The 115,036-nt window shown below is 62.3% G+C and carries 101 protein-coding genes and 1 tRNA gene (1 of these 102 cut by a window edge); 35 read left to right on the top strand and 67 right to left on the bottom strand.

The annotated features are described in order from the left end of the window. Positions 1-39: 39 nt before the first annotated feature. The 9 genes from DVK01_RS15845 to DVK01_RS15805 all read right to left on the bottom strand — a co-directional run bounded on the left by DVK01_RS15845 (position 40) and on the right by DVK01_RS15805 (position 9,607). A complete protein-coding gene (locus tag DVK01_RS15845; protein WP_101350089.1) occupies positions 40-1,104 on the bottom strand; it encodes a glucose 1-dehydrogenase in 1,065 nt (354 codons plus the stop codon). 40 nt (positions 1,105-1,144) lie between these two features. After that, positions 1,145-2,221, bottom strand: a complete 1,077-nt coding sequence (locus DVK01_RS15840; protein ID WP_101350090.1) for a Gfo/Idh/MocA family protein — start codon at positions 2,219-2,221, stop codon at positions 1,145-1,147. Between the two features lie 29 nt (positions 2,222-2,250). After that, positions 2,251-2,454 carry a hypothetical protein gene (locus DVK01_RS15835; protein WP_101350091.1) on the bottom strand — a complete coding sequence of 68 codons (204 nt, stop codon included), beginning with the start codon at positions 2,452-2,454 and terminating at the stop codon, positions 2,251-2,253. A gap of 1 nt (position 2,455) precedes the next feature. Continuing rightward, entirely contained in the window at positions 2,456-3,652 is a 1,197-nt protein-coding gene (locus tag DVK01_RS15830; RefSeq protein ID WP_101350092.1) for an ABC transporter ATP-binding protein, read from the bottom strand. A gap of 4 nt (positions 3,653-3,656) precedes the next feature. Next, complete coding sequence (locus tag DVK01_RS15825) at positions 3,657-4,658, bottom strand: carbohydrate ABC transporter permease (RefSeq protein ID WP_101350093.1); 1,002 nt, start codon at positions 4,656-4,658, stop codon at positions 3,657-3,659. Between the two features lies 1 nt (position 4,659). Next, positions 4,660-5,640, bottom strand: coding sequence for a carbohydrate ABC transporter permease (locus tag DVK01_RS15820; RefSeq protein WP_101350094.1), 981 nt, complete (start codon positions 5,638-5,640; stop codon positions 4,660-4,662). Positions 5,641-5,718: 78 nt separating this feature from the next. Further along, positions 5,719-7,248 carry an extracellular solute-binding protein gene (locus DVK01_RS15815; protein WP_101350095.1) on the bottom strand — a complete coding sequence of 510 codons (1,530 nt, stop codon included), beginning with the start codon at positions 7,246-7,248 and terminating at the stop codon, positions 5,719-5,721. Between the two features lie 232 nt (positions 7,249-7,480). Then, positions 7,481-8,557 (bottom strand): TrmB family transcriptional regulator, encoded by a 1,077-nt coding sequence (locus tag DVK01_RS15810; RefSeq protein WP_101350096.1) that lies wholly within the window; start codon positions 8,555-8,557, stop codon positions 7,481-7,483. A 60-nt stretch (positions 8,558-8,617) separates the two neighbouring features. Beyond that, entirely contained in the window at positions 8,618-9,607 is a 990-nt protein-coding gene (locus tag DVK01_RS15805) for an aldo/keto reductase (protein ID WP_101350097.1), read from the bottom strand. Between the two features lie 59 nt (positions 9,608-9,666). On the opposite strand from DVK01_RS15805, the gene DVK01_RS15800 reads away from it, so the two are divergent. The 5 genes from DVK01_RS15800 to DVK01_RS15780 all read left to right on the top strand — a co-directional run bounded on the left by DVK01_RS15800 (position 9,667) and on the right by DVK01_RS15780 (position 13,521). Then, the gene (locus DVK01_RS15800) at positions 9,667-10,542 is read left to right on the top strand and encodes a hypothetical protein (protein ID WP_101350098.1); all 876 of its coding nucleotides are present in this window, start codon (positions 9,667-9,669) and stop codon (positions 10,540-10,542) included. A gap of 332 nt (positions 10,543-10,874) precedes the next feature. Beyond that, positions 10,875-11,513 (top strand): transcriptional regulator GfcR, encoded by a 639-nt coding sequence (gene gfcR / locus DVK01_RS15795; RefSeq protein ID WP_121512279.1) that lies wholly within the window; start codon positions 10,875-10,877, stop codon positions 11,511-11,513. A 105-nt stretch (positions 11,514-11,618) separates the two neighbouring features. Continuing rightward, positions 11,619-11,816: a DUF5800 family protein gene (locus DVK01_RS15790; protein ID WP_004518030.1), complete on the top strand. Its 198-nt coding sequence runs from the start codon at positions 11,619-11,621 to the stop codon at positions 11,814-11,816. A 155-nt stretch (positions 11,817-11,971) separates the two neighbouring features. Beyond that, complete coding sequence (locus DVK01_RS15785; RefSeq protein ID WP_101350100.1) at positions 11,972-13,138, top strand: thiolase domain-containing protein; 1,167 nt, start codon at positions 11,972-11,974, stop codon at positions 13,136-13,138. Beyond that, complete coding sequence (locus tag DVK01_RS15780) at positions 13,135-13,521, top strand: Zn-ribbon domain-containing OB-fold protein (RefSeq protein ID WP_121537524.1); 387 nt, start codon at positions 13,135-13,137, stop codon at positions 13,519-13,521. Before DVK01_RS15785 ends, DVK01_RS15780 begins: the two co-directional genes overlap by 4 nt. Before the next feature lie 3 nt (positions 13,522-13,524). Here DVK01_RS15780 and DVK01_RS15775 read toward each other — a convergent pair whose 3' ends face one another. The 3 genes from DVK01_RS15775 to DVK01_RS15765 form a co-directional block, all read right to left on the bottom strand. Further along, positions 13,525-14,466, bottom strand: coding sequence for an alpha/beta fold hydrolase (locus DVK01_RS15775; RefSeq protein ID WP_121537522.1), 942 nt, complete (start codon positions 14,464-14,466; stop codon positions 13,525-13,527). Between the two features lie 105 nt (positions 14,467-14,571). Next, positions 14,572-15,615 carry a methylmalonyl Co-A mutase-associated GTPase MeaB gene (gene meaB / locus DVK01_RS15770; RefSeq protein WP_101350102.1) on the bottom strand — a complete coding sequence of 348 codons (1,044 nt, stop codon included), beginning with the start codon at positions 15,613-15,615 and terminating at the stop codon, positions 14,572-14,574. Then, a complete protein-coding gene (locus DVK01_RS15765) occupies positions 15,612-16,034 on the bottom strand; it encodes a cobalamin B12-binding domain-containing protein (RefSeq protein ID WP_064288077.1) in 423 nt (140 codons plus the stop codon). Before DVK01_RS15765 ends, meaB begins: the two co-directional genes overlap by 4 nt. A 272-nt stretch (positions 16,035-16,306) precedes the next feature. On the opposite strand from DVK01_RS15765, the gene DVK01_RS15760 reads away from it, so the two are divergent. Genes DVK01_RS15760 through DVK01_RS15745 form a run of 4 tightly spaced genes read left to right on the top strand, consistent with a single transcriptional unit; the run spans position 16,307 to position 19,239 of the window. Continuing rightward, positions 16,307-16,981, top strand: coding sequence for a glycosyltransferase family 2 protein (locus DVK01_RS15760; RefSeq protein WP_101350103.1), 675 nt, complete (start codon positions 16,307-16,309; stop codon positions 16,979-16,981). Positions 16,982-16,983: 2 nt separating this feature from the next. After that, a complete protein-coding gene (locus DVK01_RS15755; RefSeq protein ID WP_101350104.1) occupies positions 16,984-17,370 on the top strand; it encodes a DUF2304 domain-containing protein in 387 nt (128 codons plus the stop codon). Continuing rightward, a complete protein-coding gene (locus tag DVK01_RS15750; RefSeq protein WP_101350105.1) occupies positions 17,363-18,220 on the top strand; it encodes a polysaccharide deacetylase family protein in 858 nt (285 codons plus the stop codon). Before DVK01_RS15755 ends, DVK01_RS15750 begins: the two co-directional genes overlap by 8 nt. Beyond that, positions 18,217-19,239: a lysylphosphatidylglycerol synthase transmembrane domain-containing protein gene (locus tag DVK01_RS15745; RefSeq protein WP_121537520.1), complete on the top strand. Its 1,023-nt coding sequence runs from the start codon at positions 18,217-18,219 to the stop codon at positions 19,237-19,239. Before DVK01_RS15750 ends, DVK01_RS15745 begins: the two co-directional genes overlap by 4 nt. Before the next feature lie 26 nt (positions 19,240-19,265). On the opposite strand, the gene DVK01_RS15740 is transcribed toward DVK01_RS15745, so the two are convergent. The 3 genes from DVK01_RS15740 to DVK01_RS15730 all read right to left on the bottom strand — a co-directional run bounded on the left by DVK01_RS15740 (position 19,266) and on the right by DVK01_RS15730 (position 23,201). Continuing rightward, complete coding sequence (locus DVK01_RS15740; RefSeq protein ID WP_121537518.1) at positions 19,266-21,053, bottom strand: glycosyltransferase family 39 protein; 1,788 nt, start codon at positions 21,051-21,053, stop codon at positions 19,266-19,268. Positions 21,054-21,095: 42 nt separating this feature from the next. Beyond that, entirely contained in the window at positions 21,096-21,782 is a 687-nt protein-coding gene (locus DVK01_RS15735; RefSeq protein WP_101350108.1) for a glycosyltransferase, read from the bottom strand. A gap of 69 nt (positions 21,783-21,851) precedes the next feature. Beyond that, positions 21,852-23,201 carry an MFS transporter gene (locus DVK01_RS15730; protein WP_121537516.1) on the bottom strand — a complete coding sequence of 450 codons (1,350 nt, stop codon included), beginning with the start codon at positions 23,199-23,201 and terminating at the stop codon, positions 21,852-21,854. Between the two features lie 74 nt (positions 23,202-23,275). On the opposite strand from DVK01_RS15730, the gene DVK01_RS15725 reads away from it, so the two are divergent. After that, the gene (locus tag DVK01_RS15725; protein WP_004518043.1) at positions 23,276-23,503 is read left to right on the top strand and encodes a ribbon-helix-helix domain-containing protein; all 228 of its coding nucleotides are present in this window, start codon (positions 23,276-23,278) and stop codon (positions 23,501-23,503) included. Here DVK01_RS15725 and DVK01_RS15720 read toward each other — a convergent pair. Further along, positions 23,500-23,835 (bottom strand): hypothetical protein, encoded by a 336-nt coding sequence (locus tag DVK01_RS15720; protein WP_121537514.1) that lies wholly within the window; start codon positions 23,833-23,835, stop codon positions 23,500-23,502. The two genes, DVK01_RS15725 and DVK01_RS15720, sit on opposite strands and share 4 nt — an antisense overlap. A gap of 40 nt (positions 23,836-23,875) precedes the next feature. Further along, entirely contained in the window at positions 23,876-24,421 is a 546-nt protein-coding gene (locus DVK01_RS15715) for a hypothetical protein (protein WP_101350111.1), read from the bottom strand. 157 nt (positions 24,422-24,578) lie between these two features. On the opposite strand from DVK01_RS15715, the gene DVK01_RS15710 reads away from it, so the two are divergent. Both DVK01_RS15710 and DVK01_RS15705 read left to right on the top strand, forming a co-directional pair. Then, on the top strand, positions 24,579-24,974 hold the full coding sequence (locus DVK01_RS15710; RefSeq protein ID WP_101350112.1) for a DUF2237 family protein: 396 nt from the start codon (positions 24,579-24,581) through the stop codon (positions 24,972-24,974). Between the two features lie 69 nt (positions 24,975-25,043). Continuing rightward, entirely contained in the window at positions 25,044-27,731 is a 2,688-nt protein-coding gene (locus tag DVK01_RS15705) for an AAA domain-containing protein (RefSeq protein WP_121537512.1), read from the top strand. Here the strand turns inward: DVK01_RS15705 and DVK01_RS15700 are convergent, their stop codons facing one another. From DVK01_RS15700 to DVK01_RS15685, 4 genes are all read right to left on the bottom strand, one after another. Next, positions 27,732-29,411 carry a PH domain-containing protein gene (locus tag DVK01_RS15700; RefSeq protein WP_121537511.1) on the bottom strand — a complete coding sequence of 560 codons (1,680 nt, stop codon included), beginning with the start codon at positions 29,409-29,411 and terminating at the stop codon, positions 27,732-27,734. Beyond that, positions 29,408-29,869: a PH domain-containing protein gene (locus tag DVK01_RS15695; protein WP_121537509.1), complete on the bottom strand. Its 462-nt coding sequence runs from the start codon at positions 29,867-29,869 to the stop codon at positions 29,408-29,410. The genes DVK01_RS15700 and DVK01_RS15695 overlap by 4 nt, the downstream gene beginning before the upstream one ends. Before the next feature lie 90 nt (positions 29,870-29,959). Continuing rightward, positions 29,960-30,598, bottom strand: coding sequence for a carbonic anhydrase (locus DVK01_RS15690; protein WP_121537507.1), 639 nt, complete (start codon positions 30,596-30,598; stop codon positions 29,960-29,962). Positions 30,599-30,690: 92 nt separating this feature from the next. After that, the gene (locus DVK01_RS15685; protein ID WP_121537505.1) at positions 30,691-33,441 is read right to left on the bottom strand and encodes an ATP-dependent helicase; all 2,751 of its coding nucleotides are present in this window, start codon (positions 33,439-33,441) and stop codon (positions 30,691-30,693) included. Between the two features lie 97 nt (positions 33,442-33,538). Here DVK01_RS15685 and DVK01_RS15680 point away from each other — a divergent pair, with 97 nt between their 5' ends. Continuing rightward, complete coding sequence (locus tag DVK01_RS15680) at positions 33,539-34,414, top strand: dihydrodipicolinate synthase family protein (RefSeq protein ID WP_121537503.1); 876 nt, start codon at positions 33,539-33,541, stop codon at positions 34,412-34,414. 68 nt (positions 34,415-34,482) lie between these two features. Then, positions 34,483-35,316, top strand: coding sequence for a winged helix-turn-helix domain-containing protein (locus DVK01_RS15675; protein WP_121537501.1), 834 nt, complete (start codon positions 34,483-34,485; stop codon positions 35,314-35,316). Positions 35,317-35,339: 23 nt separating this feature from the next. Here DVK01_RS15675 and DVK01_RS15670 read toward each other — a convergent pair whose 3' ends face one another. After that, a complete protein-coding gene (locus DVK01_RS15670) occupies positions 35,340-35,954 on the bottom strand; it encodes a class I SAM-dependent methyltransferase (RefSeq protein WP_121512268.1) in 615 nt (204 codons plus the stop codon). A 283-nt stretch (positions 35,955-36,237) separates the two neighbouring features. On the opposite strand from DVK01_RS15670, the gene DVK01_RS15665 reads away from it, so the two are divergent. Further along, entirely contained in the window at positions 36,238-36,990 is a 753-nt protein-coding gene (locus tag DVK01_RS15665) for an MBL fold metallo-hydrolase (RefSeq protein WP_121537499.1), read from the top strand. Here DVK01_RS15665 and DVK01_RS15660 read toward each other — a convergent pair. After that, entirely contained in the window at positions 36,987-38,144 is a 1,158-nt protein-coding gene (locus DVK01_RS15660) for an ATP-binding protein (protein WP_121537497.1), read from the bottom strand. The genes DVK01_RS15665 and DVK01_RS15660 overlap by 4 nt on opposite strands. A gap of 212 nt (positions 38,145-38,356) precedes the next feature. Then, positions 38,357-39,019, bottom strand: a complete 663-nt coding sequence (locus tag DVK01_RS15655; RefSeq protein WP_014040419.1) for an HAD family hydrolase — start codon at positions 39,017-39,019, stop codon at positions 38,357-38,359. Between the two features lie 128 nt (positions 39,020-39,147). Here DVK01_RS15655 and DVK01_RS15650 point away from each other — a divergent pair, with 128 nt between their 5' ends. Continuing rightward, entirely contained in the window at positions 39,148-39,930 is a 783-nt protein-coding gene (locus DVK01_RS15650; RefSeq protein ID WP_121512266.1) for a winged helix-turn-helix domain-containing protein, read from the top strand. A 323-nt stretch (positions 39,931-40,253) separates the two neighbouring features. Here DVK01_RS15650 and DVK01_RS15645 read toward each other — a convergent pair whose 3' ends face one another. The 8 genes from DVK01_RS15645 to DVK01_RS15610 form a co-directional block, all read right to left on the bottom strand. Continuing rightward, on the bottom strand, positions 40,254-41,321 hold the full coding sequence (locus tag DVK01_RS15645) for an mRNA surveillance protein pelota (RefSeq protein WP_121512265.1): 1,068 nt from the start codon (positions 41,319-41,321) through the stop codon (positions 40,254-40,256). A gap of 60 nt (positions 41,322-41,381) precedes the next feature. Beyond that, positions 41,382-42,083 (bottom strand): DUF4013 domain-containing protein, encoded by a 702-nt coding sequence (locus DVK01_RS15640; RefSeq protein ID WP_101351439.1) that lies wholly within the window; start codon positions 42,081-42,083, stop codon positions 41,382-41,384. 144 nt (positions 42,084-42,227) lie between these two features. Continuing rightward, entirely contained in the window at positions 42,228-43,259 is a 1,032-nt protein-coding gene (locus DVK01_RS15635) for an AIR synthase family protein (RefSeq protein ID WP_101350123.1), read from the bottom strand. A 45-nt stretch (positions 43,260-43,304) separates the two neighbouring features. After that, entirely contained in the window at positions 43,305-45,452 is a 2,148-nt protein-coding gene (gene rqcH, locus DVK01_RS15630; RefSeq protein ID WP_121537495.1) for a ribosome rescue protein RqcH, read from the bottom strand. Between the two features lie 36 nt (positions 45,453-45,488). Beyond that, positions 45,489-46,523, bottom strand: coding sequence for an NAD(P)/FAD-dependent oxidoreductase (locus DVK01_RS15625; RefSeq protein ID WP_121512262.1), 1,035 nt, complete (start codon positions 46,521-46,523; stop codon positions 45,489-45,491). A 71-nt stretch (positions 46,524-46,594) separates the two neighbouring features. Further along, positions 46,595-47,707 carry a hypothetical protein gene (locus DVK01_RS15620; protein ID WP_121537493.1) on the bottom strand — a complete coding sequence of 371 codons (1,113 nt, stop codon included), beginning with the start codon at positions 47,705-47,707 and terminating at the stop codon, positions 46,595-46,597. 110 nt (positions 47,708-47,817) lie between these two features. Beyond that, complete coding sequence (locus DVK01_RS15615; RefSeq protein ID WP_233562795.1) at positions 47,818-51,882, bottom strand: CARDB domain-containing protein; 4,065 nt, start codon at positions 51,880-51,882, stop codon at positions 47,818-47,820. A 338-nt stretch (positions 51,883-52,220) separates the two neighbouring features. Then, complete coding sequence (locus DVK01_RS15610; protein WP_101350128.1) at positions 52,221-53,876, bottom strand: tRNA uridine(34) 5-carboxymethylaminomethyl modification radical SAM/GNAT enzyme Elp3; 1,656 nt, start codon at positions 53,874-53,876, stop codon at positions 52,221-52,223. 108 nt (positions 53,877-53,984) lie between these two features. On the opposite strand from DVK01_RS15610, the gene DVK01_RS22860 reads away from it, so the two are divergent. Continuing rightward, a complete protein-coding gene (locus DVK01_RS22860; RefSeq protein WP_255410223.1) occupies positions 53,985-54,119 on the top strand; it encodes a hypothetical protein in 135 nt (44 codons plus the stop codon). A gap of 359 nt (positions 54,120-54,478) precedes the next feature. Beyond that, on the top strand, positions 54,479-56,371 hold the full coding sequence (locus DVK01_RS15605) for a methyl-accepting chemotaxis protein (RefSeq protein ID WP_101350129.1): 1,893 nt from the start codon (positions 54,479-54,481) through the stop codon (positions 56,369-56,371). Positions 56,372-56,374: 3 nt separating this feature from the next. Here DVK01_RS15605 and DVK01_RS15600 read toward each other — a convergent pair whose 3' ends face one another. The 6 genes from DVK01_RS15600 to glmS all read right to left on the bottom strand — a co-directional run bounded on the left by DVK01_RS15600 (position 56,375) and on the right by glmS (position 61,537). Then, positions 56,375-56,863 carry a cupin domain-containing protein gene (locus DVK01_RS15600; RefSeq protein WP_101350130.1) on the bottom strand — a complete coding sequence of 163 codons (489 nt, stop codon included), beginning with the start codon at positions 56,861-56,863 and terminating at the stop codon, positions 56,375-56,377. A 40-nt stretch (positions 56,864-56,903) separates the two neighbouring features. Next, positions 56,904-59,105, bottom strand: coding sequence for a DHH family phosphoesterase (locus tag DVK01_RS15595; protein WP_121537491.1), 2,202 nt, complete (start codon positions 59,103-59,105; stop codon positions 56,904-56,906). Positions 59,106-59,169: 64 nt separating this feature from the next. Further along, complete coding sequence (locus DVK01_RS15590) at positions 59,170-59,433, bottom strand: hypothetical protein (protein WP_101350132.1); 264 nt, start codon at positions 59,431-59,433, stop codon at positions 59,170-59,172. Between the two features lie 26 nt (positions 59,434-59,459). Then, complete coding sequence (locus DVK01_RS15585; RefSeq protein WP_101350133.1) at positions 59,460-60,092, bottom strand: YIP1 family protein; 633 nt, start codon at positions 60,090-60,092, stop codon at positions 59,460-59,462. Between the two features lie 151 nt (positions 60,093-60,243). Then, positions 60,244-60,822 carry an NADPH-dependent FMN reductase gene (locus DVK01_RS15580; protein WP_121537489.1) on the bottom strand — a complete coding sequence of 193 codons (579 nt, stop codon included), beginning with the start codon at positions 60,820-60,822 and terminating at the stop codon, positions 60,244-60,246. 268 nt (positions 60,823-61,090) lie between these two features. After that, entirely contained in the window at positions 61,091-61,537 is a 447-nt protein-coding gene (gene glmS, locus DVK01_RS15575; protein WP_101350135.1) for a methylaspartate mutase subunit S, read from the bottom strand. A 247-nt stretch (positions 61,538-61,784) separates the two neighbouring features. Between glmS and DVK01_RS15570 the strand changes: the two genes are divergently transcribed. Beyond that, the gene (locus DVK01_RS15570) at positions 61,785-62,318 is read left to right on the top strand and encodes a GNAT family N-acetyltransferase (protein WP_121537487.1); all 534 of its coding nucleotides are present in this window, start codon (positions 61,785-61,787) and stop codon (positions 62,316-62,318) included. A 58-nt stretch (positions 62,319-62,376) separates the two neighbouring features. On the opposite strand, the gene DVK01_RS15565 is transcribed toward DVK01_RS15570, so the two are convergent. From DVK01_RS15565 to DVK01_RS15555, 3 genes are all read right to left on the bottom strand, one after another. Further along, positions 62,377-63,384, bottom strand: a complete 1,008-nt coding sequence (locus DVK01_RS15565; RefSeq protein ID WP_101350137.1) for a sodium:calcium antiporter — start codon at positions 63,382-63,384, stop codon at positions 62,377-62,379. Positions 63,385-63,430: 46 nt separating this feature from the next. Then, entirely contained in the window at positions 63,431-64,366 is a 936-nt protein-coding gene (locus tag DVK01_RS15560; protein ID WP_101350138.1) for an A/G-specific adenine glycosylase, read from the bottom strand. Positions 64,367-64,480: 114 nt separating this feature from the next. Then, positions 64,481-66,346 (bottom strand): sensor histidine kinase, encoded by a 1,866-nt coding sequence (locus tag DVK01_RS15555; protein ID WP_121537485.1) that lies wholly within the window; start codon positions 66,344-66,346, stop codon positions 64,481-64,483. A 158-nt stretch (positions 66,347-66,504) separates the two neighbouring features. On the opposite strand from DVK01_RS15555, the gene DVK01_RS15550 reads away from it, so the two are divergent. Continuing rightward, the gene (locus DVK01_RS15550; protein WP_101350140.1) at positions 66,505-66,831 is read left to right on the top strand and encodes a hypothetical protein; all 327 of its coding nucleotides are present in this window, start codon (positions 66,505-66,507) and stop codon (positions 66,829-66,831) included. Here the strand turns inward: DVK01_RS15550 and DVK01_RS15545 are convergent. From DVK01_RS15545 to DVK01_RS22310, 3 genes are all read right to left on the bottom strand, one after another. Next, positions 66,828-68,111, bottom strand: a complete 1,284-nt coding sequence (locus tag DVK01_RS15545) for an MgtC/SapB family protein (protein ID WP_121537483.1) — start codon at positions 68,109-68,111, stop codon at positions 66,828-66,830. The genes DVK01_RS15550 and DVK01_RS15545 overlap by 4 nt on opposite strands. Positions 68,112-68,252: 141 nt before the next feature. Further along, entirely contained in the window at positions 68,253-68,528 is a 276-nt protein-coding gene (locus tag DVK01_RS15540; RefSeq protein ID WP_004518082.1) for a PadR family transcriptional regulator, read from the bottom strand. A 700-nt stretch (positions 68,529-69,228) separates the two neighbouring features. Beyond that, entirely contained in the window at positions 69,229-69,375 is a 147-nt protein-coding gene (locus DVK01_RS22310) for a hypothetical protein (RefSeq protein ID WP_004518083.1), read from the bottom strand. A 59-nt stretch (positions 69,376-69,434) separates the two neighbouring features. On the opposite strand from DVK01_RS22310, the gene DVK01_RS15535 reads away from it, so the two are divergent. Then, positions 69,435-70,154, top strand: coding sequence for a TFIIB-type zinc ribbon-containing protein (locus DVK01_RS15535; RefSeq protein WP_121537481.1), 720 nt, complete (start codon positions 69,435-69,437; stop codon positions 70,152-70,154). On the opposite strand, the gene DVK01_RS15530 is transcribed toward DVK01_RS15535, so the two are convergent. The 3 genes from DVK01_RS15530 to DVK01_RS15520 all read right to left on the bottom strand — a co-directional run bounded on the left by DVK01_RS15530 (position 70,151) and on the right by DVK01_RS15520 (position 72,153). Continuing rightward, positions 70,151-70,636 (bottom strand): NUDIX domain-containing protein, encoded by a 486-nt coding sequence (locus DVK01_RS15530; RefSeq protein ID WP_121537479.1) that lies wholly within the window; start codon positions 70,634-70,636, stop codon positions 70,151-70,153. The two genes, DVK01_RS15535 and DVK01_RS15530, sit on opposite strands and share 4 nt — an antisense overlap. Continuing rightward, complete coding sequence (locus tag DVK01_RS15525) at positions 70,637-71,530, bottom strand: bifunctional methylenetetrahydrofolate dehydrogenase/methenyltetrahydrofolate cyclohydrolase (RefSeq protein WP_121537477.1); 894 nt, start codon at positions 71,528-71,530, stop codon at positions 70,637-70,639. Between the two features lie 68 nt (positions 71,531-71,598). After that, complete coding sequence (locus DVK01_RS15520; protein ID WP_101350145.1) at positions 71,599-72,153, bottom strand: hypothetical protein; 555 nt, start codon at positions 72,151-72,153, stop codon at positions 71,599-71,601. Positions 72,154-72,268: 115 nt separating this feature from the next. Here DVK01_RS15520 and DVK01_RS15515 point away from each other — a divergent pair, with 115 nt between their 5' ends. Beyond that, the gene (locus DVK01_RS15515; RefSeq protein WP_121512250.1) at positions 72,269-72,616 is read left to right on the top strand and encodes a hypothetical protein; all 348 of its coding nucleotides are present in this window, start codon (positions 72,269-72,271) and stop codon (positions 72,614-72,616) included. 18 nt (positions 72,617-72,634) lie between these two features. Here DVK01_RS15515 and glyA read toward each other — a convergent pair whose 3' ends face one another. Continuing rightward, on the bottom strand, positions 72,635-73,882 hold the full coding sequence (gene glyA, locus DVK01_RS15510; RefSeq protein WP_101350147.1) for a serine hydroxymethyltransferase: 1,248 nt from the start codon (positions 73,880-73,882) through the stop codon (positions 72,635-72,637). A gap of 152 nt (positions 73,883-74,034) precedes the next feature. Between glyA and DVK01_RS15505 the strand changes: the two genes are divergently transcribed. The 3 genes from DVK01_RS15505 (at position 74,035) to DVK01_RS15495 (ending at position 79,046) form a co-directional block, all read left to right on the top strand. Beyond that, positions 74,035-76,122, top strand: coding sequence for a hypothetical protein (locus tag DVK01_RS15505; protein ID WP_101350148.1), 2,088 nt, complete (start codon positions 74,035-74,037; stop codon positions 76,120-76,122). 364 nt (positions 76,123-76,486) lie between these two features. Beyond that, a complete protein-coding gene (tbsP, locus tag DVK01_RS15500) occupies positions 76,487-77,305 on the top strand; it encodes a transcriptional regulator TbsP (protein WP_101350149.1) in 819 nt (272 codons plus the stop codon). Positions 77,306-77,336: 31 nt separating this feature from the next. Next, entirely contained in the window at positions 77,337-79,046 is a 1,710-nt protein-coding gene (locus DVK01_RS15495) for a YcaO-like family protein (RefSeq protein ID WP_101350150.1), read from the top strand. A gap of 44 nt (positions 79,047-79,090) precedes the next feature. On the opposite strand, the gene DVK01_RS15490 is transcribed toward DVK01_RS15495, so the two are convergent. The 3 genes from DVK01_RS15490 to DVK01_RS15480 all read right to left on the bottom strand — a co-directional run bounded on the left by DVK01_RS15490 (position 79,091) and on the right by DVK01_RS15480 (position 81,454). Further along, positions 79,091-80,239, bottom strand: coding sequence for a DUF63 family protein (locus DVK01_RS15490; protein ID WP_101350151.1), 1,149 nt, complete (start codon positions 80,237-80,239; stop codon positions 79,091-79,093). Between the two features lie 102 nt (positions 80,240-80,341). Then, positions 80,342-81,181 carry an inositol monophosphatase gene (locus DVK01_RS15485; RefSeq protein WP_121537476.1) on the bottom strand — a complete coding sequence of 280 codons (840 nt, stop codon included), beginning with the start codon at positions 81,179-81,181 and terminating at the stop codon, positions 80,342-80,344. 72 nt (positions 81,182-81,253) lie between these two features. Further along, positions 81,254-81,454: a hypothetical protein gene (locus DVK01_RS15480; protein ID WP_004518094.1), complete on the bottom strand. Its 201-nt coding sequence runs from the start codon at positions 81,452-81,454 to the stop codon at positions 81,254-81,256. An 892-nt stretch (positions 81,455-82,346) separates the two neighbouring features. On the opposite strand from DVK01_RS15480, the gene DVK01_RS15475 reads away from it, so the two are divergent. Beyond that, the gene (locus tag DVK01_RS15475; RefSeq protein ID WP_121537475.1) at positions 82,347-83,564 is read left to right on the top strand and encodes a glycosyltransferase family 2 protein; all 1,218 of its coding nucleotides are present in this window, start codon (positions 82,347-82,349) and stop codon (positions 83,562-83,564) included. A 27-nt stretch (positions 83,565-83,591) separates the two neighbouring features. Here DVK01_RS15475 and DVK01_RS15470 read toward each other — a convergent pair whose 3' ends face one another. Then, positions 83,592-84,431 carry a hypothetical protein gene (locus DVK01_RS15470; protein WP_101351440.1) on the bottom strand — a complete coding sequence of 280 codons (840 nt, stop codon included), beginning with the start codon at positions 84,429-84,431 and terminating at the stop codon, positions 83,592-83,594. A gap of 363 nt (positions 84,432-84,794) precedes the next feature. Between DVK01_RS15470 and DVK01_RS15465 the strand changes: the two genes are divergently transcribed. The 3 genes from DVK01_RS15465 to DVK01_RS15455 are packed head-to-tail and all read left to right on the top strand — an operon-like array spanning position 84,795 to position 87,687. Next, entirely contained in the window at positions 84,795-86,240 is a 1,446-nt protein-coding gene (locus tag DVK01_RS15465) for a DUF58 domain-containing protein (RefSeq protein WP_121537474.1), read from the top strand. After that, a complete protein-coding gene (locus tag DVK01_RS15460) occupies positions 86,237-86,740 on the top strand; it encodes a hypothetical protein (protein WP_121512242.1) in 504 nt (167 codons plus the stop codon). The genes DVK01_RS15465 and DVK01_RS15460 overlap by 4 nt, the downstream gene beginning before the upstream one ends. Beyond that, on the top strand, positions 86,737-87,687 hold the full coding sequence (locus tag DVK01_RS15455) for a hypothetical protein (protein WP_121537473.1): 951 nt from the start codon (positions 86,737-86,739) through the stop codon (positions 87,685-87,687). The genes DVK01_RS15460 and DVK01_RS15455 overlap by 4 nt, the downstream gene beginning before the upstream one ends. Positions 87,688-87,701: 14 nt before the next feature. Here DVK01_RS15455 and DVK01_RS15450 read toward each other — a convergent pair whose 3' ends face one another. From DVK01_RS15450 to DVK01_RS15415, 8 genes are all read right to left on the bottom strand, one after another. Beyond that, positions 87,702-88,712 (bottom strand): MoxR family ATPase, encoded by a 1,011-nt coding sequence (locus DVK01_RS15450; protein WP_101350157.1) that lies wholly within the window; start codon positions 88,710-88,712, stop codon positions 87,702-87,704. Further along, on the bottom strand, positions 88,705-89,799 hold the full coding sequence (locus DVK01_RS15445; RefSeq protein WP_121537471.1) for a DUF4350 domain-containing protein: 1,095 nt from the start codon (positions 89,797-89,799) through the stop codon (positions 88,705-88,707). Before DVK01_RS15445 ends, DVK01_RS15450 begins: the two co-directional genes overlap by 8 nt. Further along, complete coding sequence (locus DVK01_RS15440; protein WP_101350159.1) at positions 89,799-90,074, bottom strand: hypothetical protein; 276 nt, start codon at positions 90,072-90,074, stop codon at positions 89,799-89,801. Before DVK01_RS15440 ends, DVK01_RS15445 begins: the two co-directional genes overlap by 1 nt. Positions 90,075-90,162: 88 nt before the next feature. Next, the gene (locus DVK01_RS15435) at positions 90,163-93,228 is read right to left on the bottom strand and encodes an FtsX-like permease family protein (RefSeq protein ID WP_101350160.1); all 3,066 of its coding nucleotides are present in this window, start codon (positions 93,226-93,228) and stop codon (positions 90,163-90,165) included. A 7-nt stretch (positions 93,229-93,235) separates the two neighbouring features. Continuing rightward, a complete protein-coding gene (locus DVK01_RS15430) occupies positions 93,236-93,937 on the bottom strand; it encodes an ABC transporter ATP-binding protein (RefSeq protein WP_101350161.1) in 702 nt (233 codons plus the stop codon). Between the two features lie 83 nt (positions 93,938-94,020). Then, entirely contained in the window at positions 94,021-95,709 is a 1,689-nt protein-coding gene (locus DVK01_RS15425; protein WP_121537469.1) for a sodium:phosphate symporter, read from the bottom strand. A 62-nt stretch (positions 95,710-95,771) separates the two neighbouring features. Further along, on the bottom strand, positions 95,772-97,385 hold the full coding sequence (locus tag DVK01_RS15420; protein WP_121537467.1) for a hypothetical protein: 1,614 nt from the start codon (positions 97,383-97,385) through the stop codon (positions 95,772-95,774). 116 nt (positions 97,386-97,501) lie between these two features. After that, positions 97,502-99,580 (bottom strand): hypothetical protein, encoded by a 2,079-nt coding sequence (locus tag DVK01_RS15415; RefSeq protein WP_121537465.1) that lies wholly within the window; start codon positions 99,578-99,580, stop codon positions 97,502-97,504. Between the two features lie 209 nt (positions 99,581-99,789). Here DVK01_RS15415 and DVK01_RS15410 point away from each other — a divergent pair, with 209 nt between their 5' ends. Further along, positions 99,790-100,803 carry a DUF1616 domain-containing protein gene (locus DVK01_RS15410; protein ID WP_101350163.1) on the top strand — a complete coding sequence of 338 codons (1,014 nt, stop codon included), beginning with the start codon at positions 99,790-99,792 and terminating at the stop codon, positions 100,801-100,803. 106 nt (positions 100,804-100,909) lie between these two features. Beyond that, positions 100,910-101,443, top strand: a complete 534-nt coding sequence (locus DVK01_RS15405; protein WP_232794452.1) for a metal-dependent hydrolase — start codon at positions 100,910-100,912, stop codon at positions 101,441-101,443. Positions 101,444-101,886: 443 nt separating this feature from the next. On the opposite strand, the gene DVK01_RS15400 is transcribed toward DVK01_RS15405, so the two are convergent. The 3 genes from DVK01_RS15400 to DVK01_RS15390 form a co-directional block, all read right to left on the bottom strand. Beyond that, positions 101,887-103,506 carry a PGF-CTERM sorting domain-containing protein gene (locus tag DVK01_RS15400; RefSeq protein ID WP_233560821.1) on the bottom strand — a complete coding sequence of 540 codons (1,620 nt, stop codon included), beginning with the start codon at positions 103,504-103,506 and terminating at the stop codon, positions 101,887-101,889. A 377-nt stretch (positions 103,507-103,883) separates the two neighbouring features. Then, entirely contained in the window at positions 103,884-105,176 is a 1,293-nt protein-coding gene (locus tag DVK01_RS15395; protein WP_199722360.1) for a PGF-CTERM sorting domain-containing protein, read from the bottom strand. A 553-nt stretch (positions 105,177-105,729) separates the two neighbouring features. Next, positions 105,730-105,813 (bottom strand) — tRNA-Leu (locus tag DVK01_RS15390). 194 nt (positions 105,814-106,007) lie between these two features. Between DVK01_RS15390 and DVK01_RS15385 the strand changes: the two genes are divergently transcribed. Both DVK01_RS15385 and DVK01_RS15380 read left to right on the top strand, forming a co-directional pair. Next, positions 106,008-106,490: a DUF309 domain-containing protein gene (locus DVK01_RS15385; protein WP_121537461.1), complete on the top strand. Its 483-nt coding sequence runs from the start codon at positions 106,008-106,010 to the stop codon at positions 106,488-106,490. Positions 106,491-106,535: 45 nt separating this feature from the next. Next, positions 106,536-107,324, top strand: coding sequence for a succinylglutamate desuccinylase/aspartoacylase family protein (locus tag DVK01_RS15380; RefSeq protein ID WP_121512232.1), 789 nt, complete (start codon positions 106,536-106,538; stop codon positions 107,322-107,324). A gap of 141 nt (positions 107,325-107,465) precedes the next feature. Here the strand turns inward: DVK01_RS15380 and DVK01_RS15375 are convergent, their stop codons facing one another. The 3 genes from DVK01_RS15375 to DVK01_RS15365 all read right to left on the bottom strand — a co-directional run bounded on the left by DVK01_RS15375 (position 107,466) and on the right by DVK01_RS15365 (position 111,933). Then, positions 107,466-108,374 carry an aldo/keto reductase gene (locus DVK01_RS15375; protein ID WP_101350167.1) on the bottom strand — a complete coding sequence of 303 codons (909 nt, stop codon included), beginning with the start codon at positions 108,372-108,374 and terminating at the stop codon, positions 107,466-107,468. Positions 108,375-108,711: 337 nt separating this feature from the next. Further along, complete coding sequence (locus tag DVK01_RS15370) at positions 108,712-109,695, bottom strand: hypothetical protein (protein WP_121537459.1); 984 nt, start codon at positions 109,693-109,695, stop codon at positions 108,712-108,714. Positions 109,696-110,127: 432 nt separating this feature from the next. Further along, positions 110,128-111,933, bottom strand: coding sequence for an ABC transporter ATP-binding protein (locus DVK01_RS15365; RefSeq protein WP_121537457.1), 1,806 nt, complete (start codon positions 111,931-111,933; stop codon positions 110,128-110,130). A gap of 487 nt (positions 111,934-112,420) precedes the next feature. Between DVK01_RS15365 and DVK01_RS15360 the strand changes: the two genes are divergently transcribed. Beyond that, positions 112,421-113,353 (top strand): glycosyltransferase family 2 protein, encoded by a 933-nt coding sequence (locus tag DVK01_RS15360; RefSeq protein WP_121512229.1) that lies wholly within the window; start codon positions 112,421-112,423, stop codon positions 113,351-113,353. Between the two features lie 167 nt (positions 113,354-113,520). After that, complete coding sequence (locus tag DVK01_RS15355; protein ID WP_101350171.1) at positions 113,521-114,825, top strand: acetamidase/formamidase family protein; 1,305 nt, start codon at positions 113,521-113,523, stop codon at positions 114,823-114,825. A 21-nt stretch (positions 114,826-114,846) separates the two neighbouring features. On the opposite strand, the gene DVK01_RS15350 is transcribed toward DVK01_RS15355, so the two are convergent. Beyond that, positions 114,847-115,036, bottom strand: partial view of a ubiquitin-like small modifier protein 1 gene (locus tag DVK01_RS15350; protein ID WP_101350172.1) — the 3' portion only. Its footprint extends 71 nt past the window's final position; the window shows 190 of its 261 coding nt (coding positions 72-261); its start codon lies off the right edge, out of view — the gene reads right to left on this strand; it ends in the stop codon at positions 114,847-114,849.

The raw sequence follows: 115,036 nt of genomic DNA, 5'->3' as shown, positions 1-115,036 counted from the left end.
TTGGGACAAAAAAGCTCGGGCGCGGTTCGGCCCGGGGACTTACAGCGAATCGAACTCGACGACTGCTTTTATCTGGTCGTCCCCGTCTGTGAAGGCCGCCTCGACGTGCTCCGGGTCGGTAACCGTCGTGACCAGATCGTCGAGCAGCCATTCCGGAAGGTCCTGTAAGGTCTCGACGGCGTCCTCGAAGTGCGAGACGTGTGAGTTGACAGTCCCGATGAGACACTTGTTGTGCAGGACAATCTCGTTGTGGAGCGAGCCGCCATCGACTTCAAATTCCCACGGCTCCGGGATGCCGAGCAACACGCCGACCCCGTTCTGGTCGAGCGCCTTGACCGTCTGGAACGCGTGCGGGGCGAACCCGGTTGCCTCGTAGACGTAGTCCATCGCCTCGTAGGTCTCCGGGAGTTCATCCACCGGCGTCTCACGGGAATCGACGTACGTGCTGCCTATCTCGTCGATGATGTCGACCGTCGGGTCGGGCCGGTCGCGCCGACCGACACAGTACGTCCGGTCGTACTCCTGTTCAAGCATCCACAGCGTCAACAGTCCGAGCGAACCGTTCCCCAGCACGCAGGCCGACTCCGGCCGCCAATCGAATGGCTCCCGCGTGGCGTAGGCGTGCTCGTTTGCCTTCTCGGTAATCGAGAGCGGCTCGACGAGAAAGCCGTAGTCCGCGACCGCTTCCGGGACGGGGACGAGGAAATCTGCCGGCGAGGTGAAATACTCGGCCATGAAGCCGTGGTCGCCGACGATGCCACGTTCCGTGTACTCGCCGTCCGGAGCCATGTCGGGTTCCCCCCGACGGAAATACTCGTTCGTTTCGCCGTTCGGTTTCCGCCGGACAGTCGGCGCGACGACCTGCCCCGCCTCGAGCCCCGTGCCATTGGGCTCTTCGACGACGCCGACCGCCTCGTGTCCGAGAACCATGTGGTCCGCCCCGTCGGGGAACCCGCCGTGGGACCCGTTCAGGACTTCGTGGTCTGTGCCGTCAACACCAACGCGGAGTGTCCGGACGAGTGCCTCGCCCGGGTCAGGCGACGGTCGCTCCCGCTCTAGGAGCTGTGGGCCGTCGTCGTCCCGCGTAACACCAATCACTTTCATGCCAGGCAGAGAGTGAGAACACTGGGGATTAAGTCTTTCTTCAGGTCTCTGTCTCGCTGACGCTGACAGCCGCGCCAGTTTCGCTGGAGCGGTAGATTCCGTCCATCACGCGCTGGACTCGCAGCGCCTGCTCGACGGTGTTTACCGACGGTGGCGACCCGTTCCGAACCGCAGAGACGAACCGTTCCTGCTCCGTTCGCTGTGGGTCCGACCGCTGTGTCTCGACATCGGTCGTCCGATGGTGCATCCGGCCGGTGTCGGCCGTCTCAAACAGTGTCAGCGACTGGTCCGCGAGGTCGAGTTTTGCGCCCGCGTCAGTTCCGCGGACGTAGTACTCCTGACTGTCCGGCCGGTTCGCCGCCCACGCCACCTCCAGGGATATCGTCGTGCCGTCATCACAGCGGATGAACGCACTCGCGGAATCGTCCACGCTGAACTCGGCTGCACCGTGGTCCGCGCCCCACATCTCGACGTACGCGTACTCCTCGTCGACGCCGAACTGGGCGCGGGTGTCACCCGACACTTCCACGACGGCTGGATGACCGGCAACGTGCAGCGACAGGTCGATAGCGTGGGCTCCAATGTCGATGAGTGAGCCGCCGCCGGCCACGTCGTTGCGCGTGAACCATGACCCTCGTCCTGGGACGCCGCGACGCCTGATGTAGTTCGCCTCGATATGAGACACATCGCCTATGTCGCCCGCGTCGCGGTAGCCCACGAGCGTCTGAACCGGGTCGGCAAATCGGTTGTGGAAGCCGACCATACAGAACCCGTCTGCCGCTTTGGCGGCCGCGGCGATCCGCTCGGCGCTTTCGAGCGTGTGTGCAAGTGGTTTCTCGACGAGCACGTCCAAGCCCGCCTCAAGCGCCGCTACGACGTACTGCTCGTGGTATCTGTTCGGCGTCGTCACCAGCGCGGCATCGACGGACCCGAACATCGCCGACGCCTCCTCGTACACTGCCGCGTCGTACGTCTCGGCGAACCGGCGGCGCGCATCGGCATCGACGTCGACGCCCGCCGTTATCGAGACCGGTTGGTCGAGCTGACGGAGGTTCGTACAGTGGATATCCGCGATGTTCCCCAGTCCGATGATGCCTATGCGAACGGTCTCAGTCATGATTCTCGAAGAGTGCGGCCGGAAGCGGATTAATACAACTGCTGTTCACGCTCTTCGCGTTCCTCCTCCTGTTTCTGCTTGGCCTTCTCTCGCCGCCGGCCGCGCCGATACTGGATGATGCCGGGGACGATTTTGTTCTTCAGGTCGAGGACGAACGACACGATACCGTAGGCCCAGAAAAAAAACAGCACGAGCATCCCGCTCCAGTACAGCATCGCGAGGTGGCTGCTCATATCAGTCGTCTGATTCTACTTCGCTACTTGATGCAGTGCTTTCGGCCTCGTACGGAATGAGGTCGTGGACAATCGCCTCGCCGGTGGCCGAGTCGAACAGGTGGACGTTCCGTCGGTCGATGACGACCCCGATCTCATCGTCTTCTTCGAGATCAGAGTCGGGGTCGATGCTCATCAGTAGCTGGTCGTTCGTCGCCAGTTCCTGCGACATCGACGTTTCGCCGTCGCCCAGCAGCAGGTAGGCGAATATCTCGTCGCCCATGGGTTCGAGAATGTCGGTCCTCGCGGTAATCATTCCCGATGGGTCAGGGACCTCCGACTTGAGGTCGCCCGGATAGATGTCCTCTGGGCGGATACCCAGCGTCACGTCGTCACCAACTCCGACACCTTCGATGGACGATGGGTTGAACGCAAGCGAGAAGTTCGGCGTCTCCAGGGCGTCCTCCGTGACCGTCCCCTCGACGAAGTTCATCGACGGCGAGCCGATGAACCCGGCGACAAAGAGGTTGTCCGGCTCGTTGTAACAGGTCAGTGGCGGGTCGATCTGCTGGAGCTGCCCCGAATCGAGGACGGCGATACGGTCGGACAGCGTCATCGCCTCCTCCTGATCGTGGGTCACGTAGATGATGGTCGTGTCCAGCTCCTTGTGCAGGCGCTGGAGTTCCGTCCGCATGTGGACCTTGAGCTTCGCGTCGAGGTTTGCCAGCGGCTCGTCCATCAGGAACACGTCGGGCTCGCGCACGATGGCGCGGGCGATAGCGACGCGCTGACGCTGTCCGCCGGACATCTCCTCGGGCATCCGGTTGAGCATCCCCTCTAGCTGGACGATATCCGCGGCCCGCTCGACCCGACGGTCAATCTCGTCCTGTGGGTAATCCCGTAACCGCAGCCCGAAGGAAATGTTGTCGTACACGTCCATGTGCGGGAACAGCGCGATGTTCTGGAACACCATCGCGATGCCGCGGTCCTTCGGTGGCAGGTTCGTCACTTCACGGTCGCCGATGTATATCTCACCCTCGGTTGGGATGGTGAGCCCGGCGATGGTCTCCATCGTGGTCGACTTCCCACAGCCGGATGGGCCGACAAAACAGATGAACTCGCCGTGGGCGATATCGAGGTTCATGTCGTCGACCGCGGTGACCACGTCACCCTGGTCGTCGTAGCGTTTCGTCACGTGTTCGAGTTGTACTCGTGCCATTGTGTTACTCCTTGAGTGCGCCTGAGGTCAGTCCGCTGACGATGCGTTCCTGTGCGACGATCACGAGGATGACGACGGGGAGAACCCCGACGATGCTCGCGGCCGCCATGAGGTTGAACTGGGTCGTGTACTGGGTCTGGTAGCTGAGAATCCCGCCGACGATAGGCGACCATTTGGCCGCCTCCGGCGAGGTCGCCATGATAGAGCTGAAGAAGTACTCGTTGTAGACGGCGATGAACGTCAGCACGGCCGCGGTCGCCACGCCCGGCGCGGACAGCGGCATGATGACGCGGAACAGCGCGCCCAGTCGCGTCGTTCCTTCGACCCGTGCGGCGTCCTCCAGCCCGTCCGGAATCTGGCCGTAGAACGTCGTCAGGATGAAGATGGACAGCGGCATAAACAGCGCGCTGAACGGCAGTACCATCGACCCCGGCGTGTTCAGCAGGCGCGGGGGCGTGAACAGCGGGATGCTGGTGAACGGTACCGTAATCGGCGCGTTGCCGGCAAACGCCTGGAACAGCGGTATGACGAACGCAGCCGGCGGGAAGTAGCTGATCGCCAGGATACCGAGCATCAGCAGTGCGCGGCCGGGGAATCGGAGACGGCCGAACACGTAGCCTGCGAGGCTCGCCACGAACAGCACGATGACCGTCGTCGTGACCGCCAGCGCGAAGCTGTTCAGCATGTACAGGTGGAAGGGAACCTGCTCGAAGACGGTGACGAACGCACCCGGATTGAACCCCTTAGGGACCGGCAGCGGGAACGTCCCGCTGACGCCAAAGAGGTTCACCGTGGGGAGGAAGCTCCCGGCGAGTAAGTTCCCCTCGGGGGTCACCGCCAACACGACGAGCCAGTAGAAGGGGAACAGCGTCGTCACCAGGAAAAACACCATCGCCGCGTAGAACAGCGCCCGGTACACCTTGTCCGGGTTCTTGATGGCGCTCTGTGTCCACCGCTGTAGCGGCCCGTCGCTCGACTGCTCTTGGGTGTCAGTTGGCGTCGCCATGTTAGATCGCGTCCTCCCCTTGCCAGACGATGAGTCCCATCACGACCGTCCCGATGATGGCGGCCGTCACGAACGCGATGGCCGCGGATGTCCCCTCGCGGGTGGTAAACGTCGCGACGACCATACACGACAGCGATGGCACGACGGTACAGCTCGACACCGTGTCGATGATGCCGTACACCCGCATCGCCTGTACCGACCGGAACAGCACGGCAACGCCGATAGTCGGCAGGATGAGCGGGAACGTGATGAGCTTGAACTGCTGCCACTTCGTCGCCCCGGCGACCCTCGCCACGTCGTACAGGCCCCGGTCGATGCTCTGCAGCCCAGCCAGAATGAGCAGGGCCATGAACGCCGACGTCTTCCAGATGTCGGCGACGATGATGATAAACGTCGCACTCGGCGTGTCGTTGAGCGTGTTCGTCGGCGCGAGCAGGCCGAGGTCAGCAAGCGGTGGCGTCAGGAACCCGACGTTCGAGTTGAACATCAGGAAGAAGATCATCCCCTGAATGACGATTGGGACGGCCCACGGGATGATGATAGCCGCGCGAATCCACCGCCGGCCATAGAAGTCCTGGTCAAGGATGAGCGCCTGCCCGAGACCGATGAGCGTCTCGAAGAGCACGCTCACGACGGCGAAGATTATCGTGACGACCAGTGCGCTGTTCAGCAACGCACTCATGCCAAACCCTTCGGGCAGGAACGTCGTTCCGCCCGGCAGGAACCGGTTTTTCTCGCCGGTGAACAGCTCGATGTAGTTCCCAGCGCCGACGAAGGTAGTGCTCGAAAAGTCCGCCGAGAGCGCGAACAGCGACAGCTCGAAGGTCCGCAACAGCGGGTACAGCGCGACGATACCCAAGAGTACGAACACGGGAATCAACAGCAGATACGCGTACTGCGTGTCGCTGAGGTTCTCCATCCACCGCATCATGCTGACGAGTGCCCCCGAGCGTCTGGATTCACGGCCGGTTTCTGTACTCATCTGGTTACCTCCGTCCGTCGTTTGAATGTGTCATGGTAAATAATCACAGGGATGGTTTTGTAACGCTTGCCTGTGGCTTCAGGTTTGCTCGGTCTCTTCCAGCGCGGACTCAAGCGTCGCCATCGCGTCGGCCGAGGAGGCTTCCTGACCGACTGCGCGGTTCGCTTGCTGTGCGATCTTGCTGGACTGGTCGCTCCAGACAGCCGTCACCGGGCGCGGCATCGTGTTGTTACCGGCGACCTGCAGGGTGTCCATGTACCGGCCAACGACGGGCACGTTCTGGGCCTCGCTGGAGTTGAACAGTTCGGGCCGCGGCGGCAGCCATCCCTGAACGGACAGTAGCGTGAGCTGGAAGTCCGGCTGCATCGCGGCGCGAATGACCTGCGTCACGGCGTCTGTGTTCTCACTGTTGGGGTTGACCGTCATGTGCCAGCCACCGAGCGCAGCCGTGGAGCCGCCCGTGCCGGGCTGTGCCGCCTCGCTTTCGGGCACGGCGTACGGAATCGGCATCGCACCGAGGTTTTCGCCGAGCGCCGGATCCTCTGTTTCCTCTGGGTCACGCCCGCCGAGTGCCAGCGAGTAGGGCCAGTTCCGGTGGAAGACGGCGTTGCCGTTGACGAACGGCGCGCGAGCGTCTTCCTCCTTCCAGCCGAGGATTTCGGTCGGGGTGAAGCCGCCGCCGTACCCCTCGAACTGGCCGCCGAAGTCCTCGCCGTGGACGAACTTCCGCATCATGTTGAGCGAGTTGATGACCTCTTCGTTGTTGACCGTGATCGGCCGGTCGCCGATGGGGCCAAAGAGGTTGTCGCGGCCGCCGAAGTACGCGCCGCCCCACGAGGACATAACCTCGTTGAACGTACAGCAGGAGGTCCCCTCGTAGATGTCCCACTGCGTGGTGAAACCGAAGTCGACGTCGGCGTTGTCGTAGGTGTCCGCCGCGATGTTCGACCACTCCTCCCAGGTCATCGGCTCGGTCGCCCAGTTGTTGCTCTCGGGGCTGTAGCCGGCTTCCTCAACGAGGTCCTTGCGGTACTGCATCGTCGGGAAGTCCGGGAACACCGGGACGCCGTACAGGTTCCCGTTGCTCGGGTTCCGAGCCGTGTCGGTAAACGCCGAGAAGTAGTTGTCCGAGACATCCGAGAGGAGTTCCTCCGGCAGCGTTTCGGAGAGGTTCTGGAGCTGTCCCCGCTGGATGAAGATGTTCGTCCAGCCGTTGTCCATCAGGAACATGTCCGGGTTCGTCTCGCCGGCCGAGAGCAGCCGGTTGTAGTTCGCCCGAGCCGCACCGGTGTCCTGGTCACGGGGGACGAATTCGATCTCGATGGAGTCCGGCAGGCCGTTGTCGTGGAGAGCCTGCTTGATTGCGGGGCCGTTGTTCTGGACGGCCACCGGGTCGAAGCCCCACTGCACGGTCGTCGCCTCCCCGCCGCTTCCGTCACCGGTCGATCCGCCGTCGCCGCCGCCACCGCCGCCTCCGTCGCCACCGCCGACGAAGTCAGCACAGCCTGCTAGTCCGCCGACAACACCTGCTGCTCCGGCGGCACGGACGAACCGTCGCCGGGAGACGCCTGTTGAGTTCCGCTCGCCGCTTGTGCCATTGTCCGACATATCTATTCTGAGCTATCCCGGACGCACCTTAAAGGTTGTCCATAATTAACCACAGGTGTTGTTAACTGTCGGCCACAACCCAGTAGAAGTGATATATTTTTGACTAGTAGCCATTGTATAAATCTTTCAGTATATATATGCACGGATAAGTCAAACAGCCGCTTGCTACACGGAGGCCCTCAAACGCGCAAACTGAACGAAAGTTTACTAATCCCGAAAAACGGCGCCTGTGTCACTCGTACGTGACGTCCGTAATTGTAATCTCGGTCGCTTCGATTTCCTCGATGACGGCTCCCCAGCCGCCGACTTCGTACGTTCCGCTATCAGTGGCCAGCGTCGCGCTGATTCGGCCGGCCATCTGTGCAAGCGGGACCGGGTCCGTCCGTCCGATGCTACTCCCGGTGTAGTCGACGGCGGTGATGCGCCCGGTCAGACCAACCGACTCCTTTGTTTCCGTGTCGTACCCCTCGACAGTAGCCTCGATAATCGCGTCCTCATTCAACAGCGGTTCGATGTCGCGGACAGCGTGTCGGAGGTCGACGTACGTCGTCGGGGTTTCCGGCGTCCGCTCGGTGTACAGTGTGTCCCAGATCTCCCACAGACAGGTCAGGAAAAACCAGTGGAAGACGTAGGTGTGAGTTCGGTCCTTGACGAGCACACCGTACTCGTTGACCGAGTCGTGGTGGGGCGCAAAACACGTCCAGGTCCGGTCGACAAGCACGAAAAACGGGGCCGGAATCTCGCGGTTCCGGGCCTCCGTACAGGTCCCTTCGATGTCGGAAAGCGGCGGGACTTCCTCGTCAGGACTCGTACAGATGCTGAGTTTGATGTTCACGCCGCGGTCGTGGGCGGCGATGAGTTCTTCCCGGACCGCGTAGAACTGCTCGGGGTTCACGCCGACCTGAATCTGGTTTTCCGCCGCTTCGATGAGCTCCCGGGCCCGGCTGACGACCGTTTCGAACCGCTTGACGATACTGACCTCGTGCTCGGATATCTCGGGCTGGTTCCAGCGTTCCTCGATGGTCTCGGCCGCGTCGAGGTACTTGCTCGACCGTGACCGCAGGTCCTCAAGCACTACGTCGGGATTTCGCGCCCGAGCAGTCAGGCTATCCTGCTGGAACGTCTCGATATACCCCTTCGACTCAAGATCCCTGAGCACGTCGTATATCCGCGGGTCCGGAACGTCACAGGAATCGGCGATGTCCGTCGCCGATGCGGTCCCCAGCCCCAGCAACGCCACGTAGGCCTCCGCCTGGTACGGAGAGAGACCGGCATCTTCGAGGACATCGGTTAGTTCGCTGTCGTCCATGTGTATACAGGGAAACTGAGTACGCAGTTAACGTGCATGGTTATCCATCGAGGTCACTGATTAGTCCTTGCCCTCGACGGGCCACTGCGGTTGTTTTGGGGCCTCGATTCGGGCACACTCCTCGTCGGTCAGGTCGACGTCGAGCGCTCCGACGTTCTCCTCAAGTTGGTCCATCGTCCGCGGGCCGATGATCGGCGCGTCGACGACATCCTGCTGGCAGAGCCACGCCAGGCTGACCTGTGCCGGTGTCGCGCCCTTCGCGTCGGCAATCGCCCGCACCTCGTCGAGGACCGCCCAGTTTTCGTCGCTGAACCGGTTTGCCGTGTACTCGTCCGTGCTCGCCCGTCCCTCGGCGAGGTCGTCGCCGCGCTCGTACTTCCCGGCGAGGAAGCCGCCGGCCAGGGGCGACCACGGGATGACGCCGACACCCTCCATCTCACACACCGGCAGGAGGTTCGCCTCCTCGTGGCGGTCGACGGCGTTGTACTCCGGCTGCATCGAGACGAACCGCTCGTACCCTTCGATGTCCGCGGTGTACAGCGCCTTCTGGAACTTCCAGTTGGCCATCGTACTGGCGCCGATATAGCGGACCAGCCCCTCGTCGACGAGGTACGTCAGCGCGTCCAATGTCTCCTCGATTGGCGTGTCGTCGTCCCACCGATGGATCTGGTAGAGGTCGAGATAGTCGACGCCGAGGCGGTCCAGCGTGGCGTGACACTGGTCGATGATGTGTTTCTTCGAAAGCCCGCTGCCGTTCGGCCCGTCGTGCATGTCGAAGTACACCTTCGAGGCCAAGACCAGTTCGTCGCGTCGGGCGGAGTCGACAGCATCGCCGAGTATCCGCTCGCTCTCGCCGTTCGAATACGCGTTGGCTGTATCGAAGAAGTTGATACCCAGATCCAGCGCTCGTTCGAGTATTCGGCGGCTCTCGTCCTCGTCATTTAGCATCCAGGGCTCGGCGCTTCCGAAGTTCATCGTTCCGAGACAGAGTTCGGACACGTCGAGCCCTGTCGACCCGAGCGTGGTGTATGTCACCGAGGAATCGTTCATGACAGTTCATACCACAGCTGTTGTTAAAGAATTTTGGGACTGCATATCGTTGTCAAAACATGAGCCGGAAATCCCCACAGAACAGTCCTACTCCGATGGACGCACTCGAAACCTTCAGAGACGAGTCCTACACCGGGGCAAACAGGTGCTGGCCGTGTACGGTACTGAATCTTGGCTTCGTTGGAGCGCTTGCCATGCTTCTGCGCGGGCGTGACCGTCCGCGGTCGAGCCTACTGGTCGCTGTTGTCGGCGTCGCGATCGTCTATTTCCGAGGGTATCTGGTCCCGTACACGCCCGAATTTGCCCCGCGGCTGGTGGCGGCATCACCGGTTCCGGACGAGTGGTTCCACGCGGAGCCAGCACAGGGGGACACATCCCAAGAAGACGTGACCCGACGGGAAAACGAGTCGCTGGCCGACGACGTCGAGATGGACGGCGAAACCGTCTTCCGGGAGCTTTCGGCAGCCGGCGTCATCGAAGCCGAGGGTGAACAACTGTTTCTCACGACGGCTGTAGACGTGGCGTGGCACGAGCGGATGGACGAGCTGGCCGACGACTCACTTGACGCCCTCGCCGCGGCGCTACAGGCGTCGCTACCGGGAGTTGACGCTGCTGAACCGTACGTCGACGACGCGGAGTGGCTCGCACTCGGCGCGGACCACGCGAAGCTCCTCCCCCGTCCAGTCGTCGTCGCCGAACTCGCAGCTTACGAGGTCCTCGGCGAGCGTCTCGACGACGAGCGGCTCAGAGTCGCTGGCGCGGAGGCGTTCCGGATGTTCCTCGACAGGTGCCCGGTCTGTGACTCCGAACTAGTCGAGTCATCGTCAGTGTCGTGCTGTGGCGGCCATCTTGGACCGCGTCAGGACCCCGATGAGACGCTGGTCTGTCCGACCTGCGAGCAGCGACTCTACACGTTTGAACTGAGCGATACCTGAAACCAGTCACTCAAAGCTGGGGATCTACTGGCTAGTCGGCATGCAGGACGCACTCCGGGCTCGGAGCGCAGAGCCAGTAGACAACGGACGGGGGGAGGTCCCGCCTGACCGCTGGTGCGTGCGGTCCCGTGGACAACCATGCTGCGTGGCAGACAGTTACCGTCGGCCGGGTTGGGGGTGGTGGGAACGATGTGACCAAACAGCGGCCTCACATAGTTCCGGACTGCAGGGGGAATGTACCCAGCCAGTAGAATACTACAACTGCTGTTGTAAATATATTTCGGTGGCTGAAGAACACTGCCTATTAAATCCTCGCACACGGAGATGATGATATGAAGAACATCGACGACCTCGTCGACAGCGCGTCCGACTTGGCACAGCGTGGCCTCTCTAAGGGCGAGATTGCTGACGAGCTCAACGTCTCACGGGAGACGGCAAGTTGGCTTGTCGAACGCAGCGGCACCGGCACGGAACCGGACACGAGCGACGACGGCGGTCCCCACGACATCCACGTCGACTGGTCCGCTGTCGGGCGTGACAGCAACCGGCTGTATCACGCGGGCGCAGCGATGGCGGACCTGCTCTCGAAGAAAGGCGACGACGTAGACCTTACTATCGGCATCGAGAAGGCCGGCGCGCCGCTCGCGACGACTGTTGCGCGGGAACTGGAAACAGACCTCGGGACGTACGCCCCGACCAAACACCAGTGGGACGACGACGAGAGCGAGACCAGTGACGGCTCCTTTTCGCGGAACTTCGCCCAGATTCGGAACCGCGACTGCTACGTCGTTGACGACACTATCACGAGTGGCAAGACGATGGGAGAGACAATCGATGCAATCCATGAACAGGGCGGCAACCCCGTGGCCTGCGTCGTGCTGGCTGACAAGCGCGGTGTCGGCGACATCCGCGGCGTCCCGGTGTACTCTCTGCTACAGGTCATCCGAGTTGGGAGCGACGGCGACTCGTAGCGGTCCTGCTCAGCTGTTCCGAGCACGTGTTCGCTGCGCGGTCTCCGAATCGACGTGGCCACACGAGAGACTATCCTTTTATTCGTGCCGTGCGTAATTCGTGGTATGACTGTACTGTCGTTTGACGAACAGGGCGTGGATGTCGTTTACGAGGGGACGGAGTTCCGCCTCGAAAAGGCCCTCATCGAGGATGCTATCCAGAAGTCGTATCCGAACGTCACCGACCACGAGGTGTTGCAGATGGTCGAGCCGGAACCAGCGCTGTCAGGAGAGCCACAGCGTATCGCCGAAATTGTGAACTGATTCGACGTAGTTCCCTTGTGGGCTACAATTCCGTTGTGAGAAGTACTTCTGGCTGAGAACGCATATCCCGTTTGCAGGCGTTTAAGCAGGTGAATATGCGCTAATTAAGCATCCGAGCAGTAGGCATTTAAGCCGTCAGCGCGCACTGGGTGATAATGTCAGACCCACGTATTGCCGGGGCTAGCGTAACACAGTTCGGGAAACACCCCGAACGGACCGGCCGAGACCTGTTCGCCGAGGCCGGACTCGAAGCGCTCTCGCAGGCTGGAATCGACCCGGAGGACGCTGAAGCGCTCTATTACGGCAACTTCATGGGCGAACTCGCGGAACACCAGGGCCACCAGGGCCCGCTGATGGCCGAGGCCATCGGGCTGGACGTTCCGGCGACCCGCGTGGAAGCGGCCTGTGCATCCGCCGGGACAGCCGTTCGTGAAGCCGTCAAGACGATCCGGAACGGCGAGGCGGAGGTCGTCGTCGTCGGCGGCGCGGAACGGATGACCAACATCGGGACGGCAGCGGCGACAGACGCGCTCGCCATCGCCGCCGACGACCTCTACGAGGTCCGTGCCGGGATGACCTTCCCCGGGGCGTACGCGCTGATGGCCCGGTCGTACTTCGACCAGTACGGCGGCTCCCACGAGGATCTCGCTCACGTCGCCGTCAAGAACCACGAACACGCCCTGGTCAACGAACACGCACAGATTCAGCAGGAAATCACGATCGAGGACGCGCTGGAGGCCCCGACGATTGCGGACCCGCTCGGCCTGTACGACTCCTGTCCGATTACTGACGGGGCCGCGGCTGCCGTCCTGACGACGGAGGCCTACGCCGAGGAACACAACTTGGACGCCCCGGTCGCCATCACCGGGACTGGGCAGGGCGGCGACAATCTCGCGCTACAGGACCGTCCACATCTGGCACAGACGCCCGCCGCCGACAAGGCCGCCGAAGAGGCGTACGGCGACGCCGGCGTCGGTCCCGACGATGTCGATTTCGCCGAGGTCCACGACTGTTTCACCATCGCTGAAGTGTTCGCAATCGAATCGCTTGGCTTCTACGAGCGCGGTGAGGGCATCGCCGCGGCGCGCAACGGGGAGACGACCCGCGATGGCGACCGCCCGATAAATCTCTCGGGCGGGCTGAAAGCCAAGGGTCACCCGGTCGGCGCGACCGGCGTCGCCCAACTGGCGACCGTTGCCTGGCTTCTCGACGGGTCGCATCCGCGGGCCGACGCCGTCCCGGACAGCACCGTCGGTGTCGCACACAACGCGGGGGGTACGGTCGCGTCTACGACTGTCCACGTCATGGAGGTACAAGAATGACTGAATCCGCACAGGATGGCGAGTACGACGCGTGGCTCGACAGCATCGAATCTGGCGACGGGTACTACCTCGAATGTTCGAACGGCCACGGCTGGCTGCCGCCCCGGCGAGTGTGTCCGCGCTGCCACGACCAGGAACTCTCGGCGGTCGATCTGCCAGAATCCGGCGAAATCGCGAGCCACACGACGATCACCGTCCCGACTCCGCAGTTCGAGGACGACGCGCCCTACGTCACCGCTATCGCCGACTTCGGCCCGGTTTCGGTCACGGGGCTCGTCCGTGACGTGGACCCTGACGACGTCGCTATCGGCGACGTGGTCGGCATCGATGTCGGCGAGCGCGTGACGACCGGCGAGAGAGCCGTCGTGTTCCGGCCGCGCTAGAACTCAGTTCTCGACCGTTACCGACGTCACTCTGTCGCGGACCACGTCGACGAACTCACCGGGGTGTTCGACGTGGGGCAAGAGCAGCGAATCACCGAACACGACGAGCATCGCATCCGCCTGTTCGGCCAGGTCACGACCCTTCGACAGCGGTGTGATGTCGGCATCCTCACCCCAGACCAGCGTCACGGGCACGTCGAGGCTTGCCAGTACTTCGCCGAGGTCGTGCTCCGGGTCGAGGAAGCCGGAGACGAACGACGCCGGCGCGAACCGCGCACCGGGCTGGTGGCCGCTCTGCCACTCGTAGTCGACCACTGCGTCGGTGAGGTTGTCCATATCGTAGTACCCGTGGTCAGCGTGGAAGTGGCGGATGGAGGGCTTCGAGACGGTGAGGTTGTAGATTGCCTCGCCGACGACGGGCGCGCGCAACAGCGATCGGAGCCAGACGGTGCGGTTCCCCATCGAAGTGTCTGTCGGGCAGATGAGGACAAGTTCCTTCACCTCAACCTCCTGTGCCGCGCTGGCGGCGTATGCCCCTGTCAGAGACGACGCGACGACGGTCGCGTCGGTGGTGTTGTCCTCGATGAAATCGCGGACGAAGGCTGTGTACAGCGAGGCCGAGTACAGCAGCGGCGGGCGGTCTGTGTGCCCAAAACCCGGTAGGTCAGGCGCGATGACGTGGTACTCCTCCGCCAGCGTGTCGAACACCGTGTGGAACTCGTGACTGCTGGCAGCGGCGTTGATGCCGTGAAACAGCACGAGGTCCGGGTCCGACGGGTCGCCAGCCTCAGTGTACGCGATATCGAACCCGCGCCAGCGGTACGTCCCCTGTTCCCCCTCGAGCATCGGTTCGAACGCACCGGCCTGCGACTGCAGCACGCGGTTGGCAGCGGCTGTCGCACCGACCGCTCCGACGACCGCACCGAGCGTCTTGCGGAGTTTCATATTGATGACTTGGAGCCCCGAGTATGTTATACATGCTGGACGAGCGTCAGATGACTGTCGCTATCGTCGCGGGCAACCGTAGCCGCGGACGCGACAGTCCCGAACTCAGTTCTCGTCGCGAGGCTCGTCGAGACACTCCCGGAGCGGCGCGAGAACCTCGTCGACGACGGTGTACGGGTCGGTGTGGCGCTCGATGACAGCGTCGACGTACTGTTCGATACCGCCGCGGCGGTCGAGTTCATCGACCAGTAGTTCGTTTGCGTCCTCCCGGAGCAGGGTTCGGATCTCGGCGGCGAATCGCTCCCGTGCCTGCCCCTCTCGTCGGCCGGTTCGGTCCAGATAGTCGCCGTGGTCGGCCAGCGCGTTCAGGAAGTCCTCGACGCCCTCGCCCCGGTTAGCCACCGTCTCCACGATTGGGGGGTCCCACGTCTCCGTGCCGCTCTCCTCGGCGTCTGCCTCGGCGTCGTCGGCTGCGAGTTCAGTCGCGCCGTGATGGCCGGAGTTCGGTCGTCCGCTCTGTCCCTGAAGCATCTCTCGGAGCTGCTGGACAGTCCGGTCGGCTCCGTCGAGGTCAGCCTTGTTGACGACGAACACGTCACCGATTTCGAGGATCCCGGCCTTGAGCATCTGCACGTCATCGCCGCTCCCCGGCGGCACGAGCACGGCGACGGTGTCGGCCGTGCGGACGATGTCGACCTCGTTTTGGCCTGCACCGACCGTCTCGACGATGATCTTGTCCTTGCCGAAGGCGTCCAGCGCGGTCACGGCGTCGGTCGTCGCCGTTGACAGTCCACCGAGGGAGCCACGGGCAGACATCGACCGGAAGAACATGTCCATGTCGCCGGCGTTCGAGGCCATTCGTATCCGGTCGCCGAGTACTGCGCCGCCGGAAAACGGCGAGGACGGGTCGATAGCGATGACACCGACAGTCTGGCCCCGCTCGCGGTAGGTCGCTGCGACCTTGTCGACCAGCGTGGACTTGCCCGCGCCGGGACTGCCGGTGACGCCGACCACGTCGGCTGTCCCGGTGTGCTGGTGGAGGTCGGAAATTATCTCCCGATACCCCGGCGAGCGGTTCTCTATCTTCGTGATGACCCTGGCGAGAGCGCTGTGCTTGCCCGCAAGCAGGTCAGCGACGAGGTCGCTCATCGCTCGGGCGCGTTCTGGTGGATGTAGTCGATCATCTCCTCCATCGACGCGCCCGGACCGAATATCTCGTCGACGCCCTGCCCGCGGAGTTCTTCCTGATCGTCGTCCGGAACGATGCCGCCGACGAGAATGAGACGGTCGTCGAACGCATCGTACTCCTTCAGTCCGTCGAGAATCTTTGGAACGAGCGTGTTGTGCGCCCCCGAGAGGATGGAGATGCCGACGACATCCACGTCCTCCTGCACGGCGGCCTGCACGACTTCGTCGGGTGCTCGGTGGAGTCCCGAGTATATCACTTCGAAGCCGGCGTCTCGGAGCGCCCGCGCGATGACGTGTGCGCCCCGGTCGTGACCGTCGAGTCCGACTTTCGCCACCAGACACCTGATGGTCCGTTCCGTCTGCTCCTGCTCGACACTCATGCCAGTACGTACCGCGCGGTGTGTTTTCATTCTTGCCCTATTCATCATGACTGATGTCGAGTACGGCTCCCCTCGGGGAACGAAGATTGAAACTGGGCATTCCGCACCGCGTGTGTGAGCCGGAACCAGTCCGGCCGTTCGGTCTGCAGTCGGCTGTGACCCTGGGAGGTCTGTATACCGTGCCCTGAGCGGTCAAAGAAGGGCGACAGGGAGGACTGAGACAATTCCAGAGAACGACAATTCTAAGTTCGCTGCTAGCGGCGTTTCCACCAGTGCGAACAGTCGCCGTCATCCCCGCGTACAACGAGTCGAGCACCATCGGGTCGGTGATTGACGGGACCAGCCAGCACGTCGACGAGGTCGTCGTCGTCGACGACGGCTCGTCTGACGACACCGCAGCCGTCGCCCGGAAGCACGGTGCACACGTCGTCACGCATGTGTTCAACACCGGTGTCGGTGGGGCCGTCAGGACGGGCTATCAGTACGCGATTCGGCACGACTACGACTTCGTCGTGCAGGTCGATGCCGACGGCCAACACGACCCGGCGAAGATTCCGACCCTGCTGGACCACGCGGAGGACGCGGACATGGTCATCGGCAGCCGCTACCTGAACGAGAGCATCGAGGATTACCCGCTGGTCAGGCGGCTGGGGATCACCTTCTTTACCACCGTCGTCCGCAAACTCGGCGGCATCGACATCACCGACGTGACCAGCGGCTTTCGCGTCTACCGCGTGTCGGCCTTAGAGGACATCCTCCACCGCTCGGACAACCACTGGGCGGTCGAACAGACGCTCGATGCGGCCCAGCGCGGCCACCGCATCGAAGAAGTATCGATAGAGATGCCGATCCGGGACGAGGGCGAGTCGCAGTTCAGCCTCGACACGCTCGTGCTGTACCCGCTTCGGATGACTGACACGGTGTTTCGCGTCCTCCTCTTTCGCTAAGTATGGTCTTTGGATTCGATTACTCACTGGTTAACCTCCTGTCGCTGGTCGTCGGCCTGGCCTTCCTCGCGAACGGGTACATCATCGTCAGAAGCGAACGCGAGTCACTAGAGCTGTTTGTGATGTCGCTGCTGCTCGGCGCAGGGCTCATCGTCGTCGCCGTCGTTCCCAACGTGTTCGAGGTCGTGGCGCGGCTGCTGGGCCTCGAATGGAAGGCGCGTGCCATCCTCGTCATCTCGAACCTGACGCTGTTCGTCGCGGTGACGTACCTGCTCAACCGAATCGGGCATATGTACGACCGGCTGTCGCGGCTGAACGAGGAGCTGAGCCTCCTCCGGAGCGAACTGGAGGAACACCAGCTACGGACCGAGGACGAGCAGGATGACTGACCGGGCGGTGTTGTCGATAGATTTCGAGCTGTTCACCCAGACGCCGGCCTACCGGAGCGCATCGGGGACGACCGACCGCGACGGTGTCGGCCTCGACGGCGGTCGATTTTTCAGGGACACGCTCGCAAAGTACGATGCGACTTCGACCGCATTCGTGGTCTCATCAGTCGCTCAGACCCATCCCGACGCCGTGCGAGCGCTGTCTGATGCGGGTATCGAAATCGGCTCGCACACGCAGACACACCAGTTGCTCTCTGCTCTCGACAGCGAGGAGCGACGAGCGGAGTTGTCCCAGTCGAAGGCCGTGCTGGAGCGAGTTACCGGCAAACGCGTCTCCGGGTTCCGCGCGCCTGCCTTCGACATCACCGACGACCACTTCGATCTGCTTGCCGATACCGGGTACACGTACGACTCTAGCGTCGTCTCCAGTCGGTCAATACCGGGGTGGTACGGCGGCGAGTACGACATTCACGAGCCGGTGCCGGCGACGGCCGTGCGTCCAGACGCGCCGGACAGCGTTACGGAGTTCCCGGCGAGCGTCATGCCCGGCCTGCAGTTACCTCTCACCGGGACCTGGCTCCGGTTTTTCGGCCCGCGATACACGATTCTGGGCATGAAATTACTAGCCCGGCGTGGTATCACGCCAATGCTGTACGTCCATCCGTGGGAACTGGTCGACCTGCCAGCCGTTGAGGGAGTGCCGACGCGGGTGTACGTCAGAACTGGTGACTGGATGCGCCGGGCCGTCGAACGGATTCTGCAACAGGACTTCGAGTTCACGACCGCACGGGCCGTTTTAGCTGACGGTGAGGCGGCCGCGTCACAGCTACACAGGGGCGAGACGCCGTGACGAGTCGGGCTCGTGACCTGGGCATCACGGTTGCCCAGTACGGTATCGCCGTCGGTGCGGTTTCGTGGCTGCTCACGCAGTTCGACATCGGGAGCGCAATCGACCTGCTCGCCGGCGTCGAGAGCGAGACAGCGCTCGCGATCGTCGCCGTCAGCGCCCTCGGCATCTGTGGCCGAGCCTACACGTGGCACGCGGTAATCTCCCCGCTGTCCCCTGTCCGGTTCCGGACCGCCGCTGGAACGACCCTCATCGTGAACTTCGTCAACCAGTTGCTCCCCTCGCGGCTCTCCGGACGGCTAGCCGCACCATTTGTCCTCCGGAGCCAGACCGGGATGGACTACAGCGACGCCGCAGCCGCCTCAGCGCTTCACACCGCTGTCTTCGCGCTGTACTACGGCGTCGCGGCGACCGCGGGACTCGTCTTGGCGATTCCACTGCTCCGGCCCGAACTCCTCGTGGTGCTGGCGCTCGCGACGAGCCTCTACTTCGTAGCCGGTCTCGCCATACTGTTCGGAGGACTCAAGCTCACCTATCTGGACCGCCTTATCGGCTGGCTGTCCGGGGTCGCAGTCCAGGTCCCACGCGTCGGCGAAAGGCTCGCGGCCCGACTCGACGGCCTGCTCGAATTCACGGACAGCTCAACCACGACGTTCCGGACGCTGGCGAGCGAGCCGGCAGTGTGGCTGCGGTACGCAATCGGCTGGGCCGTCGATCTCGTCCTTGCGCCCGGCGTCCGCGTCGGCTTGCTGCTGGGGAGTTTCGGCGTCGGGTTCGAACCACTGGTCGCGGTGCCGCTGTATCTGCTGGTCGCATACACTGTGACACTCTTGCCGCTGACGCCCGGCGGTATCGGCATCACCGAAGCGACGGCGACAGCGGTGTTCGTCGCGCTGGGCATCCCGGCAGCAGTTATCATCCCGATCATCTTCGTCGACCGGTTCCTCAGTATCTACCTGCCGTCGCTTGCGGGCTGGTATCCCTCTGTTCGGCTCGACGTGACGTCACTGACGACAGAGTAGCCGGAAAGAGCTACGCAAAGAGAGACTCAGAACGGTGGATGCCGGCTCGTGTCGCACTCGCCGTCACGCTCCAAAATCAGCGTGTACTGGTTCGCCGCGAGTTCCTGCTCGTCGGCGAACTGGTCCGTGTGCGGGACAACGCCGAGTCGGAGCAGGTCGGTAAAGGAACCGGGCGTCGGCCGCTGGGGCACGAAGTTCGGCGGCCGCTCCCCGAACTCCGCGACGATTCGGTAGTTATACTCCTCGTTCAGAAGCTTCCGGAGGTAGACGGCCTGTGCGTCACCGTTCCGGTAGTAGGTGTCTTCTTTGAGGTAGAGCAGGTCACGGTACCCGACCTGAATGTATCGCGGACACGCCATCGCTTCCTCCGCTTCCGAGTCCTGGCCGGCGACGTGGCGGGCGGTCAGCGAGTGCGGGATAGCAGTGTCTTGGATGTGGACGCGATACGACTCCACCACGTCCCCCTCGTCGCTGTTGTCTTCGAGCCACGCTGTCGCCTCGTCCCGGGGCATCGACGCGAACTGGGCTGCCCCGATACCGGCGTAGACGGCCGTTGTTACCAACAGAACGGCCATCACCGGTCGCGCCAGAGACGACGAGCGCTCGCGGAGGTCCACCAGTCTTCCCCCGACGAGTAAGGCGAGCAGCGGGAACGTCGGCAAGAGGTGGTGGACCCGGAAGTCGTGCCACTGAGAGAACATGGCGATGTAGGCTATCAGTCCCGTCAGGACGAGGACAGTGCCGTGGACGGCGACACCGCGGTCACGCAACGTCGCAACGGTCGCCACGATGCTGGCTGCGGCCGCGGCAACCAGCGGCAGTCCAAGCGCGCTGAAGTACCCCCGCAGGAACCACCACCACATCGGGGCGTCGGGACCGGTCGGGTGACTCATCCGCGAGGTCGAGCCGCCGAACACCCGCTCGATGAACGGCTCGGGACCCGCCACGAGCGCGGTCGGGAATCCAAGCACGATCATGACGAACCCAAGCAAAGCGCCGCTCAGGAGGAGCTTCGGCCGGTACAGCGTCTCCGTTAGCGGCGCGTCAGCGACACGGGCACGCAGCAGGAAGGCGACGCCGATAAGCAGGATAACCGGCGCGGCCGTCAGTTTGAACGCGATGGCGACCCCGCCAGCGGCGCTCGCCGCTAGAAACAGCGTTCCGTCGTCGGTCTGAACGTACCTGACCAGCAGGTACAGCGCGAGGAGGACAAACACCAGCGCCGGCATATCCTCGCCGGCTTCCTTCGAGATGGTGAGGAAGCCGAAGGTCAGCGAGAGCACGACCGCCGACAGCCGGCCCGCGTTGCGCCCCTCGATTGCGACGCCCAGGCGGTAGGTGAGGTAGACGGCACAGAGTGCAGCAACGACGTTGGTTAGCCGGATGAAGACGAGGCTCCCGGTCCATATCCACTCGGGCGTGGCGGCCCAGGCCTCGTAGTGGCCGAACTCCCAGCTTGGGAAGGCGATGGCTGTGAACGCGTCCAGGTCGCCGGTCAGTGCTGCGACAAGGACGACAGGGAGGATGGCGAGTACGTAGAGGTACAGCGTCGCGCCGAACGGGGCCCGGCCCCACTCGACACCGGCCTTGAGACCCTCGAAGGTCGGTTCTTCGAGGACTGAGCCGTAGACGACCATCGCGTCGAGCAGGCGGCTGTACTCGTCCCGGGTCGCGAAGTTCGGGATGCGGTGCCAGAACCAGAATCCGACCAGCACAGTCGACAGGAGGAGAATATAGCGGAGATAGGGGTCGTCCCGGAGGTCCGACCGTCCCTGTTCGACAGCACGTCGGGGCAGTGACCGCCAGCCACTCATCGTGTCAGTGCTCCGGTGTGTGCGTTGAAAAGGTTGCCCTTCTCAGAAGTAGTCGGCATCGAACTCCCGGCGGAGGATGTAGTGGTTCGCGTACCCGCGGACGTACTTCGCAAACAGCGAGAGATACCCCTCGTCGGCCTCACGGCGGGCCGACGTAGCGACACAGGAGTCCGCATCGTAGACAATCCGGCCGTAGTCTTTCATCCGGAGAGAGAGTTCTGTATCCTCCATAAACGGAATGTCTTCGTCGAAGCCGCCCGCGGCCTCGAAGGCGTCGGCCCGGAAGCTACAGTTGAAGCCCGGTTGCTGGACGAAGCCCAGCGGCCACGAGACCCGATACCAGTAGTCCGACAGCAGTTTGAACAGCACGCGGTGTTTGAGGCTGTCTTCGAGCGGGCGTGCGGGGCCGCCGACCCCCACCACATCGTCGTCGGTGTAGTGCCTGAGATGCAGGCGGACCCAGTCCTCGGGGACGACCGTATCGGCATCGGTAAACAGCAGTATCGGCGCTGTCGCGGCTTCTGCTCCGCGGTTCCTGGCGATTCCCGCTCCGCCCTCGTCGCACCGGACGACGGTGTCGACGAAGGGGGCGTCGCGGGCTACCTGTTCCGTCCCGTCGTCGCCGCCGACCACGACGACCAGTTCGACGGGCTGTGACTCGAAGGGAGCCAGACAGCGGGCCAGCGACTCCGCCTCGTTGTAGGCCGGGACGATAACTGCGGCGTCCATCTGAGCGGCAGGTAGATTGTACAGACAGAAATAGCAAGCGATGCGACGGCCTGCCTCTCACTCAGGGAGTCACGAACGACGAGCGAGGGTGGTTCCCGCGAGGACAGCGACGAGTGCGATTCCGGCGAGTGTCCCGAACAGCGCCGTCACGTTCGCGAAAGCCAGAATCGACCCCGCCAGCCCGCCACCGAGCGCGCCGACCCCGAACACACCCAGATACGTGTAGCCGTACGACAGTCCGCGCGTGCCAGTGGGCGTGTGCTCCGCGACGGCGGCCTGATACATCGGCTGGACGACGAACAGCGCGACGCCCAGAAGCGCACCGAGCACCGCCAGCGGCCCGAAGCCTATCGCCGACACCGGAACGAACAGCACTGCAAGGACGGCAAGCACGAGGAACGACCCGGCGATACCGTACTCGACGGGAATCCGGTCGCTGAGTTTCCCCCCGGCGTACTGGCCGAGGACGCCGATGAGCAACAGGCCGGCGTAAAAATAGTCCTGTGGCTTGAAGGCCTGCCCCGTTCCGGTTTCGATGCCAAGCGCTGAGAGCACGGTGGGTGGCAGTAACGTCTCCACCGGGATTGGCTCGAAGCCCGGCAAGTCTCGCAGGAGTTCCGGGAGGAACGTGAGGACACCGCGGTAGTACAGCCCCGAGCACATGACGACGACGAACACGAAGAGGAAACTCCCGGCCAGCAAGTGCTTGCTCTCCGAGAGGAACTCTCCGAGGGAGTCGATGCCGCTGTTGGCCTTCGACCCGCCGTCAGTCGCCGTCGTCACCGCCGCCGTTTCGTCGAAACTCGCCTGCGAGGCGTAGACGGCGGCGAGCAGCGCCGGAACCCCGAGGACGAGCGCGACGGTCCGCCACTCGGCGACCAACAGGAGAATCGCGGCGACGAGCGGACCGAGACCGATACCGAGGTTGCCAGCGACGCCGTGATAGGCGAGTCCGGTCCCGCGCTGTTCGACACCTTTGCTGATAAGCGAGAGCCCCGCCGGATGGTACACGCTGGCAGAGATTCCCCAGAGGATGAGCGCGAGCGCGATAACGACCATACTCGGAGCCAGTCCCAGCAGGATGTACGACCCACCCATGCCGAGCAGACAGCCGGTGATGAGCCGGCGGGAACCGATTCGGTCGACGATGATGCCGCCCGGGAGCGCGCCGGCCCCGAACAGGCCATAGCCTACTGTTACGATGACGCCGACGGTCGCCGTTGTCACGTCGAACTGAGCGATACCGAGGTTAATGAGGTCGAACTCGGTGAGCCAGATGACGACGAATATCGGGACCGTCATCTCGTAGGTGTGGACCAGCCCGTGTGCGAGCATGACCAGTGCAGTGATCGCTCGGTCGTTCGCGTTCACACTGTGGTTCGTGTCGGCCGCCGGCAAGTGTGTGACGGTTTCGCGCATTCACGTGTGCGCCTTTTTGACCCCTCTCAAAAGCAGGGGTGGGTTTTTATGTCCGAACAGTATAGGCGGCAAGTGTGAGCAAGATCAAGGTGTCACTCCCGGACCAGGTGGACTCGGACATCCAGCGACTCGTCGAACAGGGCGAGTTCCTCAACCGCGACCAAGCAGTCGAAGATCTCCTGAAGCGGGGGATTTCGGCCTATAATACTACGACCGAAGAGACCGAAACGCTCGACGAAGAGATTTTCGACCAGACGGCCTCCGAACAGCAGGACCCCGCGATGCAGGACGACTTCCTCTAGTCGCGGTTCTGTGAGAGCCGGCCGTCGTTCTCAGCTGCCTGCTGTCTGGAGCCGTCGTTCTCCTGCCGACGTTGCTTCATCTTTGCGCCGGGTTTCGGACCGCTGTCGACCGACTCGTACGGGGTTTCTGCGATGCTCTCCGGGATGAGATACCACGCGAGAGCGCCACCGACAGCGGTGCCACCAACGAACACGCCAACGACAATCAGCAGCTCGGCACCGCCATACATCGTCACAAGCCCCATCGACCCGCCGATAAGGAGCGCAAACCCGACTTGCGTGTATCTGAGAAAGCGTTTCCGGTCGGCGTCCGTCATCGAAGGGCCGACCATCAGGAGCCCCCGTAACAGTCGGCGTCTGTCCGTTCGGCCATCAGTAAAAGCCCCGCTCTACGTCTTCCTCGATGACGTCTTCGAACTCTGCGTCGAGTAGTTCCTCCGCTTCCTCGAACGTCTCGGTGAGTTCGGTCATCTGGTCGGGCCGGTCGTGGTGGTCGAACTCCATCGGCCCGTAGGCCGGGGAGTCCATCGCGTCCATCATATCTTCCAGCAGCGCTTGCGGCGATGTGGGTGCGTCAGCGTGCGTTTCGAGCACCGTTTCGAGGTTCTTCGCCTTCTCCTTGGCGTCGTCCTCGTCTTCGGGCCCCTGCTGGACGCCGAAGATGCCCGAGCCATCGGTCGGGAACAGCGGGTCGATGTCGTCGTCGATTCGGCGGGCCACCTGCGACCCGACGCCCTGTACCTCGAAAGGGTTCTTCGCGTACGTCTTGAGCTGGTAGACGCCGGCATCGGGGTGTCCGAAGTAGATATCCTCGCCGATTCCGTTCGCGCGGTCGCCCCCGACGGCACGCCAGTCCCCCGGATTGGCATTGCTCTCCATCACGTCTTCGAGAATGTCCTGCCAGTCGCGAACGCGCATTGTCAGTTTCCTGTTTGAACTGGGTCAGAATGAACCCATCGGTCCTGAATGGCACAGTGACCGGTCGTCGCTGCGCGGGAGCGAAGCATCCGGGTGACAGCCAGCCTGTCAGTGGCGTAGCCGAACGGCTTTACTCCCCGGAACAGCCAGACGTGGTATGGAAAGCGAACGCAACGTCCTCGGCGGGGAACTGGCCCCCTGCTCGATGGACCCGAAGACGGGCTTCATGCGCGACGGATACTGCTACCCGCTCCAGCGTGACCCCGGTCGGCACGAGATCTGTGCCGTGATGACTGCGGAGTTTCTAGAGTACAGCAAGGCGCAGGGCAACGACCTCGTGACGCCGCGGCCGGACCTGAACTTCCCGGGCCTCGACCCCGGCGACCACTGGTGTGTCTGTGTCCCGCGCTGGATAGAGGCTCACGAGGCCGGGCGTGCACCGCCGGTGAACCTCGACGCGACGAGCGAAGACGTACTCGAAGACGTATCGCTGGAGACGCTGCAGGAGTACGCCGCCGACACGGAGTCCGAAGCCGATGCGACCAGCGAATGACCCGCGGCGCGAACGACTTTTGAGGGTCCGCCCCCTCGCTTGGGCCGTGCAACAGGGGAGGGCCAGCCAGTGAGCGCGGATCGCGTTCGCGGCGTCGTCGTCGACATCGAGGAGCCGAAGACGGTGACCACCCAGTACGGGGAAAGCGACCTCTGTGAGGTGACCATCCGCCCTGAACGCGGGGCCGGCGAGCCGACGACGGTGACGCTCTGGGGGAAGTGGACTGAGAACGCCGCCGTCATCGAGACAGGCATGGAGATCGCCGTCTACAACCCCGACGAGCGGGAGTACCAGGGCGAGCAGCAGTACTCCGTCGGCGGCGACGCCACCCTCGTCGTCCAGCCGGATTTCCTCGTCGACGTGACCGACATCCGGGCGTGGGTGCAGTGCCCGCGGATGTACTACCTCCGGAAACTCGACGGCGCGGACCACGCCTATCCGCTGGTGAAGGGGACCGTCGTCCACGAGGTGTTCGGCGACCTGCTCCGTGGCCGGGACCTCGACACTGCTATCGAGGAGCAGGTGGACGCCGCCGGACTGGATATCGGATTGCTGGGCCGAGAGTCCGACGAGGTGGCCGGCGACGTGCGTGACCACGCCGCAGCTATTCAGGGCTGGCTCCAGCAGGGGACGCTAACTGAAACAGACCAGTGGCGCTCCGAGATGACGCTCATCTCCGAGCGGTTCGGCATGAAAGGGCGGGCCGATGCCGTCCGGCGCGGGATGCCCGTCGAACTCAAGACCGGCAAGAACACCAAGCGAGAGCCCCGATTCCAGGACAAGATTCAGGCGACCGCGTACGCGCTGATGCTCGGCGAGCGCACGGCCGGCGCGGACAGCGCCGTCGAGGCCGCGCCGGATACGGGCACGCTCCTGTACACCAAAAACGCCGCCGTGGACCGCGCCGAGGAAAGCGGCGACCTCTCACCGGCCAAGGAGTTCTCTATCGGGAGCGGGCTGCTGAACTACGTCGTCCGGACGCGCAATGCGATTGCGGCGATGGAGTACGACTGTAGCGTGCCGACCGGCTACGAGGCCAACGCGAAATGCGAGTACTGCTTCGAGCAGGACACCTGTATGGCCGTCTCCGGCCGCCTCGACCAGGAATCCAAGGCTGGACAGGTCGGCCGAGCGGTGCCCGACGAGGAACTGGACTACTTCGAGCAGTTCTACGCGGCAATCGAGGCCGAGCGCCGGTCCGTCCATCGGGAGTACGCGAAGCTCTGGGAACAGACGCCCGAGGAGCGCGCCGACAACGACCGCGCGCTCATCGACCTCGAACCGACCGGCCGCCGGGAACTCGACGGCGGCCGGTGGGAACTCCGCGCGACCGGGACCGGGGCCGTCTCGAAAATCCGCGAAGGAAATCTCGTGCTCGCCAGCGACGGCGACCCGGTGACCGGCAACGCTGAACTGGCCCGCGTAGAACGTCTCGGCGAAGAAATCGTCGTCACGGCTGACGAGCCACTGGACCTCCGGCGGCTGGACGTGTACCCCTCCGAGCTGACGACCGACCGGCTCCAGAACGCGCTCCACGACGCCGTGCTCCTCCAGTCGCCCGAGCAGAAGGACGTGCTGTTCGGGCGGCGCGAGCCGGACTTCAATACCGTCGAGGAGACGTTCATCGACAACAACGACGCCCAGAACGAGGCCGTCCAGTTAGCGGTCGGCGCGGAGGACTTCGCGCTCGTTCACGGCCCGCCCGGGACGGGCAAGACCTACACGCTAGCCCGAATGGTGCGGGCTCTGGTTGCTCGCGGCGACCGAGTACTGCTCTCTGCCTTTACCAACCGCGCCGTGGACAATCTGCTGGAGGCGCTAGAAGACCAGGGGTACACCGATATCGTCCGCGTCGGCACGGAGAGCGGTGTCCGCGGGGACATGCAGAAGTACCGGCTGGAGACCAGCGGCGACCCTGGTGCGTGTGCGAGCCGGCTCCAGACCGCACAGGTCGTCGCGGCGACGACGGCCACCTGTGGCGGGAGCACGCTCCAGACCCAGGAGTTCGACGTGGCCGTCGTCGACGAAGCCGGCCAGCTGACCGAGCCGGGGACGCTCGCGGCGACGACGCTCGCCGGCCGGTTCGTGCTCGTCGGCGACCACCAGCAGCTCCCGCCCGTGGTCCAGTCGGAAGACGAGACGCTGTCGACCTCGCTGTTCGAGCGCCTGATGGAGGCCCACCCCGAGGCCGGCATCATGCTGGACCGCCAGTACCGGATGGCCCAGCACATTCAGGCCTTCGCCTCGCGAGAGTTCTACGACGGGCAGTTGCGGCCCGCGACCGGCGAGGTAGCGGCCCAGCGGCTCGATGACCTCGACGGCGTCTCGACCACGAGCCTGCCCGAGCGGCTCCGGGACCGCGTGGCGTTTGTCGACCCCGACGGCAGCCAAGTCGGCAACACCAACCCCGCCGAGGCCGACCGGATCGCCGACATCGTCGCGTCGTACCGGTCGGCTGGGGTAGCAGCCGACGATATCGGCGTCATCGCCCCGTACCGCGCGCAGGTCGCGGAGATATCGAAGCGTCTACCCGACGTGACCGTCGACACGGTCGACCGGTTCCAGGGGTCGAGCAAAGAAGTCATCATCATCTCGTTCGTCGCCACCGGAGCGCTCGACAGCCCCGTCTTCGAGGATTACCGGCGTATCAACGTCGCGCTCACGCGGGCGAAGAAGGCGCTCGTGCTCGTCGGCGACGGCGACGCGCTGGCGACCGACGAGGTGTACGGTCGGATGGTCGAATGGGCGCGGGGCTGACTACCCGTCCGTGTCGCCGGCCCTATCGCCCAGCCGCAGTCCCGCGAGGTGTGCGGTGAGGCGTTCTCGCAATGTCTCTCTGAGCGCTGTTGCAGTGTCCTCGTCGATATCGTACACGCGGGCGATGCCGCCGAGAAGGCTCGACGAACTCGCCGTGTCAGCCCCCACAGTCGCCAGGTCGCGACGACGCTGGAACGGCGACCGCGTGACGAACACCGTCTGGAGCCGGTAGTACGGGACGATACGCGTTGTGCGCCGCCAGAAGCCGCTTCGAGTCGCAAGCACGGACTCGCTCAGGTCGTACCCGCGGTGTCGCCAGCGAAGGTGGGCCGCCGGCACAACGGTGAGGAAAAGGAGGGCTGTGAGCCACCAGTAGCCCGTTTCAAGCACCAGCGCGTCCACGGCGTAGGCGACCGCGGTGAGCCCGGCTGCGGCCAGCGAGAAGCGCGCGAGATAGCGCCGTCGGGCGCGTTTGGGCGACCGCTCGAAGTCAAGGTCGCCGAACGGTTCGATGTCACGGGCCAGTTCGTACACCTCCTCGCGTGGTGCAAGCGGGACGGCGACACCCTGCGTCGACTGCTGGTTCCCGCCGCTGTAGCCGGCCGTCTCGACGGCCAGCGTCGCGTAGCCGAACCGCCGCATCAGGACGTTTTCGCGGATAGTTACCGTCTGCACCTTCTCCAGTGGGATGTTGCCGCTGTAGCGGCGCAGGAGTCCACGCTCGTACCGGAGGTCGCCGTCAGCCTGCGTGAGCTGGAAGCCGTAGTATTCGATGACGGTTAGCGCCACGCTAACGACCAGTGCGAGCAGGAAGAACTGAGCGAGCGAAATCGCAGCGAAAATGCCAACTCGCGTTGTTTCTGGTGAGCCGGCTAGCCAGCGGACGACAGGCCCATTCAGCGACGCTCCAACGAGGGTCGCATTGAACCGCAGCACGGCCCAGACAATGTCCATCCCCAGCGGGAGCGACGCCAGCGTGAGGACCGGCGCGGCCGGTCGAACAGAGACGAGGGCGTACGTCAGGAGTTCGCGCTGGTCGAAGGCGAACAACAGCGACCCGTCCGGCTGGTCGCGGTCCTCCACCTCCGACGTCGAAACCGGGTCCCCGTGCTCATTCGCGGTCTGGGCGTCGCCCGCGCGTGCCGGAGTGGGGCCGGTCACGCCGGGGAGGTCCGCGTGAGCCGACCGGACAGCTGTCGCAGTCTTAGACACCGCATCGGAGGTGGCCGCCGCAGTTTCGTCGTCCCGGTCGTGGGTCCGCACGTAGTTCCGCAGGCGTCTGACTTCGGCCTCGTCGACTGCATCGAGGGTGGCCTCCGTCGCGCTGCCACCGGCTGTCTCGAAGCGGACGATAGCGAGGCCGAGCAGGCGATTGAGGATGTTCTGCTCGACATCGAGGTTCTGGACGCGGCCGAGCGGAATCTGCCGGGACTGTCTGGCGAAGACACCGGATTCGACGGTGAGCGTGTCCCCGTCAAGTTCGTAGCGAAAGCGGAGGTAGCGCGCCAGTGCGTAGCCGCTGAATGCCAGCGCGCCGAACAGGCCAAGCAGCGGAACCGCAAACGCCGGCAGTCCGAGCATCCCGGTCCCAAGTGACCCACCGAAAAAGCCGAAGAAGCCGCCCTGCAGCGCCGCTCGGGCGACGCGCAGGACCGCACTTCGCGGGTGGAGCCGGTTCATACCGCGTCCGTCGCCTCGCTCTCGTTCGCGAGGTCACGGAGCTGTTCACGGAGTTCGGTCGCCCGTTCCGGCCGCAGCCCGGGAATAGTGATGTCCGCGCCGCGGGTCCCGGCGGTGTAGACGACGACACTCGCTAGCCCGATAGCGCGTTCGACCGGACCGCGCGTGGTATCGACGTGCTGAACACGGACGTACGGGACTGACGTGTCGGTCCGGGTGACGACACCGCGAAGGAGAAACAGTGCGTCGTCTTGCAGGTCAAATCGCCAGATTCGGTGGGCAGCGACGGCGTGGACGACACCCAGAACCACGAGCACGACCCAGCCGCCGATGATGACCGTCTGTGGCAGTGGGACAGCAAACCGGTCGACGAGATATGCGATGACGCCGAGCACCGACGCCTGAATAACCGTCGATAGAATCCACAGCAGTCTCACCCGCGGATGAATCGACTCCATGTCTCATCCGAGGGCCCGCCCGCGGATTAACGGTTTGGCTCCGGGACGGAGGTGGTGGCCGCACAGTCACTCGGCGACGACGCCGGTCGGCTACACGCGCTCGCTGACCTGCTCCGCGACCCGCTCGCCGGGCCGCCGGAGGTGCCCGCTCTCGACCTCGTAGACGTACCCGGTCACGCTCACGTCGTCGGGAATCAAGTCGTGGTTTTCGAGGTATTCGACCTGTGCCGCACACGCCGCGTCGATGTCGTCGGTCATCCGGACCCACTCCGCGAGTGACGCGTCGCCGATATTCAACTCCGGCAGCGCCGGGTCGAGGTCGACGTCGTCGAGGTCGCCGTCGACCGCGGCCTCGAACCCTTCGATCACGTCCTCGTCGGACGCGCTCATCATCCCACAGTCGGTGTGGTTGACGACGATGATTTCGGTCGTATCGAAGTACTGTGTCGTCAGCGCGGCCGAGCGGATCACGTCGTCTGTGACCTTGCCGCCGGCGTTGCGGTAAATCTGTGCGTCGCCCAGCGAGAGGCCGAGCGCGTCCTCGACGGGGATGCGCTCGTCCATGCAGGCGACGACGAGCAACTGCTTGTCTGTCGGAATCCCCTTCCGACGCCGCCGCGCCCAGTCGTCCCGTGCGTCGACACCCTCGTCGACCGATTCGTGGACGTGGCCGGCTTCCGGCTCGTCGTGCTCGTGTGCGCCGTCGCTCCCGTGTGTGTGGTGTGGCATTGCAGAACACGCCTTTGTGCCCCGTGGACTTTACTGCTTGCTCGACAACAGGCCAGCGGACAGAAAGCACACAGTCGAACGGTGCCAGCCGTTCAGTCATCAGTGGCGACCGCGCTGTCGTCGGCATCCCCGTTCTCGATTTCGTTCAGGACTCGCTGGTGGAACTCCTGGAGGACGGCCGACTCGTCCTCCGCGAGGACCACGTCGCTTGCCATCAGCGTCGCCAGGCCGAAGGCACGCGGCGACGGCGAGTCGACGCGGGTCCGGACCACGTCCACGTCGCCGGCCCGTATCGCACGGAGGACGGACTCGATGCCGTCGATGTTCAGTTTGTCCTCCAGAATCTCGCGGTAGGTCTCCTCGACGACGGCGAACTCGCCCAGGTCCTCGGCGAACCCAAGCAGCATCTCCGAGGAGACCTGCTGTTCGCTTGCGGACTTCTCGTAGCCCTTGTAGCGTTTGAGTATCATCAGCGACCGCGTGGCGTTGATGCGGAAGTACCGCTGGAGGAGGTCGGTCCCGTCGAGGCTGGCCCGCAGGTCCTCCCGTGCCGTCTCCGGGTCCAGGTCCCGGACGATGCGCGAGATGTCGACCTTGCGGTTCAGCGGCATCGAGAGGGTGAAGCCGTTGTGGGCGACGGCGACCTGGACGTTCGCGCTGGCCGCCTGCGCGATGTGGTACGCCAGGAGCCGCGAGAAGCCGTCGTTGAACCGCCGGCCGTAGTTCGAGTGGACGTGGTAGTGGCGTTCGTACTCGTCGTGGTCCAGCGTCTCCTCGACGACCAGCCGGTCCGACGTGGCGACGCTCTCTGGACCGGCGTAGGCCACCTGCTCGCGGAACATCCGAGCGATTGCCCGTACGCTATTCTCGTCGACGGGGAACTCTCGGAGCCAGTTGCGGACCTCAGACATCCCGCCGTCTTCCAGCCGGTCCAGCAGTTGGCCCTGGAAGTCGAGTATCTCGCGGCCGAGGTCATACGAGAGGGGGAGCCGCTCGGAGAACCACGACGGGACCGTCGGCCGCGCGGCGGTCCGGTCGACGTACACCTTCGACCCGCGGCGATACCGGTACTCGAAGTTGTCCCCGCCCAGCACGAACACGTCGCCTTTCTCTAAGGTATCCAGGTACGACTCGTCGAGTTGGCCGACCCAGCTGTCGTCGCTCCGGGTGACCACGTCACAGGTAAAGGAGTCCGGAATCGTCCCGATGTTGGTCATGTAGATGACCCGCGCGAGCCGGCCGCGCTTGCCGATGAGGTGCTCGCCCACGTCGTAGTCCTCGTAGTGGTGTTCCCCGTCGGGCGGGTCGTTCGTGTCCCGCCAGATTTTGGCGTAGACGTTCTTGTCCTCCATCCCGGGATAGTCGGCGGTCATGTACCGCATCAACTGCTCCCAGTCACCGTCACCGTAGTTCCGGTAGGGGTAGGCCCGCCGGAGGACGCTCTTGAACGTCGCCTCGGGGCGAACGTCGTTGATTGCCATGCCGTAGACGTGCTGTGTCGCCACGTCCTGTGCGTTCTCGGGGATGAACACGCGGTCGACGAATCCCCGCTCGGCCTTCTCCAGCATCACCGCACACTCGACGAGTTCGTCGCGGTCCAGTGCGATGACGCGGCCCTCGACAGTCTCGCCGAGTTGGTGGCCCGCGCGACCGATGCGCTGGAGGAGCGCGGCGACGGACTTCGGCGACCCGACCTGCACGACGAGGTCGATGTGGGGCATGTCGATGCCCAGCTCCAGACTGGTCGACGTGGTCACCACGTCCAGCGTCCCGGCTTTCAGCGACTCCTCGATGTCCCGGCGCTTCTCCTTCGAGAGCGAGCCGTGGTGACAGCCGGAGTTCGACTCGTCGTAGGCGTCGAACTTCTCGCGGAGATTATGGAGAACACGCTCGGCTCCCGAGCGCGTGTTTGTGAACACGAGCGTGTTGGTGTGGGACTGGATGTGGTCGTGGAGTTGCGTGTAGAACCGCTCGGTGACGATGTCACGGGGCGTGTTGATGAGGTCGTCGGCCGGACAGGACAGCTCCATGTCGAAATCACGGGCGAACCGCGTGTCGACGATTTCGTAGTCGCGGGGGGCCCCGCCGGGCTCCTCGCGGCCGACCAGAAACTCCGCGACAGTGTCCAGTGGCTCGACGGTGGCCGAACAGCCGATTCGGGTCGGCGGTTCCTCGACCATTTCCTCTAATCGTTCCAGCGAGACGGAGAGGTGGGTTCCGCGCTTGTTCTCCGCGAGGCTGTGAATCTCGTCGACGATGACGTACTCGATGGTTTCGAGCTTCTTTTTGAATTTCGGGGAGTTCAGCAGGATAGCCAGCGTCTCCGGCGTCGTGTTGAGGATGTGGGGCGTCGTCTCCAGCATCGCCTGGCGCTCGCTGTCGCTGGTGTCGCCGTGGCGGATGGCGTGGCGGATTTCCACGTCCTCGCCGCGGTCGTCGAGCTTGGCCGTGATGCCGTCGAGGGGCTGTTCGAGGTTCCGGTGGATGTCGTTGGCCAGCGACTTCAGCGGGGAGACATAGAGGCAGTAGACGGAGTTCGCAAGCTCGTTTTCACGGGCCTTCCCGAACAGTTCGTTGATGATGCCGGTAAACGACGCGAGGGTCTTCCCGCTCCCCGTCGGGGCGCAGATGAGGGCGTTCTCGCCCTCGTGGATGAGCGGGATGGCCTCCTTCTGTGGCGGCGTGAAGAAGCCGCCGTTGCCGGGGACGAACTCGCCGAACTGCTCGACCCACCACTCCTGGACGACGGGCGCGAGGCGGTCGAGTACCGCCGCGTCGTCGATGTCGACCGCGTCCGGATCGAAGTCCGGGTCCGTCGCTGCGAGACGCTCGCGTCCTCCCATTGTCGGCTCTTACCGGTCAGTAGGACTGCCACGTCAAGTCGGTTCCGCCATATCGGCGGGGAAAACGCCTAAGCGACCACCGTGTCTGACCAAGGGCATGGCTGAATCCTTCGACGTACTGACGCCGCTAGTGACACCATTCGACGCCGACGGTGACCTCGATATCGCGGGCCTGGAGTCGCTGGTCCGGCACGTCTCAGCGGCCGGCGTCGACGGTATCGTCCCCTGCGGGACGACCGGCGAGTTCGAGACGCTCTCGCCCGGCGAGTACCGGACCGTCGTCAGAACCGCGGCTGACACAGCGCCAGACGACTGCCACGTCATGGTCGGGACGGCGGCGACGGACGTTGCGACCGTCGACGAGCGGATGGCGTTCGCAGCCGAGCAGGGCGCGGACAGCACGCTGGTCGTGCCGTCGTACTACGGCGGCCAGGCCAGCGCAGCGGGCAACGAGGCCTTTTTCCACGCGGTGCTTGCCGACGCTCCCCTGCCGGTCTACCTCTACAACATCCCCGGGGCCGTCGGGCAGAAACTGTCCGTCGAGACGGTCGCCGCGCTCGCTCAGTCCGACGCCGTCGCCGGACTCAAAGACTCCTCGGGTGACCTTTCCTACGTCACCGCAGTCATGAATCAGACGCCCGACGAGTTCACCGTCTACCAGGGCCACGACGGTCTGTTCGTCCCGTCGCTCGTGGTGGGCGGGGACGGCGGCGTCAGCGCGCTCTCGCACCTGCTGTTCGACGACTTAGAGCGGGCGGGGACCGCCATCGAGAGCGGCGACGTGCCACAGGCCAGAGCGGTCCAGCGGGATGTCCTCTCACCGCTTTCGGAGGCGTGTGCCGAGTTCGGCTTCGCGCCCACGGTGAAAGCCCTGCTCGCCGACCGCGGCGTCATCGACCACGCGACGGTGCGACCGCCCCGGGACTCACTGTCGCCGGAGGCGGTCGCGTCGGTGACCGAGCGGCTGGAGTGACCTCAGACTCAAACGAGTCTGTGAGGTTCCACGAGATTCATTACGCTGGGCGGCAGTGAACGGAATATATGTCGTTGCTGCCCTCCCGCGGTCCCGACACGAGCACCTCACAGGACGGGGAGCTTCAGGTCGTCGGGGTCGACGAAGACGTTTCGGCGGTCCTCGACGCCCTTTCTTCGGAAACGGCCAGAGAGATACTCAACACGGTCTACGAGGAGCCGGGCACGCCCTCCGAACTGGCAGACCGGCTCGATATGTCGATACAGAAGGTCTCCTATCATCTGGAGAAACTGGAAGACGAGGAACTCATCGCCGTCGCTGGGGTCCAGTACTCAGAGAAGGGCCAGGAGATGAAGGTGTACGAGCCGCCGGAGGACCCGCTGGTGTTGTTCGTCGGCACGCAGGAGCGCAAGCAGTCCCTCCGGTCGCTCGTCCGCCGCGTCCTCCCTGTTATCGGTATCCTCACCGCGGCCAGCGTCATGCTGCAACTCCTGCTCGGACAGTTCCCGATTCAGTTCGGGAGTGCAGGGGCTGGCGGCGGGGACGCGGGAGCCGGCGGTGACGGTGCCCAAGGTAGCGGGGACGCTGAGAGTCTCGAAGCGGCGAACCGGACAGCCGCGTCGGCCGAATCTACGCCGACCCCGACAGCGTCGGACGACGGTGGGTTCCAGATAGCCGAAGCGACGGAGACACCAGAAGCCACGCCGGCCCCCGAGAGCACTCCGGCCCCGGAAGCCGATACCCCGGTCCAAGCGATGACCGAGGAGGCGCGACAACTGACGACCGAGGCCGCGAGCGGTAGCGGCGGCTTCCACATCGAGCCCGGCGTGGCCTTCTTCCTCGGCGGGCTGCTGGTCCTGACGCTGTACGTCTCGTTCTGGGCGTACAGAAACTACCGCTGAGCCGGTTTGGCGGTCCAGTCGCTTCAGTCAGAATCGAGTCGGTCGGCGACCAGCACGCCAGCCTGCTCGGTGACCATCTCGACGGCCGTCAGCGCGTAGCCAGCATCGGTGAAGGCGTCGGCGAGGACGCCGACCGTCGCCGGGTCGTCAACCTCGGGGCTGTAGAACGGGGCGTCGGGGTCGTCGTCGCCGAACAGCATCACGTCCCCGAGGACGATTCGCCGTGGCCCCAAATCGGCGATGGTGTCGATAGCCTCGCGTTTTTCGTCGTCGCCTAGGTGGTGCATCGCGAAGTTCGACGTAACGACGTCCACTGAACGGTCGACGTTCGGCGCGCGGAAGCGACCGTCATCGAAGGAAACGTTCCCGACGCCGCGCTCCTCAGCTTTCTCCCGCGCTTTGTCCAGCATCCCGTCGCTGATATCGCGGCCGATAACCTCCCGTGCGTCGGGCGCGAGCGCGAACGCGATGGCTCCGGTGCCAGTGCCGAGGTCGAGCACCACGTCGTCAGTTTCGGGGGCTGCGTGCTCGACAACGAAGTCGACACAGGCGCGATACGCCGCTGAATCCTGGTTCTCGTCGTAGGCGTCGGCGTGTTCGGAGAACCGTTCGGCGTGTTCGTCGAGTGATTTCTTCATACTCGCGTCTCGGCGTACTCGCACAAGTGTCTCCCGCTCCGTTTCGTGGGTTTGCCGCAAGCGCGGTTCGGTTAAAATGGTTTTTGAGCCACGGGTGAACTTTTGCTATCCCCGTCCGAAGCATGAACTGCGCCGTCGACGGGTGACCTTCCCACATGGCCGCCCTGACCCCGTCCCCGCCGACGGCCACCGCCCTCACTCCGCTGACGCTCCCTGGTGGTTCCCCTGCCGACGTGTGCCCCCAGACACCAACCCTTTGTCTGTTCGCTCGCTGTCGTCCGGTATGCGTCTCACGTTTCTCGGCACCGGCAGCGCCATGCCGACCGGCTCTCGAATGCAGTCTGGCTATCTACTGGAACGCGGCGGACACCGGCTGCTCGTCGACTGTGGTAGCGGCGTGTTGCACTCACTGGCCCGAACAGATGCGGGGTACGAAGGCGTCGACACCGTCTTGCTGACACATCACCATCTGGACCACGTTTCCGACCTCGACGTGCTGATGAAGGCCCGCTGGCTGGCCGGTGAGACGGACCTCACTATCGCAGGGCCGCCGGGGACAAGCGACCTAGTTCGTGACCTCCTCGAAACACACGACTACATGCAGGACCGGCTGGACCTGACGCTCAGGGACCTCGACGGCGGACCTTTCGAACTGGCGGGGTTCAGCGGCGACACCTGCGAGACGCGCCACTCGATGCAGTGTTTCGCCTACCGGCTCTCTGTCGATGGCGGACCGGCAATAACGCTCGGCGCTGACTCCGAGGCGTTCACGGACCTCATCAAGTTCGCCGATGGCTCGGCCGTGCTCGTCCACGACTGCTCGTTCCCGGACGACGTGGACGTATCGAACCACCCGACGCCGACGACGCTCGGAGCGACGCTCCGCGATGCCGACGCCGAGGTCGGGCGTGTGTACCTCACCCACCTGTATCCACACACGGAGGGACGACACGAGGAGATGCTGGAGTCGATAGCGGACAGCTACGACGGCGACGTGCAGTTCGCCGAGGACGGTCTGACGATAACAGTCAGCTAGACGCGTTCGAGCGTGACGCGGAACTCGGCCCCGCCAGCGTCGCTTTCGGCCACGCTGACACTGCCGCCGTAGGATTCAGTCAACGCCCGAACGAAGCCGAGCCCGAAGCCGGTCCCCGGACTCTCCTGTCCTTTCACACCCATCTCGAAGATATCCTCACGCAGGTCCGGCGAGACACCGCCCCCGTCGTCGCCGAAACAGACGGTGACTTCGTCCGGACTGGCTTCGGCTGGTGAGACCCGCACATGAATCTCACCGTCGTTGTGGACCGCCGCGTTGGACATGATGTTCGTGAACACCGAATCGAGCAGGTCACCGCCGTACACCTGATAGTCGAACTCGGCCGCATCGAAGTCGACGGTCAGCGACTCGTAGTTGGCCTCGATGTCACGGACCGTCTCCCCGAGGACCGTGTCGAGGTCCCGAGGCTCCGGATTGTCTTGTGCTTCAAGCGTCGAGACGAGGTCGCCAACGCGCTGGATGAGGTCGGCGGCGCTCTCGGCCGCACGCTGGATCTTGCCGGCGTACTCTTTCGTCTGGCCGTCGACCTGTCCCGCGACGACATCGGCGAACCCGGCGATGACCTGAAGGTCGTTGCCCAGGTCGTGGCGGAGAAGCCGGTCGTACATCTCGATCATCTCCTTTCGCCGTTCCAGGTCCCGGTGTGCCCGTTCTAGCCGTTCACGGGAACGGATGTTGGAGATGGCCGTCGCGGCGTGGGTCGCGAGAATCTCCATCGGTCTGACGTACTCGTCCCCGAACTCCTCGACGGTTTGTGACCGTGTGACCAACACCGCTGTCACCTCGTCACCCATCCGGGCCGGGACAGCCAGCGCACCCGTCACGTCCGAGTCGGCCGTGACAGCGGCGTCAGCGCCCTGTTCGACGAGCGTCTCGCCGGCCTCCTGCGCCCGTCGAGCCAGGTCACTGGGTGGCTCGCCCTGAACGAGATTCGGGTTCGTGCTGTGGACGACCCGGAGGTCGTCGTCACGAACCTCGACGAACGTAGAGTAGGAGAACTCGAACAGCAGCGACATCGCTTCGAGCGTGAGGGAAACGACCTCGTCGACGGACTCACACCGATTGAGCGCCTGCCCGTACTTGTTCAGGTCGGCGACCTGTCTGGCAAAGTCCTGTTGTTCTTCGAACGACATATCACCCACTCCTCGCAGACATTGGAACTACGTAGCAATAGTGAGCGGGGCAAAAAACGGTTTCGGGGGCTCTGTTGAAACCCTCAGCAGTTGATAGTTTTGCGTGCTCAATCGTTCAGTACAGAGCTAACATTAATCGATCACTCTGAATGGTCAAGATTGGTTGAGTAGTTACCAGCCAATAGAACGACTGTTGGAGCCGACCAGCGGCATCAGTCGCGCTGGGATAAGATGTTGTGGAGTTGCCAGAGTGAGGACACCTCGTATGTCGGTGCAACGTCAATCCCACTCTCAGTCGGACGTTCACGTCGTAGCAGTACAGAGTCGATGCCGGCGTTATCAGCCGCCTTGACATCGATCTGCTGATCACCGACGTACAAAGCGCTCTCAGCACCCAACGTTTCCAGCGCAGCCTGGACGTTATGCGGGTTGGGCTTCTGACGTTCCAGCCCCGACGGCGTGAACCGACAGCCTCTCACCGTCTCGAAGTAGCTGGTCAGGTCAAACCGCCCCAGGAGGAACGAGAGTACGTGCGGGTGGTTGTCGCTAACTACACCCATCGGGTAGTTCAACTTCTTAACGGCGGCGACGTCATCATATACTGAGCGGAGCCCCGACCGGATCTCGGTTAGTTGCGCCCGAACTCCTTCGCGGGCGGCCTCGGCGCAGAAGGTATCGCGCTCGATTCCAGCCGACCGGCAGCGCTCGGTGATAGACGAAAGATTGCCCCGGAAGAAGTCGGCGACCATCTGTTCGGGCGGGTCGGACAGTTCAAACCGCCGCTGAACACGGCGCATCGCCTCCGTCATAACCGTCCTGTCGGGCATCTCTACGATGACACCATCACAGTCGAACAGTACCGCGTCGTAGCTCATCTTAAATAGTATATGATACATCAAATGTATAACGCTATCTGGTGGGATACGTTCAGAGGGTGAGTACTGCTCATGGGGTGAACACGACGTACCGAAACGCAGAAGTGTCATACCGGTAGTGATAGACTATGAATCGTTCTGGCGAGACCGCGCTGGAACGACTTGAATTCTTGATCGCGTCTCCGAATCGGTACCGACTACTGCGGTCGCTTTCGGAGGGTGCGGCGTCGTCTGACACACTCGGAGAGGAACTTGACCTCCCACGGTCAACGCTTCGGCGGAATCTTACTGCCCTTGAGAACCAGGGGTACATCTCCCAAGTCGTTACGGAGAATCGATACGAGGTCACCGTAGCGGGAGAGATCGCGTGCAAAGCGGTCAGAAACGCGCTTTCGACGGTCGAACTTGGAGCCTCGGTCGGCCCCTTCTTCGAGCGGTTCCCGGCCGAACTCCCAATCGGTCCGGACACGCTCATGTCGTGCGACATTACAATATCGACGACCGATACTCCGTTCGAGCCGCTCTACCACGTCCGCCGGAACGTGATGGGTGCGGCCTGCGTCAAGGGATTCGTGCCGACCATCAATCCGCTCTACATCGACACACTCCAGGAGTGTATCGACGAGGATCTGACACTTGAGGTCGTCGCACCTCCATCAGGGTACGAATCTGCGAGCCCTGACTACGACGAGACGCTCGACGCAATTGGGGCGTCTGAAAACATCACACTCTACGAGTCGGGTTCGGTCCCGGAGTACGCACTTGGGATTATCGACGAGACGGTGCTACTCGGAGCGTTCGACGAACGAATGCGAACCCACTCGGTAATAGCAGCACCGTCGCAATCGGAGCTCCGACGGTGGGCAGCGGAGAGGTACGACGAAATCAAGGCGACCGCCACGCCGCGCTAAGGAAACTCCCCGACAAGGTCTCGCCCCGAAGAACTTCATGATCGTGTACCAGACGCTCACACGCCCAACTGACGGCGTGAGGAACGATTCTTTGTGTCGGGCACTGATTCCTCTCGTGATAACCAAAATATCTCACACAGTTTGCTGGTCTTGTTTAAATAGTCACCAGATGAGAAATTCTGATCCCGTTTCGGTCAATACACACCCACCTATCGATTGTTTCGGTAGCGATAATGTCGAATCAATAGGATTTCAATAGAGCTGTTTCGGGGGAACCACCGGCGAGATGAAAAATAACATACAGGTATCGTGGGTACGCGGTCTCAATCGAGTCGGTACCGAAGTAGCGCGGCGATGCCACCGAGGTTCGAGAGCTGCTGGCCGGGCGCGAACTCCGCGGAGAAGACGGTCACGTCGCCGCCTTTCTGCTCTGTCGTCTCGATGATCTGGTCGACGTCGATGTCCCAGTCGCCCTCGCCGGCCCGCTCCAGTCGGAGCCGCTCGTCGAGCACGAGCAGCGTCTCGATAGCGCCGTAGTCGGCCGCCTTGGCGACTTCCTCCGGGCCGTAGGCCACCTCCGAACCCGACCCGATGCGCTCCATCAGTTCGTCGATGTAGTCCGCCTCCTCGGCGATGCGGGTCTGCTGTTGGACATCCTCAACGGCACCGCGTTTGAGCACCTCGTGGACACCACGGTCGCCGACGGCCGACGTGTCTACGACGGTAATCTGTTCGGCGATATCGGGAATCTCGTCCTGAAAGTGGTCCAGGGCGTCCTGTTTGGTGAAGCCGGGACCCGCAAGGATGTAGGCGTCCACGTCCTGCCGTTTGAGGACTGACGCCAGCTCGTCGAACAGTTCCTTCCGTGGACGGGCGTACTCCCCCTTTCCGGTCGTCGAGGTGATGGTCGCCCGCTCCTCGGTGCCGTACTGGGCGACGGTGTGGACGTGTGCTTCGCCCTCCTCTACAGTTGCAATCGCAACGTCAGGATTCTCCGTCGCTTCGACGGCCTCCTCCAGTCGGTCGGCCTGGTCGGGCTTGAGGTGTTTCTCGACGGTGAGTTCGGTGTGTTCCTCGACGTTGAGCGTGTGGTGGAAACCGAGCTGGTCCTCGCGGGAGCAGTCGACGATTTCGCCGCCCACGCGGAGCCGGTTGGCAAACTTCGCGAACTCCACGTCGGTGACCTCGATCTGAATCCACATCGGTTCGCGCTCGCCGCCCTTGTCCCGGAGGTTGTCGTCGTTGCGCTGAATGCGCCGCGTCGTGTCGCCGGAGACGAGATCCCCGGGCTCGATGACATACGAGAGATGCCAGAGATCATCCAGCGTCTCTGGGACCACCTCGATGCGTTCTGCCCCTTCCGCGGTGGTCTCCTGGCTCGGTATTTGCATACTGAAGCGTCCGCTTCAGGGACACAAGTGTTCTGCCATTCGATGCGCCGACGGTCCGGGTCAGGCCGCAGGCTGTGCGTCAGGCGTCTCATCGCCAGCGTCGACGGCGGGCATGTCTCGCACGGCGGTCCCGACTGCGTAGGTCCCCGCCACGTTCGCGTAGAACGTCACGAAGGGAGCCAGCACTGCGCCGATGACGACGGCGTTCAGCGCGCCGATGATGACGCCGGCGAGCAGACTGATACCGAACGCGACCAGCCAGCCGGTAGCGTAGGTCCGACTGAACGCGAGCCGGCGGATTTCATCCGGTGCGAACGCCGCCGCAATGGCGTCCGTCCGGACGTACGCAACGATTGCGGCCGGGAGTACGTACGCGATGGCGAGCGATAGCACAGTCATCGCGAGCGTTGCGACGAGGACGATGATGGCGACGGCCAGTCCGCTTCCGGTCCCGTTGCCGCCCAGCCCCAGCGTCGCGCCGCTTGTGAACACCGCCACGAGAGCGATGGCCGCCGGGATGAGTGAGTAGGCGAATCCGATGACGAACACCTTCAGGCCGTCCATGCCGAGGTCGCCCCAGTCGTCGAACACCGGTGGCTCGGTTTCGCCGTTCAACACCGCCCGGAGCGTCCGGGTGATGTAGCCGAGAACGAAGAACACCGGTACGACGAGGAAACTCAGGAGCAGCAGCACGCCCCCGATGGCGATGGTTTTCACTGCGCTGTCACTGTCTCGTGGATACGAGAGTGCTTCTTGGAACATGATGGTACTCCGTGACATCAGCCTGGCCGGCGTGGCCGGTGCCACGTCAGTCGCGACGAGGTGTCACATCAAATTATAATACAACTTACAACTATATATACCAGTACGTGTGCAGTGCTAACACTCGTAAACGCGGCGGTAGAGTCAGCGGCTGTTGGGGTCCCCGTCCGCGGCCGCCTGCAGCCGCGCGAACGCCTCCCACGAGGGGTCGGCTCCGGGATGGGACCGCTGGGTACCGTCGACGTACAGCCCCGTCCCCTCGCTCACCTCGCCGACGACGGCGGCCGGTGTCCCCCGGTCCCGGAGCGCGCTGACAACGTTGTCGGCGTCCGCAGGGTCGACGGCGGCCAGCAGCGTCCCGCAACTGCTGACGTGCCAGGGGTCGATGTCGAGGGCGTCACAGAGGGCATCGACGCCGTCGGCGACCGGCATCGCGTCGCTGTCCACGTCAAAGCGGACGCCCGCACCGTCGGCCATCTCGATGAACGCACCGACGATGCCGCCCTCAGTGGCGTCGTGCATCGCCGTCACATTGCCGGCGCTGGCCGCGGCCATCGCGTCCTCAACGAGTGCGGTGTCAGCCAGACGTTCCTGTGCGGTGGCGATTCGGTCGGGCGACAGTCCGATCTGCGCCGGGAAGAGGCGGGCGAACAGGCCCGTGACCTCCGCGGCGGGGCCGGTGCCGACGACCAGTTTGTCGCCCGGTCGCGCGCCGTCGGGCCGGACGACGTCGTCGTGGGACCCCACCCCGAGTACCGTCGCGCCGCCGACCCAGGAGTAGTCGACGCCCGAATACCGGGCGGTGTGGCCGGTGACGACGCTTACGCCGACTTCCTCGGCCCGGCCGGCGAAGCCGTGCCACATCGCCGCCAGTTCGTCATCGGTCATCTCGGGCGGGAGCGTGAACGTCACGGAGAGGTGTGACGGCGGGACGCCCGAGACGGCCACGTCGGCCAGCACCACGTCGAGTGCGAACCGACCGGCCCGCTCGAACCCCAAGCCGGGGAGGACAGAGAGCGGGTCGGTAGCTGTGACCAGCGCCTTCCCGTCAACGTCGATGACGCCGAAGTCAATGCCGTGAGTCGGCCCCAGCGTCACATCCTCTCGGTCCGCGCCCAGTTCCGGGTAGATGACGGTATCGAACAGTTCGCGGTCGATTTTCCCGAGGTCACTCATGCAGGTAGTCACCTCCGACGCGGTGTACTCTCTGCTCCGACATCGTCAGTCCTCAGTCATTCGGCTGCCCCCGGGCGGCAGGAACTCCTGTATCTGGTCCGGGCTGGCCACCTTCCGGACGAACGTCTCATCGGCGAAGCGGTCCTTGAACTCCCGATAGAGTCGCTTGGCGATGTCGTTCTGGGCGTACTGACCCGGCTCGACGGTGATACTCGTTGCAGCCTGTCCCTCGATGGCCGCCGGTGGGCCGCCGATGACCCGCGTCTCGTCGTCGCAGGTGATGCCGACAGCGATGCCGGCCGGCGTGGACTCGAAGTACGTCCGGTCGCCGCGGACGGCGAAGCCGCCCTTCTCCAGGTACTCGCCGCTCTCGGGCGTCTTCGAAACCTGGTCAGGGTCGACCATGTACACGTCGCCGGCGAACTTCCCATCTTTCCAGACCGAAGAATAAGAGACGGCGAACTGCGCGGCCTGGTCCAGCGACGACTGCGGGAAATCCACCTCCTTGGACGGCTCGCTGGGGCCGGTGGCCTTGAGAACCGTGACCGGGCCGCCGTGAGCCTGCGCGTGGAAGAACTTGTCACCGCCCTCCAGATACTTCTGGACGAGTTCCTCGTTGTCGTCCGCGTCGCGGCCGCCGATGACGAGGAAGCCGTCCGAGGTATGGAACCAGCGGAACTGCTCGTACCAGCGCTCGGTCGACCGAGTGGGGACGGACTGCATCGAGAGCCAGTCCGTCGGTTCGTCCTCACCCTCGTCTTCCTCACCGTCGTCTTCGCCGTCGTCGGCCTCCCACTCGTCCCGGCGTTCCTTGACCGCTTCGAGGTCCTCGCGGGTGTTCTCGATAGCTGCCAGCGCACCCTCCTTTTTCTCCTCGATGCGTTTTGCCTCCTTGTACAGTTCGTCGGCGTTCTTCTCGACGCCAGTGAACGCGTCGACCGTGACCCGCGTCCCGTCGATGTCGAGCGTCACCGTCCCCTCGCTGCCGTCCAGCGAGACGACCGCCTCCGCGGCCGCGATGCCGCGGTCGGCCCCTTCGTCGAACTTCGCTTCGATGTCGTCCCAGGCCACGTCGTCCTCGCGGGCGGCCCGGACCGTCGAGAGCACGTCGTCGACGAGGTCGTAGTTGGCGTACAGCAGTTCGGCCTTCTCCCGTTCGGCCTCGGCGTCGGCCTCGAAGTCCTCGATGGCCTGTTCCTGCTGCTGGATGATGCGCTTCTGTTTCTCGATTTCGGCCTCGAAGTCCGGACGCTGTGTCTCGCCGCCCTCGACTTCCTCCTCCCGCTGGAAATTGAAGAAGTAGTCGTCCAGCGCGGGATTGAACTCCGTGAAGGATTCGCTGTACAGTTCCTCGTACTCCGACAGCGGAATCGGGGTCACGTCGACGCGCCTGCGGTCCAGGTCATCGCCGGACCCTCCGTTGTCTGCACCGTCGTCGAGCGTCTCGTAGTACACCCGCGGGTCGACGTTGCCCTCGCGCAGGCGCGTCCCCATCTCGTCGACGAGTTCGTACAGCCGCTGGAAGTCGGACTCGGTGAGTTCGTCAACGGCGACGTTGTAGTCGATGCCGGCGCGGGTACACAGCTCCTCACCGTAGAGGCCGCCGAAGTTCAGTTGCGTCGCCAGCGTCCGGACGAGGTCGGCGTCGGATTCCGTGATACGGGCGACGAAGCCGTCGTAATCGACGGTCATCGGATTGAATCGCGCCGACGGGAACTCGTAGGGCGTCCCCGGCGCGACGGTTCGGGACTTGAGCCGCACCGTCTCCAGACAGTCGATGACCTCGCCGTGTTCGTCCAGCACGGCGACGTTCCCGTCGCCGAACAGCTCCGCGACGATGGTGGTCGAGGCGTCGTCGCGGTCGAACTCCAGTTCGATGATGCGGTCGAACTCGAACTGCTCGACGCGGACGAGGTCGGCCCCCGAAAGCCGGTTCCGAAGCATCATGGCGAAGTCCGGTGGCCGACCCGGCGCGTCGGGGACGTGGCTCTGGTCGGCAACGTGAGCGCGCTTGACGTCACCGACCTCGATGAGGAACTCGACGCGCCCGCGGTCGAAGTCCCGGAGCTTCAGTCTGACGAGGTCGTCCTCGGGGTAGAGGTACGCCTTGTCGAGCTTCGCGCCCTCGTAGCCGGCGAGTTCACCCTCCAGGGCGGCGAGGTCGACGCTCGTCAGTTCCCGCTTGTGGTCCATGTCGGTGGCTGTCGGCGGGCACCCAAAGGCGTTCCGTTACCCACCGTCGGCGATTGCCTCGCCCGTCTCCAGTCCGTTCCGCAGGGCCGCGTGGAGCCGACCCTCGCCGGCCACCCAGTCCCCGGCAAAGTGCAGGTCGTGCTCGGCGGCACACGACAGCAGGTCGTGGTCGACTTCGCCCTCGGGCTGGGAGTAACGCCAGTGCTGGTGGTCGGCCCAGTCGGGGTCGGCCAGCCGGTCGTCGCCGAGCAATCGCGCCGTCCGCGCGGCGATGTCGTCGACGAGCGAGTCGGGGTGTTCGTCGTAGTTCGCAATCGACCACGGCTCGTTCATCTGGACCAGCAGCAGAGACTCGCCGTCTGGGACGTGGCCGTCCTTGCACTCTTCGCGGCCGATCCAGCCGATGTCGTGGTCCTTATCGCTGTTGACCGCGGCGTACCACGGCACGTCGAGTTCGAATGGATAGTGCAACACCCCAGCGATGACCGTTCGGTAGGGGACCGACGCGATCTCCTGCCGAAGTTCCCGGCAGTCGTCGTGGTCCCACCGCGACTGCCCCAGCAGGTCAGCCGTCTGTGGGGCTGGCGGTGTCAGCAGCGCGGCGTCGAAATGCCCCAGGTCCGCTCCGTCGTCGTCCTCAAGCTGCCAGCCGTCGCGTTGTCGCTCCAGACGCTCGACCCGAACGCCGTTCTCTATCTCGGCGTCGGTCTCGTTGAACAGCCGTTTTGCAATCTGTGTAATGCCTGCCTCGTACGTCCACTTGTGTTCGTCGGCGTCCCGGCCGACATCGATGTCGCCGGTCCTGTCGAACGCATACACCGGTTCCTCGATATCAACGAGTCCCTCGGTCGGGAGCGTCTCCGTGACCAGTTCCGTCACGCGGCCGTCGTCTGCCTTGAGATAGTTCGCCCCGTACTCGTACGTGCAGTCGCCCTGTCGCCGGGTCGCAGCGCGCCCGCAGACGCCGCGGCTCTTCTCGAACACTGTTACGTCGACTTCCGCGTCGTGGAGCGCGTACGTTGCCGCCGCACCGGCAGCGCCGGCACCGACGACGGCGAGGTCACGAGCCATATTGACCAGTCGGACGGTACGAGTAAAAATCCACCACACAAGCAGTTCGGACCGCCCGCCAGTGGTCCGATTCAGCGGCCCCGGCCGCGCCGGAAGCCCTGACGCGTCCAGCAGATGACCGTGAGTATCGTGATAGCGACGCCCGCCTGCGCGAGTGAGAACCCGGGGCCTTGGGCCGCGGTCGTTGCCCGGTCGTCACTAGCAGCTCCGGAAAGGGACTGGTTTTCGACGGTGAGCGGGCCAGCGGCCTTGCCGTTGACCCGAACGGTTCCGTTGACCGCCTCGAACTCGGTCTCGACGACGATCTCTTCGCCGGGGTTGAGCGCCACTCGGTCCCGTGCCACGGGTTCGCTGTCGACTGTCACAATCAGTGTCTCGTTGACCGGCCGCGAGCGAGTGTTCGTTACTGTTGTTCGCACAGTCGTATTGAACCCGGCCCGGACCCAGTCAGCCGACAGTGACGCATCCGAAATCCGGACATCGGCGCTGCCCTGCCCGGTCGGCGTGGGTGCCCCGTCGGTGTCCGCTTCAGTTTCCATCCCGAACCCGACGGTTCCGTTCTCGCTACCGGCCGTGTTGTCAGCAGGCGCGCCGCCGCCCGCCGTGTTCTGTGTAGTCGTGTTCTCCCCGTCGTCTGAACCATTCGAGCTATCGAAGCTATCGCCTGAACTGTCCGAATCATCGGAGCTGTCGTCTGAGTCGTTCGAATCATCGGAGTTCCCGTCATCGTCGTCAGAATCGCCTCGGTCAGCGCCGTCGTCGCCGTTTGTCTCCTCCCGGCTTCCGTTCTCGGTCGGTTCCTCTGTCTCCGTAGTTTCTGTAGGTTCCTCGGTTTCACTCGGCCCCTCTGTCTCGGTCGGCTTCTCTGTCCTCTCAGTTTCTGTGGGTTCTTCAGTTTCAGTCGGCTCCTCGGTCTCTTCAGTTTCAGTCGGCTCCTCGGTCTCTTCGTCAGTCTGCTCACCGTCATCCGGTGTGTCTGTCCCGTTGACCTGCCCGAGTAGTGTCCCTGTGTGGCGGTCGAGAACAGACGAAACGGCGGTCCCGGGTGTGCTTGCTGTACCATCAGTCCCGCTCTGTGGACTGGCGTCAGAAGCGACCACGCCGCCGACGGCGAAGACAGATGCGAACACAGCGATGGCAAAAACGACGGCGACGGCAGTACAGAGTGTTCTGGCCCCGCTCATACAGTGGTGTACGTGAGTAAAGGATTAGTTACGCAGCAGCCAAACCGCCGGTAAGGTCGTCCGTCCGACACTGAAACAGGAGCGATAGAACGTCTCTGTCGGCTGGGGCCTCACACTCGTCGACGGAGGCGGGCGAAACCGGTGATCAGCGCCAACACGATTGCGACTAGCTGAACAGTAAATCCCGGGCCGGACGCTGCGACCGTTTCGGCGGCTGGCTCTGCGCCACCACCGCTTTCACCAGTCTCGTCAGCCCCGGAGCCGCCCGTGCTCTGGGCAGCATCCGAGCCGACGCGGAGGTCACCGGCACTGACGCCGTTGACTGCGACTGGGCCGTCGACAGCCTCGAACTCTATCGTCACAGTAGTTTGTTCGCCGGCGTTGAGTCGAACGGTCCGAGAAGCGACCGAATCGCCGCCGACGGTGACTGTCAGTGCCTGCTCGACGGTTTCGTCGCTCGGATTCTCGACTGTCGCTCGCACTGACGTGTTGAAGCCAGCCCGGACCCAATCAGCCATCAGGGACGCATCAGCAACGGTGAGTTCGGCGGGCGTCGGCGCCGATGCATTCGTCGAGGGCGCCACTGTCGTCAGGGTGGACCCATTAGCGACCGGGGAAACGATAGCAAGGGTTGCCAGGTTTGGCGATGTCGCCCGAATAGACCTGTTCGTTCCGTTTACCGTACTCGGTAGCTGACTCCAGGACTCGTTGTGGTACTGATACACCCGGACCGCGTCCATCGACCCGTTGTCCGGAAGCGCCGATTCGTTGAGCTGCAGCGTGTACGTCGCCCGGCTGACGGCAGACGCATTCGCGCCGGAGGTGACAGTCACGTACCCGCGCACACCGTCTTCCTGAACCGCGGCCATGTCGTTCGGCGTGGCGTGCGGACCAAGCAGTGTCGTGTTGAACCCAGCACTGTCATTAGTCACGTTGAGCGAGAGCGCCGAGAGAGTGATCACCGGCGCGGTCTCGGACGGCCCGGAGCGGTTCAGCGACTGGGAGACCGTCGAGTTCGCAGCGTCGGCGGACACCCGGACGGTGACCCCGTTATCGATCTTGGACTGGGAGATAGCGGGTGCCTCTGCGCCGCCGCCAGTGTCGGTCTCGTCCGAGTCATCATCGAAATCGAACCCGCCACCACCGCCACCACCACCGCCGCCTCCGCCACCACCGCCTCCGCCGCCACCGTCACTACTGGCTTCAGCTTCGACGGCGAGCGTTTCGGTAGGGGTGTTGCCAATAGAGAGCGACCGGTTGCCCTCATTGTCGAAGGAGATGCTGAATGACACAGTTGCAGTTTCTCCGCCGGCGATCGGACCGATGGTTTTGGACTTGAGTGTCTGATTGCTCGCTGCGAGCGCCGCGGTGTAATTCCCACTCTCCGTGCCGACATTTGCGACAGTCGCTGTCACGTCCACTGACTCACCGGTGTCGACGGACTGATTGCTCAGTTTTGCGTCGCGGACCTCGAACGTCGCGGGTTGTGTCACTGAGATAGTTCCGCCAGAGTCACCGTTGACCGCCACGTTGTACTCGCCGCCACTCTCGAAGACGTAGACGAAGGTAACCTCGGTCTGTTGTCCGCCCGAGAGCGTGGCGTTCGTCGTGTCCGCGATATCAGCGTTGGTCTGGAGGCGAACCGGGGAGGTTCCCGTCTCGTCACCGTTGTTGACGACTGTGGCAGTCACCGCCACGGGTTCGCCTGTCCGGGCGGTCGTTCGGTTCAGTTCGACGGCGGCCGTGTCGAACGCCGCCGGCTCCTTGACCGTGACCGTGCCCGCCCGCTCGCCATTGATAGCAACCACGTAGTTCCCGCTGTTGTTGAAGACGTGTTCGTACGTGATTTCCGTCGCCTCGCCGCCGGCTACGGTCACTTCCCGGCTCTCAACGACGGAATTTGCGACTGAAAAGGTGCCCGTGACGTTCCCCGTCCGCCCACCGGTGTTCGTTACAGTCGCGCTGAGTTCGACAGCGCCACCCTGGGTCACGGATTCGCTACTGACCGCCGCGTTGCTGATTTCGAACGTCGCCGGCTCAGTGACGGTCACACGGGCCCCGAACTGGTTGTCGACGGCGATGGCTCGCGTCCCCGCATCGCTGAACGACTGGACGAACGTGACGGTCGTTTCCTCGCCGCCGTCGAGTGTCACCGATTGCGTATCTATCGTGGTACCATCTTCCTGCAACCGCACATCGGCCGTCCCGGGCTGGTCGCCCTCGTTCCGGACGGTCGCGGTGACCGCTATCGACTCTCCGGTGATGACATCCGTTCGGTTCAAGTCGACAGCGGTGGTTTCGAACGTTGCCGCCTCAGACACGCGGACCGTCCCGACCCGCCCGTCGTCAAGGTCGATAGGGTATGCGCCGACGGCAGTGAACGGCTCCGTGAACGAGACGGTCGTCGATTCTCCAGGTTCTAGTTGCAGTTCCGCGGCATTTTTCCGTTCGTCAGCGACGGTAAGCGGGACCTCATAGCTACCGGCCTGGTCGCCGGTGTTTGTGACCGTTGCAGTCACCGCGACGCTCTCGCCCTCGCTCACACTCGTCGTGTTCAGCGCCCTATCAGATACCTCGAACGTCGCTGGCTGCTCCACTGTGACCGTCTGCGTCTCGCTCCCGACCGTGAACTGGTACGTCCCGGGCTCATCGAACGTTCGCACGTACGTTTCCGTCCCGGAGTCGCCCGGGGCAAGGTCGAACGAGACGGTGTCGACGACTTCGGTCTCCGTTTCGATCCAGAACTCCTGCTCTGCGGTCACGGCCCCGTCGTTCCTGGCCGTTACTGTCAGCTCTGCCGCGTTGCCCCGGGTGACCGTCGTTCGGTTCCAGCTCGCATCAGTGACCTGCATATCGGGCTGGCCGACGGTCAGGGTGCCGGCGGTGACATCTCCGACCGTGACTTCGTGGTCACCCTCGTCAACAGCACCGTCGAGTCGATAGAGTAGTGTCTCGTTGACTGTCTCTCCGGCCGGAACCGTCGTCGACTCCTGTCCGACCTGCGTGCCGCCGACGTCGATTGGCAGCGTTATCGTTCCGGCCTGTCCACCAGTGTTCTCCACCGTAACCCACAGCTCCGGCTCACGGGTCCCGATGCCGCCCGTGTCCGTGTCAGTATTGACCTGGGTGTCGATGAGCCCGGCGTCCCGAACCTGAATCGAGGCCTCGTCCGCAACTTCGACAGACCCGACCGACTCGCCGTTTACTCTCAGGGCATACGTCCCTTCGGTGTCGAAGGTCGGCGAGAACGTCAGCGTCTCCGTCTCGCCGTTCTCGATTTCAACGGTCCGGGTGGCGATTTCGATGCCGTCAGCCTGCAGCACGACCGTCTCTGTCGCCGAGCCGTCTCCGTCTCTGGGGTTTGCCATCCGAGCGGTGAGTTCGACTGGCTCATCCGTTACTGTCGATTCGTCGCTTAGCTGCGAGTACTCGACGGTGAACCGAGTGGACTCCTCAATGGTGATTGTCGGGTTCGAATCCCCACCAGCTTGCAGTTCGTATTCCCCGGCAGACAGATCGTCGAAGGTCCCGGTGTCCAGCGTCCACGAAGCCGTTTCCGTGTCGCCGCCACCGACCTCGACATCGAGTTCGTTGACCATCTGAGACTCTCCGGTGTCCGTGTTCTTCAGCGTCGGTGTGATGGTCAGCGCGCCGGTTTTCCCGCCGGTGTTTTCCAGCGTGTGCGTTACTTCGATGTGTTCACCTCGCGTGACCGTAGTTCGGTTGACGGCCGTCTCAATGACCGTGATACTCGGCGGTTCGACGACGGTCACCGTCCCGGCTGAGACACCGTCGACGGCGAGGTCGTATTCGCCCGTGTCATCAAGCGTGATTGGGACGCTCTCCGTCGTCTGCCGGCCGCCGTCGACGGCAACGTCGACTTGCTTAAGTTCCTCGTCGTCTGCCGTGACCGTTACCTGTTTCGTGCCGTTGACGCCCCCGGAGTTTTCAGCCGTGAACGCCACTTGAAACCCTACGCCAGAAACGACTGAGAACGGCGTGTCGTACGTCCCAGAACTGTTGGTTTTTGTCGCTGACGCGTCGGTCACTTCGATAGTCGCTGTCTCGTGATTGGCTGCCGTTGCGACACCCGGTCCAAACATCGGGGCCGTCGACACCGCAACCACAGCCAGTAGCGTCATCGCTGCTAGCCACAGGCCCGTACTCTTACCCATGGGAGGGGCGATGACAGTATGGTAATTAGTTAGCGGGAACGAATCGCGGAGTAAGGTACTATTATCGCGTATACTGTCCGCTACCGCCGGTTCTGGTCTAATAAGGGCCGAGACCCGGCATTATGGGTAATGGCCCGTTCGCCGCGCCCGGCCCACAGGGCTGGCGCGTCGGTATACATATAGTCCCTCAAACGCCGGCCGTTCTTTCGCTCATCGCCCGGCTCCTGCCGCGCGATGCAGCAACTCCTGCTGGCCAAACACACAACAGCATGGTTCCACAGCCACACTCTGTCGACAGGACGCTCGGTCACATGCCCGGGCAGCGGATCAGAAAGCCATCAGAGACGCTTGCTCACGTACGGCCCGTCCTGCTTGTACCCGAGTTTCTCCCGGTAGTACTGCCGGACGCCGATACCGGAAATGACGGCCAGCTTCGGGAAGCCGGCGTCTCGGGCCAGTGCCTCGGCTTTTTCCAGCAGTTTCTTGCCGTACCCCTTGTGCTGGTGGTCGTCATCGTCCCCTTCCTGCCCGACGCCGACAGCGTTGCCGTAAACGTGGAGTTCACGCACGATTGCGGCGTCCTGTAGCTCCCGGCGGACCGGGTCGTTCGGGAACCGAAGCCGGCAGAAGCCGACGAGTACGTCGTTGTCGAAGTCCTCGAAAGAGATGAAGTGTTCCGTGCCGCCACAGGCCTCGTAGGTCATCACGCCGAGTTCGATGTTCTCGGCGGCCTCGTCGCTGTGTCCGGCCTCGCGACAGCGGATGCAGTCACACGTCCAGTCGTGTTCTTCCATCCGCTGCCAGGCGAGCTGTCGGAGGTTCGACTTCCAGACGCCGCCCTCGATGAAGTCCGCCGGGATGTCCCGCTGGACGCGCTGGAGGCGAGTGTAGCGGGGGATCATGTCTTTGATTTCGGCGACCAGCTCAGCGGCCTCGTCGTTGGAAAGCGGGTCGAACTCGTCCTTGCGCCACCAGTCGTAGGTGACGGTTCCCTCGACGATCAGCGTCGGGTATATCTTGAGGTAGTCCGGCCGCCAGTCGGTCTGCTCGAAGATGCGCCGGAAGTCTTCCAGACACATCTCCTTGGACATCCCGGGCTGGCCCGGCATCATGTGGAAACCGACTTTGAACCCCGAATCGCGTAGCCGGCGGTTCGCGTCGATGGAGGCCTGAACGCCGTGGCCGCGGTGCATCTCGCGGTTGATGCGCTCGAAGGTCGTCTGGACGCCCACCTCGACTTTCGTGCCCCCGAGGTCCAGCATCCGGTCGATCTGTTCGGGGTCACACCAGTCGGGCTTTGTCTCGAAGGTCGTGGCGACGTTTCGGACGTCGGCGGTCTCGTTCTCGGCGATGACGTCCTCCAGATAGCGGAACTCGTAGTCGTCCTCGGCGAAGCTCACGTCCTCTGCGGGCGTCGGCTCCGCGTCGACGTCGAAGTCGTTCATCGCCTCCAAGGCCCGCTTGACGAACCACTCCTGATAGTCGTGGCTCCGGGCCGTCATCGTCCCGCCCATCACGATGAGTTCGGCCTTGTCGACGGGGTGGCCGATCTCCCGCAGTTGGTTGAGCCGGAGGGTGACCTGACCGTACGGGTCGTAATCGTTCTGTTCCCCGCGTGCGGCCGCGGGTTCATGCCCAGTGTATGACTGCGCGGAGGAGAACTCCGAGTCGGGGCCGCCGGGACAGTACAGGCACTTCCCGTGAGGACACCGCTCGGGCGACGTCATGATCGCGATAGGGGAGACGCCTGAGGCGGTCCGAACCGGCTTGCGCTGGAGCACCTCCTCCAGCACCTCGCGGTGCTCCTGTGGCGCGTAATCGAGTAGTTCGGAGTTTTTTGGCACTTTCGGCGCGGAGTACTCCCGGCAGACATCAATCTTGGCTGATTCGACGTCGTCGCGTTCGACCTCGCCTGCGAGAATCCGGTCGACCAGCTCCGCACACACCTGCTGGAAGGTCTCTGTCTCGTCTGGGTCCGGCGTCTCCGTGCTCATCGGCGTTGTGCGAAATCGGCTCCTCGGCCGAATAAGCGTGTCGCTCGGGTATCGTCAGCGACAGGGGATAGCCGTGGGGTTCATTGTGCTGTCATACCAAGGTAGCACATGAGCAGTGACGCTGACGACACCGAGGGCCTCGACCGACCGACCTTCCGCGGGTGCGTGTTCTGTTACAGTGCGGAGTGGGCATACTACGGTGCGAAGAAGGCAGTCAGGTCTGTCTCGGCGACCGATACGTAGCGGGCTCCGAGGTAGCCAGCAGCGAGTGAGCATTTGAGACAGCCGCTAAAACGTCAGCTCCTGACCTCAGAGAGCCGGCTCTGTTATCTCAGTTGATACTACTGGACGAGCCTTCTGTGTTTGAGCGGGTCGAGTGAGTGCACGGACACGGTCTTGCCGGGCTGAAACCGCTATCGGGAATCCGTGGGTAGCGAGTGGCCTGAACACTACGCCCGTCTGTAAACGTAAACAGCAGACGGTGCCGATTTCAGGGGCGGCGATAAGCTCTTCAATATGTCTGTTCCGTGGTTATTCGCCAGTTCAGGGACTGATAATCTGCGCGAAAGGGTTAATTTGTGATAGTCGTACCATGTGTACATATGGCACAGCCAACGGGAGATATTGGGCAGCCAACAGACGGCAATCCAGGCCCAGTCGAGCGGCTAGAAAGCTTCGTATCCTATATCCCAGACGGGTCGACAATCCCGGACAAACAGTGGCGTAACCGACACCGGAGCGTGGTGCTTGTGACGTTGCTGCACATACCGTTTCTGTTCGGGCTCGGAGTCTACAGCGGGTCGACTCCGATAGCTGAAGCGCAGATCCCCGCTACCGCGCTGCCTCGGGTCCTCCTGCTTTGTGGGGTTGTGTTCGCCCTGTCGGCGGGGAGCCTCATCAAACGATTCAGGCGGCGTGTCAGGACGATTCTCTCGGTCACGGGTGTGTTCGTTTCGTCGCTCGCTCTCGTCCAGTTCTCCGGCGGCTATATTGAAGCCCACTTTCACTTCTTCGTCGGGATGGCGATGGTCGCCGTGTACGAGGACTGGGTCCCGTTCTTATGGGGACTGGCGTACGTGGTTCTCACCCACGGCTACTTCGGAACGATCGACCCGAGTCGCGTTTACAACCACACGGCAGCGATTAACAACCCCTGGGTGTGGGGGCTTATCCACGGAGGGTTCGTCCTGATGCTGTGTGTCGCCCTTGTGAACAACTGGGTGTCGACTGAGCGGTCACGCGAGAAATCGCGAGCGCGTTTCGAACAGGCCGAACAGCGCGCCTCGGAGATTGACGATCTCCAGGCCAAACAAGAAGAGATAGAGCGGCAACGCGCCGAAGCCAAGAAGGCCCGCGAGAAGGCGGAGGAGAAAATGCAGGCTGCCGAGCGGCAAAACACGGAACTCCAGGAGACAGCCAGCAGATTCAGCGAGGCGATGGCGGCCGCTGCCGACGGTGACCTGACGGTTCGCGTCGACCCCGACGTGGCCGACAACGAAGCGATGGCACAGATCGCTGAGTCGTTCAATCAGATGATGACGGAGACGGAGTCTGCGATGGAAGAGATACAGGCGTTCTCAGAGGAGGTTGCGTCCACGAGCGATCAGGCCACGGCCGGTGCCAACGAGGCAACGGAGGCCAGCGAGGACATGAGCGAGTCGATTCAGGGCATCGCCAGCGGGGCGGTCGACCAGCGTGAGATGCTCGAAACCGTTTCCAGCGAGATGACTGACCTGTCGGCGACCGTCGAAGAGGTCGCCGCGTCCGCCGAGACCGTCGCGGAGCGGTCCCGCGAGACGGCCGAAATAGCGGACACCGGCGAGGAGACGGCACAGGAGGCGATTGCGGGGTCCCGGGAGGTCCAGACCGCCATCGATTCGACCGTCGAAAACGTGGAGCGGCTGGACGAGAAGATGGCCGAAATCGGCGAGATCGTCGATCTCATCGGCGACATTGCCGAGCAGACGAACATGCTGGCCCTGAACGCCAACATCGAGGCTGCACGGGCCGGGAACGGGTCGGGCGGCGACGGGTTCGCCGTCGTCGCGGACGAGGTCAAACAGCTCGCCGAGGAGACGCAAGCCTCGGCGACCGAAATCGAACAGCTCATTGCCGAGACCCAGGCGCAGACCGAAACCACGGTCACGGAGGCACGGGGTGCCAAGGAGGATATGCAGGAGAGTACGGAAGCCGTCAAGGAGGTCGTCGATACGTTCACGCAAGTCGCCGAGAACGCAGAGGCGACCGACAACGGGATTCAGGAAATCAGCGACACGACGGACGACCAGGCCGCCACGACTGAGGAAGCGGTGTCGATGGTCGAGGAAGCCGTAGACATCAGCGAGGCGACCGCCGCGGAGACCGAAACCGCCTCCGCGACCGCACAGGAACAGGCCGCGTCCATGTCGCAGGTCAGCGCCAGCATCGAATCGCTGGCCGAGCAGTCCGAGCGGCTCCAGACGATGCTGTCCGAGTTCGAAGTCGGCAGCCGCTAAGATTCACTCGTCCCAGTACTCCTTTTTGGCGTTTATATCGAGATACGTCGACAGCGTCCGGTCTGCTTTCTCGCCGCCAGGGGGCGACCCTGCGTACAGCCCGACCATCTCCCGGTCGGGGTAGACGGTAATGTCCGGCTCCTCCATTGTCGAAACCATCAGCAGTCGGAGTTCAGACTCGCCGGCTTCGATTTCGTGTGTACTCTCCTCGCCAGCCGGGAGCGCAACGTAATCGCCCCGTTCTAGCGTGTGTTCTTCGGCCTCAGGACCGAGCCGGAGTGTGCCCGTTCCGCCACGGACGAATATCGCTTCCTCGTTGCCCTCGTGGTAGTGGCGCACCCAGAGCCGCTTGCCCGGCGGCACGGCGTAGAGGCTCGCACCGAGTTGCTCACCGCCGGCGGCGTCACCGATCTGCTTGCGCTTGAACGTCCGGTCGCCGTGGTCGTGGTCGGTCCAGTCGAGGTCAGCTTCGTTGACGGGGCCGTCGCTCATGCCCAGTCAGACTGCCAGCAGAGAGAAAAAGCCTCTTGCGCTACAGTTCGTCGGCCAGTACGTCCAGCGTGGCGTCGAGGACGGCCGGGCGTTCGCCGGCCAGATAGCGAATGGTCCCCTCGCGGACGCTCCGCGTCGCGACGCCGCCTTCGGGAACTCGCTCGCGGACCTCGTTGACTAGCTCGTGCAGGTCCAGCTCGCCGTTGGCACGGATATACATCGTGTCCGTCGAGATGCCGAGCACGGCGTCGCTCTCGTCTCGGACATCCCGGTGGAGTTCATCGAGCAGGAGCGACTCCGGCGGGAACTCGTACTGGTGGGTGAACGCGTCCGTATCGAGGACGGCGATGTCGACATCGCCGACGGTCCGGTGATCGAGGTTGGCACGGGCGGTGGACACCTCTTCGTCGACCTTCTCGCGGAACTGCTCGGCAATGTGGCCGGCCAAGCCGCCCACATCCTCCTCGTCGTCACCGAACACGAGGTCGGTGATGAGTTCGCGCTTGTCCTCGTAGGACTGGTAGTGGGCCTCCAGCGCGACGGCTTCGCGGAGCTCCGACACCGCGGTCTCGTCGTACCCCGCCTCGCTGGCGGCGTCGACGTACGGCTCGGGGATATCCTCCCAGAAGCTCACAGCCGGAAGGTGTTGCAGGTCGTCGCGAACGTTCTCGTTGACGTGTGCAGCGACGTTGGCTGCGAGCGCTGTCGACGTGGTCTCGGAAACGGTGTCAGCGGACGGCGAAACGACAGCATCGACCGTGTCGACGACCGCGCCGTCGACGTCGATGTCGTCGATGACGACGCTCGGCGCGCCGTAGACGTTCAGCAGGTCGAAGCCGTCGAGACTCTCACGCGTGCCACCGGCGGCGACGAAGACGAACAGCGGGAGCTTCTCCTCGTGGCGCTCCCGGTTGTCCAGCATCGTCGTCGTGTCTTTCGTCGCGTCGTCCATGTCGTAGACGCCGCCCTCGATAGGTCGCCGGTCGAAGTAGTGATACTTCGCGTCGGCGCGGCGGTGCTGCTCGGTGACCAGCGGGAGTGCCGCGCGTTCGAGCGCGCTGCCGGCGAGATAGCCGTCCGCAGTGTTGGCGTGGCGGACGATGACCGGTCGGTCGGTCAGCACGGCTTTCCGGATCTGGGTCGCCGCTTCGACTAGTTCCTCTGAGAGGTTCGCGACCGCCGTATCGTCGGCGAGCGGCTCGACCGTGTCAGGTCGGGCTTCGTCGTCAAGTGCGTCGGCAAGTCGCTGTTCGACTTCCTCGCGCTCCTCGGCTTCGAGGACATCGAGCTCCTCGGTCTCGACCTGCAGTTCACCGCGACGTTCGCGGACTTCGCCTGACAGTCGGATGTAGTCGTCTTCCTCGACCTCGGGGTAGGCACGGACGCCGGCCTCGACGAAAGCCGCACAGTCGACGGTACCGGTCTCGTCCTGTAGTTCGAATACCGTTGGCCCGGAGGTCTGCCGGATACCGACGACTTCACCTTCCAGTCGAACGTCCGCGCCGACGTGGTCGTCGAGGTCGCCGATAGCCGCGGCGACCGGTTCGGCGGTAGTCGCCTCGTCCGTCTGCTCCTCACTCTCCGCGACGGCTTCGTCGCCGGACTCGGTGACGGCAGCGGTGTTCGACCCGCCGTCGTTGCCACCGACAGCCGCAGTGCCCTCGACGCGGTCGGCGTCGTTGGCCCGGCTGACAGCACCGGCGCTTGCGGTACTCTCGGATTCAGACTGGCTCGTGCCGGCGTCGTCGTCCGAACTCGATTCGTCGTCGCTCTGGCTTGGTGACTCGTCGGCTGTCGATTCGGACTCGACCTCGTCGGAGCCGTCGTCGGACTGTGCTTCGTCTTCGTCGTCCTCGTTCTCAAGCAGGACAGAGTGTCCGATCTCCGGGTCGTCGACGAGGACGCCGCGGAACTCGCGTTCGGACTGGCGGATCGACCAGCCGAGGTCGACGTTGCCGTTGTCACGTACGTTCTTGACCTGGACGTAGACGGTGTCGCCCGACTCCCAGTCGAGGGAATCGAGCCGCTGGTCCAGTTCGCTCCGGTGGAGCAGCCCCGTTACGCTGTCGCCGATGTCGACGAACACGCCGAACTCGGCGAAGCCGTCGACACTGCCGCGGTAGTAGCGGTCGACCGATAGCTGGTCGGCACGCGAGCCACGGAACTCGAACAGGGCGTCCTCCTCGTGGAGGTCACAGATGCGTCCTTCGACAGATTTGCCGCAGATGATACACGAACCCATTACACGGTGCAAGCATGTCGGGCCTAAAACGGTTGTCGAATTCCGGACGAACGGAACGGGGCCGCTATTCGAACATCTCGCTCTCTTCTTCGAGCATCTCAAGCCCTGTAGCGACGGCTTTCGCCTGCTCCGGGAACAGAGCGACTTCGATTTCGCTCCCCTGTTCGTCTTCGAAGGCAATTTTGACGCGCTTGTCGCCGTACTCTCGAACGTCGACGCCTTCCACGTCGTACATCTTGATCGTCGCTTCTTTGTTCGACGGGCCAACGCTCTTGAACGCGCCATCTTTGAGTTCCAGCATAAACTGGTCGATGTCGATACTGAGCATCGTGGAGAGATGCACGCGGGCAGCCCCTAAAACCCGTAGTCGGCGACCAGCACTGAGAGGGCGTGGAAGCCGCGGAAGCCGTAGCCGAAAATAATGGCGGCGGGGATGGCCCCGACGATCGCCGCCACCGGGAGCCTGACGTTGTGGACTACAGCAGTGCCCAGCAGATATAACCCCGCACCCCAGGCGGTGACGAGAACCCGGACCTCGGCGCTGGGCAGCCCAGCCAGCAGGCAGGGGGCCATCGCGTAGCACATCACCTGTACAGTTTCGCTCACGCCACCGCGGTCCGACGCGACGGGGAGCAACAGCAGGGTCTGCAACGCTGCCGTCAGATGCACCGTCGCCGGCGTGACGAACACAAGGATAGCAAACAGCGCCAGCACCGCGACGCCGGGCGAGAAGCCGCCGATAGCGGGGTACTCAAACGGCCCCGTAGACAGGAGGCCCCGCTGGGCCAGTTTGACGACGGCGTACCGGCTCACCTCCTCGAAGAGGACCACCGTCGCGGCGAACACCAGTCCCGGTGCCTGGTCGCCCGGTGCGACGCCGGCGCGAAAGAACCGCCGCGGACGACTGAGTATCTCGACCCACGCGCGCAGTAGCGCGGTCGGCCCCCGGTCCCGGCCGCCGGTCGGATTCTCGACCCACTGAGTCACGCCGCAAACTTGGGCGCGAGGCGGTTTGACCGTTTCCTTCTCTCGGTCAGCAGCCTGCCGTTGGCCGGACACGCACGACGGTATGTGCGGCTAATCGTCTGCACCCCCGGATCACACGCTCACGGCTCGGACGCGCACACGGTCCTCGCCGCTAATCGTCTGCGCCGACGTTCTCCGCGCTCTCGAAACACGCCGGGTCCGGCTCAATGTTCGCGTACTGGACTGCTTCCTCACCGAGCGTCGTCACCCGGTCTTCGATGTCTGCGTCAGTTATCCGGCCGTCAGCGACGTAATCACCTGCGTTCGGAACCGCGGCCTGATGCGGGATGACCCAGCAATTCAGTGCCCGGCAGACCGAGCGGAGGTGTTCGAGCGCGGTGATCGGAAAGCCCCCGCCAGCGACCGCAAGCAGCCCCACAGTCTTGTGTTCGAACTCGTCGAAGCCGCAGTAGTCGAGTGCGTTCTTCAACGCACCGGAGTATGACCCGTGATACACCGGCGTCCCCAGCAAAATCGAATCAGCCGCGTGGACCCGGTCAGTGAATTCGACGGCGTCGCCTACCTCGCGGTGGTCGGCATCGAACACCGGCAGGTCGAACTCCCGGAGGTCCAGCAGTTCCGTCGTCGCTCCCACCTCTTCGGCAGTGGCGAGCGCGCGCTTGATAACAACTCTGGTGTAGCTCTGGTCTCTGAGACTACCGACGACGCCGACGACGTGTGGTTCGGCCATGACAGGGCTATGGAGTGGACCCGGTATATCAATGGGGGTGACAGAGTGTGTCGCTGGTCTCGGTTCCGTTGCCGGAGTGTCACGGCTACGGTCCGTTGGCCGACGTCAGTTGTCGTGGTACACGTAGAGACGGCTGAGATACGGTGCTATGTGGCCCATCCGTACCGGTCGTACAGCGTCCCGGGCTGTGCGTGGTCGACAGTAGCAGTAGCCGAGAGTGATTGCACAGGGGTCGCCGGCGCAAGCGTCTGAAGCAGCAGTCTGTGGGTCAGGAGCCGAGCTGAATTTTCTCCGACGAGGCCTCTTCGCGGGAGCGGTGGCCGAGGTCGGCCTTCAGCGCCTCAATGGCCTCCTCCGGGTCGGTCTCCGAATCGAAGACCCGGTCGAAACCGAGCGCTTTGAACGTCTCGCGCGTCTCCTCGAAGGAATCCTGTCCGACAGCGAGGTTGCCGCCGATGTACGTCGTCACGTCAAGTCCTGCCTCATTGATCTGCTGCTGGAACCCCTGACAGTCCTGCTCGGCGTGGCCGTACAGCGACGACACGAGTATCGCCTCGGCGTCGTGTTCATCCGCGGCGTCGATGAACTCCGACTGGGACGACTGGACACCGAGGTTGACTACGTTGAACCCTGCCGCTTCGAACGCTCGTTCCAGAATGGTAATCCCAACGACGTGCGCGTCGGAGCCGATGACACCGAGGATGACTGTCCTCATACAAGAGCATCAATGGGTGTCAACTACATAAACCTAATGATAAACCATGATAGATTATGCAAACAGTTCACACACGCTGGGGGAGGATATTAGCCATGATAGCCCAAACGAACCGATAGACACAGCATATGGTACGCGACACGCCTCAGCATCTGGCCGAGCCTCGGGTACTGCGCTGCCTGTCACGCCAGTCCATCCGGTGTAGAACCGGCTCGGAGCAGCCCGTCTTTCCGTCGTCGGGAGACGCATGACGACCATCCGCCGAGCCTTCGACGCTGACGCCGACGGTATCCGCAGAGTCGCACGGGCGGCATGGCACGACGCCTACGACTCCCTGGAGTCCGAAGTCATCGACGAGACGATAGCCGACTGGTACGCCGACCCGCTGGGGAGCGCGCTGCACGGGTGGGCCGGTGGCGTCCCCGCCAACGACCTCGACGATATCGAGGCGGTGCTGCTGGTCGCCGAGCAGGACGGGGACATCGTCGGGTTCACACAGGGCATCACCATGCACACCATGGGGACCATGCTGCGGCTGTACGTCCACCCTGACCACCACGGCGAGGGGGTCGGGACGGCGCTGTACGACCGGCTCGAATCGACGTTCCGGGACCACGGCGTCGAGCAGTTCCGGGCGCTCGACCTGGCCTCGAACGACCGGAGTCGGGAATTCTTCGAGAACCTCGGCTTCGAGCGGGTCGAGACGCGCACGCTCACTATCGGCGGCGACCCGTACGATGAAGCGGTCTACGCTCGCGAGCTACCGCCCGCCGACGAGTAGCCCGCGCGGCTGTGGGGATCGCGGGCCTCGACGGCGGACAAAAGCGACCCAGCGCCGCTCAGATACCGCGGACTGTCTCGATGAGGCCGACGGATTCCAGGGTCATCCAGCAGACGAACACCACGTACAGGCCGAGCAGCGTGTACGCTTCGCGGTCGGTGAGTTCGAGGTCCGTCCGCGTGAAGACGATGAACACGAGCGTCGCAAAGCCCAGAAATCCCATCGTCGGAATGGCCACGAGGAAGTCGATTGTCGCCCGCCCGGCCAGCAGGACGCCGACTGGAATCGCCACTAAGAGATTGAACGTGTTGCTCCCCAGAACGTTCGTCAGGCTCGTGACACTGTCGTCGTTTTTCGCCGCCCGGACGCTGACGAAGGCGTCGGGAAGGCTCGTGCCGGCGGCGATGACAGTCAATCCCCAGAGGAACGGCGGCGTGTCGAAGATAACACCCAGCGAGAGCGCTCCCTGGACCATCCCCTCGACGCCGACGGTGATGACGACGAGGCCGACCCCGAGCATGCCCCACTCCCGGCCCGGACGGACGCTGTGGGTCTCGTCTGCGACGTGGTCGCTCGCGTCCTGCTGGTGCAGGAAGACGTAGATGCCGTAGGTCACCAGCGGGACGACGGCGAGTGCGGGGGTCAGGACGGCCGCCTGGTTCGTCCCGCCCGGGACGTAGGTCGCCCCGAGCGCGAACACGATAAAGAGGATGAGGACGCTGATAACGTAGAACTGGGCGTCCTTGTGGACGATGTCGCGCGTCGACCGAAGTTCCTCGCTCGACAGCGCCGCGAGGGCTGGAATCACGAGCAGATTGAAGATTGCGCTTCCGACGATGGCCCCGACGCCCAGCGAGAACTCGTCGTGGATGACAGTGCTGATGACGACCGAACTGATCTCCGGAAAGCTCGATCCGACGGCGACGACGATAGCACCGTGGACCGCTACCGGCAGCCCGTAGTACTTGCTCAGTCGTTCGGCGGCCTGCTCGAAGTACCCGCTGCCTTTCCAGATGACCACGGTTGCGATGACGATGAGGGCGACCGAGCCGAGCAAGCCAACCATTGGGAACGTATTAGCCACAGGGGTTCAAGATGTATGCCACTCGCGGTCAGCGTTTGAGGCGAGCGACGACTCCATCGCCGGCCCCCTCGCACTCGACCAGCCCGTCGTCTTCGAGGTCCGACAGCAGCCCGCGGAGCCACTCGCGGCCGTACTCCCCGTCGGGAGCGTAGTCGACGCGCACGCGGGGGCCGAGGTCGTCCAGCCGCAGTTCGTCGTACTCCTTCAGCGCCGAGATGACCCGGCCCCGCATCTGTCGGCGGCTCCCCTCGAACTCGGGCTGTGTGGGCACGTCCGGCGCGGTGAAATCGCCCGTCTCGTACGCCCCGCACCACTCGCGCCAGGGGCACTCCGCGCCGTCGCAGTCGGGCGTCTTCTCGCAGGCGACCCCGCCCAGTTCCATGATGGCGTTGTTCCAGACCCGTGACTGTCCCTCCGGCATGAGCGCGCTCGCGGTCGCCTCGAATGCCGAGTCGTCGTCCGGCACGTCGAAGGCGCGGTACAGGACGCGCTTGACGTTCGTATCCACGACTGCGTTCCCGTTGTTGAACGCGAAGGAGGCGACGGCGTTGGCGGTGTAGGGGCCGACCCCCATCAGGTCGCTGAGGCCGTCCGGGTCCCGGGGCCACTCGCCGTCGTAGTCCTCGACGATTTGCCCCGCGGCCTCGTGGAGGTACTTCGCCCGGTTGTTGTACCCCAGCGAGTGACTGGTCCAGAAACCCACCACGGCAGAACGGTCGGCCGCTGCCAGCGCCGCCGCAGTCGGCCAGCGGTCAAGAAAGTCTTCCCATGCGTCGACGACCCTGTCCAGCTGGGTTTGCTGACTCATCACCTCAGAAACGAGAATCTCGTAGGGGTCTGTCGTCTCCCGCCACGGGTACGAGCGGTGATCCGCCTCGTACCACTCCACGAGCGCGTCCCGGACAGCCGACGGGTCCGTGGGCACGTCTCCCGGGCGGTCCGTCGCTGTCGACTGGTCGGTCATACCCCCGCTTGGCTCTGTCCTGATTTGTGCGTGGCGGTCGGTACCGCTCGTCTGACCGTGCGTCTGGAGAGAATCCCCTCGACAGAGAATGGAATCCTGCAATAGCCGGTGATATCAGTCGTCGGCTTCGGGTCGGCCCCACTCGAACTCGGTTCCGTACCAGTCCGGCTCGTCCTCGCTGAACACGTCCGCGAACACGAACATCGCGCCGTCGGGGTAGGTCGTATCGATGTACAGCCGCCAGCCGTGGGCCTCCGCGATTGTCTTGACGATAGAAAGGCCAAGCCCGGTCCCGTCCTCGCTCGTCGTGTGGCCGTACTCGAAGATGTTGTCGACCGCGTCAGTCGGGATTCCCGGCCCGTCGTCGGCCACATAGAATCCGTGTTCCGTCAGTCCGACCGTGACAGTCACGTCCGGGCCGACGTGGTCGATAGCGTTGCGAAACAGATTCTCGAAGGCGCGTAAGAGTCGCGTCCGGTCGGCGTCGATGGTTCGACTCCCCGTGACTTCGATGCCAGCGCTTTTGTTGTCGATGTTGTCCCACGCATCGGTGACGACGGCCTCCAGCGGAACCGGAGCGGTCTCCTCGACGCTTGCTCCCTTTCTCGTCAGCGTCAGCACGTCGTCGATTATCGACTCGATACGGTCGTGTGCGTCTTCGAGTTTCTCGATGTGGGACTGGAGGTCGGCTGCATCCGTCTCCGGATCCGACAGCCGCGTCGCAAGCAGTTCGACATGTCCGCGAGCGACCGTCAGCGGATTGCGGAGGTCGTGGCTCAGCGTCGACGCGAACTCGTCCAGCCGCTCGTTCTGCCGTTCGAGTTCGCGGCTCGACCGTTCGGCTTCCTCACGAGCCGCCTGCGCCTGTCGGATCTGGCTCCGGAGCGTATCCCGCATGTTCTCGAACGCGTCGTACAGCCGGCCGATCTCGTCCTGCCGAGTGGTCGAGATATCGACGCCGAGGTCACCCTCTTTCATCGCCTGCGTTCGGTCGCGGAGCTGTACCACTGGTCGAACCGTGTGCCGTCCGAAGAGATACCCCGCGACGCCCAGCGTGACGACTGCCGTCCCGATGACAGCGAGAAATCCCTGGCGGACAAGTCGGCTGGTCCCGTACAGCGACTCGCGCTCGGCGCTCGTCGCGACCACCCACGACGTGCCGTTGACGGGCGTGTACGCTGTGACACGGTCTTCAGTTTCGATAGTCGTCGTTCGGCCCGCTGTTGCGGCCCGGAGACCGTCCTGACTGAGCGGCGCGGAACCGTCCTGACCGTCGATAAGCGGGTCTCCGTCCCCGGTGAGCAGTCGCGTTTCAAACCCGCTGCGACCGTCGTTGAACTGTCCCACCGGGACCCGCGCAACCAGAATTAGTGCCCCGTCGCCATCGGAGACGGGAGTCACAAACGCTATCGAGTGGCCGCTACCGTCCGCGTATGCCGTCGATTGCACTACTGTCTCAGTACCGGTCGTATCGTTCAACGTCGCCAGTACTGGGGACTTCCACGCGGGGTTGACCGCCCACGGAGCCCGGCCGTCTGTGCTCTGGTCAGTGCTAGCAACAACGACCTCCGAGTCGTCGACGGTGGAGACGTAGTGAAGCGACCGAACCCGTGACGACTCTGCCGTGGCTGCTGTGGTGAGGTACTGTCTGATATCTGCGGGCGTTCCAGTGTCGTACACCCCTGCAGCCGCGATAGCGATGGCATTCGTCTCGGTGGTTGTCCGCCACTGCTCGATGCTGTCGGCGCGATGCGTGGCCGACGTTTCGAGGTCCGTCGCTGCGTCGCTGACAACCCGTTTCTGTATCTGCAGGTAGCTGCCGAAGCCGACGGCTGCGAGTACGACGACGATTACTGCCAGCGCGACAGCGAATTTTGCCGCGTAGTTTCGCGCGTACACGCCCGGAAGTGCTGCGCGAAGCCGCTCTCGCAGCCCGTCGTGCTGGCCGGACCCTGCTGTCTCGTCCCCACCACCTGTCATTATCTGATCTGAACCCTTCAGTGGTCGACCGCTACCAATCGTTATGTTCAACCCATGATATAATTTATCATATGATATACTGGCGTAGACACGTGTTTTGACGGAGCGGCCTCAGACGAGTCGTAAGGGGTTTCCTCGCGCTCGACGTCTCCTTTCGTATGAGCCTCGAAGATCTGCAGGATGATATCGAAGCGGCGTACGGCGACTTCGACGACGAGTTCGAGCTGTCCATCGACCGTGAGACACGCAACGAACTCGCGATGCTGTCAGTCGCACTCGACCCAGACGATCCGGACGAACTCGTCAGGCGCGCGGTTCATATGCTGTTTCAGTCGACCGTCGACCGTGGGACACTTGATTTCCACCTCCGGTCGAGTTACGACTGCACGTACGACGAGTACCTCTCAGGGATGACCTTCGACCAGATGACCGGGAACGACTTCCCCCAGCAACAGGACAAGGACGACCGGCGCTACCAGTTTTAAATCAAGAGCCCCAGCGCCAGCACTGTTGCGACACCGAGGACGACCGAACTCCAGAATGCGACACGGGTGGCGAAGGCGCGGTTCGGTCCCGGGGCGGTCAGCGCTGCTTTGATCATGATACTGGCGGCCGTCGCGATCAGGATGGCGACCATCGCCGTCGGTCCGTCGATAGCGCCGCCGCGGTACAACAACACGGCTGAGGTCGTCGCCCCGGCACTGGAAACCAGTCCGCTGAGGGCCGACGTGACGTAGAGACCTGCTGTTCCGAACTGCGTCTCTGCGAACCCGCCAGCGACTACGACCAGCAGAAATACCCCGCCAAAAGCGAGCGCATTCCGTAGAGAGAACGGGCTTTCAAGCCCCATTTCGACCGTCTCGGACCAATCTGCGGTGTATGCGGCGACAACGACACTGCCGACAATGACGGCCCCAAGCGGAACAACTGCCTCGAGTAAAACGCCGCGCTCGACGGTGAAGAACACGGTAATAAGGAGATTCCGGAGCGCCATCGCTGCGTCGGCCAGCAGAATCGCGGCAACGGCATACGAGGTTGCGTCCGGCCGCTGTCGAACGTGGTCGAGCATCGTGCCGACCACCGCCGTCGACGACGCGAGACCGCCGAAAAAGCCGGTGACGGCGATGCCGCGGCCGCCGTACGTCTGGACGATGGCGTAGTTGACGATGCCGATGCCGGCGACGAACACCACCATCAGCCAGATGACACGCAGTTCCACGGTCACGTCGACCAGTCCGCCAGGCAGTTCGACCGGTTCGGACGGAAGCAACGGGTAAATGACGAAGGCGATGATGGCGAACTCCGTCGCTGAGCGTAGTTCCTCGCGAGTGAGCCCCCACGCAAGGGAGTGGAGTTCCCGCTTGAGCACCAGTAGCAACGACGAGAAGACGGCGACCGAAACGCCTTCGAGAATGAACCCCTGTGCGACCAGTGCCCCAATGCCGTATGCGACGAGCATCGAGACAGATGTGGTCAGCGATAGCCCCTCTTCTTCCGCACTGCCGAGGAGCCCCTGCACTGCGAGCAAGATCCCCTGCACGATGACCAGGACGCCACCGACGACGAGCAGCGCCTGGCTCTCGACCAGCGTGAACACCGCAGCGAGCAGGCTAATCAGCGCGAACGTCCGAACGCCGGCCGACTTCTGTGACCACTCCCGTTCGAGCCCCAGAAACATCCCAAGCGCCCCCGCGAGCAGGATTCGAAACACTGTCGTCTGAATTGGGACCGGAGAGAGCTGCAAAAGAATCGACATAGAGCACATACGTATGACATAAGTTAACAGTTGTTGGTTCCGGGCATGTGTTTCTCGTTCGGCAGTCAGCGGTCGACCACCGGTACAAGCCAGCGATGTGTCTCGTCGCTACCCGGGAACGACAGCCTTACCAGCGGCGGTGTGACCTCGTTACAGGTCGACGTACTGGTCTTCCCACTCACGGCGGGCGTCGATTTCGCGACGCCCGCGGCGCGTGAGGGTATAGAAGTTGGTCCGGCGGTCGCGCTGGCCCTTCTCGACGAGTCCCTTGTCGACAAGCGTGTCGAGGTTCGGATACAGGCGACCGTGATGGATCTCCTTCTCGTAGTACGCTTCGAGTTCCTCCTTGATAGCTAACCCGTGGGGCTCTTCCCTGCCAGCGATCACGTAGAGCAGGTCACGCTGGAATCCTGTCAAGTCGTGCATCGATTCTCCTATGTAATGATTTAGTATCTATACTGTTAAATATATCGGCCCAGAGAATTTGATATAGTTTCGGCACCTCTAGGTGTCGAATTTTCTGTATGTAGGCCCTCAGTCATCGTTTTGTCCATACGGTAAATACAGTCAGTATATCATCATTCTCCGGAAACTGATGGCAGCCGTATTATTTGTCACTGTAGGTTACAGTTGGCAGAAACACGCCTGATTGTAGTGGAAGGAGTAGTCAACCCACCGTCACCGTGTCACATCCCAGAACGATGACCGACCTCTGACAATACGATCACATCAGCGCAGGGGAAGCACTTCGCGGCACTATTACCGGTGAGCTTGGGGTGACAGTCACGCATGGTGGTCAAGGGCGGCGTCACCGAGGTCAGCATCGAGGTTGAACTGGCGCGGCACACGCGGCGGACACACAACTGTCTATCGAGCGCGTCGTATCGCCGAGCAGTTACGTTTCAGAGACACAGAAGTCACTTGTATTAGACTGTTAGCAGCGAAGTAAGTGGAAAGCGGTCGCGAAAAACGCGACCGCTTGCCGCCCTGAATTGGTCCCCGCTGACGCTTCGGCCCTCCAAGCGAAGCGTCACTTGGTCGAATGGGGCAGAATAACTTAAAAGTACCGGCCCCGTCCAGCAGATGTTAGTTATCGAAGTAAATGTGAATGTAAGTTGTAACTAATCTAGATATGTTCCTCCTCAAGCACCCATCCGAGTGCCCGCTTGTAGTGAGTGAACATCATCCGGACCCGCTCGTGGTTCATCTCCTCGTCGTCTAGCTGTTCAACAAGGAACTCGTACTGCTCGCGGATCTCGTCTTCCGAGCGCATACGTGGGCGTAGACAGCCCGCACGGAACAATCTTGAGGGCTGCCCTCTCACTATGTCGTATGAAAGTCCGCGGGGAACGCGAGTGTCAAGACTGTGGCACGCGGTGGCGGTACTACGAGACCGGAAGCATCGCCTGTCCGGACTGTGGTAGCATCCACAGCGTCGGGATCGACGAGCACACCGAGCACACGGATACACCAACCACGCTCGACCTGACGCCGGTACGGAGCCGAATCGACGCGGACCCGACACGGGAGATCGCTGACGCGGCAGCGGAGCTGTGCCGAGAGTACACGCGCAAGCGGGGGTTCATTGACGCAGGCGAGCTTCGACAGTTTGACCGGACGTTCGTCGCCGCAGTCGAACTCCAGCACATCGGCGCACACCTCACGCGGGAGTTGCGCAGCGGCGACCCGGCCGAGCGGTACTTCTACGAACTGCTCGGCGGGGCTGACGACGGCAATCGTCCGGCCGTCGAAGACGTCCCGTCGGCGCTTCGCGTGCCGTACGGTTTAGCGATGGCGGCCGCTGTCGACAGCTATCAGCGGGACGTACGGACGTATCTGGACGCTCACCCGGACCCCACAGCACGACAGCTCTCCGGGCGGATTCGCGACCACCGAAAGCGGGTCGAGGCGCTGGACGGCGACGTCGACTCCGCGGACGCCAACCGTCTCGTTCACGCGGCCCGGGACCTGGGGTCGTACATCACCGGTGACGAGAGCGCCTTCGTCAGGGCCGAGAACTGGCTCGCTGGAATCGAGGACGACACCGTCTAACCCCTGAGTCGCCGGAGCAGCGGCTCGTCTAGGCAGTCCGACGGCACCGACCTCTTCCACGCCGCGGTCTCGATGCCCTCGTCGTCGAGCCCCGGGTCCGACGCGAGCGCCGTCGACGCGGGCGTGCCGCGGTAGGTCCCGAAGAAGAACGTCGCCTCGCGCCCGCCGTCGGTCACTGTGACCTCGGTGACGGCGGCCAGTCCGTCGACGGCGATGTCCACCCCGGTCTCCTCGCGCACCTCGCGGCGCACGGCCGCTCGGCGGGTCTCGCTGGCCTCGACGCCGCCGCCCGGGAGCTTCCACGTGTCGTCCTCGTAGACGAACAGCACGCGGTCGTCGGGGTCGGTGACGAGCGCACCCACTGCCCAGTGGCGGCCGCGCTCGGCGCGGGCCCGGACCGCATCGACGCCCGCCGCGTCGGTCTCGCGGGTCACACGCCGGGTGAGCACGTCACGGTTCCGGAAGGCCGCGAGCGCCGGCATTCAGGGGAGGTCGACGTCGATGTCGTGTTGCAGGCCCGTCGCTTTGACCGTGTTGTACAGCAACATCGCGCGGGTCATCGGGCCGACGCCGCCGGGGACCGGCGTGATTGCGCCAGCGACCTCCTTCGCGCTCTCGTACTCGACATCGCCGACGAGTTCGTACCCCTTCTCTGTGTCGGCGTCAACGCGGTTGATGCCCACGTCGATGACCGTCGCGCCCTCCTGAATCATCTCGACGTCTATCATCTCCGGGACGCCGGCCGCGGCGACGAGGATGTCCGCGTTTCGCGTCCGCTCGGCGAGGTCGTCGGTCCGGGAGTGACACACCGTCGTCGTCGCGTTGCCACCCGGGGCTTTCTGGATGAACAGGTTCGCCATCGGCTTGCCGACGATGTCCGACCGGCCGACGACGACGGCGTCCTTGCCCTCGGTGTCGACGCCGGCGCTCTCGATGAGCTTCTGGACGCCGTGGGGCGTGCAGGGCTTGTAGCGGGCGTCGCCGGCGACAAGTCGGCCAACGTTCTCCGGGTGGAAGCCGTCGACGTCTTTCATCGGGTTGATAGCCCGGAGGACCTCCCTATCCTCGACGTGGTCGGGGACGGGCATCTGGACCAGAATGCCGTTGACATCGTCGTCGGCGTTGAGGTCCTCGATTGTGTCGTACAGTTCGGCGGCGTCCGAGTCGGGGTCGATGTCAATGTCGATGGCCTCGATACCGACCTCTTCGCAGTCGTCCTGTTTCATCGAGACGTACGTCTCACTGGCCGGGTCCTCGGACATCAGCACCGTCGCTAGCGACGGACGGTGGCCGGCGTCGGCGAGGCGGTCGATGGACGCGACCAGGTCGTCCCGAATCGACTGTGCGACGGCGTTGCCGTCGATAATCTCTGTCATTAGGTACAACGGCGGCACGGGGCGGTATGAACGTCCCGGATTTCGGCCAGCCGCCACAGCGACCCTGCTCAGGGACAGTCCGACTCGGCGACCGACTTCCGCTCGGCCCCCTGCCGGATGGCCCGTGTCGCGCCGTCCGGGACAGCCACCGTCATCGCCTGCCCGCCGTACCCGTGGGTCTGGTCGTGGCCCCGGACCACCACGCATGCGACATCGCCGGGAACCGCAATCGTCTCCGAACGGGTGAACGGAGCCGTCGAGTGAGCGTGCAGGAGGTCCCGGCGGCCGAGTCGGTCCCCGGCCAGCGTCTCGACCTGCCACCAGTCCGCGTAGCCGTCCTCGCCGTCGTCGTCGTGATACAGCGTCACGTCGAACCGATAGTCCTGCCCCCCGCTGTTCGTCACGGCCACGTCGGTCACGTTCGCTTCACGCAGGTCTAGGTCAGAATGCTCGGTTCCCTCCGTCGGGGTCAGAGCGGTCGTCGTCGGTTCCGTGGGCGGCGTCGTCCCGGTTTCGGACGGCTGCGAGTCTGGGCCAGAGCCGCTGTCACAGCCGGCGAGCGCGGTAACTGCCGCCACGCCCGCAGTCAGGACCGCGCGACGCGTCCTGTCGGTCTCGGTCACGCTGAACGCAACGGTGAGTGTGGTGAAAAAACAGCGGGCACGCCGGAGTGCTCGGACGAGCGCGTCGTCGGTAATCAGGGTATACGTTCATGCTGTCAGCCATCCATTGTGTCTCATGGTTGTCAGACGCCTCTTGGGCCTGCTCGTCAGCGAAACGAACAGAGGATCGAGCCGAAAAATCGGACGAATCCGGCACAATGCCGTCGAAATCGTCACCCGTCCGTTTCGGATGCTCTACTCTATCGTGTTCATGACGGTCCTGTTTGGCGTTCTCTACACGATATTCTACGACAGCGGAGCGGTCGCCGCCGTCAACGCCGTGGAGGGGGACGCGGTCGGGATGGCACTGGCGTTCCTGCCGCCGCTACCCATCCTCGCGCTTATCGCCGTCGCGATGGCGGTTCTGGTCCCGCTCACGATGCTGTTCAGGGACGTCAGTGACGAAAGCCGGTACCGCCGGTAAAACGACGGTCGGGACCGCTCAGTCGTACAGCGTGTACTCGTCGGTCATCTCGTCCACACGGTCGCTGACTTCCGCGACGACATCGTCGTCGTGGGGGGCGTCGACGACCTTGTAGATGAGGTCCGCGACTTCGCGGCAGGCGTCCTCGTCGAAGCCGCGGGTGGTGAGCCCGGGCGTGCCGGCGCGGATGCCCGAGGGGTTGAACGCCGAGCGGGTCTCGCCCGGAACGGTGTTGGCGTTGAGGACAATGCCGGCTTCCTCCAGCGCTTCCTCGACTTCCTTGCCAGTGGTGTCGGGATGGGACGGTCGGAGGTCAATGAGTACGAGATGGTTGTCCGTGCCGCCCGAGACCAGCGAGAGGCCGTGCTCTTTGAGTCGGTCGCCGAGCGCGATGGCGTTGTCGACGGTCTGCTGGGCGTACTGCTCGAACTCGGGGGCCAGCGCCTCGCCGAAGCCGACAGCCTTGCCGGCGACGTTGTGCATCAGCGGGCCGCCCTGAGAGCCGGGGAAGACGGCGGCGTCGATGTCGTCGGCGTACTCCTCGTCGCACATGATGATGCCACCGCGGCCGGCGCGGATGGTCTTGTGCGTCGATCCCGTGACGAAGTCTGCGACGCCGACCGGCGACTCGTGGACGCCGGCAGCGACGAGACCGGTGATGTGGGCGATGTCCGCAAGGTGGTAGGCGTCGACCGCATCGGCGGCCTCCTGAATCCGCTCGAAGTCGACCTCCCGGGGATACGCGGAGTAGCCCGAAACGATGATGTCCGGCTCGAACTCCTCTGCGTGGTCGCGGAGACCCTCGTAGTCGATGTAGCCGGTTTCCTCGTCGACCTTGTACTGCTCGACCTCGTACACCTGACCGGCGAAGTTCGCCGGGTGGCCGTGCGAGAGGTGGCCGCCGTGAGTCAGGTCGAGCGAGAGAATCTTGTCGCCGGGTTCGAGGACGCCGAGATAGACGCCCATGTTGGCCTGCGAACCGGAGTGTGGCTGGACGTTGACGTGGTCCGCACCCCACAGTTCCTTCGCGCGGTCGATAGCGAGTTCCTCGACGTCGTCGGCGTACTCACAGCCGCCGTAGTAGCGCTCGCCGGGATAGCCCTCGGCGTACTTGTTCGTCAACTCGGAGCTCTGTGCCTCCATCACAGCCTCGCTGACGTGGTTCTCGCTGGCGATCATCGCCAGCGTGTCGTTTTGCCGGCCCCGTTCGCCCTCCAGAGCGTCCGCGACTGCCGGGTCCGCTTCCCGGACGGTTTCGTAGCTCATGTATCCGAGTCAGGACCGATACGACAATAATCTACCCTTTGGTCCCCGCGTGTGTGACAGTCTTATTCCGCGTCCGGTGCTGAATATGGTTGGCGATGAGGCCGTGCTGACAACCGTACGTATATATCAGATGACGTTCCACATATTCACATATGGTCACCTGGGGGGTGGCAGGCGAGCGGGTGGGCCGGGACGGCGGTGAAACGCTGGACTGGGATGGGGAAACGGTCGACCCGACCGCACTGGTGCACCAATTACACGATCGAGAAGTCACAGACGGCGAACAGTTGCCACACACTGTCGACGACTGTTACAGTGGGTCCGTCACCGAGTTGGCGCTGCCGGCGGTGGATGCCACGGTAACCCGAGTCGGCACTGACACGGATGCTGAGACGGTTGATTCACCGACGACGCTTGAGACAGGAGAGTACCTGTTGACGATGCAGGCCCGTGCTTCGGATAGTGGCCAGGAGTCGCCGCTTGGCATCGTTGACGACATTCGGATCCACGTCCGCTTCGACGGTCCGGCGTCGCTCCACTCGGCCGGTGTTACCACTGTGCTTGCCTTCCGGGAACCGACCAGTATAACCGTCGGGTTCGTCTGGGAAACGAACGCAGAGCGGCCGCACCTGCAGGTCCCTGCGACGCCCGCAGGCCTTGCAACGGCGGTCACCCATCTGGGCGGGGCCCATCACACGATGCAGCCGTCCCGCTCGCACCCAGAACTCCGCGGACACCCGCCAATAGTCACGACCGGTGAAACGACCCGTATTCCCGAAACGGTTCGACAGAACCGTCCCGAAACCGGAATCACACTCTATGTTCCGGAGTGCGAGGCGGAGCTGCTCGTCAGCGCACCGCTAGCCTACTATCTCGGGGCGGACGTGGTGGTTGAGTCACGGGATACCGCGCTGTTGACGGCCGAAGGCACGTCTGTGAACCTCTCCTTTGACGCCTGGCCGTCGTTACAGGCCGGCGTCGCGGCGCTACTCCGCAAGGTGTTCTACCTCGACTGTCAGGTCAGACGCGTCGACCCGGCAGAGAGCGGCCCCCGTATCACGTCGGCGCTCTCACTCGACGCGGAGACGCTTCGGTCGCTGTCGCCAGCTGGGCGGCTCGAGCGATACATCGAGGTCTCCGACGAGGCCGTGCGCTCGATCCTGCCTGAATGGCCCCTTTCGACGTACGTCTCGCCGAAACCGGAACGGGTCCGCTGTCTCCCGTTCCTGCTCGACCGGCTCAGCCTCATCTACCTGCCGGACAGTTCCCGGCTCGACCGGGGAGAGCTTCTCGACAGGACGCTGGCGGATTCGTATCTGAGTCGTGGGTCAGCCGAGCGTCCGCCGGTTATCGAGCCGAATCTGCGCGAAGGGCAGTTGCACTCGTGGCTCGCGCCAGGAAACCCGATAGACGCGTGCAAAACGCCAGCGGAGGCGTACCTCAACCGCTACCGGATTCAGAACCGGGATGCCGACAGTCAACGGGTCGCGGTCGTCCTCAACGATGAGGAGATGGCCGACGAGCACACGGAAGTCACAGAAATATACCGGGCAGCGGACCTACCAATGGACGTCCAGGTCAGCAAGCTGCTGTCGGTCAACGAGCTGGCCGACGTGTTCCGACAACCGGCCGATTTCGTCCACTTCATCGGCCACTGCGACGAGGAGGGACTGCGCTGTCCCGACGGTAACCTGGCACTGGCATCGCTATCAGAGGCCCGAACACAGACGTTCTTCCTGAACGCCTGTGGCTCCTACGATGAAGGGCTTGACCTTGTCAAACAGGGCGCGGTCGCCGGCGCGGTGACACTTACCGACGTGTTGGACAAGCACGCCGCCCTAGTCGGGACGGCCTTCGCACGGTTGCTCAGCAACGGATTCAGCATCCAGCGTGCGCTGGAACTCGCCCGTCGGCGGATAATGATGTGCAAGGACTACGCGGTCGTCGGCGACGGGACCTACTCAATCGTTCCCAATCCTGCACACCCAGCGGTCGTCTGGCTCTCCGAAGGGGAGACAGGCTTCGACGTAGAGTGTACGGTCGTGTCCCCGGAACGGCCCGGTGAGAGCTACCGGCTACCGTTCGACGACAGCGCCGCCCTGAACGGCGAGCAGACGAGCCATTCGCTCAGCGTTTCCGAGTTGGCCGACACGCTGAGCCAGACGTCACTGCCTGTCATCTATGACGGGGAGTTTCACTGGTCCGACGACCTGGCCGCGCGCCTCCGGACGGATTTCTGACGGAACCCCACACTGCCGGGCTCCGAAAGCGAAACCGAGGCGGCTGCAACCGGTTCAGCGTCCGGTCATCAAGTAGTCACAGTAGGTCGCTACTTTGTATTCACTTTGCGTATTAGATACTGTGCTGAAATCGCGGGTTTGCAGAACGGAAAGCAGAGAGACAGCCATTTGTTCTACCGGTTTCATGCGAAATCGACGCTCAGAATCGGTGGTTCAGTCCGTGAGGCGAGCGGCTTCTGCTTAGGACAGTTGACCAATATTTTATCGCCTCTTACCGGTGTGTGTTGTCTGATTGTTAGCGAAATCAACACAGTATGGCCGGTAAAATTAAATATACTAATGCACTAGATACTGCCAAGGGACAATGACCGAAAATCTCCTGCAAGACGACGTCGGTTCTATGTTGACCACGGTGTTTGGGGCAACTGACGAGCCGGTGTACGTCGTGAACCCGTCGCGGCGGAGCATCTCGGAGCTTGTATCGACACTTGACGCGGACTCGGACGCCCCCGAAGTTCGGCTGCTAGCAGACGAGCGGGCACTGAAGGATGTCATGGACGACTTCCTCGTTGCGAGCACCGCGGCCGACCTCATCGACGAGGAGCGGCTCACGATGCGACTGCTCGACGACGTGCCGAACCACTCGGTTGCGGTGACTGTCGATACGGTGTATGCGCTCGTGACGATCAGCGACACGGTCGGCGGTCTCGGGACCGACGACGCGGCGTTCGTGGACAACGCCTACGACTACTACGACTCGACTTGGGAAGACGCCGACGAGTACTCGCTCCGGACGCCGCCGCTCAACCGCGTCCAGAGCACGCTGGAATCCGACATCGGCCCGGAAACCGCGTCGGACTTCAACGACGTTCTCAGCTCTCTGTCGACGGCCCGCGGCGACGGCGACGGCCTCGACGAGGTCACCATCAGCCTGCTCGTGGCCGCACGGAACGGTGAACTGCTGTACGACATCAGCAAATGGGGCGAGGATGTCGGGCTGGCGAGCAAGGCGACGTTCTCGCGGACGAAGACGAAACTCGAAGACATGAACCTCATCGACACTGAGAAGGTCCCAATCGACGTGGGCCGACCGCGGCTCCGCCTGATGCTCGGTGACGACCGGCTCAAAGACGCCGACCCGGACGAACTGGCGTCCGTGGCCCAGTCCATCCTCGCCGCGTAGGTTTTTCTCCCTTCACCACGAGGGCTTCGGCATGCGAACTGTCGAAGTTGTCGGGCGTGGACCGGCCGTCGATGCACTCACTGCGTTTCTCGCTGATATCGACGTTTCAGTAGCACAGCCGCCGACACCGGCGGACAGCGGTGGCGATCTCGCCGTCGTAGTCGATACCGTCGGGTCAGAGACGTTTGCGGCGTGGAACGGCCGAGCGAACGGCGATGGCATTCCGTGGGTCGCCGTCGAACTGGGCGGCATCGGCGGCGTCCCGGTGACTGACGCCGCGGTCAGCGGGTTCGGACCCGAGACGGGCTGTTTCGACTGTCTCCGGGCTCGGGTCGAGGCTTCAGTCGATGACACCGAGGAGATCACAGAAGCCCCGGCTGCGGCCACGCAACGATTCGCGGGAGCGTTGGCCGGCCGACTGGTCTCCCGGTTTCTCGACGGGGACGCTGCCCTCTTTGGGACGGTCACGGAACTCCCACATACGCAGCGGCGGTTCCTGCCGGTCCCGGGCTGTGACTGTGGCGAGACGCCGAGCCGCACCCTTGACGACGGTCGCCGGACAGCCCCGGACAGCGAGGCGCTCTCACGGGCGGAACTGGGCCTCGACGAGCGGGTCGGTATCGCCACGGAAGTCGGCGAGGTCGAGTCGTTCCCGGCTCCGTACTACCTGTCGACGCTCGCCGACACCACCGGATTCAGCGACGTGTCGGCCGCCGCCAAGGCCGCCGGTGTCGCTATCGACTGGGATACAGCCTTCATGAAAGCGCTCGGCGAGAACTACGAGCGGTACGCAGCCGGCGTCTACAGAGACGGGACGCTGCAACGCGGGACCGTCACCGATGTTCCGGATGCCGTCACACCCGATGCGTTCGTGAGGGACGAATCCGAGTGGGACGACTCGACGGCACTCCGCTGGGTCCCGGCGAAAAATCTACTGACCGATGACCGTCGGTCGCTGCCCGCCGAAACCGTCCACTATCCGCCGCCATCGGACGCTGTCAGGCCGGCAACGACGACCGGGCTCGGACTCGGAAACACCGTCACCGAGGCGTTACTGACCGGGCTGTACGAGGTCATCGAGCGTGACGCCGCGATGCTGTCGTGGTACTCGACCTTCGAGCCACTCCGGGTGGTTGTCGAGGACCACGAGCAGTACGACACGCTCCAACGGCGCGCGACATCTGAGGGGCTCGACGTGACGGCGCTGTTGCTGACACAGGACGTGGACGTGCCAGTCATCACTGTCGCGCTGGAACAGGACGAATGGCCGCGCTTCGCGCTCGGGACCGACGCAGATCTGGACCCGGGCGCGGCCGCCATCGGCGCGCTGGAGGAGGCGCTCCAGAACTGGATGGAACTCGACAGCATGGGGCCAGAGGCGGCCATGGACGCACAGGGCGCAATCGGACGCTACGCCGAATCACCCGGCGAGGCCGCCGACCTGACGGCCACCGAGACGGCGGTCCCGCTGGACTCGCTCGGCCCCGATGCAGACCTCTCCGGTGAGGCGGAGCTAGAGACACTGTGTGACCGGTCGGCGGATGCGGGGCTCACGCCACACGGGGCACGGCTGACAACGCGCGATCTCGAACAGCTCGGGTTCGAGGCGGTTCGGGTCGTCTGTCCGTCGGCCCAACCGCTGTTCTTCGGTGATTCGTTCTTCGGCCAGCGGGCCGAAGCTGTGCCGGCCGAGTTGGGCTTCGAGCCGCGGCTCGACAGGGAACAGCATCCGTTTCCGTAGCGCCGACGCAACGAGAGGCGGAGTCGAATAGCCGAAGTCCGTAATCAGATGCCAAACGTCGCCCGCAGCATATCCCGCGTCCCCGGCCCCAGACCGACCGCGGTGACGGCGATGAGCAACAGGAGCGCGTACCGCGGGCTATCGTCGATGAACTCCTGATTGAACAGCGAGACGACCAGTGAAGCGACGGCGAGCTTGACGATCAGGAACGGCCACGACGTGCCGATGGCGGCCGAGAGGCCGGCCGGCTGGAGCGCCTCGGTGGCTTCGATGATGAACTCGTTGGCCGGGTGTTTCGGATAGTACGTCAGTGGGACGTTGAGGGCGTCGAGCCAGTCGGCCAGCAAGACGTTCGCGACGCCGTCGATTGCGTGGCCCCAGATGACGAGCAGACCGATATAGCCAGTTCCGTCGTTCAGCGCCGGGCGGTAGGACTCGAACAGGCGGTACAGACCGTACGACAGCGCTGAGGCCAGCACGACAGTCGTGATAAGGACTGACGGATACAGCGTCGCATACTCACGAGTGAGGGCGACAACCGTGAGATACAGAAGGGTCACGGCGACGAACGCTCCGCCGATAGCGCCGGTCGTCCGGTAGTAGCTATCGATGACGCCACGCTGTTCGAGGTCCACGCAGGCGACGAGGACGAGCAACGTCAGCAGGAACACCGTCCCGTAGATGACGGGACTGATGATGAGCGAACTCAGCGGGTACTCGACGATGGGTGTGACCCCGGCGTCGACCGCGCGATCGGTCGCGTCCTCGACGGTCCGCAACGCGCCGCCAAGCAGCATGAACGGGACGAACGCGAAGTAGAGCTTCGGGTCTTCGGCGATGTCCAGTCGCTCGAGGAGAAAGTAGACGCCGACGAGCATGTACACCAGAATCAGCATGTAGCCGACCTCGGAGACGATAGTGTACCCCGGCTCAGCGATGAGCCGCCCATCCTGAATAGCCGCCCTACAGCCATCGTACAGCGGTTGTGGGCCGGATGCAGTCATTTCGGCACAGCTGGCCGACTTGGCGTCGGCGTACACTGGGCCCCAGAAGTACTGCCAGAGGAACCGATCCCAGACGGCCTGTGGAGCGGCCATAACGGCCCCAACCGCAACGAGGAGGACTGCAACGAAAGAGCCCACCCAGAGCTGGCCGGGCCCGTACTCATCGACGGCTCGCTCGAACGTTTCCATGGCCGAGTGACCGGTGGCAGGCGGTTTCAGCGTTCCGGTCCAGTGTGCGTGGAGCGAAAGTCCGCGAGCCAGACGCGGCGGGGTTTGGATGTGAAAGTGAGTTTACTCTCCCCTGAGCGCCTCGTTGCCGGCCGCTACGAATGCCTCGTGAGCCTCGCCGTTGGAAGCGACGACAGAGTCGCTGTCGTGAGTCCAAGGCTCGCCATCGAGGTCAGTGACTGTGCCGCCAGCCTGTCGAACCATATGGACGCCGGCGAGCGTATCCCAGGGTGCCATCGGGCGCGTGCAAACGAGTCCCTCAAGTGCCCCGTCGGCAACGTGGGCCAGCGTTGCCTGGAACGACCCCAGGCGCCGGATGTCACCGAATCGGTCGCCGACAGCACTACACAGCCGACCGAACTCGTCCCGGTCATCGCGGTCCCACCAGCCGACGGGGGCCACCGCAAACGTCTCCGGGTCGGTTCGTCCACTTACCGAGAGTTCAGTCCCGTCTCGCGTCACATTTTCAGGGCCGGCCGCATAGAGGTCACCATACGAGGGGAGATAGATCACCGATGCGACCGGGTCGCCATCGACGACCGCACTGACAGCGGTCCCCCACAGGCGCATTCCGCGGACGTAGTTTGCCGTCCCGTCGATCGGATCGATTACCCACACAGAGCCGTTACGTGGGATGTTGTCGACTGCTTCGGGTTCGTAGTCGGCCTCCGGCCCGGCTCGCGGCGAGAGGGCTTCCTCACAGAGGAATCGGTCGCCGGGAAACGCTTCCAGAACAGTGGCGACGACCTGTCGCTGGGCGTCGCGGTCCGTCTCCGTCACGAGATCGTTTTTGTTGGCCTTCGACTCAACGTTGAGGTCGCCCCGGAACTGCTCCCGGGCTACGACACCGCCAGACCGGGCCGCTCGCTCGGCGACCGCCGCCCGGTGGCTTTCATCTGTCATACCTGACGGTGGACCGCCCTCATTCAAACCGTCTCGCCTTCCAGCAAAACAGGGCCGACCACCGGCGATGGATTACTCCTCCTCGACAGCCTCGTCAACAGCGTCGAGAATTGCCTCAGCGATGTCCCGCGCTTCGTTGGGTGTGTACAGGACCTGGTTCCCTAGTGACTGTTCAATACGGACGTAGCCGTCATCGTCCTCAATGGAGAAAAACGCCGTATTCTCCAGCGGTGGCACGTGCAGGCTGGCCCCCTCGGACTGGTCTGTGGCCATGTTACTTCTTAACACATAGGGTGGCTTAAATCTACGGCCCAGAACAACAACACCCCCTCCAGTTACAGAAATTAATAATCAGACCCAAATGACTTAGACTCATGCCGAGAATTCATAGCTATGGCATCGCTACGCGGGGCGCTCCGGTTCAGTAAGGACATCTCAGTTATCATGCTTTTAGGAGCTGTTTACGTCCTTGGATTAAGCGTCGCAACGCTGCTCAGCGCATTGGAGAACCGGCTGCCACGAGTACACGCTGTTGGCGGCGAAATCCGGAGTCGACTTCGCCGCCCAGTGTGAGACACCCCGGTAACCGAGTCGCCCCGGGGCAGTCAGCTGGCACACGGCATCAGGGCGTTTCCGAAGCGTATCAATCAGATTCGACGAGTTCCAGCGACCGTAGGCGATAGTCGAGGCCCTCACACCTGTCTTTGAGCATCAATTCCGGCGTACTGCGACTCTTCCCATCGTGGTATCCTGTTAGTAGCTAGCTCATATTGTCTGATATATCTGCAACTAAAGCACGCCGCTGATACAGGATACTAATCTGATAAATGCATGATTCGCAACGTACATTAGTGCCTGAATAGTGTGCCTTACTGATAGGTGCTCACTACACAATACCGTCATGGCGCGAAGAAATTCTGGCCAATCAGGGAGATGTGAGCGGTTTCGTGCTAACTATTGTTATTAATTATGAATTACCGCACCCAACAGCTTTATTATATGTTGCTTTGACATGACATCCTGTGTGGGAACTATGCGGTACCTATCAGAACTTAACCATTGACATCAGATAAAATGGGGCCTACTAGTCGTATTCGCAGAAAGCCGACCAGGGGAGTGGAGAGTGCATGCTACTAGATGCACCAGTTTCAGCCGAGGTACGGGAATGACAATACAAGCAAACCAGGCAAATCAAGCGGACAAACAGGGGATTGCAGCCAAGACTGCAGACGAGTTTCTCGTCACGCCAGAGAGTGAAGTCACGCCGGTTTTGAGCGTCGTGATGCCGACTCTCAACGAAGAGCAAGGAATCGTCGAGTGTATCGCCCGGATCAAAACAGCGGTCTCCGAGTTGCGCGTCCCGACTGAGATTATCGTCAGCGACAGTTCGACCGACGCGACACCGGAGTTAGCCCGCGAGCGAGGGGCGACAGTCGTGACCCCCGATGAACCGGGCTATGGCTATGCGTATCGCTATGCGTTCGGCAAGGCGCGGGGAGAGTACATCGCGATGGGCGATGCTGACACGACGTACGATTTCGAGATGATTCCGCAGCTTCTCGATCCCGTGAAGAACGGCGACGCGGATATCTGTATGGGGAGTCGACTTGAGGGAGAGATTCGGGACGGTTCGATGCCGCCGCTGCACAAATACGTCGGCAATCCACTGTTGACACGATTCCTGAACACGTTTTACGGGGCCGGTGTCAGCGACGCCCACAGCGGGTTCCGCGTGTTCACCAAGGACGCGCTCGAAACGCTAGAGCTAGAGACGACCGGCATGGAGTTCGCCAGCGAGATGATTATGGAAGCCGGCGCGAACGACCTCACCATCGAGGAGGTCCCGATTATCTACCACGAGCGTGAAGGCGAGGAAACGCTCGACAGTTTCAGTGACGGCTGGCGACACGTCCGTTTCATGCTCGTGAACGCGCCTGAGTACCTGTTCTCGTATCCGGCCCTGCTGCTCGTCTCTGCCGGGGCACTGTTGATGTCACTGTCAATCGCCCAGCTGTCGATCAGTGGCGTCAACTTCGGGATACAGACGATGGTGGGCGGGTCGCTGCTGGCAATCGTCGGGTATCAGGTCTGGACGCTCGCACTGTTCAGCTCCATTGCCGCGAACCCGATAAACAAACCCGATGGTGTACTCGTCGGGATGATACGGGAGCAGTTCCAGTTGGAACACGGCGCGTCCATCGGCATTCTCGCGGCTGCAGTCGGGATTCTGTACCTCGGGAGCGTGTTCGGACAGTGGCTGCTCGCCGGCGAGACGGCGTTGCCGTCAGCCACAGCGACCCTGCTGGCCTCGACAGTCGTAGTACTCGGACTACAGACCGTGTTCGGGTCGTTCTTCATGAGTATGCTCGCAGACAGCAGCTAACCGTCGGTTATCCCTTTTTCGAACGAATCAGGCCCGCGTACATCTGCTAGAGCACGCGTTCTCCGCACACGCAACGTCGGGCTGTGTTCGGTTCTCGGCAACGAACTGCCACTCGTTTCGGCCCACGCTGTCGGTACCGTTCGAATAGGTGAGCTGTCTGTACAGCCCGTTGTAGTTCATCACGCTATCGTACTCTGTCTGGGAGTAGCGCTCCTCGTCAATGCCGTCCTGATGGGCGTCGAGGCCCATCGCGTGCCCGAATTCGTGCATGAACAGCGAAGCGGTGAGTTTCGTCGAATCGAACCGCTCCATCGCCGCGACCTCAGGTCGTCCCGCACCGACGAAGTAGTCGTCCCCGTTGTAGGCGACATCGTCGGTGAGCAGGACATAGTAATAGCCGTCAGACCGGTGCTGCGAGTGGTTGGCCCGGAAGTCATAGATGTCGTTTCCGGCCCCAGCGCGGGATTTCGAGTAAACCGTCCCGTTGGCCGAGAGGTTCGTGTCGTCCGTGACGAGATGGATATCGATTCCAGTGGAGCCGTCGGGGTTCGAAACAGGTGCCTTCTCGAACGTCTCGACGATGGACGTCTGGACCGGCTCGCTGAGCGTCGTTGACTCCGTGGAATCAACCTCCACGTAGATGTCCGTTCGGAGCGGGTCCGCATCGGGAATCGCCTGTTCACAGCGGACTTCCATGCCGTCCGGATAGCCGTCGCCGTCCGTGTCCGCACTGGTCGGGTCGGTATCGTAAACGGACCGCTCTAGCGAATCGGATAACCCGTCTCCGTCTGTATCAGTGGCATTCGGGTCGGCCTGTATCTGCTGCGCGCTTGGCGTATTGGCCCCACCACCGCTAGCAGTGTTCACTTGCGGCGGCCCCCCGGCGGCTGGAAGCACGACACCAGCGAGAAGCAACATGACGAGGCCAACGGCGCCGAAACGAGCCAGCGCTGCGGTACGGAGCCAGCGGTGGCTGGTGTCGGCACAATTACCCGGTTTTTTAGATTCAGTATTAAGATTGATTTTGGAAACTGCACCTATACAGGCCCCCAATATTCGAGTTAGAATAGACATAGATGGTACCTATACGCCAATATTCTCAATTACTGGTTAAGAAGGTAATTCCCCAAATATCAATATCAATTTCGATATTGGAAACGATCATAACGCAGTGGTCTCCGGCTGTGGCTGTCGGTATCTTCAATGGGCTCGGTTCAGTAACGGAAGGCAATGCGTGTCACCCGACGGTTCTGGCTCACGCTCACTGCTGTTGGTAGTCTCCTCGTGGGAGGTGGGGTACTTGATTCACCCCTCTTGGTGGTCGGTGCTGTCGGGCTCACAGGCTGGCTACTCGCAATGCAGTTTGCGTTCGTTCGTGGCGTCTCACAGCTCAGGGACGATCTCACGGTGACCCAGTCACTCGACCGGGCCCGGGTACAGACCGGCGCCGAAACGACGTACACTCTCGAAGCATCAGTTGACACCGCCGGCGATCACCTGCCGCTCTCCGTCGAGACAGAGATTCCACTCGTAGCGCAGATGGAAGCGGGCCCCGATTCAACGGTCACTCTCGGTACATCGATGCAGTCGTCGTCGGTGACACTCCCGCTCACCTGGGAGACTGTCGGAGAGTATACTATTCCCGGAGCCACAGCGACGGTCAGCGACGGCACCGGGCTGTTTACCCAATCGTTCGCGACGGCACCAGGTCCCGAAGTACTGGTCGAGGCACCGTCAGTCGGCCCGATTCACGTTGGGCAGGGTGGGAAACAACTGCTACGCAGTGTCGGCGAACACGATGCCCGCGGGCGGACAGGTGGCCTCTCGGCCGAGGAAATCCGGAAGTACGTCCCGGGCGACGCACTGAAATACGTCGACTGGAAGGCGACTGCCAGACTCGACGAGGCGCACGTCCGCAATTACGAAGCCGAGGGGAACCGTAGCGTGGTCCTCGTCTTTGACCACCGTCAGACGCTGGGCGACGGTGCACCTGGCAACACGAAGCTAGAGCACCTCAAATCGGTCGCCGCGGCGTTCCAGCAGCGTGCCGAAACGACCCGCGATCCGCTGGGTTACGTCACTATCGGCGACGCGGGCGTAACGGAAACGAGAGTTCCAGTGGCGAGAACCGAGGCCTACAGGTCGTGCCAGCACCGGATCAACGACCTCGACGCCAACGCTGAAACGCCGGCAACAGCCCCCGCAACAGCGGCTGCCACCGGAAGAGTAACGGGGGCGGTGAATCCAGCAGCCGACACACAATCGCCGATGGAAACGGTGCTGCTCGCGTATCGAGACGCTACCGGATCGAAACGACATCTCCCCAATCAACCGCTGTACAACGGTTTGCAGACGGCCCCACACGAAATACGTAGTGCGGACCTGTTAGTTATCTGTACAGACGACAGCAGCCCGAGCGAACTGCGGAACACAGTCGGCCAGGCGAGACGCAACGCAACGGAGGTCGTTGTGTTCATCACTCCATCGGTGGCCTTCGATACCGACCGCCTCACCGACCTCGATACCGCTTACGAACGGTATCGGACCTTCGACCAGTTCCGGCGTGAGCTGAACGAAATCGACTCGGTGACGGCCTACGAGGTCGGGCCCCTAGACCAGATCTCGACTATTCTGTCCGCCGGCCCAGCCAACACAAACCAGCGGGGGTACGCATGAGTACAGCACTGAACTCGATGGGACGGTCGCGCCGAGCACTACCCACCGTGCTCGGCCTGCTTGGTATCGTCGGAGCAACAGGAGGGCTTCTCCTGGATGGACCGGTATGGCTTGGCCTCATCGGTGTTGTCCTCGGCGGCCTCTACCTGTCCGGAACAGCCGTTCTCGCGGTCGTGCTTGGACAGATAGCACTCGTCACAGTTGAGACGCCGTCACTGCTATCACTCGCCCTTGTCGAAGGCGGCCTGTTCCTCACATTGCTTTCGGTGGCTACCGAGACGCCTGACAGTCGAGTCGCCAGCAGCCTCGTCGCACTTGTCGTGCCGCTGCTCGGCGGCTTCGTCTGGCTGTCGGTCTGGCGCTGGACCATAGACCCCCTCAGGGTTGGGTTCGCCATCCTCGTCGGAACTGCCATCGTCGGCTATCTGCTCCATCGCTATCTGCTGATAGAACTCGACATCGTGACTGCAGACATCGCTTCGGATCGTGATTTCCAATGAGTCAACCTGCGCCCTCGAAACCGGATATGACAGCAGATGACACCGACCAACAAGCCGATGTTGTGCGGGACCGTCAGACACTCGAAGCGGAGCTTGAAGTATTGCGGGAGGAAAACCGTCGATTACGTGAATCGTACGCACGCGCGAGGCGAGCAACGTTCAGACGGACCGCAGTAGGCTTTTTCGCAGTCGGTGGACTGTCTCTCGTCGCGGCGTTTGTCTTTCCGGCCCTGCAAACCATCTTCATCGCGTTCGGTGGGACCGGTGTGTTTGCCGGCATCGTCACGTTCTATCTCACCCCCGAGCGGTTCGTCTCGGCGTCGGTCAGTGATACGGTGTTCAACACGCTGGCAGATGTCGAACAGCACCTCGTCAGCGAGCTGGAACTCCAGACTGAGAGGATATATGTCCCAACAGCATCCCATCCGGAGACGGCTGCGCGCCTGTTCGTCCCCCAGCACGTCGAGTACGCGGTCCCCGACCCGGAGCAGCTAGAAGAACTGTTCGTCACGGGCGTTGAGGCAGAACAGGGAATATCGCTTCCCCCGACTGGTGACCGGCTATACACCGAGTTCGAGCAGGCGATGTCGGGCACGTTCGGTACCGGTCCCGATGCAATAGCGACACAGCTGACTGCAGCCCTGTCCGAGCAGTTCGAACTCGTTGATGACACGACAATCGAAATCGATAGCGAGAATCAAACCGCTTCTATCGCCATCGACAATCCGGCGTTCGGCGATATTCACCAGCTAGATCACCCAGTGGTGTCCCTGCTTGCGGTGGGATTTGCCACGGGCCTTGATCGGCCGGTTACCGTCGATACGCGCGATGACGACCGGTTCAGCGGTGTCGTGACCGTTTCGTGGGACACACCCGAACAACCGTCACAGTCCAGTGACGCGGCGACCCCAGAACAGGAGATGGCACCGACTCCGGAAACCGACTAACTGCGGTCCGGGCGCTATTCGAACTCGCGTTTCGTTCCGCCGTCACCAACTGCCGTTTCGACGCCTGCACTGTGATCGGTGTCGGACCCGGGCGGCGTGATCGACTGAAGGATCTCTTCGATAACTGTTTCGGCACTGATCTGGCTTAGCTCGGCGTCACTGCTCATAATGAGACGATGACGCAACACCGGGAGCGCCATCTCTTTCACGTCGTCCGGAATGACATATTTTCGGCCGTTCAGACAAGCAACCGCTTTGGCTGTATTCTGCAGTGCGAGTGTCGCCCGCGGTGAGGCCCCGTGAACGACGTTTCGGTGGTCCCGGGTCGCGCCGACGAGCGCGAGAATGTACTCCTTGATGCTGTCTTCGATGTGTGTCTCAGGAACTACTGCCCGAGCGTCCAGAAGCTCGTCCCGGGAGATGACCTGTGAGATAGAGTCCGCATCGAGCGTCGGGTTCGCGTCGAACCGATCCAGTATTGCACGCTCCTCATCGGAATCGGGAATCTCGGTGACGAGTTTCATCTGGAATCGGTCGCGCTGTGCCTCCGGGAGTTTGAACGTCCCCTCCATCTCAAGCGGGTTCATCGTCGCAACGACGGTAAACGGCGTCGGGAGTTCGAGCGTCGACCCTTCGATAGAGACCTGCCCCTCCTGCATTGCTTCGAGGAGTGCGCTCTGTGTTTTCGGCGGAGCGCGGTTGATCTCGTCAGCGATGACCAGATTGGTAAACACCGGCCCTTTCTGCAGTTCGAACTCCCCGTTTCGCTGGTGATACACCGTCGTGCCAGTGATATCCGCCGGGAGCAGGTCAGGCGTCATCTGGACCCGGGAGTGCTGGAGGTCAGTCGCGTTGGCGACGAGCGTGGCAATCGTGGTTTTCGCGACGCCGGGGACCCCCTCCAGAAGCACGTGACCGCGTGTGAGCATTGCGACAGTAATATGACGAAGAATCTGCTCGTTACCGATAAGAACTGTGTCCGTCTCCTCTTTGAGACGGTCGTACAGTACCGACGGATCAGTCATTACGTTGACGTTCGGGCCGCTGTTTAATAACGGCTTCCGTTACTCGCTCCACCTGAGCGGCCTCCCAGTCCGGGTGACGGGCTCTGAGATACTTCTTGACGCCCTCCCGGGACAGGTGTGGGTTCGGCTCGCTGCTCCTCTCTTCGCGGAATCGGTCCCGGAGAGACTCGTCGAGACGGCGGTCGTACGCGAATAGCACCCCGACCAGCACGACGCCACAGAACAGTAACAGCACGTCTGACCGCTGCATGGCGAGTACGGCAGCGGCCACTGGCGGAACGCTACCGGCATGCGAGTAGTCTAGCAGTGCCGTATCGTGGTCGGCAACGAGATTCATGACAAAGCGGCGATTGTCACCGCGTTCAAGCATCGCATTCACGAAGAGGCTCGGGTCACTGACAGCAATGATCTGACCATCACCCACCGATTCGCTCGTGACGACGGGCCGAGACGCTAACTGCTCCTCGCCGTCGAGTTCGCCGTTGCCGTCGGTGTCGAGATAGGCGTATTCGGAGGTGGTGACGAGCGTCGTCGCGTTGCCGGCCCTGACAGTCGTGCCGTAGTTGAGGACGATAGTATCGACACCCGCCGTCTCCGGGTAGTTGCCGACGGGCGTCGCTTCCGGGAGCGAGGCGTTCCGGTAGTAATTCCGGTTGTCATACACTGGACGGCCGTCGAAGCGTGCCTCCGCCCCGACAGCAGCAAGCAGGGCATTTCCGTGTGGGCGGTAATCGTCGGCGACGACGAGTGTCCCGCCGCTCCGGACGAACTCAGCGATTCGTGTCCGCTCGCTGGACGAGTACGGCTCCGCCGGCGAGAGAACAACTGCAACGGTGTCGTCCGGGTCACTGGCCTGATACTGACTCACATTCGTTCCGACAGTCACGTTTGCACCAGCGTTGGCTGCGACGGTTCGGAGTTCGTCTGTCCCGTCCCACTGTGAGTTATACGCACCGAACGCTGCTGAGGACGTGCTCGCAGCGTAGACGAGTGCGATGACCGTGAGGGCGGTGTAGGCGGCGAGTAGTAGCTGTGGGAGCGTGAGCGATGGCAGCCGGGAGTCCTCAGAGAGCGGTGTCAGCGCCATCAGACCAGCCCCGGCGGTAGAATCGCAAGGATCCGTTTGATGACTACGTAGGCAAAGCCCACCAGACCGATTCCGATGAGCCACCAGAGTCGTCGCCGCCAGCGCGGCGAGACGGTCTGCGGTGCGACCAACTCGACTGTGACGAGAAACCCGATCAGCGAGACGACGAAAAACAGCTCCAGCGTCAGCGCATCCAGCAGGGTCAACACGAGGATGCTACCAAGCACCCACATGAGATGCCCGTAAATGAACTGCTGGCGCTGTCGGGTCGCCATACAACGGCGTTCTTGTCGGCAGACAGTCAAAGTTCCGACCGACAGCCGCCAGCAGGGAGTGGCTTATTTGACAACCTAGCAGTGAGAGTCAGTCGTCGCTAGACTGTCTTTCGGTAACCGAATCGTCATCGGGCGTCCGCGTTCGGTCGCCGCTCGGGAGCAACGAAACCGGTGACGCTGTCAGATACGGCACCGTTGCGACGAGGGCACCGAACAGGGCGAGCAAGACGCCGCCGACGAATATCGCTGCGAGGATGGCCGGCGGAGTCCGCGCGGAGAGGCGGAACCCGAAGAAGACGAGCCAGCCAGCCCGCTCCAGCAGCTGTAATGCAACGACTGACAGGCCAAGCGCGAAGCCGGTCGCCGGAATCGCGATACGAGCGATGTCGGCCAGAATTGTCCGCAGAATCCGCCATTGCGTCGCGCCGGTCGAGCGGTGGATGCCGATGGCCTGCCGACGCGCGTGGACCCCCTGTGCGAACGTCGCCGTGGTACTGCCGACGGTACTCAGCGCCGAGAGGACGACAAGGACACCGAGAATCAACTGAACGTTCCCGAACACGCCCTCGACAGACCGTTCGATGGGCGTGCCAGACGCGTACGACCCGCTACTTGCCACCGCAGATGCCAACCGACGGTCGCCGGTCACCTCGTACTCCGCTGTGGCGAGGGTGGTCCCGTTGGCTGTCATCCGATAGGTGTACGTTCCGGGCTGACTGCGTCCGTTATCCGGAGAGAACCGCGTTTGCGTGACGTTTCCGGGTGGCATGTAGACGGTCCGGTTTCGGGAGACACCGGGACCAATGACGCCCACAGTGCGTGTGATCGGTTCCTGCCAGGGATTTGCGAGCCCGACCCTGAGCGTTGGCGTCGTCAAGACCGACCCTGACGACGGCGATATCGACAGCTCCCCGTACAGTTCCCGCTCAGTTCCACGGACAATCTGAATGTCGTGTGTCGCCGTCTGGGTTCCGGAACGGGCCGTTATCGTGTAATTCCCCGGCTCGCGTGGCAGGGGAACGACGGCGACACCGCTCGACCCAGTTCTGACCGACGGTCCGTTCACTGTGACAGTGGCGTTCGAAACCCGCGCTCCAGTTTTCGTGACGACAGGAACGGAGAGCCCCGACCCAGGCGGGGCCTGTGACGGCAGCTGGTTCGGTATCTCGATAGCGTTCGGTGAGACGACTGACACTGAATGGGTGTACTCCCCGGCAGTAGCGTTTGCGGTCCCCTGCTTCGACGCGGTAAAGGAGACAGTGCCACTCCGTTCCTGTCCCGGCGGGACTGCCACCGTTGTAGTCCGCTGCTGGCCTCGATACCGGACTGTGACATCCCGGTCCGCACGTTCGGTACCGACGTTTCGGACGGTGACGGTGAGATTGACTGTATCGCCCTCCGTGACGCGTCCCGGGCCTGACAGCCCCGTCACGACAGCGCCCGACTGGTTGGCAGCGACACCGCCAGCATCGTCGATCCCTGCGACCGACCCTTTCACGCGAATCATGTGGACCTGCCCCGGTCCGGTCGCCAGGTCGGCTGCGGAATCACGCGGCAGAATGAGCAGGTCATCGAGCGTTCTAGCGGCGTCGTACCGTCCGACGACGGTGACCCGGCGGACTCCGGGCTTGACGCTCCCACTGACGGTCAGTTCGTCACCAACCCCGACATCAAGCGTCCGTGCGAGGTCGCTCCCGATGACGGCCTCGTCGTACCGCTGTGGTCGCTGGCCTTCGACCAGCGTGGCACCGGTGACGTTCGCGAACGCGTCGTACTCCGCCCCGTGGGCCATGTACGGCTGGCCGTCCGAGACCTGCGCGTAGATGATTTCCGGGCTGGCCGGTGTCCCGTCGGCCCGCAGAGCCGAGGCGTAGTCGGCATCGAGGCGGCTGTTCAGCGGGTGGGGCGCGCCGGCTTCGGTGATGGTCCCGGAGCCGCCCGCCCCGCCCCCGAGCGGAGACGCGAGGCCGGCCAGTGAGACGACCAGCAGGAACGTGATGCCGAACACGGTCAGCGTCGCCGCCGTCGGGACGACCGAGCGCCACGAGAGGAACGTCGGTGTGACCCAGTGCCGGACCCTCGCAAGCCCCGACTGCCCGGACTGCCCGGATTGAGTATGACGGTCCCCGAGGGCAGCCGGCGGGCGAGTCGCCGCCGGATAGGCCGCGAGCGCGCCGGCCACCAGCCCCATCAGAACAAATATGCCGGCGACGACACCGACAACAGTGGCGCTCTGCCCGGTGACGGTGATATCGAGCGCGATTGGGAGTCCAACGTAAATGGCGACGTTGACAAGCGCCTTGATCAGAATGAGTCCGACCGCGTAGCCCAGAACAACGCCAGTGGTCACGAGGAGACCAGCGCGGAGCGTAAACAGGAGTCCCACCCGCCACCCCGACGCCCCGGTCGAGCGGATGACCCGGATCGCGTCGAGTCGGTCGCGGACACTCATCCGCGTGACGTTGTAGACGACGATGAGGACCAGCAGTCCGCCGGCGGCCGCGGCGATACCAAGCGCCCAGAGGACCTGCTCCAGACCGCCGAGGACATACAGGAGTGCACTGACCAGCGGTGCTCCCTCGCTGGGCAGACTCCCCAGCCCGGTTCCGCTCGGGCTATGATCGACGACGAAGTAGCCGGTGACGCCGACCTGCCGTGCAGTCGAGGCGTTCGTCACGTACCACTGATTAGAGAGGAATGTCGTCCCCCGTTCCTGTGGCACGACAGTGAGCGAAACGGTGCCGTTCGACCCGTTGATCGCCCGAGTTCGCTGCTGGGGGACCGGTCCCCGGCCGTCAACACCGTCCGGAAGTGTCGGTAATCGACCCTCCTGCCACTGAGCCGACCCTTCGATGAGCACGCGTGGCGTATCGGGCGGGATACCGACGAGACGAACGTCGGTCCCGTTTACCGTCGCCGTCGCTGACGGGAGCACGGTGACATCCCCGCTGGGTTCCGGTGGGCCGTTTTCGGCGTCGTGGTAGGTGACAGTCCCGGAGTTCGCAAGCGGCTCAGCGAACGTTTCCGAGTACGTGACGGCAGTGAACAACAGCAGTACCGTGCCGATGAGAAACGCGGCCGTTACGGCGACGACGACGACCGTGAGCCGATCCCGTCTGGACCAGCGAAACAGGAGAGCGTTTCGGTATCCCATCGGTTCGTTAGTTCGTCTCCGTGGACGGGCTCGCGTCCGGCGTCGAGGCGGTATCAGAAACGAGCGTGCCGCCGCGGATGAACAGCCGTTCGTCGAACCGTTGTGCCAGTTGCGGGTCGTGGCTGATGACGACGAGAGCGGTTTCCGTCGATTCCTTCATGCTGAACAGGAGGTCTAGCACCGACTCGGCTGTGTCCGGGTCCAGCTGCCCGGTCGGCTCGTCGGCGAGGATAATTTCGGGGCGGTTTGCGAGCGCGCGCGCAATGGCGACGCGCTGTTTCTCGCCGCCGCTCAGCGTCGCAGGATACTGGTGTTCAAGCCCGGTGATTCCAAGGCGCTCAAACAGCGTGTCCAGCCAGTCTGAGTCGCGGTCGCCCGCGTGCTCCTGCGGGAGCGACGCGTTCTCGCGGGCGGTCAGGTCGCCGATGAGCTGGAAGTCCTGAAAAACGAACCCGAGCGTTGTCCGCCGAAGGCTCGCGCGCTGGCGTTCGGACAGGGTGCTCGCGTCCCGACCGTCGACTTCCAACCGTCCGCTAGACGGGGGTTCTAGCAGCCCGAGGACGTTGAACAGGGTCGACTTCCCGGCCCCGCTCGGTCCCTGAACGAGCAGTGCCGCGTCGGACCCGACCGTGAGTGAGACGCCGTCGAGAATCGTTGTCCCCCGTCGTGTGACACACAGCTCCGAGCCGACGAGGACGGGGTCAGTCATTGTCGGCCTTTCTGCCGGCCTCGTATTGTATGCCACGGTTACATACCCGGGAGAAACAGGGACGAGGGCCAAGCCATGTGCGCTCAGCAACTCGTCTGGTTCCCGCCAGGCCGAACGAGGTACACCGAGTCGAGACCGCGCGTGTCATAGACCACGTCGTTCTCGTAGCGCCACTCCTCCAGCGCCGCGGGCGTGGTCTTCTCGCTCCCTGCTGGGAACAGGTGCGCTCCGGTCGTCCCCCACGACGCCCGCGATAGCGTCGGGCAGTTAGGTTCCGCACCACCACCGAGCCACCGAGCAGTCGGCTGGTACGTTCCGTTGGACGCACCCGGATAGTACAAGTCGACGATACGGCTGAACGGGTGGTCGGACGCCCACTGCTCGTCGACGTGGTCCGCAGTAAACGTCGCGGCCGCGAACTGCGATTCGGTCGCTCCGGTCGGGAACGCCAGCGTGTCGAGATTGACGAACGCGATGGGCATCGTCGCAACTGCAGCAACCACGACGATGATCGTCACAACGGTTGCGAGTCGGTGGCTGTGTGTCCGTGCCGTTCTAAGCCCGCCGTCCGGTGACATCGACCGCCGATAGGCGACCGACGCGACGCCGATGCCGGCGAGGACGAACAGAGGGAGATGGACGAAGGTCTGTCCGCGAAGCGCTGTCCCGTAGTACTCCGGCGTCAGCGAAGCGGTCAGCGAAAAGTACACGATGACGATTGGCGCCAGCAGCAACGCCAGTACGACCGGGCCGATCAGTCGACGGTCGCGGCTCGCACGCGGCAGGCCGACGACCGCAAACACAACCGGAACGGCGAAGGCTGCGACTAATATCAGGAGGCCAGTCGGCGTGGTCTGTGTCCCGGGAAACACGGTCTGTAACGCGTTCGCGCCGAGCGTCAGGAACCAGAGACCAACCGCGCCGCCGATGGTCACTCGCTGCAGGCGAGCGCTCGTCCGCTGGAACCAGACAAGCGTCGCCACCAGCACGACCACCCAGGCCAGGAACAGCCCCGGATACGCGCTGATACGGTCGACGTAGGGAACCACCAGCTGGGACTGCTCCGCGAACCGGTAGTACCCCCACATATACACCCAGAAGCCTGCGACGACGGCGAGGGCAGTAACAGCGTCACGACGCGACGGAATCATAGCGAGGTGGGCGGCTAGCACTCCTGTCAGTACCAGCCCGGCAATAAGCGAACTGAACGTATGCAGGAGCGGGAAAGCAGCGAACAGGACGACCACGACTGCCCCCCAGCGACGCCTGTATCGATCCGTCGTGAGCAACCGATGGACGGCAATCGCAAACAGCGGGAGCAAGAGGAACGCCAGCGCCTCCTCGTCCGTCTGTCCGGTCCGTCGGAGATAGATGCCTTCCACCGCGAGCCCCATCCCGACCACGCCCATCGCCAGCGTCGTCCGCGAATAACGCCAGCGACCCGTCTGCGCGAGGCGTTTGACTAGCGCCATCGCGGTCAGACAGGACGCTGCACCGGTGACCGCGACGACCGGCTGGGCGATGTACAGCGGCCGTTCACCGGTGAGTGCGCCGACGACCGTCAGCACAGCGGTAAATACGATGTTGTCCGCGCGGAACCGTGTGAGCGGAAAGCTCCCCGTCCGAAGTGTGTCTCTCGCCAGAGCGACGTAGCCGAATCCGTCTAGCGTCGAGGGCAACGGTGTCCAGTGCAGCGTCGTCAGTCGGGCCGCGACTGCTACGGCCAGCACAGCCACGATGAGCAGCACTCGCCCCGTCCGGCCGTCACTCATTGGCGGGTCCTACAGCGGGTGGGTGTAAGATAGTTACCGCATTTCGATAGCCGACTCGGGATCTATGATAGGCTGTCGACCTGAAAGTCCCTAGCGCGTTCGACCGCGACTTCCGCACTGGCACGGTCCATCGAGTCTGCCGAGAAAGCCGCACGGTCGTATGCTGCCACGACGCTCCGAACCGTATCGACCTGATCTGCGCTGAGGGCGCTGTCCTCGCACCATTCGAGCAGTTCCCAGTGCGTCTTCCCGTTCTGAAGGCTCGCTGTTGCCCGGAGGTCGTCGGAGACTGACTCGTATGCCATTGTGACTGCCAAGTCGTACTCGCCGGCCGCGATGGCCTGCCCCATGCGGTCTGTCGGACGGCTAGCCGATGTGGGAGTGTCGTCGTCGGACTCGGAGGCGTTGGTTTCGTCGGTGTCAGTCGCCACGGTCGTATCAGTGACCCGTACGTTCTCAGCGTCAGTTGGCACAGTCGTCTCTGTGTCATCGGACTCGGGGACAGCATCGGAGTACAGACCAAGACGGCGAGCGATGACTTCGAGGAGCATGAGGATGACTCCGGTCACTACCGCAGCGGTGACCGGGACTGTAAAGAACGAACGGACCTCCGAGACAAGAGCCTGAAGAACGCTCTCTGGTTGCTCCGTCGGACTCGTCGCAGCGCCGCCCGAAAGGTCGATTGTCGCTGACGCTTCAGCTGTCCCAAAATTCGTGTTGGACTCGTCGAAGCGTGCCGTGACAGTCACGCTACTATCACCCTCGGGAAGGGCATCTGTGGACAGTCGCGTCTCGAAGGTCCCGTTTTCGTCCGTCTCGGCACTGCCTTGCTGCTGGCCCTCGGTCGAGAACTGAACAGACTGGCCGGGCACAGCGCGTCCGTCACCAGTTAGCACTGTCCCGTTCACAGCGATTGCCCCGTCAACGCGTGTCGCGTCCATCGATATCATCACCGGCCGAGGCTCGACTGTGATCGACTCGGCGGCACGCTCGCCCGCAATCGCGCGGTCCTCATACGGAATCACAGCCGAGACCGTCTGCTCACCCGTCGACACGGGCGGCAGCCTGATGACGGTCCTCACGGTCCCGTTACTCCCCGTCACCACGCGTTTGAACAGCGTCCCGCCGATGCGTAGTTCGATCGGGATATCGCTGACACCCGCGCCGTTGACGCGCACTGCTGTTGTGACTACCAGTTCGTCGCCGGTGGCAAGACGGGACGGCGACCGGTCGAGAGTGAGCGTCGGAGTCACCTGCGTTACGCTGACAGTGGCGGTTGCTGTGTCACCGCGATACGTCGCGGACTGGTCTGGGATGTATCGGACGGAAACATCAGTGGTACCGGTCCGTGCCGACCGGGGCCGGTACTGGAACGCGAACGAACCGTTGCCATCGGTTCTGACGAGCCGTGTTCGGTTTTCGACTTCGAGTCTCACCTGCTCGGTCGCAACAGGCGTCCCGTTCGCTGTCCGTAACGTTCCACTGATGCGAGCCGGATTCGTGTAGGAAATCGATCCGGGAATGGCCTGCACGTCGAGTGTCGTGTTCACAGTCTGGGTCTGCATCGCAGTCCCAGCACTGTCGGAAGCGACGGCTGGCGACCCGCCGATCCCGAGAAGCAGGACCAACAGGACCGTCCCGGCACCGACGAACCACGAGTGCGTGGTCGCCACCATCAGGTTTGACAATAAGTGACATACTCGTATTATCATTTCCGCTTCTGAGGGTTGAGCGACGGTATATTCAGAAATGACTGGAGCCAACAGCAGAGACTAACACGTCGGTTGGACGGTCACGGAGCCCCGTTCGATCTGATTTTGCGGGCGCGTTCGACGGCTGCTTCGGCGCGTGCCGGCTCGACCGATGTCGGTGCGAACGCCGCCGTCTCGAAGGCTTCGACGACCGTTTCGATATCTGCCATCCACTCGTCAGAGAGGCCATGCTCTCGGCTTCGCTGGACCAGTTCCCAGTGTGTCGTCCCCTCGTCAATTCCGTTTTCCACCGCTAACGTGTCGTGGACAGCGATGTACGCCACTATTGCTGCGGCGTCGTAGTTTCCGCTGTCCAGATGCGTTTCGACGCGTTCCTCGAACGTCGGACTCGATACGTCCGACGGGTCCGCCGACGGGTCTGGTTCGGTCATTGATACGTCAGCCGCCTCGGCTGGTACAGCCGCGTCCGTATCCTGAGATTGGTTGAACCGCGACACGACAAACCAGGATGCGACGACGACTGTAAGTGCCATTCCACCACCAACGACGGGTAACAGACCGTATCCGATGATCCCGTTTCCGAGGGCGGCTGTCGGGCTCTCGTCAGAACCGAACAGTATCGCCACCAGAGTATCGATGAGCAGATCGTTCTCCGAATCGGACCCGACCGGTGGGTTGCCACCACCCGACCCTGCGGCCAGCATTGCTGTTGCGGTCGCGTTACCGAGATTCGAACTCGGTTCGTCGTACGTAGCGATGACCGTAATTGACTCGTTCGCCTGCAGGTCTACGAGAACGGTCTGAAACGAGCCGTTTTGGTTCGTTTCGACGACTTCACTCACAGAATCACCGACCTGAATCCGGACCGGGCGATCCGATACTGGGTTTCCGGCAGCAGTCTGTAGGTGGCCACGAGTGAGGACGCCCTCATCTGTGCGCGATGCGCTCACTGAGAGGTCTGTCTGGGTCTCGACCACGACAACAGGGGTTTCCGACTGCACACCGGCGATAGCGCGGCGTTCGTACGGAATCCGGGCGACGACCTGGCGGTCGCCGTCGTTTACCGACGCCGGAACTCGGACGGGTGCTGTGGCGGTTCCGTTCGGCCCAGTCGTCGTCCGTGCGACGACGGTGTCACCCATAACGAACTCGACCGGAATCTTGCCGACGCCCATCGCACCGACTGCCACAGACGCCGAGACGTCAAGCCGGTCGCCGTATCCCACCGTATCCGGCACAATTTCGCCTGTTACGTCCGGCGTCACCTGCTGTACGCCTATCGTGAACGTGGCGTTGTCGAACAGGTACACCGAGTCTGCTCTCGGAACGTACTCGACCCGCACGGACTGTGACCCGAGTCCGGCCGAGCGCGGACGGTACTGCGTTTCAAACGTACCATCCGAGTCAGTCTGCACAGTCTGTGTCCGGTTCCCGATCCTGAGTTCGACCGCTCCGTCTGCGATGACCGAACCATTCTCCGTCCGTATCTGACCGGATATCGTCCCAGGGTCACTGAACGATGCAGTTGAGTCTATCGCCTGAACCGTGAGCGTCGTGCCGACGAGCGTTTCCTCACGGACCTCCGCTTGCGTTGCCGTGATGTTCTCCGTCGTCTCATTGATTTCGCTCTGTCCTGAGGAGAGGTCGACCGACGTAGCGTTCTCGATCTGTTCGAAGTTCCGGTTCAGTCGCCGGCTCCTGTCGCTGATGTTCGATGCTGTTCGCTCCATCGCACGCGCGGTAATGCGGGCTTCGCGTTCGTTGCCACGGTCGCGTGCTGTCTGATACGCTGCGTACTGTTGCCGATACCGTTGAACCTCGTTCGTGAGATTCCGCTGGTTCTCGCGCGCGGCCTCGAACTCCCTCGCAGCGGCGTCGTCCGTATCAGACGACGTGTCTCCAGCGACTTCGACGTACTGCTCTAAGCGCCTGTCATAGCCGTCGCCGAGGACCGACCGGGCCTGGTCGTACTGGTCGTTCGACAGCGCAATGCTGCTGTTTTCAAGCCGTCCCCCTATCGTCCGAGCCAGCCACGCGGCCGTTTCATCGCCGTATTCTCCGTCCGCCACTGAATCCGGATTTGCCTGTTGCGTCTCGTTGTTGTCCGTCGGCGTCTCCACTTGGCGGTCTAGGGTCGAGCCTCCAGCATCCGCTTGCACCGCTGTCACGCCACCAGCGCCCGTTATAAATCCTATGACTGCTAGAGTGACGAACACGACCCACGCCTGGCTCCGGGACACACCGAGTTGTTCTGGTGGGTTGATAAAATGCGTTCGGTTGGCTCACTGTACTCCGTTCCAGTCGGGTACTGCGACAGAAAGCAAATCAATCAGCTATTTTTTTACCGTGCCGACATGACTCACTGTCAATGGCTGAAACCCGGGCGTGGAAACTACTGCTGCCGCGCCAACTCCGCCACCTTCCGGCCGATCTAGCAGGCGTTATCGGCGTGGTGATTCTGACGAACCTAGCTGCCCTCCTGCCGGTCGTCTCCGACACCCCAGTCCGCATCGTCGCAGGACTCGTGTTCGTCCTCTTCATTCCCGGCTATGCGTTCATCGCGGCGCTGTTCCCGGAGGCCGGAAGCGGCCCGACGGCTGATGAGGAGAACGGTACGAATCCACAAGCCGACGGAATTGACGGTATCGAACGGACCGCACTCTCATTCGGCCTCAGCATCGCGCTCGTTCCGCTGGTCGGTCTGGTGTTGAACTTCACGCCGTGGGGCATCCGCCTGCTTCCGATTCTCGTCTCGCTCAGCGGACTGACGCTCGTGTTGACTGCTGTCGCGGCTGTTCGACGCTGGGCATTGCCCGCTGACGAACGGTTTCGCGTCCCGTACCGTACGTGGCTCAGTGCCGGCCGTGATGAACTGTTCTCGCCGGCTTCACGGACAGACGCAGTCCTGAACGTCCTGCTGGTCCTGAGCATCCTGCTTGCGGCCGCCAGCGTCGGATATGCCATTACGGTGCCGAAAGACGGCGAGCGGTTCAGTGAGTTCTACCTGCTGACAGAGGACGAAGACGGCGAACTCGTCGCTGACGGCTATCCGACGGAGTTTCGCCAGGGCGAGGGCCGCTCGCTGATTGTCGGTATCGGCAATCAGGAACACGAACGGACAGAGTACACCGTTGTCGCCGAGTTACAGCGCGTCGAGCGCGTCGGCAACGAGACGCAGGTCCGGGAGCGGTCGGAACTGCGACGCTTCCAGCCGACGCTAGGTCACAACGAGACCTGGCAGCGCCAACACGAGGTGACTCCCGGGATGACTGGCGACAGGCTTCGGCTCCAGTACCTGCTGTACCGTGGCTCACCGCCTGCCACCGTGGACCAGTCGACCGCATACCGAGAAGTCCATCTCTGGGTGAACGTAACCGGCTAACCCGTGTTCTCGTAGAACCCATGTAACTCGGGACTGTCCCACTGCCTGCCGCTTGAACACCGAACCCGGCGAACAGCTTTTATTTTCCCGGACCGTTCGCTTCACGGTGTACCCCGCAGGCCACTTCCTCCTCGCAGCCATCCCGTTGACAGTGTATACGGTGGCCCGGTGGCGTCGCCTCCCGTCCGGGCCGATGGTACTCCTCTTGCTTGTCGCGACGCAACTCCCGGACGTAATCGATAAACCGCTCGCGTGGACGTTCGCTATCCTTCCGAGCGGGCGAATGCTGGCCCATTCGCTGGTCGTCTCGCTACCCATCCTCACCATTGTTGTGCTGCTGGCTGCACGTTGTGGCTATGTGCGGTACGCTGTGGTGTTTTCGGCCGGCTACCTCTCACACATCGCCGGCGACTTCTACCCCATCGTGCGGCTCGGGACAGAGTACTACTTCTTCCCGAACCTGTTCTGGCCGCTGTTGGCGGCGAACCCAGATAAAACGCCGTCGTTTGCGGCGCATTCACCCGACAGTCTGCTCTCGTTTGCTGTCCCTGTGGCCGTCTTCGGACTGGCCGTCAGCTACAGTCTCGTGACGGTATACCGAAGAGACGACCGGTTCCCCGCCGGAGTGCCACCGCGATAACACTTCGTTCAACAGTCGTCGCCTGCCAGAATGGCGGCTCTCCGGCGACGGAAGGCAAGTTGTCAGTCAGATATTGTCGCTGCCGTTCCCAACGCTACGGGCAAAAGGACAGCGACCGTCTTAGGATGGGGCCACGGGTTCGATCGGCGCTTCGCCGCAGTTGACACAGATGTACTCCTCGTCAACAGTGCGTACGACCGGTGAATTGCACGTGATGCACTTGAGTTTCGCCGCACGAGATGGCTTTGCGTAGTCCCCCATTGTGTGTACCTTACAGACACATGTTATTTGTAAAATAATATAAAATTACCCCTTACAGCAATATTGTATCAGCAGCCGCTGGTGACCGGATAATGCAATGACTCGTGCCCTCGGTGGGGACACCGCAGGAAGAGAGCCGTGCCAGAGAATAGACAAAACCGCCGGTAAACTGTGAGGGTTCGTTACTCCCGGCGTGCCAGGAATCCGGCACCTAGCAGTGCTAGCACCGCGACAAGTACGGTGAAACCGGGACCGCTCGAACTCGTGGTCTCGACCGAACCCTCGGTGCCAGCTGTTGCCGTGTCGTCGGGTTGCTGGGCACCACCACCACCTGCGGTCGTGGCCGTTTCCGTCTGCTCATCGTCGTCTTCTGTTTCGGTGCTGTCGTCCGTGGTAGTCTGGTCCTCAGTATCGGTCGTCGGTTCGTCCTCAGTGTCCTCACTATCGGAGTTGTCGTCTCCGCTATCGCTATCGTCACTCCCGTCGTCGCCACCGCCACTGTTATCGCCGTCGTCGCCACCGCCACTGTTGTCGCCGTCGTCGCCACCGCCACTGTTATCGCCGTCGTCGCCACCGCCACTGTTATCGCCGTCGTCGCCACCGCCACTGTTATCGCCGTCGTCACCACCGCCACTGTTATCGCCGTCGTCGCCATCGGTTTCATTCGACTGCGACAGTGTGATTGTCCCGGTGGCGGAGTTGATTTCGTTGGAGTCCTCGCCAACGGCGATGTGAACGTATGTGTAGGTCCCGTTTGGCCAGGAGTCCAGTGTTTCGACATCGACAGTGGTATCGGAGGCGTCGGACACCGTCGTCGCCGAGGCATGCAACACGTCGTCACCGGTCGGCTCTGGTGATGCTTCGGAGAGAACGAATCCGAACAGACCGACTAGCCCCGCAGACGGCATCGCTCCCGCTGCCGTCGAGTCCCCAACGGGGAGGGTGGCGTCATCATCGGCCGACGAGACGCCGTTGACGCCATCAAAGGAATTCTCGACCGTGACCTGCTCTTCCGAGAAGTTCTCATCGATGTCGCCGGTCACGCGAACGGTGCTCGTTCGCTGTTGGAGTTCGTCCTCGTCGAACAACAACACGGCGTGCGTGACAGAGTCATCGTCCAGTCCGGTCTCGATATCGAGCGACACGTTGTCACCAGCAGCGACATCGTTGGCGGTCGCATTGACTGTGGCTGGGCTTTCTTGAACCAGCGTCTGTTCGACGCCGACAACGGTCACGTTTCCATCGGCCGAGACGTTGTTATCCGAAACGGACAGGCCCTGCCCGTCATCGACAGTGACCAGAATGAAGCCGTACGCGCCACCCGAGTCAGGTGTGTAGGAGGTTTCGAGCACACCGTTGTCATCTATCGAGTCGACCCCCTCGGCATCGTCTAGCAGTTCGACAGAGTTAGCGTTGGAGTCATTCGTAAAGATATCAGCTAGATCGGTTCTGACGCTGCCTTCACTAAACCCGGCCGCAGTTGGGTCCTCAGAGAGACGGACAGCGAGCAGTTGCGCCTCGTCGCCGGCAAGTCCCGTGGTTCCAGCCCCTGTCGTTGATTCGAACGTGAGATCAACTGATTCGCCTGCCTGGTGAATCGTGTACTCTTCCCTGTTGAGGGGGACGTCACCGGTCTGGGCGGACTCAATGTTGATGTACGTCTGTGGAGCGGCTATCGCCGTGGGGCCGGTAGAGGATGTCCGAAGCGGGAGCAGTGACCGCTCCCAGACATCTACGTTTTCCGTCACTGCCGTCGTTTGTCCGTCATCCACTGGCGTTGCCGCTGCTGATGTTACCGACATGGGAGCGGCTAACACCAGCAGCACTGTAATCGCACAAATTACAGTGTGTTTCCCGTTTGGTGTTTTATACATTACTGAATTTTTTCGAAAGGGCACGGTATAATTCTTATGCAGTGACATTCGACGATACACGGTGTCATATGAAGGTTGGAAGACATGTAGACACCGTTCAAAGTTATAGTATGCGAACGCTGAGTCTGTGTCTCGGTACGTGCCTGTTTACCCGGTAAGAGCTACCAGAAGAGTGACTGTTCGACGCCGTCCAACTGACAGCGCACCAGTTCGCGGTATCAGGTTTGCACTATATCGCCGTGGGACCGGTATGTTCAGTGACGTTCGGTGACGGAATGTGTGCCTTGTTCGGCACCGCCGATCAGTTATTCTGCGCCGTCTTCGTCGTCATCACCAGTGCTATTCGGTCCACCAGCGTTATCTGGGGGCCCGCCGCCGTTGCCCGGACCATTGCCGTTGCCCGTCCCACCGTTGTCAGAGCCGCCACCCGGACTCACTGTCACTGTACCGGTGTCCGAGTTGATGGTGCCAGTTTCATTACCAACTGCGACGTGGACGTACTGGTATGCGCCGTTTGGCCAGGAATCCAGCGTCTGTACCGTTACATTGGCGTCAGAGTCAGCGCTGACGACCGTTGCTGAAGCGTGGATAACGTCGCCGTCGGCATCTGATTCAGCTTCAGAAACCACCACGCCGAATATACCCTGTAACCCGATTGCGGGTAGCGACTGGTTTTCGGAGAGGTTGATACCTGCGAGACTGGTGTTGTCGCCGACTGTCGCAACACCGCTGACGTTGTCAAAGGAATTTTCCACAGTGATCTGGTCCTGACTGAAGCTCTCATTTAGCTCGCCAGACACGGTCACCGTGCTTGACTGCCGCTGAAGTTCGCCTCGCCTCACCAGCATCACTGCGTGCGTGGCGTTTTCGTCCTCCATCTCGGTGTCGATATCTAGCGTAACGTTGTCACCTGGATTGACCGGATTCTGAGTCGGCTCGACGGTCGAAGCGTTGTCCTGTACAATCGCTTGCTCGACACCGACGACAGTCACGGTCCCGTTGACGGAGACGTTGCCGTCCGACACCGACAGGCCCTCGTCACCCTCGTCGACAGTCACCAGAACGAAGCCGTATGCACCGCCCGATTCAGGGGTGTAGGACGCATTCAGTCCGCCGTTCTCGTCTATCGTGCCGACGCCGTCCGCGTCATCAAGCAGTTCCGACGACGTGGTGTCGGAGTTGTTTTCAAAGACATCCCCGAGGGACGCGGTAGAGATGTTGCTGGCGTTTATCCCTGCCGTAGCTGGTACTTGATCAAGTTTGACAGCGAGCAGTTGCGCCTCGTCGCCGGCGAGCGACCGCGTTCCGGCACCGATCCGTGGTTCGAAGGACATGTTGATCGACTCGTTGCGCTCGTGGATCGTCACCGTCCGTTTGTTAAGCGGTAGGTTGCCGGTTGCAGCCGATTCGACGTTGATGAACGTCCGCGGTGCCACTATCGTGGTCGGCCCTTCTGATGTCGTTCGGAGCGTGAGTGGAGACCGTTCCCACACGTCGACGTTTTCGGTTACCGAGATCGATTGACTCTCGGCGACAGGAGTTGCCCCGACAGTGGACATCACTGATAACGGACCAGCCAACACGAGTGCGACTGCCATTACGAAGACGACAGTCGGTTTTACTATTGGCGTTTTTACCATTACTGAAATATTACTGAAGGCTTTGGTATATTTCTTGTGCAATGATACTATTTGGGTAGCCCAAAACACCCCTCTGGAAGCATACAATGCACAAACTGGGATTAAACTGACTGTATTGTTTCAATTATTTCTTTTTGATAAGTATCAGGTAATAAGATGATAGCTAACCAGTGGTAAACAGTCTATATAATAACATCGTACCTGTAACTGCATCTGCTGCTATAACTACAGAAAATCCGAGGCGAAAGCCTCGTCGTTTACCACGTGACAACCGGAGTTAGAGTCCAGTCAGGACGACCGCACAGCGGAACCAGAGCACGGCGATCCTCATCGCAGATAGACATCTCTGTCACATCGGGTCGGAGAATTGCGAGGGAAGATCGCTCCGTGCGAGTCTTCCAGCACCGATCGGCCCTCGTCTGTTCCGCGAGATACCACCGGGGTCGGCGGCGTACTCGCGACCGTGACGATGGCCGCTCACTGTTTGTGAGGGACCGTGTCGGTCCAACAGTGCGAGGGAAGGGATTTGAACCCTTGGACCCCTACGGGAGCGGATCTTGAGTCCGCCGCCGTTTCCTGGCTTGGCTACCCTCGCACGTGTATTGCATTACGGTACACACGGTGGTGCGGTATAAATGTCGTACGGAAGCGACTCGGGTCCAGACGGTAGTGACAATCAGACATACTGAGCGCGGGTGCTGTCGCGCGAGCAGGTGTACACCACATTCGAGGACCTCACGTAACCGACAGAACCGGTGGTTTGACCCGCCCTGAACCAGTAGTGGAGGCATGGACGACCACACGCGTGACCCGACCGTCGAGGCCCCTGACGGGAACCCATCGGGATGGCGAACCGACGGCCAGTGGGAACACGAGACGCTCAGACGGGCCGTGGTCCACGGCGTCCGCCTGTACAACTCCGGGGAGTTCCACGAATCACACGACTGCTTCGAGGACGAGTGGTACAACTACGGCCGTGGGAGCACGGAAAGCAAATTCCTCCACGGGATGGTGCAGGTCGCCGCCGGCGCGTACAAGCACTTCGACTTCGAGGACGACGACGGGATGCGGTCGCTGTTTCGCACGTCGCTGCAGTACTTCCGTGGCGTCCCCAACGACTACTACGGCGTCGATTTACTCGACGTGCGCACCACAGTAACGAACGCACTGTCGGACCCGTCGGCACTCCATGGATGGCGGATCCGATTCGACGGCGAGTACCCGACGTGTCGCCCGGAGGACATCGAGTTCGCGGAGTCGCTCGAACACTGACTGAATCCGGATAATTCTAAAGGCTGGAAGTGTTAGCACGGGTAGATGCGAATCGAGCAACTGGGAGACGGGGATCCAGAGGTGGCCGTCGTGGGAAGCATCCACGGCGACGAACCGTGTGGCCGAGACGGGATCGAAACCGTCCTTGCCGACCCGCCTGCGGTCGAGCGACCTGTCAAGTTTATTATCGCGAACGAAGCCGCCCTCGAGGCAAACAAGCGGTATCTCGATACTGACCTCAACCGCTCGTTCCCCGGCGACGCCGACAGCGAGTCTCGCGAAGCACGGTTAGCCGCAACTATTACGTCTGAACTCCGTGACTGCACCGTCCTTTCGCTGCACTCCACGCAGTCCTACGACGGGATGTTCGCCCTCGTCGACGAGCTCACGCCGGAGATGGAAGCCCTCTGCAGTGTGCTTTCCGTAGACGCCGTCGTACAGACGAAGGGCGCAAACGAGGGCCGAATGATCGCAACAGTCGACTCTGTTCTCGAAGTCGAGTGTGGCTATCAGGGCTCTGCTGAAGCCGCCGAGAACGCAGCGCAGGTCATCCGGGAGTTCCTCGCCGCGACCGGCGTTACCGCTGAGTCTCCCCCACAGCGAGAGACGTCACTGCCAGTGTTCCAGCTCGGCGAGCCGATTCCGAAGGCAGCGGCCGAGCAGTACGAAGTGTTCGTCAGGAACTTCGAGCCGGTACCCGAAGGCGACCCTGTGGCAGCAGCCGACGACGAAACCGTCGTCGCAGAGGAGCCCTTCCACCCGGTGTTGCTCTCAGCCTACGGCTACGAGGACGTGTTCGGCTTCACCGCGGACCGAATCGGAATGCTAGACTGAGACAGATTGCTGATCCGCTGAGTTAGACGGCAAACGCCTTTCGGAAGACCGAACAGAACCCGCATTGTCTTCTGGGAGTCAGTTGTCACACGCGTTTCCCTCTCAGTTGCCGAGAGTCCATTCAATGGTTTGGAAAGAAGCTCAGGCAATCCGATTGTAGAGACTGTCCGGTACGAAATTTCCCAGAACACTGCGAGCCTCGTATATCGATCCGCCTTCGCGGTTTTCTCTGTACCAGAACGGCGGCTCAAGTTTCCTGATCCGCTGCATGTCGCGGTCAGTGAGTTCGAAGTCAAAAACGTCAATGTTCGCTTCTATGTGTTTCGGCGTCGCCGCTTTCGGAATCGTGACAACATTCTCCTGTTGTATCAGCCACCGGATAGATACCTGCGCTGCCGATTTGCCGTACCGATCTCCAATCGAACGCAAGACATCGTCTTCAACAGCTCGCCCCTCCGCAAGCGGACTATATGCGGTAACTGTGACATCGTTGTCCTGGCAAAATCTGACGAGTTCCTCGTCACCCCAGTAAGGATGGTATTCAATCTGATTCGTCGCAATAGGAGCGTCCGAAAGTCGCATCGCCTGCTTGAGCTCCTTGATAGAAAAGTTACTCACCCCGATCTGATTGACCAACCCGTCATCGACGAGTGTGTTGAGCGCGTTGACTGTTTCTTCCATATCGGCCAGCGGATTCCACCAGTGGACCAATAACAGATCCAGATACTCCGTTCCCAGCCGTTCGAGACATCCCTTCGCGGCCTCTATCAAGCGTTCATACTCGACCATTTCGGGATATCCCTTGATTTTCGTCGTCAAGAAGATGTCTTCGCGGTCAACGCTGGATTGTTCGATTGCGCGACCGACGGCCGCTTCGTTTTCGTATGCCATCGCAGTGTCGATATGCGTGTACCCACAATCAAGCGCATTCTTAACCGCGTTGTAGCATTTGTACCCTCCGGTTCGGTAGGTACCGAACCCGAGAGTAGGGACCGTGGTCGTACCATTCTGCTCGGGAGCCATGTCGGCTGACTGCTGTGGTCGCTTCATTTTCCTCAGTTGTATCCGCTACAATCATGCCGGTAGAACGGGGCCTGTATTGGTATGAGCTTTATAATTCAACTGATTCAGATATGGACTGAGGAAGTGAAATATTAGTGATGTGATGATGGAGATATGATTTACAGCTCTGTGCTACGATTTCATCGGAACCATGCTGAAACGAAGTCCCTGCGATTCGATTGGCTTTACAGAGGGGTTTACTTCGTTTCTGTAGCGTGTGTAGCTGGGAAGAGATGATAATCTGTGTGGCATAGCAGCCAGACGACTCGTTACACTTGGTACCGAAAAGAAAGCCACGCAACATCAGGCTGAGACCATCACAAGACTACGAATGATATCCGAGGTCAGACAACCGGTCGCGGATCTCGGTAGAGCCGTGTTCGACGCCGGACTCAAGTGGACGGTCCGATTGAATTGATATCCGCTCATCGGCATCGAAAACCAACCACGGTACTTCAATGAGTTCTGGGACACGAAGTTCTCCGGGATGCCCATATTCTCGTACGGGGAACGGCCACAACCAGTCTGCAACTAGGTTCCCATGATCTGACGTGACCACTGTTTTGCCATCAACAGTGTCAAGCAGTTCTCGAAGATGTGGGAACAGCAGTTTGAGGTTTTCCCGATACGCTTCCCAGACACGTTGTTCTGAGACATCTCCCTGTCTCAGCCGTGCCCAGATTTTCTGTTCATCATCCGCTGAACTACCAACGTCTGCTCCTTTCGCTTTCTCCCGACCTTGCATTCCGGAATCAACCATTTCTCTGCCTGTTGGGCCGATAAATGGATGATGAGGCTGAATAAAATGTGCGAGTATCCGCTTGTTCGGATACGTTTTTCTGGCCGTTTTAACAGCAGCTACCATGTCTTCTGGGGGCACTGTTCCGATGTTCTCATCCCACTCTGTCTCCCACACGTTGATGACAGAATGAAAAACAGTGTCGAGTTCGACGGTACACCACTCGTCAACTGAGTGCATCGGATTGGCGGTTACGTACACTGTGTCGTAATATCTTCCCGCAGAGAAGTGCGCCTCAAGGAAACCGGGTGTACTAGACGCCTGGGATAGCCGCCGTTTCAATTGCCCTTCAAAAGGCTGCAGATCCGCAAACATATCGTATCGGCAGGCATCAAGAAGATAGCAATTATCCCAGTCCTCGGCCATCAAATCAAAGCCACTCGGTGAAACCGTGTCGAAATACTTGTTCACGATACCGTCAAAAATCCCATCATTTGTATATTGATATTGTGAGGCAATCAATTGGTTTGACCTCCAGATGTCCGGTATGTACCTCTGCAGTTTGGTCATGGTAGTATACACTTCTACGCATCACTTAGCGATAAGCTGCCTAACTGGTGGTAGAGAGTTTTTACCAGTATTTTGGATAGGTGATTCGGGTATGCTGCTACGGTTTTTCGAAAGTCAGAATCAGTGTTAGTCGTGATGCCTGACCCCGTCTTGCAGCCAGGTAGAGTTCCTATTGTTTATTTTCCGGATCAGCTACAAGTCTGGGGCAGCAACTTGCGATTGTAAGGTTGTGTTCATATTCCGTGAGAGTGGAGTCTAAATGCCCGCCTGTTGAGCCGAGATCAAAACGTGGAATCTGTTCTGCGTATCATCGCACGTGATACTTAGACGAAGCGATGCCAGTGAGTAGTTTCAGCATCCAATTTGACACTAGGATAGAGAAGTACCAGCGATTTCTTTCTTGAGCGGTGTCTGTGGTAACACCGAGTCCAGTTACCCACCTGACTGTATCGCATACAATTCAGCGTATTTCCCTTCACTTTCAACCAGTTCGTCGTGACCGCCACACTCGGAAATCCATCCGTCTTCCATCGTATAGATCCGATCAGCATTCTCGACAGTCGAAAGGCGATGAGCGATAGCGATAATCGCATAATCTCGCTCCATCGCTTCGATTGCCGCCTGCACTTCCTTCTCAAGGTTCGAATCCAGGTCGCTCGTTGCTTCGTCTAGAATTAACAGGTCCGCGTCTTTCAGAATCGCTCGCGCAAGAGCGACGCGCTGTTTCTGCCCGCCCGACAAGCGGACACCGTCGTCACCGAGTTGAGAATCGAGTCCGTTCGGGAGGTCCGTGATGAACTGGTCCACCTTCGCGATTTCGCAAGCCCGTTTGATCTCAGCGTCCGTCGCATCCCGATTGCCGACGGTGAGGTTATGTCGAAGCGTGTCGTTGAACATATACGGGTTCTGGCGGACTATCGAGATTCGGTCACGCCACTCGCTGATATCCATTTGGCCGATTGGGCTCCCATTTGCACGTATCTGACCGCTGTCTGGCTCATAGTAGCGAGCCAACAGGGAGACTATTGTCGACTTCCCGGCACCGGACTGTCCAACGAAGGCGACGAACTCGCCTTTCTTGAGTTCGAAATCGACCTCCCGAAGAACGACCTCGTCGTCCGTATATGAGAACGTGACATCGTCGAACTCGACTGTTTCGACCTCTTTCGGGGTCGGTTGCCCTCCGGTGTCCGGTTCTTCCCACTCTTCGAGATCCCGCATGAATGACTGTGTCCGAACCAGATGGGGAAGGTTCTCTTCGACTTTGTAGAACCGCTTGTTAATCCCGCTTGCTTTGGGACCGAGCTGAAACATGAGAAACAAGAACAGGCCGAGTTCACCGAACGAGAGATTGGTGAATGTCAGGGCCACATAAATAAGTGCGAAGATGAGTACGGAGACGACGAGATTCTGTGACTTCTTGATCGCTGCCCGATTCCGGCGGTTCGCGACTTTCGAACGCGTGTACTCTTCGAGGGCGTCCTCATACTCGTCATAGATTTCTGTTTCGAGATTGAAAACTCGGATGTCTCGAATGCCAATCATGCCGGCCTGAACCACTTGTTGCATCCGTTCGTTTGCCGCTGCAACGCGATCACCCAGATCGTATCCTGAGCCGATGAGATGTCGCAGACCGAGTCCCACACCACCGATGATAAAAATAGCAAATGCTGTGAGTTGCGGTGAGATCCACGTTGCGAGAGCGAGATAGGCAACAGTGAGTAGTAGCAGATCGAACAGCTTCACGAACCGCTTGATGACTTTTGAGGCTGCTTTCGACTCGGTGACAATCGCGTTCAAGATGTTGTCCGACCCCTTTCGGTCGAGAAATTCCATCTCCGTCTCCAGAGCGCTATCGAAGAGGTTCTCGCGGATGTGGCGCTCGTAGGAAAGCTGGAGTACATCGCGTAGCCACGTGAGGAGAAACGACGACGTATAGCGCAGACAGGTCGCTAACGCCACTCCGCCAATGACGTACTCGATCGTGAACGGAATCCCGAGTGTCTGATAAACGGTGAAGAAAATACCCGCTATGCCATCAGCCTGTGTCACCGGTTCTGATGACTGCATGAGTTCAATGATAGGGATGATAAACGTCAGTCCGACGCCTTCTAATACGGCCGTTACCAGACCGAGCCCGACGATCATCACAGTGAATTTTGGGGCATATCGGGCCGCATAGAGAAGCGCGTCAAGTTTCTCCTGCCGTGAAATGGTGTCTGAGTTTCTGTCGGTCATCTATTCAATTGTTATCCTCGGGACCGTTGGAACAGACTGTGCCATCTTTGGCTACAGCGGTTCGGCCAGTACACGCCAACGATTGCCATCTGCACATTGATATAGTGAAAAAGGACGATCTGCTTCCCTTGTTATAAGCTTACTACTGTATTTTCAGCTGTGAGGGAGGACAATTCCACCAGCAGCGGTTCTACGTACGGGTTTGTGTGATTTGACTGACTGTAATGGAGAGTACCCGTTGTTAAGCGGATATTCCGAGAGGGGACTCGCAAATGAATTTGCGCGCCGTGGTCACGGCGCTTCCTGGGTATCTCTGCGTTTGTACCGAGTGCTCATAGCGGAGAGGTGAGACTCAGCAGCAAAGGGACGACCAGACTTTCAGAATGATCCGATCGGGGATCCAGTATCAAACAGCAGCGCTGTAACGTATCGCCCAACGTCTGTATACACCTCTTAACAAAAAATATTCACTCAGAATACACTTCGCATGGGCAGAAAAATATCGGTGATTATCCCCACTCACTACCGAAATGACCTCCTCCCCACAGCGATCGAAAGCGTGGCCCGACAGGATTACGAACCCGTCGAGCTGATCGTAGTTGATGACTCGGGCGAAGGGTACGCCGAACCGGTGCTTGCAGAGTACGACGAGGTGATAGACAAGCCGATAATAAAAGAGGAGAACGAGGGGTGGCAGGCAGCCTACACGACTGGAATCGAGCAGTCGACCGGCGAGTACATCCAGTTTCTGGACGACGACGACTACCTCTACGAGACGAAACTGAAAAAAACGGCGAACGTTCTCGACCAGAACCCGGAGGTCGGTGTTTCGTACTGCGGCGTAGTCCGTGGTGATGAGGGGGATTTCTACCCAAAACAGGAGGTGTCAGGCCATTTTCTGGAACCAGCGCTCCGGTTCCAGACGTTTCCCATGTGGACAGGCTCGATGTTGATGGAACGAGAAGTACTGTGTGACTGCCTCCCAATGGCTGGGATGGGTGAGGAAGACGACTTGGACATCGAACTGGGCGACACAGACCTCAAAATAGAGCTCGCGAAGCGGACGAAAGCCGCCTACGTCGACGAGTGTCTGACGTTCTATCGTCAAGAAGGAAACAAGTTATGGACCGGAAAACGGAGGTTTAAAAAAATACTACAGAACATTCGTCATCAAAAAGACATATACAATCAGTATCCAGAGATACGTCGAGACCTCCTTGCAGAGTGGTACGAGCGTCAGGGACGGAACTGGCTTGACGAACAGATCTGGTCAGCGAAAGCGATACAGTGTTTTATTAAATCTGCCTACTATGAGCGGAAACAAAAGTTTCCGAGGATAATCGAGACGCTGGCCGCGATCCTCGGCCGACCTGGTGTGATGTCAGCGGTGCGCGTGAAGCGAACCTTGCTTGACGGGTAATAAACGGACATCCAACGCCCAGTTGTGACACAGATGGGTTCGTCGGTGGGACTTGGCGGTGGAACTGAGGCACGCATCGTGGCGGACTTCCACTTGTACAGGGCGATGACTAGAACGGTTCGATCCACGCTATGATTTATTCTCCCGTAGACCGTGCTTGAGAATGTATGTCAGAGCAAATCCAGCAAGAGCTCGATGTCGACCGGTTTACACTGGGGCTCGTTGGGCCGGAGCAAGAATGGGCGGGCACAGTCGCCGATGGCGGGACCGTTCGCACACATACGCCCCCTGCGTGCTGGGGCCCGATGATTACCCCCGAGTTCCGCGGCGGCCACGAGGTAACGCGACCGATCCGAGTCGAGAACGCTGAACCCGGTGACGCGCTCGTCGTCCAGATCAAGGACGTCGAGGTGACGAGTGTCGCGACAAGCACGGGCAGCATGGCCGAACGCGAGGACGCCTTCGGGAGCGACCCGTTCGTCGACCATCGGTGCCCGGAGTGTGGGACCGAGTGGCCCGACAGCGTCGTCGAGGGCACCGGCGAAGACGCGATTCGATGTGCGGACTGTGGGGCCAACGCTTCGTCTTTTGGCTTCGAGTTCGGCTACACCGTTGCCTTCGACGAGGACCGCTCCGTTGGGCTCACCGTCGGCCCCGATGGTGCTGCGGACCTCGCGGAGCGCGCCGACGAGGCGATGGCGCTGCCCGACAACTCCCGGCAACACCCGATTCTGTTGTACAAGCCCGACGAAATCCCGGGAACGCTCGGCCACCTCCGCCCGTTCATCGGGAACATCGGGACGACACCGTCGGTAGAGTTCCCCGATTCACACAATGCCGGTGACTTCGGCCAGTTCCTCATCGGGGCCGACCACGACTGGGGCCTCGCCGACGAAGCAGCGCTGGACGCCCGGACGGACGGTCATCTAGACTCGAACGACGTCCGCCCGGGAGCGACGCTCATCTGCCCCGTCGAGATCGACGGCGCGGGGCTCTACGTCGGTGACTTGCACGCCAACCAGGGCGACGGCGAGCTCTCGCTTCACACAACCGACGTGAGCGGTCGCACCGAGCTCGAAGTGAGCGTTATCAAAGATCTCGATATCGACGGCCCGCTCCTGCTCCCGAACGAGTCGGACCTGCCGGATATCGCCAAGCCGTACACGGACGCCGAGCGGGAGGCGGGTGAGGCCCTCGCCGCCGACCACCACGTCGACGACGTCGTCGATGCAGCGCCGCTCCAGATAATCGGGTCCGGTGCCACGATCAACGACGCCACCGAGAACGCGTTCGCACGGGCTGGGACGCTCTTCGATATGTCAGAGGGAGAGGTCCGAGCGAGATGCACGTTCACTGGCGGTGTCGAGATCGCCCGACTGCCCGGCGTCGTACAGCTCTCGATGCTCGCCCCGATGTCCCTCCTCGAAGAACGGGGACTGGCCGATACCGTCCGCGAACAGTACAACCTCTAGCAGCACAGCGTCCGTCTGTGTTCACCCGCCGCGCATTGCGGGAAAAATCTCGACTGACGCGCCGGGCGGAACTCGGTCCGAGTACTCAGCGTTGTCGCCGTCGACCATCACACGGACGCTTGGTCTGAGTTCGCCGGCGTCGTTGACCAGTTGGGGCTCCGCACGCGGGTACGCGTCAATGAAGGCCGCAATTACAGCCTCCACCGTGTCG

Origin of the sequence: Haloarcula sp. Atlit-120R, assembly GCF_003665885.1 — an archaeon.
GTDB classification, from domain to species: Archaea; Halobacteriota; Halobacteria; order Halobacteriales; family Haloarculaceae; genus Haloarcula; species Haloarcula taiwanensis.
This window is presented reverse-complemented; position numbering and strand designations above follow the sequence as displayed.

Coding starts and splice junctions, on each gene's coding strand:
- glmS (WP_101350135.1), bottom strand. CDS start 61,537: ATGAGGACAGTCATCCTCGGTGTCATCGGCTCCGACGCGCACGTCGTT.
- DVK01_RS15530 (WP_121537479.1), bottom strand. CDS start 70,636: ATGCCGGCGCTCGCGGCCTTCCGGAACCGTGACGTGCTCACCCGGCGT.
- DVK01_RS15715 (WP_101350111.1), bottom strand. CDS start 24,421: ATGCGCGTTCGCGACTGGCAGGACATTCTCGAAGACGTGATGGAGAGC.
- DVK01_RS15465 (WP_121537474.1), top strand. CDS start 84,795: ATGCGTGTCACCCGACGGTTCTGGCTCACGCTCACTGCTGTTGGTAGT.
- DVK01_RS15735 (WP_101350108.1), bottom strand. CDS start 21,782: ATGGACGCCGCAGTTATCGTCCCGGCCTACAACGAGGCGGAGTCGCTG.
- DVK01_RS15475 (WP_121537475.1), top strand. CDS start 82,347: ATGACAATACAAGCAAACCAGGCAAATCAAGCGGACAAACAGGGGATT.
- DVK01_RS15755 (WP_101350104.1), top strand. CDS start 16,984: ATGGTCTTTGGATTCGATTACTCACTGGTTAACCTCCTGTCGCTGGTC.
- DVK01_RS15830 (WP_101350092.1), bottom strand. CDS start 3,652: ATGGCACGAGTACAACTCGAACACGTGACGAAACGCTACGACGACCAG.
- DVK01_RS15615 (WP_233562795.1), bottom strand. CDS start 51,882: ATGGGTAAGAGTACGGGCCTGTGGCTAGCAGCGATGACGCTACTGGCT.
- DVK01_RS15625 (WP_121512262.1), bottom strand. CDS start 46,523: ATGGCTCGTGACCTCGCCGTCGTCGGTGCCGGCGCTGCCGGTGCGGCG.
- tbsP (WP_101350149.1), top strand. CDS start 76,487: ATGACCGAAAATCTCCTGCAAGACGACGTCGGTTCTATGTTGACCACG.
- DVK01_RS15560 (WP_101350138.1), bottom strand. CDS start 64,366: ATGACCGACCAGTCGACAGCGACGGACCGCCCGGGAGACGTGCCCACG.
- DVK01_RS15490 (WP_101350151.1), bottom strand. CDS start 80,239: ATGGAAACGTTCGAGCGAGCCGTCGATGAGTACGGGCCCGGCCAGCTC.
- DVK01_RS15555 (WP_121537485.1), bottom strand. CDS start 66,346: ATGACAGGTGGTGGGGACGAGACAGCAGGGTCCGGCCAGCACGACGGG.
- DVK01_RS22860 (WP_255410223.1), top strand. CDS start 53,985: ATGAGCAGTGACGCTGACGACACCGAGGGCCTCGACCGACCGACCTTC.
- DVK01_RS15695 (WP_121537509.1), bottom strand. CDS start 29,869: ATGGAGTCGATTCATCCGCGGGTGAGACTGCTGTGGATTCTATCGACG.
- DVK01_RS15645 (WP_121512265.1), bottom strand. CDS start 41,321: ATGCAAATACCGAGCCAGGAGACCACCGCGGAAGGGGCAGAACGCATC.
- DVK01_RS15840 (WP_101350090.1), bottom strand. CDS start 2,221: ATGACTGAGACCGTTCGCATAGGCATCATCGGACTGGGGAACATCGCG.
- DVK01_RS15540 (WP_004518082.1), bottom strand. CDS start 68,528: ATGCACGACTTGACAGGATTCCAGCGTGACCTGCTCTACGTGATCGCT.
- DVK01_RS15535 (WP_121537481.1), top strand. CDS start 69,435: ATGAAAGTCCGCGGGGAACGCGAGTGTCAAGACTGTGGCACGCGGTGG.
- DVK01_RS15365 (WP_121537457.1), bottom strand. CDS start 111,933: ATGACCGACAGAAACTCAGACACCATTTCACGGCAGGAGAAACTTGAC.
- DVK01_RS15820 (WP_101350094.1), bottom strand. CDS start 5,640: ATGAGTACAGAAACCGGCCGTGAATCCAGACGCTCGGGGGCACTCGTC.
- DVK01_RS15765 (WP_064288077.1), bottom strand. CDS start 16,034: ATGAGTGTCGAGCAGGAGCAGACGGAACGGACCATCAGGTGTCTGGTG.
- DVK01_RS15430 (WP_101350161.1), bottom strand. CDS start 93,937: ATGACTGACCCCGTCCTCGTCGGCTCGGAGCTGTGTGTCACACGACGG.
- DVK01_RS15595 (WP_121537491.1), bottom strand. CDS start 59,105: ATGGGTTCGTGTATCATCTGCGGCAAATCTGTCGAAGGACGCATCTGT.
- DVK01_RS15655 (WP_014040419.1), bottom strand. CDS start 39,019: ATGAGCTACGACGCGGTACTGTTCGACTGTGATGGTGTCATCGTAGAG.
- DVK01_RS15395 (WP_199722360.1), bottom strand. CDS start 105,176: ATGGCAGTCGCACTCGTGTTGGCTGGTCCGTTATCAGTGATGTCCACT.
- DVK01_RS15460 (WP_121512242.1), top strand. CDS start 86,237: ATGAGTACAGCACTGAACTCGATGGGACGGTCGCGCCGAGCACTACCC.
- DVK01_RS15485 (WP_121537476.1), bottom strand. CDS start 81,181: ATGACAGATGAAAGCCACCGGGCGGCGGTCGCCGAGCGAGCGGCCCGG.
- DVK01_RS15710 (WP_101350112.1), top strand. CDS start 24,579: ATGGAAAGCGAACGCAACGTCCTCGGCGGGGAACTGGCCCCCTGCTCG.
- rqcH (WP_121537495.1), bottom strand. CDS start 45,452: ATGGACCACAAGCGGGAACTGACGAGCGTCGACCTCGCCGCCCTGGAG.
- DVK01_RS15800 (WP_101350098.1), top strand. CDS start 9,667: ATGAGCCGGAAATCCCCACAGAACAGTCCTACTCCGATGGACGCACTC.
- DVK01_RS15640 (WP_101351439.1), bottom strand. CDS start 42,083: ATGTTCCAAGAAGCACTCTCGTATCCACGAGACAGTGACAGCGCAGTG.
- DVK01_RS15610 (WP_101350128.1), bottom strand. CDS start 53,876: ATGAGCACGGAGACGCCGGACCCAGACGAGACAGAGACCTTCCAGCAG.
- DVK01_RS15480 (WP_004518094.1), bottom strand. CDS start 81,454: ATGGCCACAGACCAGTCCGAGGGGGCCAGCCTGCACGTGCCACCGCTG.
- DVK01_RS15845 (WP_101350089.1), bottom strand. CDS start 1,104: ATGAAAGTGATTGGTGTTACGCGGGACGACGACGGCCCACAGCTCCTA.
- DVK01_RS15810 (WP_101350096.1), bottom strand. CDS start 8,557: ATGGACGACAGCGAACTAACCGATGTCCTCGAAGATGCCGGTCTCTCT.
- DVK01_RS15740 (WP_121537518.1), bottom strand. CDS start 21,053: ATGAGTGGCTGGCGGTCACTGCCCCGACGTGCTGTCGAACAGGGACGG.
- DVK01_RS15545 (WP_121537483.1), bottom strand. CDS start 68,111: ATGTGCTCTATGTCGATTCTTTTGCAGCTCTCTCCGGTCCCAATTCAG.
- gfcR (WP_121512279.1), top strand. CDS start 10,875: ATGAAGAACATCGACGACCTCGTCGACAGCGCGTCCGACTTGGCACAG.
- DVK01_RS15825 (WP_101350093.1), bottom strand. CDS start 4,658: ATGGCGACGCCAACTGACACCCAAGAGCAGTCGAGCGACGGGCCGCTA.
- DVK01_RS15600 (WP_101350130.1), bottom strand. CDS start 56,863: ATGAGCGACGGCCCCGTCAACGAAGCTGACCTCGACTGGACCGACCAC.
- DVK01_RS15525 (WP_121537477.1), bottom strand. CDS start 71,530: ATGACAGAGATTATCGACGGCAACGCCGTCGCACAGTCGATTCGGGAC.
- DVK01_RS15445 (WP_121537471.1), bottom strand. CDS start 89,799: ATGGCGCTGACACCGCTCTCTGAGGACTCCCGGCTGCCATCGCTCACG.
- DVK01_RS15495 (WP_101350150.1), top strand. CDS start 77,337: ATGCGAACTGTCGAAGTTGTCGGGCGTGGACCGGCCGTCGATGCACTC.
- DVK01_RS15815 (WP_101350095.1), bottom strand. CDS start 7,248: ATGTCGGACAATGGCACAAGCGGCGAGCGGAACTCAACAGGCGTCTCC.
- DVK01_RS15515 (WP_121512250.1), top strand. CDS start 72,269: ATGGTTGTCAGACGCCTCTTGGGCCTGCTCGTCAGCGAAACGAACAGA.
- DVK01_RS15785 (WP_101350100.1), top strand. CDS start 11,972: ATGTCAGACCCACGTATTGCCGGGGCTAGCGTAACACAGTTCGGGAAA.
- DVK01_RS15635 (WP_101350123.1), bottom strand. CDS start 43,259: ATGAGTGACCTCGGGAAAATCGACCGCGAACTGTTCGATACCGTCATC.
- DVK01_RS15780 (WP_121537524.1), top strand. CDS start 13,135: ATGACTGAATCCGCACAGGATGGCGAGTACGACGCGTGGCTCGACAGC.
- DVK01_RS15370 (WP_121537459.1), bottom strand. CDS start 109,695: ATGACCAAACTGCAGAGGTACATACCGGACATCTGGAGGTCAAACCAA.
- DVK01_RS15570 (WP_121537487.1), top strand. CDS start 61,785: ATGACGACCATCCGCCGAGCCTTCGACGCTGACGCCGACGGTATCCGC.
- DVK01_RS15605 (WP_101350129.1), top strand. CDS start 54,479: ATGGCACAGCCAACGGGAGATATTGGGCAGCCAACAGACGGCAATCCA.
- meaB (WP_101350102.1), bottom strand. CDS start 15,615: ATGAGCGACCTCGTCGCTGACCTGCTTGCGGGCAAGCACAGCGCTCTC.
- DVK01_RS15450 (WP_101350157.1), bottom strand. CDS start 88,712: ATGACTGATCCGTCGGTACTGTACGACCGTCTCAAAGAGGAGACGGAC.
- DVK01_RS15455 (WP_121537473.1), top strand. CDS start 86,737: ATGAGTCAACCTGCGCCCTCGAAACCGGATATGACAGCAGATGACACC.
- DVK01_RS15775 (WP_121537522.1), bottom strand. CDS start 14,466: ATGAAACTCCGCAAGACGCTCGGTGCGGTCGTCGGAGCGGTCGGTGCG.
- DVK01_RS15425 (WP_121537469.1), bottom strand. CDS start 95,709: ATGAGTGACGGCCGGACGGGGCGAGTGCTGCTCATCGTGGCTGTGCTG.
- DVK01_RS15550 (WP_101350140.1), top strand. CDS start 66,505: ATGAGCCTCGAAGATCTGCAGGATGATATCGAAGCGGCGTACGGCGAC.
- DVK01_RS15380 (WP_121512232.1), top strand. CDS start 106,536: ATGCGAATCGAGCAACTGGGAGACGGGGATCCAGAGGTGGCCGTCGTG.
- DVK01_RS15665 (WP_121537499.1), top strand. CDS start 36,238: ATGCGTCTCACGTTTCTCGGCACCGGCAGCGCCATGCCGACCGGCTCT.
- DVK01_RS15580 (WP_121537489.1), bottom strand. CDS start 60,822: ATGGCCGAACCACACGTCGTCGGCGTCGTCGGTAGTCTCAGAGACCAG.
- DVK01_RS15685 (WP_121537505.1), bottom strand. CDS start 33,441: ATGGGAGGACGCGAGCGTCTCGCAGCGACGGACCCGGACTTCGATCCG.
- DVK01_RS15670 (WP_121512268.1), bottom strand. CDS start 35,954: ATGAAGAAATCACTCGACGAACACGCCGAACGGTTCTCCGAACACGCC.
- DVK01_RS15660 (WP_121537497.1), bottom strand. CDS start 38,144: ATGTCGTTCGAAGAACAACAGGACTTTGCCAGACAGGTCGCCGACCTG.
- DVK01_RS15355 (WP_101350171.1), top strand. CDS start 113,521: ATGTCAGAGCAAATCCAGCAAGAGCTCGATGTCGACCGGTTTACACTG.
- DVK01_RS15650 (WP_121512266.1), top strand. CDS start 39,148: ATGAATCGTTCTGGCGAGACCGCGCTGGAACGACTTGAATTCTTGATC.
- glyA (WP_101350147.1), bottom strand. CDS start 73,882: ATGAGCTACGAAACCGTCCGGGAAGCGGACCCGGCAGTCGCGGACGCT.
- DVK01_RS15435 (WP_101350160.1), bottom strand. CDS start 93,228: ATGGGATACCGAAACGCTCTCCTGTTTCGCTGGTCCAGACGGGATCGG.
- DVK01_RS15565 (WP_101350137.1), bottom strand. CDS start 63,384: ATGGTTGGCTTGCTCGGCTCGGTCGCCCTCATCGTCATCGCAACCGTG.
- DVK01_RS15620 (WP_121537493.1), bottom strand. CDS start 47,707: ATGAGCGGGGCCAGAACACTCTGTACTGCCGTCGCCGTCGTTTTTGCC.
- DVK01_RS22310 (WP_004518083.1), bottom strand. CDS start 69,375: ATGCGCTCGGAAGACGAGATCCGCGAGCAGTACGAGTTCCTTGTTGAA.
- DVK01_RS15505 (WP_101350148.1), top strand. CDS start 74,035: ATGGTCACCTGGGGGGTGGCAGGCGAGCGGGTGGGCCGGGACGGCGGT.
- DVK01_RS15720 (WP_121537514.1), bottom strand. CDS start 23,835: ATGGTCGGCCCTTCGATGACGGACGCCGACCGGAAACGCTTTCTCAGA.
- DVK01_RS15680 (WP_121537503.1), top strand. CDS start 33,539: ATGGCTGAATCCTTCGACGTACTGACGCCGCTAGTGACACCATTCGAC.
- DVK01_RS15590 (WP_101350132.1), bottom strand. CDS start 59,433: ATGCTCAGTATCGACATCGACCAGTTTATGCTGGAACTCAAAGATGGC.
- DVK01_RS15835 (WP_101350091.1), bottom strand. CDS start 2,454: ATGAGCAGCCACCTCGCGATGCTGTACTGGAGCGGGATGCTCGTGCTG.
- DVK01_RS15375 (WP_101350167.1), bottom strand. CDS start 108,374: ATGAAGCGACCACAGCAGTCAGCCGACATGGCTCCCGAGCAGAATGGT.
- DVK01_RS15690 (WP_121537507.1), bottom strand. CDS start 30,598: ATGCCACACCACACACACGGGAGCGACGGCGCACACGAGCACGACGAG.
- DVK01_RS15730 (WP_121537516.1), bottom strand. CDS start 23,201: ATGCGCGAAACCGTCACACACTTGCCGGCGGCCGACACGAACCACAGT.
- DVK01_RS15675 (WP_121537501.1), top strand. CDS start 34,483: ATGTCGTTGCTGCCCTCCCGCGGTCCCGACACGAGCACCTCACAGGAC.
- DVK01_RS15410 (WP_101350163.1), top strand. CDS start 99,790: ATGGCTGAAACCCGGGCGTGGAAACTACTGCTGCCGCGCCAACTCCGC.
- DVK01_RS15790 (WP_004518030.1), top strand. CDS start 11,619: ATGACTGTACTGTCGTTTGACGAACAGGGCGTGGATGTCGTTTACGAG.
- DVK01_RS15385 (WP_121537461.1), top strand. CDS start 106,008: ATGGACGACCACACGCGTGACCCGACCGTCGAGGCCCCTGACGGGAAC.
- DVK01_RS15700 (WP_121537511.1), bottom strand. CDS start 29,411: ATGAACCGGCTCCACCCGCGAAGTGCGGTCCTGCGCGTCGCCCGAGCG.
- DVK01_RS15400 (WP_233560821.1), bottom strand. CDS start 103,506: ATGTCGGTAACATCAGCAGCGGCAACGCCAGTGGATGACGGACAAACG.
- DVK01_RS15360 (WP_121512229.1), top strand. CDS start 112,421: ATGGGCAGAAAAATATCGGTGATTATCCCCACTCACTACCGAAATGAC.
- DVK01_RS15420 (WP_121537467.1), bottom strand. CDS start 97,385: ATGGTGGCGACCACGCACTCGTGGTTCGTCGGTGCCGGGACGGTCCTG.
- DVK01_RS15440 (WP_101350159.1), bottom strand. CDS start 90,074: ATGGCGACCCGACAGCGCCAGCAGTTCATTTACGGGCATCTCATGTGG.
- DVK01_RS15750 (WP_101350105.1), top strand. CDS start 17,363: ATGACTGACCGGGCGGTGTTGTCGATAGATTTCGAGCTGTTCACCCAG.
- DVK01_RS15805 (WP_101350097.1), bottom strand. CDS start 9,607: ATGAACGATTCCTCGGTGACATACACCACGCTCGGGTCGACAGGGCTC.